This is a genomic window from Streptomyces asoensis, assembly GCF_016860545.1.
Lineage (GTDB): Bacteria > Actinomycetota > Actinomycetes > Streptomycetales > Streptomycetaceae > Streptomyces > Streptomyces asoensis.
Genome location: NZ_BNEB01000002.1, coordinates 1,432,279 through 1,545,314 on the forward strand (window position 1 = coordinate 1,432,279; position 113,036 = coordinate 1,545,314).

Genomic DNA, 113,036 nt, shown 5'->3' on the forward strand with positions numbered 1-113,036 from the left:
CGCGGCCGACCCGCGTCCCCTCCTGGCCGTCGCCGAGGACGGCCTGGCCCGGTACCGGACGGCGGTACGGGAACTCGCCGACGGCGCCCTGGACGGCGAGGGCTTCCGGCGCCGCACCCACGGGCTGCGCGTCGGGGTGGTCGTCGACGGCGAGGACGTGTGGCTGTACGACCCGGCGCGGGAGGGCTGGGTGTACGGCGACGGCACCCGCCTCAGCACCTTCGCGACCGACCGGGCGCCGCGGGCCGCCGAAGGACCCGACCACGCCGCGACCCGGGTGGTGAACCCCGGCCGGGGCGCCTGATGGCCCGCGCACCCGTCCCCTTCTCCGGCCGGCCCTCCGAGCTGGTCGGCCGCAGGATCGCCGGCTACCGCATCGAGCACGAGATCGGACGCGGTGGCATGGCCGTCGTCTACCGTGCCCACGACCTGCGGCTGGACCGGACGGTCGCGCTCAAGCTGCTCGCTCCCGAACTGGCCCGCAACGACGTGTTCCGCAAACGCTTCACCCACGAGTCCCGGGTGGCCGCGGCCATCGACCACCCGCACATCGTGCCGGTGTTCGAGGCGGACGAGACCGACGGGGTCCTGTACATCGCCATGCGGTACGTCGAGGGAAGCGACCTGCGTCATCTGCTCGACCGCGAGGGGCCGCTGCCCCTGGCGACCGCCGTCCGCATCGCCGCGCAGGTCGCCTCCGCGCTCGACGCGGCGCACGAGCACGGCCTCGTCCACCGGGACGTCAAACCCGGCAACATCCTCGTCGCCCGGGGCACCGACAGCGACCATCCCGAGCACGTCTACCTCACCGACTTCGGCCTGACGAAGAAGTCGCTCTCCCTGACCGGCTTCACCTCGGTCGGCCAGTTCGTCGGCACGCTCGACTACGTCGCCCCGGAGCAGATCTCCGGGCAGCCGGTCGACGGCCGCTGCGACGTCTACGGGCTGGCCTGCGTGGTCTACGAGTGTCTCGCCGGCCGCCCGCCCTTCCTGCGCGACGACGACATGGCCCTGCTCTGGGCCCATCAGAACGCCGATCCGCCCCCGCTGACACAGGCCGGGCCCGCGCTCCCCCCGCGGGTCGACGCGGTGTTCGCGAAGGCGCTCGCCAAGAGCCCCGGGGAACGGCATCCCACGTGCGGGGCCTTCGTCGCCGCACTGCGGCGGACGGCCGCCGACGCACCCCGGCCCGCCCACCCGCCGACGGAGCCGGCCCGCACCCGGACCCCGGCGCCCCCGGGCTGGGCGCGACCGGTCTTCCGGCCCGCCGGCGACGCGTGAGCCCGACTCCGCGAGGCGCGACGGGTGAGCCCGGCCCGGGGGCGCGACGTGCGCGTACCGTCCGCGAGGCGCGACGGGTGAGCTCGTGCGGCCGTCTCAGACGGGCGCTGTCCCGCCCCGGCGGCGCACCGCACCCGCCGCCGCTCCGCCCAGCGTGCCGGTGACCAGTCCCCACAGGGCCGCGAGGCCCAGCGCCGCCCACACCTGCGGGCGCAGGACGACCTCCCCGGACAGACCGCCGCCCAGATCGCCGATCCCGAGCACCGACAGCCCGTAGTGCGCCGAGACCCGGCAGACCAGGCAGATCATCAGCACGGTGAGCACCAGCGCCACCGCCAGGTGCACGGCGTGCCGCCACAGCGGGGTGCCGACGGGGGAGCGGGCCGCCATCAGGTACGCCGCGACCAGCAGCAGGACCGCGTCCACGGCGACCAGCCACCACACGCGGCCGTCGTACTCGGCGAGGGAACGCAGGTTCAGCCGCGCATCGTCCGGTGTGCGCAGCACCTCGTCCAGCACGTGGGGCATCGGCAGCCCGAACGGCCCGTCGACCCGGCCGTGCCAGGTGGCGCCCAGACCGATGGTGAACGTCAGCCACACCAGGTTGGGCAGACCGAGCAGGACCAGCGCGAAGGTCTCGGCCGCGTGGCCCCGGGTGGCCGCGACGACCAGCGCGACGACGAGACCCAGCACGACACAGGCGAGCAGCAGCACGACCATCGCGTGGGCGGCCGGCCGCACCGACCCGTGCAGCCGCAGCAGCCGGGCCGGCAGCGGGGCCCCCGGCGAGACCAGCAGGGCCAGCACCAGCACACCCGCCAGCCACACCAGCGCGGCGACGAGGGTCAGGGGGACGTCGGTGGTGAAGCCGGCCTCGGGGCTCACGCCGAAGAGGTCGCCCAGATCGCTCAGCGTGTCGTCACCGAGGGAGATCTTGAACGTCTGGTGCGCGGCGAGGGCGGTGCCGAGCAGGCCGAGCAGCCACACCACCGCGATCCTGGCCGCCCATCCGGCCAGCTCCCCGGCGCCCGCCACCGCCCGGTGCCGCAGCGGACGGAGGAATCCCGCGCCCACCACCAGCGCCCCGACGAGGGTCACGGACAGCGGCATCACCGTGAGATCGCCCTGGGTGCCGGCCAGCTCCCCGGCGCTCCCGGAGAGCTCGACCGTGCCCCCGACGGCCGTGACGACGGTCGCGGCGACCACCCGTGGGAAGGCCCCCTGGGGCAGGTCCGCCGCCCCCGCCGCCCACAGCCCGAGCGAGGCCACCACCGCCATGGCGAGCAGACCGGCCAGCGCGACGCCGACCGCCCGCACCCAGCCGTGACGGGAGACTGCCTGATCGTGCGGGGTGTGCGAACTCACCCCGCCACGCTAAGCAGGGCGGGGCGGGCGCGCCTGCCGGGTGGGCCGTCCGCGCCCCGCTTGCGATCCACGCCCGACCGGCGCACACAATGGTGCGTTGTGGAAGAAAGCGGTGTGCAACCGACGAACCGCCCCGGCCGATACCTGCGGGGCGCGCAGGACGGAGCGCCGCGGGAAACCCACGTCGGGAGTGCTCGTGAGCGTCGACCCCCCGTCCTCCGGCCGCCCCACGGGACCGCCCTCGGGCCCCCTGTCCGGCCCGCCCTCCCCACCGTCCTCGGGCCCGCCTTCCCAGCCGCCTTCCGGTCCCTCGTCCCGGCCGCCCTCGGGCCCACCGTCCCGGCCGCCGGCCGGCCCGCCTTCCCCGCCCCCGCCGGGATCCGGGCCGCCGTCCCCGTCCGGTGACGACACCCCGGACGGGGACGGCGGCGGACCGCACCGGGCATGGTGGCGGTCGGGGCCCAGGATCGCGCTGATCACCACCGCGGTCGTCGCCGCGACGGCGCTCGTCCTGGTGCTCTCCCTGTCGAACGGGGGCGGCTCCGGCCCGCCCTCCGCCAAGGCTGGCGAGGTATTCCTGCAACCGGCCGCCCAACGGGGCCCCGACCCCTACACCGAGCCGCCCACGACCGACAGCCCCTTCCCGCCGGCCACCGTCGCGCCCTCCGGCGCCCCGCCGCCGAACCGTGCCGTCTCCGGGGTCGACGGCGGTGCGCAAGGGCTGTACGGCGGCACCCGCAACGTCTCCAGCTGCGACGTGGAGCACCAGATCGGCGCACTCGGGGCGGACCCCGCGAAGAACCGGGCGTTCGCCTCCGTGGCCGGCGTCGCTCCCTCCCGGGTCCCGGCCCACCTGCGCTCCCTCACCCCCGTCCGGCTGCGCCTGGACACCCGGGTCACCAACCACGGGTACCGCGACGGGGCCGCCACCAGCTACCAGGCCGTCCTCCAGGCGGGCACGGCCGTCCTCGTCGACCGGCACGGTGTGCCGCGCGTGCGCTGCGCCTGCGGCAACCCGCTGACCCCGCCGATCGCCCAGCCGGCGGGGTTCGGCAGGACCGGTGACCCGTGGCCGGCGTACAGCCCCGCGACCACCGTCGTCGTCGAACCCTCGGCTGCCGTGCTCGACGTGTTCGTGCTCTACGACCCCGGACACCGCCACCACTGGTTCGCCCGGCAGCCCGGCGACAGGCCGCACGCGGACCGGCCCACCCACGCTCCGGCGCGGGGGACGCCGTCCCTCACCGTCAGCACACCCGGTGTGCCGAGCACCCCGACCGGTCACGGCCCGCGCACCGCTCCGCCGTGTTCCTCGCCGCCCGCCGACCGGCCGGCGGGCTGCCCGTCGCCGCCGGAGCCGCCGTCCGCCTCCGCCTCCCCGTCCCCGCGGGAGCCGTCGTCACAGGCGCCTCCCTCGCCACCTCCCTCCCCACCGCCGTCGCCACCGCCGTCGAGCGAGGAGCCGCCGCCTCCCGAGTCGCGGGCGGGCTCACCGTCCGCCCTCACCAGCGGGCCGGGCGGCTCCCCGGTAGGCGCACCGGCCGCGTGAGGGGCGCGGGAGCCGTCGTACGGGCGGGGCGAAAACTGACGTGGACTGCGCGGCGGAAGTCGGGGTACGAGGACAGATGCACAGCCAGCAGCGTCCGGCCAGTCCGGCCTCCTAGAGAGAAACGCATGATCAAGCACCTGGACGGGGCAGTGATACCTACTGGTTTCGACGTGCCCGTGGAACCGCTCCGGCGCGCGGCGCACTACACCGGTGAGCCCGGCTGCATCGCCGAGGCCCGGTCCTTCGCCGCGCACTTCGTGGACCAGCTCAGGACCGAGTGGTGCGCCACGATCGGCGACCGGGTGAGCGGTGAGGTGATGCTGGTAGTCAGTGAACTGGTCACCAACGCCGACCGGCACAGCAACGGGCCGTACATCCTGGAGCTGGAGGGCACGGACGCCTCGGTCACGGTCAGCGTCTACGACAGCAGTGACGCGCTGCCCATGCGGTTCCCGAAGGACCCTCACCGGGTCGGCCGGCACGGCCTGGAGATCGTCCACGCGGTGGCCGCGCAGGTCACCGCCGAGCGGGTGCCCGTCGGTAAGCGGGTCCGCGCCGTCCTCAGCTTCCTCCCGTAGTCCCGGCCCGGTCCCGCGGCCCCGCCGCGACCCCGGCCGCCCGCCCGTTCGGGCCGTGAGCCCCCGCCGGCATCCGGCGGGGGCTCACGGTCGGTCCGTCGGCGGTGCGGGCCGGGCAGTGGTCAGGCGCAGCCCAGCTCGCCGAGCATCCCCTGCCGCAGGCGCACGATGATCCGCTTGATCAGGCGCGAGACGTGCATCTGGGAGCAGCCGAGCCGCTCGCCGATCTCCGCCTGGGTGGCCTCCTCCACGAACCGCATGTGCAGGATCTGCCGGTCGCGCTCGCTGAGCTCGGCCATCAGCGGGGCGAGCGAGTGGAAGTCCTCGACGAGCCGCAGCCCGTCCTCCTCGACGCCGATGAAGTCCGCGAGGACGGCCTCCCCGTACTCGGGGCCGTCGCCGGTGAGCGCCGCGTCGAGGGAGGAGGAGTTGTAACCGTTGGCGGCGATCTGCGCCTCGACCACCTGGCTCTCGGTGAGGTTCATCAGCGTGGCCAGCTCCCGGACGGTCGGCTCCCGGTCCAGGCGGCTGGAGAGCTCGTCGCGCGCCTTGGCCAGCTCGACCCGCAGCTCCTGGAGCCGCCGCGGGACGTGCACCGCCCAGGTCGTGTCCCGGAAGAACCGCTTGATCTCACCGACGATGTACGGCAGCGCGAAGGAGGTGAACTCGACCTCGCGCGAGATCTCGAACCGGTCGATGGCCTTGATCAGGCCGATCATCCCGGTCTGGACGATGTCCTCCATGTCGTCCCCGCGGCCGCGGAACCGCCCGGCCGCGAACCGGACCAGGGACATGTTCATCTCGATGAGCGTGTTGCGCGCGTACTGGAACTCGCGGGAGCCCTCTTCGAGGACGGTCAGCCGCTGGAAGAACTGCCGGGACAGCTCGCGCGCGTCACGCGGTGCGACGCTGCGGGGCGCCTCGATGCCGGGAAGGGGAGCGCCGTCCGTACGGGTGCCGGCGTCCTCGACGACCTTGGCCTGTGACCGGATCACGGTGCTCTCCATTGTCTCTCCCAGGAAAGTCACGGTTCGACGTCTGGCGTACTCGGTCCGTGAGCGTGCGCGTGCACACCCGCTCTTGTGGCGGCTACCCCGTCCGCGACCACTCATGCGCACGGATTTCCCCGGGCGTTCGCCACACGTCCGGACCACTCCCGATCCTACCGAAGGCCCGGCGCCGCGAAGAAGCCCGTGGACCCGGCACGGACGGTGGGCGGGGCGCCGATTCCACCGAGGGCGCAACGCGGGACCCTTCCGGCGACGGCGCGGTTTCCTAGGCTGGGAAGGTGAGCAACCAAGCGCCCAACCGAGCCCGCGTGATCCCGCTGCGCCCGCCTGCCGCGCGCCCGGAGACCGCCACCGCCCCGCCCGCCGGAACGGCACCGGCCTCCGCACCCCTGCCCCGTCCCGTCCGGCGCGAGCCACTGTGGCGCGACCTGGTCGGTGACGTCCTGCGCCGGGAACGCCGGGCGCAGGAACGCACCCTGAAGGACGTCGCCGACGCGGCCCGGATCTCCATGCCCTACCTCTCGGAGGTGGAGCGGGGCCGCAAGGAGGCCTCCTCGGAGGTCCTCGCGGCCGCCGCACAAGCCCTGGGCCTGAGTCTGGGCGATCTCCTGGCGCGGGCCCAGGGAGAACTGGTCCGGCTCAGCTCCCGGCACCCCGTCCGCGGCCACGGCGCCACGCCGTCGTCGTACGACGGTCTGTGCCTGGCCGCCTGACGGATCGCTCGGGCCGGCGTCTCACACCGTCACGGGACGCCGGCTCAGCACCTCGTCGGCCAGGCCGTACGCCACCGCCTCCTGTGCGGTGAACACCTTGTCGCGGTCCATGTCCGCGCGCAGGGCCGCGATGTCGTGACCGGTGTGGCGGGCCAGCACCTCCTCCACCTGGGAACGGATGCGGACCATCTCCTTGGCCTGGAGAGCGAGGTCGGAGACGGTGCCCTGCCGGCCGCCGCTGGCCGGCTGTCCGAGCAGCACGCGCGCGTGTTCCAGCACGAGCCGCCGGCCCGGGTCCCCGCCCGCCAGCAGCACGGCGGCCGTCGAGGCGGCCTGGCCGACGCACAGCGTGGAGATGGGCGCCTGGACGAACGTCATCGTGTCGTAGATCGCCATCAGCGAGGTGAACGATCCGCCGGGGGAGTTGAGGTAGATCGAGATCTCGCTCTCCGGGGAGGCCGCCTCCAGGTGGAGGAGCTGCGCGATCACGACGTTGGCGACGCCGTCGTCGATCTCGGTGCCGAGGAAGATGATCCGCTCGTTGAGCAGCCGGCTGAACACGTCGTAGGACCGCTCGCCCTGCGGGGTCCGCTCGACCACGTTCGGAATCGTGTAGGTCCCCATCACAGCCCCATCCGTCGCTTCTGCGCGGCCGGGCGGACGTCCGCGAGGGACTCCACGACCCGGTCCACGATGCCGTACTCCCTGGCCTCCTCGGCGGTGAACCAGCGGTCGCGGTCGCCGTCGTGCGAGATGGTCTCCGGTGACTGACCGGTGTGCTCGGCCGTGATCCGTTCGATGGTCCGCTTGGTGTGCTCCAGGTTCTCCGCCTGGATCTCGATGTCCGCGGTGGTGCCGCCGATGCCGGCCGACGGCTGGTGCATCATGACGCGGGCGTTCGGCAGCGCGTACCGCTTGCCGGCCGCGCCGACGCTGAGCAGGAACTGACCCATGCTGGCCGCGAAGCCCATGGCGAGCGTCGAGACGTCGTTGGGGATCAGCCGCATCGTGTCGTAGATGGCGAGACCGGCGTGCACCGATCCGCCCGGGCTGTTGATGTACAGGCCGATGTCCGTGCGCGGGTCCTCCGCCGACAGGATCAGCAGCTGCGCGCAGACCCGGTTCGCGGACACCTCGTCGACCTGGGTGCCCAGCAGCACGATCCGCTGGCCCAGCAGCTGGGCGGCGAGGTGGTCGTCGAAGCGGGACGGCGGGGTGTCGCCCTCCTCGGCGCGGGGAGCGAGCGTGGTCAGTGGGCTCATCGGTTCTCCTCGTCGTGGCGTGGTTGCCGTCCACCTCACTCTCGGCCCGGGAGCGGGCCCTCAAGTGATTTCTCTGCCCGGGGCAGATTCGCCGAGGGCAGAGCCGTCGTTGCGCGAGCGGCCGTCCGGAGGACATCGCGGCCGCAGCGATGAGTTCCGGGGCGCGCGGGGGTCGACACTGATGACCGCGTCCCGCGCCCAGGAGGTACTCATGACCACCGACGGACTCACCACGTGTCTCTGGTTCGACGGCCAGGCCGAGGAGGCCGCCCACTACTACGTCTCGATCTTCAAGGACTCCGGCATCGGCTCCGTCGGCCGCTACAACGAGGCCGGCCCCGGCCCGGCCGGGTCCGTCCTGGCCGTGGAGTTCACGGTCAACGGACAGAAGTTCGTCGGCATCAACGGCGGCCCGCAGTTCACGTTCAGCGAGGCGGTCTCCTTCCAGATCCCCTGCGCGGACCAGGACGAAGTCGACTACTACTGGACGAAGCTCACCGAGAACGGCGGCGAACCCGGCCCCTGCGGCTGGCTCAAGGACCGCTACGGCCTGTCCTGGCAGGTCATCCCCGACGGACTGATCGAGATGATCGGCGACCCCGACCCGGTGAAGGCCACCCGCACCACCAAGGCCATGTACGCCATGGGCAAGCTCGACATCGCCGCCCTGCGGAAGGCCTACGAGGGGGAGGACGGAGCGTAGGGGACAGGGTGCCGGGGGCCGCGCCACGGGCGTGGGCCCCGGCACCGTCGTCCCCCGGCGCCGTCCGGCGGATCTCAGATCCGGTCGGCCGCGATCAGCAGGTACTGGAAGCTGCCGTTGCGGTACGCGTTCAGGAACGTCTCCTCGATGCCGGTGACCAAGTGGTCCGCCTGGCCGCGCAGCTCCCAGTAGGGGACGGCCGCCGCGGTGAGGTCCTCGACATGGACCGGCACGAGCCGGTTGCGGGCCAGCGCGCGGAAGTACGCCGAGCGCGGGTGGATGTCGCAGATGTAGTGGGCGTTGATGAGCGAGACCTCGCGCGAGGCCCGGCCGTACGTGTCGTTGTAGCAGCCGGTGACGACCACGTAACGTCCCCCGCGGCGCAGCAGCCGGGCGTGCTCGGCGAACAGCAGGTCCAGCTCGACGTACATGGTGGACTCGTTGTTCCACGAGGCCGCGTAGGCGCCGGACTCCAGGCCGGTGTCGAGCATGTTGCGGTGGTGGTAGCGCACCTTGCCGTCGATGCCCCGCTTGCGGGCCTGCTCGTTGGCGAACGCGGCCTGCTTGGCGGAGATGGTGACGCCGTCCGCGTGGCACCCGTACCGCAGGTTGGCCACGACGCTCCCGCCGCCGCGTCCGCAGCCGGCGTCGAAGACGCGGTCGAGGGGGGTGAGCCGTCCCAGGTGGGCGGCCAGCAGCTCGGCCTGGGCGTGCTCCAGGCGGTGCAGCTCGGCGGTGACCCGCTCCCGGCGCGCCCGCGCGTCGGGCTCGTCGAGCACGGACCAGTCCGCTTCGCCGACCCCGTAGTGATGGTGGTACAGGTCGTCGATCCTGCCGAGTTCGAGGTTGACCGGGTTCTCCTCGGCGTTCCAGTAGTCCGCGACGCGGTTCTGGTACGTGGACTGGGTGGGCACCGGGGCCGTCTCGGTGCCGGCGTCGTGGGCTGTGGTCAACGGTTGCTCCTCATGGTGCTGTGCTTCGGATGCTGTGCTTCGGAAGGACGACCGGGGACGAAGGCCCGAGAGGTCGGCGGTCACCAGTAGTCGGGCAGGTGGTAGCGGTGGGTGTTGGTCGCGTGCCACTCGTGGTTGCCGGCCACCCAGTCCGACAGGCCGCGCGTGTAGCGCTCCAGGAGCGGGGAGGTGGCGGCGAGCAGGGCGGCCTCCTCCTCGAACGACGCCATGACCGCGTTGTGGATGTCGACCGACTTCAGATAGGCGGCCTTCAGCCCTCGGCGGTCGGCGGCGGCGACGACCTGCGGCAGGTTCAGGTGGGTGGGATCGCCGGCCAGCTCCTTGGTGAAGGAGTACAGGTCGTTGACGATGGTGGTGGCGTTGCAGGCCAGCGCCGTGACGCGCTGGATCTCGGGCCGGGCGTAGAGCGCCTCGGGCAGTTCGTAGCCGTCGACGGCGTCGACGATCGACAGACACGGCCGGAAGTTGTTGAACTGCCGCATCACCAGGTACTCCCACACGCGGGGCGTGTACCGGGTCTGCGCCCAGGCGGCCTCGGCCAGGTATCCCAGGTGCAGCCGGGCGATGTCGTGCACGAACCGGTCCGTCTGACTCGGTGTGGCGAACGCCGCGTAGTCCTTCAGCGCCCAGTGGTACGAGCGCAGCGGGCCGTCCGCCTGCACCCCGTGCCGCCACTCCTCCTCCATCTCGGGCGTGCCGTGGAACGGGTCGAGCGCCGACTGCGCGAGGACGAGCCGGCCGCCGAGCCCGCTGCGGGACGCGCCCCGGCCCTCGTCCTCCTCGCAGTAGCAGCTGTCGACGATGTTCTCCGCGAGCAGCAGCTTCCCGGCCCCCGTGAGGCGGTCGACGTCGAGGGCGCGCGGATGCTGGAGCACCACCGCCCGGCCGACCTGGAAGCCCGCGAAGTCCCCGTTCCAGGCCGCCGGGAACAGATCGAGGCCGCGGGCCCACGCCTCCAGCCTGCGGTCGACCTCCGCGGCCTTGCGCGGGTCGGCGGGCTCGGCCGCGCGGTGGCGCAGGCCGGGGATCGCCCCGCCGCGCCGGGCCCGCAGGCTGCGGGCGAGGTTCGGCGGGCCGGGCAGCGCGCTTTCGGTGCGCGCGGGCGTGCTCATCGTGGACTCCCCGGCCGTCACTCGGCCGTGCGGCCGATCTGGACGTTCTCTAGGACTCCCGCCGCGTCCGGCACGAGCAGGGCCATCGAGTAGTAGGCGGTGACCAGGTAGCGGATGATCGAGTTGGCGTCGATCCCCATGAACCGTACGTTCAGGCCCGGTTGGAACTCCTCGGGCAGACCCGTCCGGTACAGGCCGACGACCCCCTGGTCGGCCTCGCCGGTGCGCAGCGCGAGGATGCTGCTGGTGTGCTGCGGGCTGATCGGGATCTTGTTGCAGGGAAAGATCGGCACCCCGCGCCAGGCCGGGATCTCGTGGCCCTCGACGGTGGCGGTGCCCGGTGTCAGACCGCGCCGGTTGCACTGCCGGAAGAAGGCCGCGATCGCCTTGGGGTGGGCGAGGAACAGCTTGGTCTTGCGCCGCATCGACAGCAGTTCGTCCATGTCGTCCGGGGTCGGCGGCCCGGTGAAGGTGCTGATGCGCTGGGAGTGGTCGGCGTTGTGCAGCAGCCCGAACTCCCGGTTGTTGACCAGCTCCCACTCCTGCCGTTCGCGGATCTCCTCGACGGTCAGGCGCAGTTGCTCCTCGGTCTGGTTCATCGGGTTGTTGTAGAGGTCGGCGACCCGGGTGTGGACCTTCAGCACCGTCTGGGTCAGTGACAACTCGTATTCACGCGGGGAGAGTTCGTAGTCGACGAAGCCGCCGGACAGGGTCGGTTCGCCGCTGTGGCCGGCCTGTACCGGCAGTTCGGCCTCGCCCTTGCGGTTCATCGGCAGCCGCTGCCGGGCGGCGTAGGCCTCCAGATGGGCGGCGAGGGACGGGACGCGCCCGAGGAACTCGCGCAGGTCGTCCCAGGGCAGGGCCAGCAGGACGCCCGAGGTCTCCGCGCGCACCGAGGTCAGCCACAGCGGGTCGTCCTGTCCGACGGCCTCGTCGCCGAGCTGGTCGCCGCCCGAGACCACCCCGACGATCTCCTCGCCGCCGTACTTGCCGGCGGTGAAGCGGGTGAACCGGCCGTGCACCACGAGATAGGTCTCCGTGACCGGCTGCCCGGCCTCGAACACGACCTGGCCCGCCCGGACCTCGCGCATCCGGAAGCGCGAGGACAGCTCCGCGAGGGTGCCGTTGTCGGAGTAGCCGCGCAGCACGGGCAGTTCGGTGAGGGTCTGCGGGACGACCCGGATGTCGTCCGCGCCGTTGTGCTCGAACTGCACCCGCCCCCGGCCGACGCGCAGTTGGAGCCGCCGGTTGACCCGGTACGTGCCGCCCTTCACGTCGACCCAGGGCAGCATGCGCAGCAGCCAGCGCGAACTGATCGCCTGCATCTGCGGTGCGGACTTGTGGGTCGTGGCGAGCTGGCGGGCCGCCCGGGTGCTGAGGCTGGTGAGCCGCTCCTCGGCGGAGGGCTCGGGGGCGGGATCGTCCAGGACGGGGCCGGTGGCGCTGTCCGGTGTGGACACATGACCTCCAGAAAGTGCGCGGAGAGGAGCGCGGTACGTCCGCGAGCTGCGGCCGGTACTCCGCGTGCATCAGCCAAACACGCTGAGTGACGGCGGGGTACGGCGTGCGGGGGGCGGCTTCGTGCCCCGCGGGGTGCAAACCTGCCGGTTGGGGCGGACGGCGCCTCGCGAGTGCGACCGCTCCTCTCCTGTGCTCCCGTGCGCCGGAGCGCGCAGGGGTCACACCCGGTCACCCCCGTTCGGCGCGCGGGCCGGCGGCCGGGTGACTAGCGTGAGGAACCGGACCGTCCATCACACGGAGGGCTGGGTCATGGCCGTACGAGCAGAGGGAATCCCCTGTTGGGCCGACGCGATGTTCGGCGACGTGGAGGGTGCCAAGGCGTTCTACTCCGAGGTCCTGGGCTGGACCTTCGGCGAGTCGTCGTCCGAGTACGGTAACTACACCCAGGCGTACGCGGACGGCAAGGCGGTCGCCGCCGTCGTCCCGCCGATGTCCGGTCAGGAGGGGCACGCGCAGTGGTGCCTGTACTTCGCCTCCCCGGACGCCGCCGCGACCGCGGCCAGGATCCGGGAGCACGGCGGCGAGGTGCTGATGGAGCCGATGCAGGTCGGCGAGTTCGGCACGATGTGCCTCGCCCGTGAGCCGAGCGGCGCGGTGTTCGGCGTGTGGCAGGCGGGCGTCCACGAGGGCTTCGAGGCGCCGCCCGAGCAGCCCGGGGCGTACTGCTGGGCCGAGGTCTTCACCCGTGAGCCGGAGAGGACGGACGCCTTCCTGCCGGCCGTGTTCCCCTACACGGCCAAGCAGATCCAGGACGACGCGGTCGACTTCCGTATGTTCGACATCGGCGGCGACACGGTTCTGGGCCGTATGAAGATGACCCAGGAGTTCCCGCCCGAGGTGCCGTCCTACATCAACGTGTACTTCACGGTCCCCGACTGCGACGAGGCCGTGGCCCGGGCCACCGGACTCGGCGGGGTCCTGCGCTTCGGGCCCATGGACACCCCGTTCGGACGTTTCGCGGCGATCAGCGACCCGCAGGGCGCGAGCTTCTCGGTGATCGACGTCACCACCACCGCGGGAGCCATGCCGAAGACCGCGGACGTGACCTAGGGCGTGCTCCCGGCGTCCCGCGGGTGCGGCGGAGCGCCTCGCGGGGGCGTGGCATGATCGGGCGCATGCGTGAACGAGTGGTGGCCGCGTGCGACGGGGCCTCGAAGGGAAATCCGGGACCCGCGGGCTGGGCCTGGGTGGTCGCGGACGACACGGAGACGCCGGCCCGCTGGGAGGCGGGGCCGCTCGGCCGGGCGACCAACAACATCGCCGAACTCACCGCGCTGGAACGCCTGCTGGCGTCGACGGACCCGGGCGTCCCGCTCGAGGTGCGGATGGACTCCCAGTACGCCATGAAGGCCGTCACCACCTGGCTGCCGGGCTGGAAGCGCAACGGCTGGAAGACGTCCGCCGGCAAGCCCGTGGCCAACCAGGAGCTGGTCGTGCGCATCGACGAACTGCTCGGCGGCCGCACGGTCGACTTCCGCTACGTCCCCGCCCACCAGGTCGACGGCGACCCGCTCAACGACTTCGCCGACCGCGCCGCGAGCCAGGCGGCGGTCGTCCAGCAGCCGGCCGGCAGCGACCTGGGTTCCCCCGAGCCGCCGGCCTCGCCGGACACCCCGAAGGGGCGGTCCGGTGCCGGAACGAACCGCTCCACCGGGGGCAAGGCCCCCCGGCGGAGCGGTGGTTCGGCGGCACGCACGATCAAGGCCAAGTTCCCCGGCCGCTGTGTGTGCGGCCGCCCGTACGCGGCGGGCGAGGACATCGCCAAGAACGCGCAGGGCTGGGGTCACCCGCAGTGCCGTACGGCGGACGCCGACGCGGGCTGAGCGGCGTACCGGCGGTCACACCACCGCGCCGCGCCAGCCGCCGGTCTCCAGACCGCGGTCCTCGATGAACGTCTTGAAGCGCTCCAGGTCACCCTTGGTCTGGCGCTTGACGAAGCCCAGCTTGTCGCCGACGGTCTCGGCCAGGCCCTCCGGCTGGAAGTCCAGCTGGAGCATCACCTTGGTGTGGCTGTCGTCGAGACGGTGGAACGTCACGACGCCGGCCTGCTCGGCCTCGCCGGAGATCGTGGTCCAGGCGACCCGTTCGTCCGGGATCTGCTCGGTGATCTCGGCGTCGAACTCCCGGTGCACGCCGTTCACACTGGTCACCCAGTGGGTGAGGGTGTCGGTGCGCTGCTCGATGCGGTCCACCCCGCTCATGAACTGCGGGAACGTCTCGAACTGCGTCCACTGGTTGTAGGCGGTGTGCACCGGCACGCCGACCTCGATGGATTCCTCGACCTGCGACACGATCGTGTCCTCCTTCGTGCTCGTGATGCGACTCGTCGTTTCGCTCGTCGCTGCTGTCCGTCGCGGGTACCCGTGGCCTGCGCGGCAAACCGGCGAAAGGCGGTCAGTCGGTGTCGAAGGTGTAGTGGGAGGTGTGGTCGAGGAGGTCCGCCGGGGTGGTGTCGTTCCACGGCTTCATGCTCTCGTGGAGGTCGACGACGTTCGGTGTCCCGCCGCCCGGCACGTACGCGGAGCCCGGGTGCCGCCGCTGCCAGCGGGCCCACAGCTTGTCGATGTAGGCGTGGTGCAGCCAGAACACCGGGTCGTTGGGGGAGACCCCGGTCGCCATCTGCCCGCCGACCCAGACGTGCACCCGGTTGTGCAGGTTGACCCCGCGCCAGCCCTCGAGATGGTTGCGGAAACCGTCGGAGGCGCTGTTCCAGGGCGCCATGTCGTAGGTCGCCATCGACAGCACCGAGTCGACCTCGCCCGGCGTGGGCAGTTCGCGGACGGCGGTGCCCAGCGAGCGCCTGAGGTAAGTACGGCCGTCCACACGGACGTTGACCGTCCAGTTGCCTGCCGACGCGGCGAACGGGCCGTCCATCACCTGGCCGTCCCGGCTGCGGCCGGTGCCGCCGAGGAAGTCCGGCGCCCAGAGCGAGGAGCGCGGGGAGCGGTCGGTGGACCAGTCCCAGTACGGCAGGGCCACCGAGGCGTCCACCGACTGGAGGGCCCGCTCGAACTCGAGCAGGAATCTGCGGTGCCAGGGCAGGAAGGACGGCGAACGGTGGCCGGTGCGCTCGCCGTTGTCGGTGTCACCCATGATGAAGCCGTTGTGGGTGGTGACGAAGGCGTCGTAGCGGCCGCTGCGCTTGAGTTCGAGGACGGCGGCGACGAACCGGCGCTTCTCGTCGGCTGACAGGGACGCCTGGTTCTTGCGGACGGTCATGTGCGGTGCTCCAAGGGTGCGGGGTGGGGCGGGTCGGCCGGTGGGCGGCGGTCAGCCGGCGGGGAACGGTACGAGCCGGGCGCCCTGGAGCTCGTCGACCGCGGCCCGGGCGGCGGCCCGCGGGTCGGGCACCGGGTCGTAGTGGCTGACGACACTGATCCAGGTGCCGTCGGCGTTGCGCATCACGTGCAGTTCGGCCCCGTCGACGTACACGGCGTAGCCGCCGCCGTGGTGGTGGCCGCCTCCGGTGGCGGCGCGGCCCTGTATCCGGCGGCCCCGGTAGACCTCGTCGAAGGGGGCCGGCGAGCCGGGGGAGTCGTGGTGGTGGTCGGCGGCGCGGGCGGCGGTGGCGGCGGCGAGCGGGGCTCCGGCGACGACGGCCGCCGCGGCGAGTGCGCGACGACGGCTGAGTTCCGGCATGCGGGACCTCCTGGGGTGCGTTCGGTTGACGACCCCGTATGCCTATCGATCCGCGGGAGAAAGGGAGAAATCGCCCGGCGGGGGTTGGCTGCGATCCGGACAATCAATTACATGTCGTGCAATATTAAAAGAAGATGATCTTGTCGTGGATCGGTGCCTCCGCTGTGCGGAAGGGGCAATTCCTTTCCGTCCGGAGACCACTTCCGGTGATCTTTCGCTCGCCGCTCCCCGTGCCGTGGTGTGGCCCACGTGGGGAAAGTGGCGTGATCGGGCAGGTGGGGTGTCCGTGAAGGGGGAGGCGGCCCTGCTACCCTGCGTCGTCAATCGAACACGTCTGGTAACTCCTGGGAGTGCGCGTGAAGGTCGCCTGCGTCGGCGGCGGGCCCGCCGGCCTGTATCTCTCCATCCTGCTCAAGCGACAGGACCCCTCCCACGAGGTCACCGTCCACGAGCGCAACCCCGAGGGCTCGACCTACGGCTGGGGTGTCACCTACTGGCAGGGGCTCCTCGACCGGCTGCGGGCCTGCGACCCCGAGTCGGCGCGCGCGATCGAGGAGCACTCGGTGCGCTGGACCCAGGGCGTCGCCCACGTGGGCGACCTGGCCACCCGTCAGCCGGGTGACGAAGGGCACGGCATCGGCCGCCACAGACTGCTGGAGATCCTCGCCGCTCGTGCCCGTGCCCTGGGCGTGCGGCTGGAGTTCGAGAGCGAGGTGAATGCCGGGAACCTCCCGGACGCCGACCTCGTCGTGGCCGGCGACGGCGTCCACAGCGCCCTGCGCACCCGCCACGCGGAGGACTTCGGCGCCGAACTCACCCCGGGGCGCAACTCCTACGTCTGGCTCGGCACCACCAAGGTCTTCGACTCCTTCACCTTCGCGTTCGTGGAGACCGGCCACGGCTGGATCTGGTGCTACGGCTACCCCTTCAGCGACGAACAGAGCACCTGTGTCATCGAGTGCGCCCCCGAGACCCTGGCCGGACTCGGGCTCGACCGGGCGGACGAGGGCGACCGACTGGCCCGGCTGGAGAAGCTCTTCGCGCACATCCTCGACGGGCACCCGCTGATCGGCCGCCCCGCCGCCGACGGCGGCACGCAGTGGCTGACCTTCCGCACGCTCACCAACCGGGCCTGGTACCGCGGCAATCTCGTCCTTCTCGGCGACGCCGCCCACACCACGCACTACTCGATCGGCGCCGGCACCACCCTCGCCCTGGAGGACGCCATCGCCCTCGCGGACGCCCTGCGCGAGAGCCCCGGCCTCCCGCAGGCGCTCGCCCGCTACCAGCAGGAGCGCAAGTCCGCCCTGCTCTCCCAGCAGAGCGCCGCCCGCTACAGCGCCCAGTGGTACGAGAACCTCACCCGCTACATCCACCTCCCCCCGGAGCACATGTTCGCGCTCCTCGGCCAGCGGCACTCGCCCCTGCTGCCCTATGTCCCGCCCCAGCTGTACTACCGGCTGGACCGGGCGGCCGGGCGGATGGAAGCCCTGCGCAGGCTCAAGCGCTGGCTCGGCCCGAAACTGGCGCGCGGCGCGCACACCAGGGTGCTGACCTCCCGGAAGTAGCCCGGAAGGCCCTTCCCCTGCCGAAAGCGACCCTGGGGTGAATGGCGATTCACTGCTACGGTGAATTGCCATTCACCTCTTTTCCCGTTCGCCGCAGGCCGCTGGAGTGCCCATGGTGTCGCCCGCCCCGATACCCGCCCCGGACCGCGGGGCCACCGGTCCACGGGCCCGGCTCGTCATCCCGGTCCTGGCGTACTGCGGCATCCTCATGGCCGTCATGCAGACCGTCGTCGTCCCGCTGCTGCCCGACCTGCCCCGGCTCACCGGCGCCTCGGCCGGCGCGGTCTCCTGGACGCTGACGGCCTCGCTGCTGTCCGGAGCGGTGCTCACCCCCGTGCTCGGGCGGGCCGGGGACATGTACGGCAAACGGCGGGTGCTGCTCGTCTCGTTCGCCCTGATGGCCGCCGGGTCGGTGATCTGCGCCCTGACCTCCGACATCGGCGTGCTGATCGCCGCCCGCGCCCTCCAGGGCGCCGCGTCCTCCGTCGTCCCGCTGTCCATCAGCATCCTGCGCGACGAACTCCCGCCCGAGCGCCGGGGATCGGCCGTGGCGCTGATGAGCTCCACGGTGGGCATCGGCGCCGCCCTGGGACTGCCGGCCGCGGCGGTGGTCGTGCAGTACGCCGACTGGCACGTGATGTTCTGGGTGACCGCCGCGCTCGGCGCGACCGGGGTCGGGCTGATCCGGTGGGCGGTCCCGGAATCGCCCGTGCGCGAGCCCGGCCGCTTCGACGTCCCCGGGGCGCTCGGCCTGGCGGCCGGGCTGATCACGCTGCTCCTCGCCGTGTCCCAGGGCGGTCAGTGGGGCTGGGGGAGCGCCCGGATCGCGGGCCTGTTCCTCGCCTCCGTGACCGTGCTGGCCCTGTGGTGGTGGTACCAGCTGCGCGCGCCGCAGCCGCTGGTGGACCTGCGGCTGGTGTCACGGCCGCGGGTCGGGCTCTCCCACGTCGCGGCGCTCCTGACCGGCTTCGCCTTCTACGCCAACTCCCTGGTGACCGCCCAACTGGTGCAGGCGCCCGAGGCGAGCGGCTACGGGCTCGGGCTCTCCATCGTCCAGACCGGCCTGTGCCTGCTGCCCGGCGGCCTCACCATGCTGCTCTTCTCACCGCTCTCCGCGCGCATCTCCGAGGCGCGCGGCCCGCGGATCACCCTCGCCCTCGGCGCCGTCGTCATCGCGTCCGGGTACGCGGTACGCATCGTCGACAGTCACGAACTGTGGATGATCATGGTGGGGGCGACGGTCGTGGCGACCGGGACCACGCTCGCGTACTCGGCGCTGCCCTCGCTGATCCTGCGGGCCGTGCCGCCCGGCCAGACCGCCTCGGCGAACGGCTTCAACGTCCTCATGCGCACGATCGGCCAGGCCACCTCCAGCGCCGCCGTCGCCGCGGTCCTGGTGCACCACACCAGCCTCGTCGGCGGAGCTCCGGTGCCGACCCTGCACGGCTACCTGCTGGCGTTCGGCATCGCGGGAGCGGTGGCGCTGGCCGCCTGCGCGGTGGCCCTCTCCATCCCCGGCGACTCCACGCCCGGCGGCACCCGGCGCGCCCGTGACCGAACCCGCTCCGTCGGCGACGCGGCCCTGGAGGGAGCATGAGTGTCGTGAGCACTCCTCTCGACGCCTTCGCCGACGGTCCCGCACCCGACCCGTCCGCCGACGGCCCGCCCGCGCCCGCCCGGCGTGACGCCGAGACGACGAGGGCGGCGATCCTGCGCGCCGCCCGGTACCTCCTCGCCCGCCGGGCGCACGCCGACATCACGCTCAAGGCCGTCGCCGAACGCGCCGGGGTGAGCGCGCCGCTGGTCGTGAAGTACTTCGGCAACAAGGACGCCCTGTTCGCGCGGGTGATGTCCTTCGAGGAGGACGCCGACGCCGTGCTCGACGCCCCGTCGGCGGAACTGGGCCGGCACATGGTCCGCCATGTGGTGGCCGGCCAGCGCGAGCGGGGCGCCGACCCCGTGCTGCGCATCGTGTTCGCGCCCCTGCACGGCGACCACGGCGACGTGCTGCGGGCCAACTTCCGTGCCCAGGTCACCGAACGCCTGGCCGCCCGCCTCACCGGCCCCGACCCGGGCCTGCGCGCCGAACTCGCCGTCGCCGCGCTGCTCGGCCTCGGCGTGATGTTCGGCATCGCCCGCGGGAGCGAGCTGCGGCGCACGCCGATCGAGGACATCGTCGACCGGTACGGGCCCACCGTGCAGGCCCACCTCGACCCCGTGCGGGAGAGCACCGGTCCGGCGCGGCCGGAGCAGCCGGGCGGACGCGGGCCCGGAGCGACCGGTTCCGCGCCGGATCACGACGGGTGACAGACTGGCCCCATGGACGAGCGCGAATTCGGTAGGTCCGGTCAGCACGCATCGGTGATCGGTCTCGGCACCTGGCAGCTGGGCGCCGACTGGGGAGACGTCGACGACAAGGAGGCCCTGGCGGTCCTGGAGGCGGCGGCCGAGTCGGGGGTGACCTTCTTCGACACCGCCGACGTCTACGGGGACGGACGCAGCGAGCAGACCATCGCCGCCTTCCTCAGCGGCCGCCCCGATCTGCACGTGCTGGTCGCCACCAAGATGGGCCGCCGCGTCGACCAGATCCCCGAGAACTACGTCCTGGACAACTTCCGCGCCTGGAACGACCGCTCCCGCCGCAACCTCGGCGTGGACCGTGTCGACCTGGTGCAGCTGCACTGCCCGCCCACCCCGGTCTACTCCAGCGACGAGGTGTTCGACGCACTCGACACCCTCGTCGAGGAGGAGCGCATCGCGCACTACGGCGTCAGCGTCGAGACCTCCGCCGAGGCCCTCACCGCCATCGCCCGGCCGGGCGTCGCCAGCGTGCAGATCATCCTCAACCCGTTCCGGATGAAGCCCCTGTACGAGGTGCTCCCCGCCGCCCGCGCGGCCGGCGTCGGCATCATCGCCCGCGTCCCGCTCGCCTCGGGTCTGCTCTCCGGCAAGTACACCAAGGACACCGTCTTCCCGGAGAACGACCACCGCACCTACAACCGGCACGGCGAGGCCTTCGACCAGGGCGAGACCTTCTCCGGCGTCGACTACACCACCGGCGTCGAGGCGGCCGTCGAGTTCGCGGCCCTCGCCCCGCAGGGATACACGCCGGCCCAGCTCGCGCTGCGCTGGATCGTCCAGCAGCCCGGCGTCACCACCGTCATCCCGGGTGCCCGCTCGCCCGAGCAGGCGCGCGCCAACGCGGCCGCAGGCCGGCTCCCGGAGCTGTCCGAGGAGACCCTCGCGGCCGTCCGCGACCTCTACGACCGGCGCATCCGCGAACAGGTCGAGAACCGCTGGTAGACCGGTCCGGGACCGACCGGCACGAAGCGCCGTTCCCGGGGTACTCGCGGTCTCGAGGGGGTCGAACGACCACTCGGGACCGGGAGGCGGTAAAGGTGACGGAGACGGCGACGAGAGCCGAGCGGCGCACGGGGCGGAACGAGACCGAGGAGGAGAGAGCGGACCGGATGTGGGGGGAGCTCATCCAGGAGATCCGCGTCGCCCAGACGGGTGTACAGATCCTCTTCGGGTTCCTGCTGACCGTCGTGTTCACCCCGCGCTACGCGGACCTCCAGGACGTCGACCAGGTCATCTACATCGTGACCGTGGTGCTGGGCGCGTGCGCGACCGGCGCCCTCATAGGGCCCGTGTCGCTGCACCGCCTGGTCTCCGGGCGCCGGGTCAAGCCGCAGGCGGTGCGGGTGGCGTCCAGGCTGACCTTCGTCGGCCTGCTCCTGCTCCTCGCCACCATGACCTCCTCGCTGCTGCTGATCCTGCGGGTGGCCACCCACGACGCGTTCGTCCCGTGGCTCGTCGCGTCCGTGGTCGCGTGGTACGGGCTGTGCTGGTTCGTGCTGCCGCTGTGGACCCGGCGCCGCTACACCACGGACTGACCTGCCGCACTACTGCGCCGCGGGAGCCGCGCCCCGGGCGCCGCGCAGCGCGGTGAGGCAGCTGCCGATCGCCTGCTGGAGCTCCTCCAGCTGCTGGACCATGTCGTCCTCGTAGAAGTCCTGCGCGTCGACGTCGTCGAAGGTGAGCTCCTCGAAGACCTTGGTCACCCGCTGGAGACTGCTGTAGAACTTCGTGCGCCGCTCCTGCACGCGCAGTTCGGGGTCGGCCTCGACGGTCTCCACGACCAGGGTCTTCATGGTGTCGTAGGCCTCGCTCGCCCACTCGCCGCAGTCCTCGTCGTCGTCCAGCTCGTCGAGCAGCGACAGATGGCGCTCGGCCTCCTGCCGCAGCTCGGCGGGAGCGTCGACGGTCTGCCCGGCGGGGGTCTTGATCAGACCCGACTCGGCGATCTGGCGCACATAGCCGATGCGGTCGGCCGAGCGGCTCTCGGTGGCCACGGCCTTCTTGAGATCGTCGGTGCGCACGACGTCCCGGGCCAGCTCCGCCTGGAGGTCGGGGTCCTCCTTGATCCGGTCCAGCAGGGCGGAGCGGGCCGCGCGGGCGGTGGAGGGGTCGGCGAGGATCGCCGCCCGCAGCGCCGTGGGGTTCTCGGCCACCTCGAGCGCCTTGGTCGGGCGGATGCCCTCCGCGGCGGCCGCCTCGGCGATCGCGGTGCCCCGCTCGGAGGCCGCGCCGGAGCGCGAGACGTAGTACGTCAGCCAGACCTCGGCGTCCGGCAGCTCGACCTCCTGGCCGGGAGCCAGCTCCTCGAAGTGCGGGACGAGACCGTCGTCGGCGGCCCGGTCCCAGGCCTTGTAGTACCGCATGACGCGCTCGGCGGAGCAGCCGGCCAGCCCGGCGAACTCCTTCGCCGACACCTTCGGCGTCTCGTCCGCGCCCTGCCCGCCCGGGCGCACGCTGCGGGCCACCATCAGGCCGAAGGCCCACCCGCCGGTCCGCGCGTAGACGCCGAACTCGCGGGCGTCCCGCGCCACGAGGTCGGACAGCGGTGCGGGGGACACCTCGGCGTGCGCCTCGGAGTCCGTCTCGGGCAGGTCGATCGCCAGGGTCACGGGTGACTCTCCTCCACAGGCCGCCGGCCGCGGGATCGGCACCGCGGGAGTCCGGGACCGGCAGCCTATACGCGTCCCTGGGCCGGACCCCGCCGGACCCGCGGGCCGGCCGGGCGGCCGGTCAGCCGAAGGCGCCGCGCAGCGCGGGCAGCAGCGTCTTCTCCGACCAGTCCAGATAGGCGGGCTGGGAGTCGCCGCCGATCTGCACCAGGGCGATCTCGGTGAACCCGGCCTCCACGTAGGGCCGTACGGCCTCCACGAAGTCGTCGGGGTCGTCGCCGCAGGGGATCGAGGACGCCACGTCGTCGGGTGTGACGAACCGGGTCGCCGCCTCGAAGGAGTCCGGGTGGGGCAGTTCGGAGTTGACCTTCCAGCCACTGGCGAACCAGCGGAACTGGGCGTGCGCCCGCTCCACCGCCGAGTCCCGGTCGGCGTCGTGGCAGACCGGCAGCTGTCCCACGCGCGGCTTGCCCTCGCCGCCGTGGCGGTCGAACGCCTCCAGCAGACGCGCCTCGGGTTCGGTGGCGATCACGAGGTCCGCCAGCCGCCCCGCGAGCCGGCAGGACCGCTCACCGGAGACGGCGACACCGATCGGCGGCGGCTCGTCGGGCAGGTCCCACAACCGCGCCGACTCCACGTCGTAGTGGGTGCCGTGCCGCGTGACGTGTCCGCCCTCGAAGAGCGCCCGGATGATCTCCAGGGCCTCCTCGAACATCTCGTGCCGCACGTCCACGGAGGGCCAGCCGCCGCCCACCACGTGTTCGTTGAGGTTCTCCCCGGAGCCCAGGCCCAGCCGGAAGCGTCCCTCGGACAGCAGCTGCATCGTGGCGGCCTTCTGGGCCACCACCGCCGGGTGGTAGCGGAACGTCGGACACGTCACGTACGTCATCAGCGGAATGCGTGACGTCGCCTGCGCGGCGGCGCCGAGCACGCTCCACGCGTACGGGGAGTGGCCCTGCGCACGCAGCCACGGGAAGTAGTGGTCCGAGGTCACCGAGAAGTCGAACCCCGCCTCCTCGGCGCGCACCACATGGTCGACCAGGTCACGGGGACCGGCCTGCTCGGTCATCATCGTGTATCCGATTTGCACCATGCGGGCCGAGTCCCCGCACCCCGGAGGCGGAAACGGGCCGCCGGTGAACCGAAAGGGGCCTGGGGCGCGGCGCCGGTCACGGGGGAGGATGCGCCCATGAGCGCCCGCCCCCTGCCCTCCGGTCCCCCGTCCGCCCTGGGAGTCGACGCCCTCGGCGTGCTCGGCTTCCTCGACGCCGTCGAGGCGGACCCGGTCGTCGAGCCGCACAGCCTGATGATCCTGCGCCACGGCCGCCTGGTCGCGTCGGGATGGTGGGCGCCGTACACCCCGGGCCGCAAGCAGCTGCTGTACTCGCTCAGCAAGAGCTTCACGTCCACGGCCGCCGGGTTCGCCGTGGCCGAGGGGCTGGTCGGCCTGGACGACACGGTGCTGTCGTACTTCCCGGAGTTCGACGCCGAGGTCACGGATCCGCGCAGCCGGAGCATGCGGGTGCGGGACGTGGCGGCGATGGCGAGCGGACACGCGCAGGAGACGTACGAGCGGGCCCACGCGCTCGACCCCGAGGACCTGCTGCGGGGATTCCTGCTGCTGCCGCCCGACCACGACCCGGGCTCCGTGTTCGCGTACAACCAGCCCGCCACCTACGCGCTCGCCGCTGTCCTGCGGCGCGTCACGGGTGTCCCGCTCACCGCCTGGCTGCGGCCGCGCCTGCTCGATCCGCTGGGCATCGGCGAAGTGGCCTGGCAGAGCGACCGCTCCGGCCGCGAGCTCGGCTTCAGCGGGCTGCACGCCACCACCGACGCGGTGGCCCGCCTCGGACAGCTGTACCTGGACGACGGAGTCCACGAGGGCGAACGGCTGCTGCCCGCGGAGTGGATCGCCGAGGCGACCCGCGCGCACATCGCCACGGCCGCCCCGACGACGGCCGCCGCGGACCCTGCGGACTGGGAACGCGGCTACGGCTTCCAGTTCTGGCGCTCCCGGCACGGCTACCGCGGCGACGGGGCCTACGGACAGTTCTGCCTCGTCCTGCCCGAGCACGACGCGGTGATCGCGACCACGGCGGCGACGAACGACATGCAGGCCCTGCTCACCCTCGTCTGGGAGCATCTGCTGCCCGCGTTCGGGCCGCACCCCCTGACCGGGCACGAGGAGGCGGACGCGGCCCTCGCACGGCGACTGGCGCACCTCGCTCTGCCCCCGGCCCCCGGCAGTCCCGCACCGCCGCGGGGCGCGGGCCCATGGTCGGGCGCCCGGTTCGCCCCCGGCGACGGCGACGGCGGCGGCCCGCGCGGGCTGAGGGGCGCCGTCGTCGAGCGGGGCGCCGACGGCTGGACGCTGGTCCTCGTCGAGGGGCCGCACGGCAGACGCCTCGAACTGCCCCTCGCGACGGGCGGCTGGCGGGCGGCGGAGGAACCCCTGCCCACCGCGGTCAGCGGCGGCTGGACGGACGAGGACACGCTCGCGGCGCACATCGTGTTCCTGGAGACCCCGCACCGCCTGCGGGTGACGTGTTCCCTGAGCGCGGGGACCCTCACCGCCCGCTGGGACACCGAGCCGCTGCACGGGGGACCGCTGCGCCGGATGCGCGCGCCGCGCGGGCCGGCGGCCTCAGCCGGCTGAACCCGGCCGGAACGTCCGCAGGAAGGTGGCCTGGGCCTCCCGGTTCGCGTTCTTGTCCCACTGCGCGGCGGGCGTCGTCCAGCGCAGCGAGAAACTGCGGTGCCCGCCCAGGAGGAGGCCCCGGCCGAACGTGCGCACCTGCGTGCCGTCCTCGTCGACGAGCCACTCCATGTCGGCCGCCTTGTACCCCTGGTACGTCACCGCCCTGATGTCGCCGAGCCGCCTGAAGCCCTCGTCCTTCTTCAGGTCGGGCTCGACGTTGTCGCGCCACACGGCCACCGGGTCCGGGCCGGCGCTCTCGCTGTAGGTCACGGCGAGGGTGCGCGGATCGCCGGCCGCCCCGAACGTCACGCGATAGGCCCGGTCGGCGCCGAGCGCGGTCTCCAGCGGCTTCCATCCCCGGGGCAGGGCGACCGAGAACCCCTGGGGCGCGTGGTAGACGCGGTAGCCCTCGGGGAGGGTGCCCGCGGTGGCGGACGCCGACGGCGAGGCGGCCGGGGAGCTGGCTGCCGATCGTGAGGGGGACGGGGCGGCCGGGGTGGACGGTGCGGGCGACGCGGAGTCTCTTTCGCCCGCGTCCTCGCCCGGTGTGGCGGCCGACGCCGAGGGCCGGGGCTGCGCGCCGCCGCCTGCCGTGTCGTCGGTGTCGGGCAGCTGGTGGGTCACGGCGAGGGCGGCGACCGCCACGGTGACCACGGCCAGCGCCGTCCCGGCCGCCATGGCCCGCCCGCTCCACCGCGGGCTGACGTAACGGGCGGCGGCGCAGGCCCGCTTCAGCCGCGGGGCCTGCATGACCGCGTGCGGGTCCTCGTCCAGCACCCGGCCGAGGGACTGGCGTACGACCGTCCTCGTCAGCCGCTCCCGGGAGTCCTTGCGCAGCAGGCCCTGCACGGTCGGGGTGAGCGACGCCGCCCGCAGCGGGGTGCGCAGCGGCAGCCGGTCCACGCCCTTCAGCGTGCTCTCGGGCCGGTCGCGGTCCCGGTAGGGCGGTCGGCCCTCGACCATCGTGTACAGGATGGCGCCGAGGGCCCACAGGTCGGCCGCCGGACCGATCCGCTCGTCGCGGGCCTGCTCGGGGGAGGCGTACGCCGGGGCCGCCACGCGCGGCGCCAGGGTGGCGCCGGCGAGGCCGAACCCGGTGAGGACGAGGGGGCCCCTGGCCCGCACGAAGATCTGGCCGGGGCTCAGCTCGCCGTGGGTGATGCCCTCACCGTGCGCGACCTCGAGCACGTCCAGCAGTTGCAGCCCGATCGCCGCCGCCCTGGCGGGACTGAACGCCCCTTTCTGTTCGATGAGCTGGGCCAGCGGCAGGCCGTCGATCCACTCGGTGACGGTCCACAGGGAACCGGCCTCCTCGACGGCGTCCACGACGGTGGCGATCCGCCCGGGGCACAGCCGCGCCATCGTCTCCGACATGCGCAGCACCCGGTCGGAGGCCTGCCGGGCCTTCTCCTCGCCCTGGTCGGCGGGCAGTCCGATCCTGGTGACCAGGCACGGCCGGGCCGCCCCGGTGTCCTCGACGTACTCGCCGTACCAGCTGACGCGGTTCGTCTCCCGGTGGACGACGTCGAGCAGCCGGTACCGGCCGGCGACCAACTCGTTCGGGGAGACGTGCGCCTTGACCATGGTCATCCTTCGCCGAATCGCCGGTGCTCACCTTTCCCATGGGTACGACCGGGGTGAGGGGATCCGTTCAAAGGAAGCGCAACTCCGGTTCCTGTCTTTTATTCAAAAGAGGCACCGGTTCGGTTCGACTGTCTGTACGAGAAAGGGAATTGCCGGGGTGTGTCCGGGGCGCGTCCAGCGGTGTAACCAGCGGTAAACATGTCGGACGAATCTCTTGGGTGATCCCGGGAATGGTCTTCGCGGCCTCTCTTCATTCCAGCTCGGAGGCGCTCCCGGCGGATTTCCCCGACCCCGCCGAGTTGTCCTCGCGCAGTCCGAATCGGTCGCTCCACGCGCCCATGTCCGCGGCTGTCGCATTGCCCCCGCAGACCACCAGCCCGAGCCGGGCGCCGTCCCCGACCCGCCGCACCACCTGACGGGCCGCGGGCAGGAGGCAGCCGGCCGCCGGTTCGGTCCACAGCTTGGCGTGCTCGGCGAGCTCCAGACACCCCCGCACCGCCTCCCGGTCCGGCACCACGAGCACCTCGGTGACCAGGGCGCGGACATGGTCGTACGTCAACCGCGAGACGCTCGGCGCACTGAGCGTGGTGACGATCGACGACAGCTCCACCCCCACCGGCCCACCCGCCGTCAGCGCCTGCGACATCGCCTGCGCGCCCGCGGTCTCCACACCCCAGATCCGGACCCCCGGGCGCAGGGCGTGCAGGGCCGCGGCCACCCCGGCGATCAGACCACCGCCGCCGATGCTGACCAGGACGTCCGTGAGCTCGCCGGCGTCGGCGGCGAACTCCAGGCCGACCGAGCCCTGACCGGCGACGACCAGCGGATCGTCGAACGGATGCACCAGTGTGAGGCCCTCGTCCCGCAGCCGCTCGACCAGGGCGAACGCCTCGCCCATGGTCTCCGTCAGCCGCACCGACGCGCCGGCCGCCTCCGCGATCCGGATGCTGCGCGCGGGCGCCGTGCGGGGCATCACGACCGTGGCCTTGACCTCCAGCGCGGCGGCCATCACCGCCAGGGCGATCCCGTGGTTGCCGCCGCTCACCGCCGCCACCCCCGCCGCCCGCTCGGCCTCACTCAGCGACAGCAGCTTCGCCGTCGCCCCGCGCGCCTTGAACGAGCCGGTGCGCTGGAGGAGTTCGAGCTTCGCGGTCACGGGCACCCCGAGCAGGTCCGACAGGCCGGGGCTGGGCACGGTCGGGGTCCGGACGACGTGCCCGGCGATCAGCCCGGCCGCGGCCTCGATGTCCGAGATGCCGATCAAGGGGGTCAAGGCGGTCACCCTTCCGGTACGGCGAAGACGGGCGGGCCCCGCCTCGGCTGTTGGTCTCCTCGCACCCTCACCCGGTACCGCGGCGCGGGTCAACCCGCCCCGCGGCCGGGCGGGGCCGGGTCACAGGTCCCGGCGCACCGCGAAGCCGATCAGGCAGCGCAGGTCGCGGACGGCTCCCACGGCCGACGGCGCCTTTGCCGGCACCTCCGCCAGCGCCGCCTCGGCGGCGGCGACCCGCCGGCCCGCCTCGGCCAGCGCCGCGGCGCGGCCTCCGGCGGCCTCGGCCAGCGCCGCCGCCTCCGCCGGGTCGCCGCCCCGGTCCAGCAGCGCCGCCAGCCGGTGCGCGGCCGCGGTGGGGGAGTCCAGCGCCGCCAGCACGGGGAACGTCTTCTTGCGTTCGCGCAGATCGCCGTGGACGGGTTTGCCGGTGACCGCCGGGTCGCCCCAGACGCCCAGCACGTCGTCGGCCACCTGGAACGCGACGCCCAGCTCCCGGCCCGCCCGGTCCAGCGCGGCGACCACGGACGGGGAGGCGCCGGCGAGGACCGCACCCAGCGCGGCCGCGCAGCCCAGCAGCGCGCCGGTCTTGCCCTCGGCCATCGCCCGGTACTCGTGCGGCCGCACCCGCTCCGGACCCGACCAGGGCCGCGCGGCGAACAGCAGGTCGTCGGCCTGTCCGCGGACGAGGTCACCGAGGGCCGCGGACAGCCGGCGCACCGCGTCCGTCCCGGCCGGGGGCGGTCGCAGGGCGAGGGTCTCCACCGCCAGCGCGAACAGGGCGTCACCCGCCAGGACCGCCGGCCCCGTGCCGTACGCCTTCCACACGGCCGGGCGTCCCCGCCGGGTCGCGTCGGCGTCCATGATGTCGTCGTGCAGCAGGGAGAAGGCGTGCACCAGCTCCACCGCGACCGCCGCGGGGACCCCGGCCCGGGCGGATCCGCCGGCCGCCTGCGCGCCGAGCACCGCGAGGGCCTGCCGTACGCCCTTGCCGCCGGAGCCGGCCGCCGCCGCCCCGCCCACCTCGCACCAGCCGAAGGAGTAGCCGGCCATCTCGCCCACCCAGGGATGCGACCGCCCGACGGCCTCGACGAGCGCCGGACGCACCAGCTCGCGGCAGCGCGCGAGGACGCGGTGGGCCTCTCGAGCCTCGTGGGTCTCGTGGTCCTCGTGGGGGTGCGGTGTGCCGCGCGGGTGCGGGGCGGTGGCCTCGCGCACCGGGGCGCCGAGGGCCGTCACCGTGCGGTCCTCGCCCGGGCGCCCGCGGGGGATTCGGCGGGGGATTCGGCGGGACCCACCCCCAGCTCGCTCTGTGCCCGCGTGACCATCTCCCGTGCGTGCCGCAGCCCGATGCGTTCCAGGATCCCCGCCAGCTCGGCCAGTTCGGCCGCCGTCTCCGCGCGGTCGCGGCCCAGGCGGGCCAGGGACTTCGTCAGACCGAGCCGCGAGAGCGCCTCGCCCCGGGGTTCCGCCATGGCGCGGAACTCGCCGAGCGCCTGCTCGTACAGGCGCCGCGCCTGCCCGTAACGCCCGGCGCGGTAGCAGACGTTGGCGCGCATCTTGTGGTTGTAGGCCAGCGCACCGGACAGGTTCATCGCACGGCAGGACTCCTCGGCCTCCGTCAGCAGGGCGAGGGCGCGTTCGGTGTCCCCGTCCCGCACGGAGACGATGTCGGCCAGGCCGCGCAGCGCCCAGGCGTGACCGCGCCGGTCCTCGGCCCGCGCGGCTATGTGGGCGGCCTCCTCGAACAGGGCGTACGCCGTGTCGTGGTCGCCCGAGTTGCGGTGCATCTGCGCGATGCCCTCCAGGGCCCACACCGTGTGCCGGGCCTCGCCGCGCCGGCGGGCCTCCGCGAGCAGCTGCTCGTGCAGCCTGCCCACGGCCTCGTAGTCGCCCTGGATGCGGCCCGTCTCCGCGAGACCGGCCAGCGAGTAGCCGCGCACGACGATGTCGCCGCCCCGTTCGCCCAGATCGGCCGCGAGCCGCAGGAGACGGAAGGCCAGGGGGAGGGCGCCGCGCTGCCGGGCCAGGGTGCCACCGCTCCACAGGGCCCAGGCCATCGCGGCGACGTCCCCGGCGTCGCGGGCCGCCCGGTAGCTCGCCTTCCAGGCCAGGTCGGCCTCCCGTACCTGGCCCAGCCGCCGGTGTGCCTCGGCGACCGCGAGCCCCGAGCGGGCCGCCTCGCCGTGCTCCCCCGCCTGCTCGGCCGCCCGCAACCGCTCGGTCCCGGCGGCCAGGACGTCGTCCAGCGAGGAGTTGACGGACAGGGTGGTGAGAGCGCCCTGGTACTCGGGGGCGAATGCCTTGCCGTACATCGGTTCCCTTCGGCAGACCACCGGTGTTCACATATGCACGCTGTGTATACACGGTGGGTATAGTGCGTGTACTGCCGATCAAGACGCGAGCACGGGAACCCGGGTTGCCTATGAGGCACAGATCACCCCGACGCACTCGCCGCGGAGCCCGCGCGGTCAATTTCCTTGCGGTCGTGAGTACTTGGCCCGGCCCGGGCCGGCAGTCCGGCACCACGCCGGCCTGTCCACTGTCGGTCGCCGGCGGTTGCTCGGCTCCTGCCCCGCGGAGTCCCCCGGACGTCGGTCTGCCCCGCCGCACCCATGCCCCCGAGCCGTTGCCCGTACGACCGACCGACCGAACCGACCGCCCGGCCCGCGCCCGACCGCCCGGCCCGCGCCCGGCCGCCCGGAACGCGGCGCTGTCGCCCGCGACGCCGGACAGCTCGGTGCCGCAGACACCGCCGGGTGGCCGCGGCAGCCCACGCAAGCTGTAGCGGCACGCCTGCACGGCAGCGGGCCGTACGTCCGCAGACGGCAGACGGCGGACGCCGGGACGCGGCCACGCGCGCAATTCCATGCGGGCAGCACGCCCGCCCAGCAGCCCGCCCGCCACGCGGTGCGGCCGCGTGGTGGCCCGGGGGTCAGACGGGGGTGTCGGGGTCGGGGGGCAGGAGGTGGTTGCGGTGGGCCATGGCCGCCGCCTCCGTGCGGCTGGCCGCGCCGAGTTTGGCGAGGATGTTGGAGACGTGGACGCTCGCCGTCTTGCCGCTGATGAACAGCTCCTCGCCGATCTGGCGGTTGCTGCGGCCGAGCGCGAGCAGGCGCAGCACGTCCTGCTCCCGGGCCGTCAGGGCGGCCGCACCTGCCCGGCCGGCGGGCGCCGGGTCCGCGAGGCGGCCGCGTCGGATCAGCGCGTCCGTCCGCTCCAGCAGGGGCCCCGCTCCCAGCCGCACGGCGGTCTCACGGGCGGCGCGGGCCTGCGCCGCCGCGTCCTCGCGCCGGCCGGCCGCCAGCAGGGCGTGCGCGTACCGCAGCCGGCAGCGGGCCAGTTCGTACGGGTCGCCGTAGCCGAACGCCGTCACCGTCCTCTCCCAGGCCGCCGGATCCGGCCCGACGGTGGCCCACTTCCCCTCGGCCTCCGCGCGAGCCAGCCAGGCGTGTCCCTCCGGCCCCTGGGGCACCCCGGCCGCGCCCCGCAGGGTGGCCGCCCGGGCCGGTTCCAGCAGCTCCGTCGCCACCGCCGACCAGCGGCCGGCCGTCGCCTCGTCACCGGCACGCCGCGCCCCCTCGGCCGCGTCGGCGACCGCCGCCAGGGCGAGCGCGGTGAGGCGGACCGTGGCGTCCGGGAGCGTCCCCGCGTCGTCCGTCAGCGCCTCCACCGAGGAGCGCAGCCGCGCGACCGCCGCCTCGGCGTCGCCGCTCCACACCGCCGCGTCGGTCAGCGTGATGCCCGCGACGAGCGTCGCCATCCAGTCGAAGCGGCCCTCCAGCAGCGCCCGCGCCCGCTCGACGACCCGCGTCTCGCCGCGGGCGAGGCCCACGTACAGGGCCGGGCCCACCGCGTAGCCGCCCGACGCAGGCTGTACCGGCAGGTCGGCCGCGGCCGACCTCAGACACTCGTCCCAGCGGCCCAGCGTGTAGAGCACCAGCAGTTGCAGGTACCGCATCTCCGTCGGGTACGGCGAGGACAGCAGCCCCGCCCGGCGGGCGCGGTCCAGCCCCTCGGCCAGCCAGGGCAGGCACTCCTCCAGCTCCCCGGCCTCGTAGGCGCCCATGGCCAGGGAGAACAGGGCCCGCATCTCCACGGGCGCGTTGCCCCCGCGCCGGGCCAGCTCACGCGCCTCCTTCAGACGCGCCCTGCCCTCCTCGGAACCGCGGCCGCCGCCCTCGACGTTGGCCAGGGAGATCAGCAGGTCGGCGCGCGCGTCCGTCAGGTCGAGCCGCTCGGCGGCGCGCAGCGCCCGCCGCGCCACGCGCAGGGCCGTCGCGAAGTCACCGACCTGACGGGCCGCCAGGACGTGGGTGGCGGCGGCCCACACCCAGGTCGGGGACGGCGGCTCGGCGGGGATCATCGCCAGCGCCTCGCTGCTGTACGCGAACGCGGCGGTCAGACTGTCGACGCCCATGAGGTTGCCGGCGAGCGTGTACCGCACCCGCGCGGCGAGTTCGGGGTCGGTGTCCTGGCCGACACCCGCGAGCGCGGCCCGGGTCAGGGAGACCGCGCGGTGCGCCTCCCCGGCGTGCGCGGCGGCGGCGGAGGCGCGCAGCATGAGAGTGACCCGGTCGGGGCTCCCGTCCCGCGCGAGGGCCGTCGCGGGCACGGACTCCCACAGGTCGAGCACGGCTTCCAGGTGACGCAGTTCCTCGGCGGGCGCGCCGACGCGCTGCGCGTGGTCGGCGGCCTCCAGCGAGGCGGCGAGGGCCTCGCCCAGGTCGTGACTGGCGCGGTAGTGGTGGGCGCGTTCGGCCGCGGTCTCCCCGCGCCGGCCCCGGGCGGCCAGCAGCGCGGCGAACGCGCCGTGCAGGCGGGAGCGTTCACCCGGCAGCAGATCGGCGTACACCGCCTCGCGCGCCAGGGCGTGCCGGAAGGCGTACCCGCCGTCGGCGCCCGCCACGAGCAGTTGGCGGCCCACTGCCTCCCGCAGCGCGGCCTCCAGTTCGTCCTCCGGCAGTCCGACCGCGTCCCGCAGGAGGTCGTGGTCCACGCGCCGGCCGGCGACGGCGGCGGTCCGCAGCACCTGCTGGGCGGTCTCGGGGAGTTGCTCGACACGGATGAGGAGGAGGTCGGCGAGTCCGCTCGGCACGCCCCCGGTCTCGGAGCCGGTGGCCGCCAGGAGTTCCTCCGCGTAGAAGGCGTTGCCCTCCGCGCGTTCCACGATCCGGTGCACCGTGGCGTCCGGCAGCGGGCGGTCCTCCAGGGCGCGCAGCAGCCGGGTCACCTCGGCGTCGGCCAGCGGACGCAGCTCCAGCCGGTCCACGGCCGGCAACCGCACCAGTTCCGCCAGCAGCGGCCGCAGGGGATGACGGCGGTGCAGGTCGTCGGCCCGGTACGAGGCGAGCACGGCCGGCCGGTGTCCCGGGCCGTCGCCCGCGGGCCGTTGCAGGAAGCCCCGGCTGAGCAGGAAGCGCAGCAGGTCGCGGGAGGACTGGTCGGCCCAGTGGAGGTCTTCCAGGACCAGGAGCAGCGGGGTGACGTCCGACAGGTCGGCGAGCAGGGCCGCCATGCCCTCGAACAGGCGCAGCCGCCCTTCCCCGCCGGAGGGCGTGCCCGCGGCTCCGGGCGCCGGTACGGCGTCCGTGCCCGCGCCGAGCAGCCGGCCGACCAGCGGGTGCGCGTCCAGGACGGCGGTGAACCGCTCGTCGGCGGCGAGCCGGCCCAGGATCTCGGTGAACGGCAGATACGGCAGGCCGACGTCGCCCAGGTCGACGCAGTGCCCGGTGAGCACGGTCGTGCCGGACCGGGCGGCCCGCGCGGCGATCTCGTCCAGGACCCGGGTCTTGCCCACACCGGCGTCCCCGGCGATCAGGACCGCGCGCGCCTCACCGCCCCGGGCGCGCTCCAGTACGCCGGAGAGCCGGGCGAGCTCCTCTTCCCGGCCGATGAACGGGGTGGCGAACACGGTCTGCGACACGCCCCCATCCTGGCACGCGCCGGTGACGGTCCGGCCCGCGACCAGGAAGGGAACCCCGGGCGCCGGCTCAGCGGTGCAGCGACCGCGCCCAGTCGTCCGGAACCCGTCCGGCCGGCCCCGGGACGGGCTGGTCGCCGGGGTGGTGGGCCGGCGGGGCCAGTTCGGGTCCGGACTCGTACAACTCGTCGCCGGAGTAGTCCCAGAACCACTCCTCGCCCGGTTCGAAACTGCGCACCAGGGGGTGGCCGGTGGCCTTGTAGTGGGCGGTGGCGTGCTGGGAGGGGGAGGAGTCGCAGCAGCCGATGTGGCCGCAGCTCGCGCAGCGCCGCAGGTGGAACCACCAGCCGCCCGCCGCGTCGCAGTCGACGCACCCGTCGCCGCTGGGCGGGACGCTCGGGTCGATGGCGTCTGTGTCGGTCATACGGGCTCCTCGGCGGTGTCGGGTTCCTGGACGCTGTCGGGTCCGGGGGCGGTGAGCGGCAGCAGCACCTGGAAGCGGGTGTCGCCCGGCGCCGACTCGACCTGGAGGCTTCCGTGGTGCTTGTTCACCACGATGCGCCAGGAGATGTCCAGACCGAGCCCGGTGCCCTCGCCGACCGGCTTGGTCGTGAAGAACGGGTCGAAGATGCGGCCGCGGACGTCCGCCGGGATCCCGGGGCCCGTGTCACGGAACTCCACCAGCAGCAGATCGCCCTCGCGGGCCGTCCGCACGGTCAACGTTCCCTCCCCGCCGGTGCTGTTCACGGCGAAGACGGCGTTGTCGACGAGGTTCGTCCACACCTGGTTGAGCTCGGCCGGGTAGGCCGGTATCTGCGGGAGCGTGCGGTCGTAGTCCTTGACGACCTCGATGCGCTGCCCGATCTTGCCCGACAGCATCAGCAGGGTGCTGTCGAGGAGTTCGTGCACGTCGACGACCCGGTAGGGGGCGCGGTCGAGCTGCGAGTACTGCTTGGCGGCGTCGACCAGATGGGAGATGCGGTTGGTGGAGTCGTCGATCTCGTCCATCAGCAGCTCGGTCTCGACCGTGTAGTTGAGCCACCCCATCGCGCTCGGCAGGACGTCCTCGTCGACGGCGTCCGCGATCTGCTCCAGCCAGTCCACGTCGAGACCGGCCTGCACGAAGGTCGGCGCGATGCGCCAGCCTTCCTGGACGTCGTGGTCGTCGAGCCAGTCGGTGAGCGCGTCCTCCCGGTCGGAGGCTTCCAGCGGGCTCAACGCCGGTGCCTTGGCGACCAGTTCGGCCGTCCGCTCCTGGATCTCGATCAGCCGGGTCAGCGCCTCGGGGTCGTACGCGCCGGAGGCGATGACGGCGAGCTTGTGCCGCATCTTCGCCACCCGTTCCCGCAGCGTCGCGGTGGCGCGCACGGCCGCGGCGGCCGGGTTGTTGAGCTCGTGGGTCAGGCCCGCCGACAACGAGCCCAGCGCCAGCAGCCGTTCGCGCTGCCCGACCGCCCGCTGGGTGTTCTTGGAGCCGAAGAAGAGCCCCTCCAGCAGATGGGCGGCCATCGGGAACCACTCCCGCATGATGTCCGAGAACGACTGCGCGGGCAGCACGAAGAACCGCGTCGGCTCGGTCACCCGCATCGAGTTGTTGTAGACCTGCGGCACCTGGTCGCCCAGGTAGGCCTGCATGGCCCCCGCGTACACCCCGCGCTGGGAGGTGCGGCTCACCTCGACGTCGTCCCCGCCGACCCGGCGGGAGAGCACCACCGTGCCCTCGAGCATCACGTAGAAGCAGGTCGCCGGATCGCCCTCGGTGTACACCGGACCGGGCTGGAACCTCTCCACCCGCCCCTCGCTGCACAGCCGTCCCAGCTGCTCGGGGGAGAGCTTCTCGAACAGGAACAGGGAGCTGATCTCACCCGGGCTGCACGGCATCGGCGTCCCGCTCATGACTGCTCCAGATAACGGTGGACGAGCATCACGGCCATGGCTCCCTCTCCTACCGCGGACGCGACGCGCTTCGCGGACTCCGCGCGCGCGTCACCCGCCACGAACACGCCGGGAATGCTGGTCTCCAGGTGGTACGGCGGCCGGTCCAGCGCCCAGTCCGCCGGTGGCCGCCCGTCCGGTGTGAGGTCGGGCCCGGCGAGGATGAAACCGCGTTCGTCGCGCAGCACCGTGCCGTCCAGCCAGTCGGTCAGCGGGGCGGCGCCGATGAACACGAACAGCCACTGCGCGTCGACCAGTTCGGTCTGCCCGGTGGTCACGTCCCGCAGCGTCAGCTGTTCCAGGTGGCCGTCCCCGTGCGCCGACTCCACCACCGTGCGGGCGCGCACGGAGATGTTGGACGACTCCTCGATCTGCTGGATCAGGTAGTGCGACATCGACGCGGCCAGCGACTCGCCGCGCACCAGCAGGGTGACGGACTTCGCGCCGCGCGCCAGGTACATGGCCGCTTGGCCGGCCGAGTTGGCGCCGCCGACGATGTACACGTCGTGGCCCTGGCAGGAGGCCGCCTCGGTGAGCGCCGACCCGTAGAACACCCCGCAGCCGGTCAGGTCGTCGCAGCCCGGCGCCGCCAGCTGCCGGTACGACACGCCCGTCGCCAGGATCACGCTGTGCGCGGCCACCGCCGAGCCGTCCGAGAACCGCACGACCCGCGCGGACCCGTTCACCTCGAGCCCGGTCACCTCGCGCGCGGTGAGGATCTCGGCGCCGAACTTGGTGGCCTGGCGCCGCGCCCGGTCGGTGAGCTGGCCGCCGGAGACCCCGTCGGGGAATCCCAGGTAGTTCTCGATGCGGGAGCTCTGCCCGGCCTGTCCGCCGGTCGCCGAACGCTCCACGAGCACCGTGCGCAGCCCCTCGGAGGCGCCGTAGACCGCGGCGCCGAGCCCGGCCGGGCCGCCGCCGATCACGACCAGGTCGTAGAAGTCCGCGGTGGGCGTCGTCGCCAGGCCCACCTGGGCGGCCAGCTCGGGCGCGTCCGGCTCGATCAGGGGGGTGCCCTCCGCGGTGACCACCAGCGGCAGCCGCTGTCCGTCGGCCCCGGCGGCGGCCAGCAGCCGCTGCCCCTCGGGCTCGTCGGCGGAGTACCACCGGTAGGGCACCTGGTTGCGGGCCAGGAACTCCCGCACCTCCGAGGACCGTGCCGACCAGCGGTGCCCGACCACCTTGGTGGCGGGCACCGGCCGGTAGTCGCTGGAGCGCCAGGCGTCCAGCAGGTCGTCGAGGACCGGGTAGAGCTTCTCCTCGGGCGGGTCCCACGGCTTCAGCAGGTAGTGGTCGAGGTCGACGACGTTGATCGCGTCGATCGCCGCGCTCGTGTCGGCGTACGCGGTCAGCAGCACCCGCCGGGCGCCCGGGTACACGTCCAGCGCCTGTTCGAGGAACTCGATGCCGTTCATCTGCGGCATCCGGTAGTCGGCGAGGATCACGGCCACCAGGTCGCCGCGGAGTTTCAGCTCGCGCAGCGCGTCCAGGGCGGACTCCCCGGACTCGGCGCGCACGATCCGGTACGCGGCGCCGTAACGGCGCCGCAGGTCACGGGCGACGGCCCGGGATACCCCCGGGTCGTCGTCCACGGTCAGGATGACGGTCCGCGCCGAATCGGCGGCCTGTGCCATACGTCTCCCACCCCGAGAGGCTCGTCACTCACGGCGGCACGGCGAAGTCCGCGCCGGCCCAGCCCATCGTATGTTCGATCGCGCCGCGGTGCCCGGGAAGGGGGCGGATCATGCGCTCCCGGAACAGAGCGGGGCGCGGGGCGTCAATCCGGCCGCCGCGCGCCCAGCACGCAGAACTCGTTGCCCTCGGGGTCGGCCAGCACCACCCAGGGCTGCTCGCCCTGTCCGACGTCGGCGCGGCGGGCGCCCAGGGACAGCAGACGGGCCACCTCAGCGTCCCGGTCGTCGGGGCGGAAGTCGAGGTGCAGCCGGTTCTTGACCGTCTTCGCCTCCGGCACCGGCACGAACAGCAGACCGGGCAGCCGGTCGCGCCGCGGCCGGATCTCGTACTCCTCGGGGGAGTCACCGACCACCACCCACCCCAGCGCCGCCGCCCACCAGCGCCCGAGCGCCACCGGGTCGGCCGAGTCGACGATCACTTGCTCCCACTCCAAGGCCATGACCGAAGGGTAGTGAAGACTGTGCCCCGACGGATGTGATCACGACATGAGGAGGCGGCGGGATGACGGGGCCGATCACGGCAGGGGTCGACGGGACGGACGAGAGCCTCGCGGCACTCGCCTGGGCGGCCCGCGAGGCCGTCCGGCGCGATCTGGGGCTGCGGGTGGTGCACGCCTGGCAGTTCCAGCCGAACGCGGCGGCCGACGTCGCGGACCGGGAGGCACAGGAGCGGTGGGTCGCGGACTCCGTGCGGCAGGCCGTCGCGGCGGTCGCCGAGCGGCACCCCGGTCTGACCGTCACCACCGAGGTGCGGGAGGGCGCTCCGGTCGGGACGCTGGTGGCCGCCGCGGCCGAGGCCGGACTGCTGGTGCTCGGCTCGCGCGGGCACGGACCCGTCGTCGGGTTCCTGCTGGGCTCGGTCGGGCAGCAGGTCATCGCCGAGGCCGCGTGCCCGGTCGTGCTGGTGCGGGCCGGTGACCGGCCGTCGTCCGAGGTGGCCGGCCACGAGATCGTCGTCGGCCAGCAGGGCGAGCCCGAGGACAGCGCCCCGGCGCTGCGCTTCGCGTTCGAGACGGCCGCCGCCCGGGGCGCGGCCGTCCGCGCGGTACGCGCCTGGACCCTGCCGCCGGTGTTCGCCTACAGCCCCGGCTCGCTGAAGCTGCTGGACGACGCGGGCGGCCTGGAGCCGTACGAGAAGCGGGCGCTGGCCGAGGCGCTGGAGCCGTGGCGGGAGCGGTTCCCGGACGTGCCGGTGGTCGAGCACGTGGAGATGGGCAGCGCGGGGCAGGTGCTGCTGTCGGTGTCCGGTCGGGCGCAGCTGATGGTGGTCGGCCGACGGGCCCACCGGACGGCCGTGGGGGCCAGGATCGGGTCGGTGGCGCACGGCGTCCTGCACCACGCGGACTGCCCGGTCGCCGTCGTGCCCCACGCCTGACTCACTCCGGGAGCGTCGGCTCCAGTGTCTCGCGGGCCTTGGGCAGGATCTTCGTGATGTAGTCCTCGACCGCGGTGTCGAGCCCGATGTCGTGCTGCGCGTGCTCCGAGAGGTACCAGCGGTGTTCGAGGAGCTCGTGGTAGATCTCCGCCGCGTCCATGGAGCCGCGCAGCTCGAGGGGGACCGCCCGCACGGTGGGCCGGAAGACGTCCCGCACCCACCGGTGCGCCAGTACCTCGGGACGGGCCGCGAGGGGGTCGCCCGGGGCGTAGTCGTCCTGGGTGGCCATCCAGCTCTCCAGGTCGTTCAGCAGCCGCCGGGCCTGGTTCTCCTCGGTGTCCAGGCCGGTGAGGCGCAGCAGCTGGCGCTGGTGGTGGCCCGCGTCGACGACCTTGGGCACGAAGGTGACCGTGTCGCCGTTGGAGGAGTGCTCGATCTGCATCTCCGCGACGTCGAAGCCGAGTTCGTTGAGCCGCCGGATCCGGCGCTCGATGTAGTGGTACTTGCCCGCCGGGTAGACGGAGGTGCGGGTCAGCTCCTCCCACAGCGCCCCGTAGCGCGCGCAGATCTCGGTGCCGAACTCGATCGGGTCCACGGAGGGGTGCAGTGCCCCGGAGGCCTCCAGGTCGAGCAGTTCGCCGCTGATGTTGACGCGGGCGAGGTCGAGGTCGTAGTCGCGCTGGCCGCCGCTCAGCTGGGGGTGCAGGTCGCCGGTCTCGGCGTCGACGAGGTAGGCGGCGTAGGCCCCCGCGTCCCGCCGGAACAGGGTGTTGGACAGCGAGCAGTCGCCCCACGCGAACCCGGCCAGGTGCAGACGCACCAGGAGCACGGCGAGGGCGTCCATGAGCCGGTGCATGGTCGCCGGGCGCATCGTCGTCTCGAACATCGAGCGGTACGGCATCGAGCCGCCCAGGTGCCGGGTGACCAGCACGGACTCCAGCGGGGCGCCGCCGTCGTCGGTGCGGCCGGTGACCACGGCGAGCGGGTCGACGGCGGGGATTCCGAGCCGGTCCAGGTCGCGCAGCAGCTCGTACTCGCGCAGTGCGGGGCGCTCGGCGAGCTCCTTGACGGCGATGACCTCGTCGCCGGCCTGGGCGTACCGCACCACGTGCCGTGAGATGCCGCGCGGCAGCGGGACGAGGACCTCTTCGGGCCACTCCTCCAGGGGGAGGTGCCAGGGCAGCTCCAGCAGGAGGGCCGGGTGCTCCGGGTTGGTGGCGCTGATCTGCAAAGCCATGGCCTGACCTTAGACGGCGCGTTCGCGGGCCAGCTGGGCGGCCGCCTTGACGGACCCCCGGTGCAGCGGGCCGTGGCCGGGCAGCAGAAGATCGCCCGACAGGCCCTCGATCACGTCCAGTGACGTCACGGCGCGGGCGCGCTCGTGGTGGAACATGTCCGGCAGCAGCTGCGGGCCCTTCAGGCGCGAGGTCGGGTGACCGCTCACCAGGGCGTCGCCGGAGACGACGACGCCCGCCCGCGGGAGGTGGAACACGGCGTGGCCGCCGGTGTGGCCGGGGGTGTGCACGGGGACGGGCCGGCCCGGCAGGTCGAGCGGGCCGTCGGCGGCCGGGAACGCCTCGGGCGCGGTGACCGGGTGCTGTTCGGTGCCGCCGGAGCGCAGCGCGTGCACCGTCCAGGGCAGCACCCCGGGCCGCCAGGCGTTCCTCAGCACCTCGCCGACGGTCACCTGCTGGAGGAAGTCCCGGCGGGCGTGGGGCACTTCGGCCTCGTGCAGGTACACCGGGGTGCCGTACACGGAGCGGAGGTGCTCGGCGGAGCCCAGGTGGTCGTTGTGGGCGTGGGTGATCAGCACGGCCGTGACGGCCTCCGGCGCGGAGCCCACCGCGGCGAGGGAGTCCAGCACGAGCTGCCGGTCCCCGGGGTAGCCGGTGTCGATCAGGGTGACCGCGTCCCCCTCGGTGAGGATCACCCAGTTGGTGTTGCTGCCGTGCACCAGGTAGGTGCCGTCCGCCACTTGCCGTACGTCTGCCCGCATGGCCGTCCCGTGTCCGGAGGATCCTGCTTCCGCTTCGTGCTGACGGGGGACAGCAAAGCAGATCACCGGGCGGGGCCGGACGGCGGGGCGCGAGCCCGGTCCACGTACCCCCGAAGACCGCGAACGGCACCGCGGGCGCGGTGTCAGCGCACTCCCCGCGGCCGGAACTGGACGCTGATGCGCGGTCCGGCGGCGCGGGCGGACTTGGGCACGCAGTGCTCCCAGGTGCGCTGGCAGGAGCCGCCCATCACGATCAGGTCGCCGTGTCCCAGCGGGCGCCGCACGGTCCCGCCGCCGCGCACGGGCCGCAGCAGCAGGTCGCGCGGGGCGCCCACGGAGAGGATCGCGACCATGGTGTCCTCCCTGGCGCCGCGCCCGACCCGGTCGCCGTGCCAGGCCACGCTGTCGCGGCCGTCGCGGTAGTGGCACAGCCCCGCCGTGGCGAAGGGCTCGCCCAGCTCGTCGGCGTAGTGCGCGGACAGGTCCCGGCGGGCCTCGGCCAGTACCGGGTGCGGCAGCTCCTCGTCCGCTCCGTAGAACGCCAGCAGCCGCGGTACGTCGATCACGTTGTCGTACATCTTGCGGCGCTCGGCACGCCAGGGCACCTCGGCCGCCAGCCGCTCGAACAGGGCGTCCGAGCCGGTGAGCCAGCCCGGCAGCACGTCGATCCAGGCGCCCGCGTCGAGGAGGGTCCGGCGGACGCCGTCGAGGGAGCCGAGGCGCAGTTCGTCGGTCTGGTCGAAGAGTGATCCCTGGAGGTGGTGCGCGGTCATGGTCCCAGCCTACGCCTGAATCGAAAATATGTTCCCTTCTGCTGTGTCGCGGGGCCTGGGTCGTCCGTGGGGTGCGGTCGCTCGCCGGGCCGCCGACGGGTGCGCGGTCGCTCGACAGGGCTTTCGATACACAGATGTATCGGATACATTCCCGTATCGAACGGAGGTCCGAGATGACGGCGGAGCGCAGCGGGCCGACGGCCGGACGCGTCACCAGGCGCCGGGTCCGCACGCGGGCCAGGCTGCTCGACGCGGCCTTCGAGGTGTTCGCCGCCAAGGGCTTCGGACGGGTCTCCATCGAGGAGGTCTGCGAGGCCGCCGGCTACAGCAGGGGCGCCTTCTACTCCAACTTCGCCACCCTGGACGAGCTGTTCTTCGCCCTCTACGGGCAACGCGCCGACCTGATCGCCGAGCAGGTCTCCGGGGCCCTCGCCCTGGACGGACCCGACCTCGACGTGGCCGCCGCCGTCGACCGGGTCACCGAGGTGCTCCTGCTCGACCTCGACTGGCTGCTGGTCAAGACGGACTTCCTGGTGCACGCGGCACGTGCGCCCGACGTCGCCCGGACGCTGCTGGAGCACCGCGCGCGGCTGCGGCGGGCGATCGCCGACCGGCTCGCCCGCGCCCGCGGCCTCGCCGTACTGCCGGCCGTGCTCGGCGACGTCGACGGCGCGGCGCACGCCGTGGTCGCCGCCTACGACGGGGTCACCGTCCAACTGCTGCTGGACAAGGACGTCGACGGCGCCCGGGTCTGGCTGAAGCAACTACTCACCGCGCTGCTGACCGACGGCAGCGGCACCCCGGAATGACACCCTCAGGAGAAAGGCAGCGGACGCCATGGACGCGGACGTCATCGTCGTCGGAGCGGGCCTCGCGGGGCTCGTCGCGGCGCACGAACTCACCAGCAGGGGCCGGCGGGTCGCCCTGGTCGACCAGGAGAACGCCGCCAACCTCGGCGGCCAGGCGTTCTGGTCCTTCGGCGGGCTCTTCCTCGTCGACTCGCCCGAGCAGCGCCGCCTCGGCATCAAGGACTCCTTCGACCTCGCCTGGAGCGACTGGCGGGGCAGCGCGCAGTTCGACCGCACCGACGACGAGGACTCCTGGGCGGTGCGCTGGGCGCGCGCCTACGTGGAGTTCGCGGCGGGGGAGAAGCGCGGCTGGCTCGCCGGGCACGGGATCTCCTTCGTGCCGACCGTCGGCTGGGCGGAGCGCGGCGACCTGCGCGCCGACGGACACGGCAACTCCGTGCCGCGCTTCCACGTCGCCTGGGGCACCGGCACGGGCGTCGTCGAACCCTTCGTCCGCCACGCCAGGCAGGCCGCCCAGGACGGGCTCCTGACCTTCTACCACCGGCACCGGGTGGACGAGCTGGTCGTGACGGACGGCGCCGCACGCGGGGTGCGCGGCACGGTCCTCGCTCCCGACGACTCCGCCCGGGGCGTCGCCTCCAACCGCGACCGCCTCGGCGACTTCGAACTGACCGCCCAGGCCGTGGTCGTCACCAGCGGCGGCATCGGCGCGAACCACGACATCGTGCGGCGCTGCTGGCCCGAACGACTGGGCACGCCCCCCGGCGAGATGGTCACCGGTGTCCCCGCCTACGTCGACGGCCGGATGCTCGACATCAGCGCCGAGGCCGGCGTCCGCCTGGTCAACCGCGACCGCATGTGGCACTACACCGAGGGCATCCAGAACTGGGACCCGATCTGGCCCGGCCACGGCATCCGCATCCTGCCCGGCCCGTCCTCGCTGTGGTTCGACGCCCTCGGCCGCCGGCTGCCCGACCCGTGCCTGCCGGGCTACGACACCCTCGGCACGCTCAGGCACCTGCGGACGACCCCGGACATCGCCGGCCACGACCACTCGTGGTTCGTCCTCACCCGCAGGATCGTCGAGAAGGAGTTCGCGCTCTCCGGCTCCGAGCAGAACCCCGACATCACCGCCAAGGACCGCAAGGCCGTCCTGCGCGACCGTCTCCTCGGCAAGGGCGCCCCGGCGCCGGTGCAGGCCTTCCTCGACCGCGGCGCGGACTTCGTGATCGCCGACACCCTCGACCAGCTCGTCGAGAAGATGAACGGGCTGACGGGGGAGCCGCTGCTCGACACGGCGGCCCTGCGCCGGCAGATCGAGGCCCGCGACCTCCAGATGGCCAACCCTTACAGCAAGGACGCCCAGGTCCAGGGCATCCGCAACGCCCGCCGCTACATCGGCGACCGGCTCGGCCGCGTCGCCACCCCGCACCGCTTCCTGGACCCGGAGGCGGGCCCGCTCATCGCCGTGAAACTGCACGTCCTCACCCGCAAGACCCTCGGCGGCATCCAGACCGATCTCGACTCGCGGGCCCTGGGCGCCGACGGACAGCCGGTCGAGGGGCTCTACGCGGCCGGTGAGGTGGCCGGCTTCGGCGGGGGCGGGGTGCACGGCTACAACGCCCTCGAAGGCACCTTCCTCGGCGGCTGCCTCTTCTCGGGACGCGCGGCGGGACGTGCCGCGGCGCAGCAGACGGGCTGACGCGGAACGGACGGGCCGAGGGCAGCGGACGCGCTGACGCGGAGCGGGCGCCCCGACGCCCGTCCGCCGTCAGGGCCGGTCCGCCTCCAGCAGACGGACCAGCACCGCCGTGTGGCTGCACTCCGGGGACTTCGCCGACGTCAGCAGCGTCACGGGTCCCCGGCGCACCGACTCGCGTACACCGTCGAGGAGCTGCGCCGCCTCCGGGGCGGCCAGCTCCGCCTCGTAGCGCCGCGCGAACTCCTCGTAGCTCCCCTCGCCCGCGTGGTACCAGCGGCGCAGCCCGGTGGAAGGGGTGAGGCCCTTGGGCCACTCGTCCACCCGGGCCGCGGCCCGGGACACACCGCGCGGCCACAGCCGGTCCACCAGGACCCGTACCCCGTCGTCGGGTTCGGGCGGGTCGTACACGCGGCGTACGCGGACACTCATGGCGGACCGTCCTCGGTTCGGCGGGTTCCTTCCGAGCGTAGGCCCCGCACACCCACCCGCACCGCCGGGCCCGACCTGAACGAGCAGAACCGAACGACGAGAACAGCGGAGAACACCGGGTTGCGCAGGAGGCCAGTCCCTAATCTGAGGAGGTCCGATCTGACGCCACCCCCAGGAGCGCACGTGAGGCACCCCCGCAGACGCAGCACCACCCTCCTCCGCCGTGAAGCCGTCGCCGCCACCGTCCCGGTCGCCGTGGCGGCGCTGCTCGCGGCGGCCGGGCCCGCCACGGCGGCCGGACCGGGCACCGCCGGCGTCGGCGACCCCTACTTCCCGCTCGCCGGCAACGGCGGCTACCACGTGTCCCACTACGACCTGACCCTCCGCTACGACCCGGGCACCCGCCACCTCGACGGCAAGGCCGTCCTGACCGCCCGGGCCGAACGACGGCTGACCCGCTTCGACCTCGACCTCCAGGGGCTGAGGATCACCGGGCTGAGCGTCGACCACGTCAAGGCGGCCTACCGGCGCGACGGCCAGGAGCTCGTCGTCACCCCCCGCCGCGCCCTGCGCGCGGGCGAGCGCTTCCAGGTCACCGTCGCCTACGACGGCACCCCCGCTCCCGTCACCGACCCCGACGGCTCCGCGGACGGCTGGATCCCCACCGACGACGGGGCCTTCGTCGCCGGCGAACCGCAGGGCGCCATGACCTGGTTCCCTGCCGACAACCATCCGCTGGACAAGTCGTCCTACGACTTCACCGTCACCGTCCCCGCGGACCGGGCCGCCGTCGCCAACGGCGTCCTGCTGAGCCGGCGCACGGCCCATGGCAGGACCACCTTCCACTGGCGCCAGAGCGAACCCATGGCCGCCTACCTCGCGACCGCCACCGTGGGGAAGTTCCGCGTCGACCAGTACACGACCCGCGACGGCATCCAGGTCTACGACGCCGTCGACCCGCGCGAGGCGGCGGCCGCCGCCCCCGTCCTCAAGCGCCTGCCCGAGGTCCTGGAATGGGAGAGCGCGCTGTTCGGGCGCTATCCGTTCCGCGCCGCCGGGTCGATCGTCGACCACGCCCCCGACGTCGGCTACGCCCTGGAGACCCAGTCACGGCCCGTCTACGACTCGGCCCCCTCCCTGAGCACCCTCGTCCACGAGAACGCCCACCAGTGGTTCGGCGACTCCGTCTCCCTCACCTCCTGGAAGGACATCTGGCTCAACGAGGGCTTCGCCACCTACGCCGAGTGGCTCTGGGCCGAGCAGCACGGCGGCAGCTCCGCCCGGAAGACCTTCGACACCCTGTACGCCCGCCCCGCCACCGACGGCCTCTGGGCGTTCCCGCCCGGCGACCCGGGCAGCGGCGCGAACATCTTCGGCACCCCCGTCTACGCCCGTGGCGCCATGGCCCTGCACGCCGTGCGCACCGCCGTCGGGGACCGCGCCTTCTTCCGCATCCTGCGGGCCTGGGCCACCGCGCACCGCCACGGCCACGGCACCACCGAGCGGTTCGAGCGCCTCGCGGAACAGGTGTCCGGGGCCGACCTCGGCGCGCTGCTGGGGACCTGGCTCTACGGCAGGGGCAAGCCCGGCCGACCGTAGACCCCCGACCGGAACCCGGAACCCGGAACCCGGAACCGGAACCGGAACCCGGAACCTGACGAGTTCCACACACCTGTCGGCGAAGATCGAATGATGATCCCACCGCGCCCCTGGGCCGCGGTGGCGTCGTGGAGCAGCCGGCCGGCCCGGGCGGCCCACCCCCGCCCGGCCCGCCGGGAGAACGGAGTTGTCGCGTGTGCGCTCATGTACTGGTCGCCGAGGACGACGCGATGCAGGCCGAGCTGATCCGGCGTTCGCTCCTCGCCGAGGGCCACACCGCCACCGTCGTGCACGACGGAGCGGCCGCGCTCGACGCGGTCCGCCGGGGGCGGCCCGACCTGGTCGTCCTCGACCTCATGCTGCCGGTCATCGACGGCTTCGGGGTCTGCCGCGTGCTGCGCAGGGACGACGACATCCCGGTGCTGATGCTGACCGCCCGCGCCGCCGAGGACGACATCCTGCTCGGCCTGGAACTGGGCGCCGACGACTACATGACCAAGCCCTACAGTCCGCGCGAGCTGATGGCCCGTATCCGCACCGTGCTGCGGCGCAGCGGGCGGCCCGGCGGGGACCGGCGCGACGACCCCGTCGTGCGCGCCGCCGGACTCGCCGTCGACCCCGAGCGCCACGAGGTGCGCTGCGCCGGCGCCCCGGTGGAGTGCACCCCGGCCGAGTTCCAGATCCTGCTCGCCATGGCCGCCGAACCCGAACGGGTCTTCACCCGGCGGCAGTTGCTCCAGTGCACCCGCGGTTTCGACCGCGCCTCGACCGAACGGGCCGTCGACGTGCACATCATGAACCTGCGCCGGAAGATCGAGACCGACCCGCGCAGACCGGTACGGCTGCTGACCGTGTTCGGCGTCGGCTACAAACTCAGCGGCGGCGCCGCGTGACCCGCGCCGCCCGCGCCCGGATACCCCTGCGCAAACGGCTGCTGGTCCGCCTGCTCATCGCGTCCGTCCTGATCGCCGTGTGCTCGGTGGCCGCCACCGCGTGGCTCGCCGTCACCACCACCACCCGCGCGCTGCGGGAGGAACAGGGCCAGGCCCTCGCCGACGACATGGACATCCTCGCGAAGCTCAGCGGCTACGCGGCCACCCACCCCGACTGGACGGGCGTGCGCGCCACGCTCCGCGACCTGTCCGCACGGACCGGGCGGCGCATCGCCCTGACCACCGCCGACCGCACCCCCCTGGCCGACTCCGCGCCGCGCGGCACCGCCCTGCCGCCGATCGCCGCCGCCACCGTCGACCCGCTGCGCACCGACACCTACAGCGAGCCCGGCGCCCAGTTGAGCGGCACCGACCCGCGCGTGGTCGGCCCCTACCGCCTCACCCCGCAGGAACGCGTGAAGCTCGACGCGGTGGCGGGCGAACGGCAGCGCTGCTTCTCCCGCTACGGCATCGACACGGCCGTCACCCACACCCCGAGCGGCCGCCCCGTGGTGAGCGCGGCGGACGGCGGCACCAGCTTCGGGTACCTGTCCGACGAGTGCGGGGACGGGCGCTACGACCGGCCCATGCCCACCGAGGAGAAGGCGCTGACCGCGCTGCGGACCGAGGCCGCCGGCTGTCTGACCCGCGCGGGCCTCGACCCCGACATGCCCCTGCTGTTCGGCGCGGGCCTCCCCGGGACGTCCGACCGCTATCCGACGCTGGCGCTCGAGTTCGTCAAGGCGGCGGGAGGCGCGGAGGACGGCAAGTCGGCGCTGCGCTCCGCCCAGACCTGTCTGGAGGCCGCCCGCCATGTGCAGCTCGACCCGTACGTCGCCCCGCCCGCCGAGCTGTTCCTCGGCGTCGGGGACAGCGGCGCGGCGCCCCGCTGGGTCATGTCTCCGGCCAACAAGGCCAGGATCGTCGGCGCGGCCGGTCTGGTGCTGGCCGTCACCGTGGCCGTCACCGCCGTGGTCGCCAGCCGTCTCGTACGGCCCCTGCGCGCCCTGACCGAGGCCGCGCAGCAGCCCCCCGACCGGCACGCGCGGGTGCCGGTCACGACACGCGACGAGACCGGCATCCTCGCGGAGGCCTTCAACGACCTCGCCGAACGACGCGAGCGGCTGGAGGCCCAGCGCAAGGCGCTCGTCAGCGACGTGGCCCACGAGCTGCGCAGCCCCCTCACCAACATCCGGGGCTGGCTGGAGGTCACCCGTGACGGCCTCGTCGAACCCGACGCCGAGCTGCTCGGCGCCCTGCACGAGGAGGCGCTGGTCCTCCAGCGGGTCATCGACGACCTGCGCGACCTCGCGGCCGCCGACGCGGGCACCCTGCGGCTGCACCGCGAACCGGTGCCCGCCGACGAACTGCTCGCCCAGGTCGCCGCCGCCCACCGGGTCGCCGCCGACACGGCCGGCGTGCGCCTGCGCACGGGGACCGACGGTGCCCCCTGGTTCGACGCCGACCCGGTACGGCTGCGGCAGATGCTCGGCAATCTCGTCACCAACGCGGTACGGCACACCCCGCCCGGCGGCACGGTCGCCCTGACCACCCGCGCCGACGGCGAACGGGTCGTCGTGGAGGTCGCCGACACCGGCACGGGCATCGCCGCCGAGGACCTGCCGCACGTCTTCGAGCGGTTCTGGCGGGCGGAGAAGTCACGCAGCCGCCGCACCGGCGGCAGCGGTCTCGGCCTGCCGATCGTCCGTCAGCTCACGGTCGCCCACGGCGGGACGGCGGAGGCGACGAGCACCCCGGGCGCGGGCAGTGTCTTCACCCTGCGCCTGCCCGCGGCCCAGCCGCCCGGCGACGGCTGAGTCCGGACGGGAAGCCCGCGCGGCGAGATGCCGACGGCCAGGTGCGCTGCGGACGGCAGAACCGGGCCCGTCAGGCCGGACGGGCCCCGTCACGCCGGACCGGGCCGGGCATGCCGGACCGGGCCGGGCATGCCGGACCGGGCCGGGCATGCCGGACGGGCCGGTGTCTCACCGGCCCGTCCGTGCATCCGAACCACCGACCGCTGTTTCGAGCGCCCGCTCCCGGTCCGGCCCTGCCCCGGTCACCCGGCTCCTCGGGTCGTCCCGCATCCGGCCCGGCGCCCACCGCGCCGTCCGGCACCCGGGGTCGCGGACCGCCGGGTCACGAACTGCGGCGGGCCCGGATGCGGCGCTTGAGGGCGCGCCGTTCGTTCTCGCCCGTGCCGCCCCAGACGCCGAGCGTCTGATCGGTCTCCATCGCCCAGTCCAGGCACGCCTCCCGCACGGGACAGCGCCCGCAGACCGCCTTGGCCTGTTCCATCTGGAGCAGTGCCGGCCCGGAGGTACCGATCGGGAAGAAGAGGTCGGGGTCCTCGTGGCGGCACGCGGCGTGCTCTCGCCAGTTGTCCATCGAAGTCACCTGCGATCACGTCGTATGTGCTTTTCCGGATGAGTTGCTTCCGATCGGGTCACCGCCAGAGCGCCGGTGAAACAGCCCGGGCCGACAAAGAGTTCACTGTTCCCGCTGTCCCCACGGGGAGCCGTACTCCGTCAGCAGGTCGAGGAACGGGCGCGCCGGGAACGCCTCGGGGCCCAGGACGCCCGTGCCGGACCACGCTCCCGTGGCGAGCAGTTCGAGGGCGACCACCGGGTTGACGGCGGTCTGCCACACCACGGCCTGACTGCCGTACTCGGCCATCGACCACTGGTTGTCGACCACGTGGTACAGGTACACCTCGCGCGGCGCGCCGTCCTTCACGCCCCGCACCCAGGTGCCCGCGCACGTCTTGCCGTGCATCAGCGCGCCCAGCGTCGCCGGGTCCGGCAGGCAGGCGGCCACCACGTCCCGGGGCGAGACGGGCACCGGCCCGTCCGGGCCCGGCACGGTCACGGGCGACGTGCGGTCCAGCCCCAGCCGATGCAGCGTCTTGAGCGTCTCGATGAACTCGCCGCCCAGACCGTACTTGAAGGTCACCCGGCGCGCCTTCACCCAGCGCGGCACGAGCAGCACCTCCTCGTGCTCGACGTTCACGCACTCCACCGGCCCGATCCCTTCGGGGAAGTCGAAGACCTCGGGCTCGCTGAACGGCGCGGTGGTGAACCAGCCCCGGTCGGCCTCGTAGACGACCGGTGGGTTCAGGCATTCCTCGATGGTCGTCCAGATGTTGAAGGAGGGCGCGAAGTCGTGCCCCTCGACGGTGAGGTTCGCGCCGTCGCGGACACCGATCTCGTCGATCTCGTCGAAGAGTTCGTCGGCGGCGTACCGGGCGAACACGTCCGACAGGCCCGGTTCGACCCCCATGCCGACCAGGGCGAGGGCACCCGCCGCGGCCCAGTCGTCGGACTCGGCGAACTGCGCGTCGCCGAGCCGCACCCCGCACTCCTCGTAAGGGCGGTCCGGGTGCGGCCGGGACAGCGACATCGCCATGTCGACGTAGGTGGCCCCGGCGGTCCGCGCCGCGCGGAACAGCGGCATGACGAACCGCGGGTCGGTGGCGTTCATCAGGACGTCGCAGCGGTGGCGGGCGAGCAGGGCGGCGACGGCGGCCTCGTCGCCGGCGTCGACCCGTTCGGCCCGGAAGCGCTCGTCGCCGGCGAGCGCGGCGACGGCGGCCTCGGCACGGGCGGGGTCGTGGTCGGCGACCACCATCGCCTCGAAGAACGGGCGGCGGGCGGCGATCCGGGTGAAGGCGGTGCCGACACCGCCGGCGCCCACGAGCAGGACACGCATGACGAGAACTCCCTCGGCTGGAACTGCGGACGGACGAACTGTGCGAACGGGGCCCCGAGAGGGATACAACGCCCCGGGTCCGCGTAAGGTCAATGGCGTTGGCATAAGGCGGCGGGCCGGCGGGCCGCCCGGTGGGAAGGAGCGGTACGCGTGCCCAAACCGGTCGTACCCGAGGAGCGGCGGCGCCGCCGCAGGCCCACCAGGAGCGGCACCGTGCTCTCCGAGCGGCTGATCGTGGACGCGGCGCTGCGTCTGCTCCGTGAGCACGGCAGTGCCGGGCTGACCGCCCGCCGTCTCGGTCTCGCCCTCGACTGCGACCCCAGCACCCTCTACCGGTACTTCCGGGGCATGGACGAGCTGACCCTCGCCATCGGCGACGCGCTCGTCGGGCAGGCGCTGAGCGGCTGGCGGCCGACGGGGGAGTGGCGCACCGACCTGCGGGACGTCGGCGTGCGCATCCACGCCGCCTATGTCGCCCACCCGCAGGCCGCGCAGCTCACCACGAGCCGGGTGACGGGGCGGGCCAACGAACTGGCCGCCGACGAGGCGGTCCTGGACGTCCTGCGCACCGCGGGGTTCCCGCTGCCGGACACCGTGCGGATCTACCACGCCTTCATCGACCAGACGCTGGCCTTCGCCGCCCTGGACGCCGCGTCCCTGGCCCTGCCGCGCGCCGCGCGCAGCGCCGACGACGCGATGTGGCGCTCGACCTACGCCCGCCTCCCCGCCGCGACCCACCCGCGGATCGCCGAGGCGGCCCCGCTGCTGTCGGCCCGCATGGTGACCAGCGCGTACCCGACGGCGCTGGAGATGCTGCTCGACAGCGCGCAGGCCACGCTCGCCCGGCTCGGCTCCTGAGGGTTCAGCTCCTGAGGGTCCGCGCGGCCGTCGCCGCCACCGCGTCGGCCACCGCCGCCAGCGCCGGGGAGTCCAGCTTCCACTGCTGCCAGTAAAGAGGGACGTCCAAGGGACGCCCGGGCGCGAGCGGGACCAGGCGGCCGGAGCGCAGCAGATCGCCCGCCTGCACCTCGGGGACCATCCCCCAGCCGAAGCCGGCGACCACGGACGCCACGAAGCCCTCCGAGGTCGGGACGGCCTGCCGCACGCGGCCCGCGCCCTTGGCCCCGCCGCTCAGCCCGCGCACGAACGCGTCCTGGAGGTCGTCGCTGCGGTCGAACGTCATCACGGGCGCCCGGGCGAGGGCCTCCTCGAGCGGGCCGTCCCCGAGGTGACGGGCGACGAAGTCCGGGCTGGCGGCGGCCTGGTAGCGCATCGTGCCCAGCGCGCGCACGGAACAACCGGTCACCGCCCCGGGCGACGAGGTCACCGCGGCCATCACCAGTCCCTCGCGCAGGAGTTCCGCCGTGCGCGTCTCGTCCTCGCGGTGCAGTTCGAAACAGATCTGCGGCTCCCGCGGCACTCGGGCCAGGGCGGCCAGGAACCAGGTGGCGAGCGAGTCCGCGTTGACCGCGACGGTCACCCTCGTCGGCTCGCCCTCGCCGCTCATCCCCAGCTCGGAGCGGGTGTCCCGCTCGAGCCGGGCCAGCTGGCGGGCGAACCGGACGACGATCTCGCCGGACTCGGTGGGCCGTACCGGCTTGGTGCGCAGCAGCAGGACCCGGCCGGTGCGCTGCTCCAGGGCCTTGACGCGCTGGCTGACCGCCGACGGCGTCACGTGCAGGGCCGCGGCGGCCGCGTCGAAGGTTCCCTCGTCCACCACCGCGAGCAGCGTCCGCACCTGGTCGAGGGGGAGGTCCGTCATCACCGTGTCATCACGAACGCTAATGATACGTAAGAATCTTTAGCTGTACCCGCAGTGATCGCTTCTCTAGCGTGGAGGGCATGTCCCACACGCTCACCGCCGCGGCCGCCGGCTTCGGCACCGGTCTGTCGCTCATCGTCGCCATCGGCGCCCAGAACGCCTTCGTCCTGCGTCAGGGGATCCGCCGTGACGCCGTCCTCGCCGTCGTCGGGATCTGTGCCCTCTCCGACGCCGTGCTCATCGCCGCGGGGGTCGGCGGTGTCGGTGCGCTGGTGGTGGCCTGGCCGGGGGTGCTGACCGCGGTCGGCTGGGTCGGCGGGCTCTTCCTGCTCTGCTACGGCGCCCTGGCGGCCCGCCGGGTGTTCCGGCCGGCGGGGGCCCTGGCGGCCGAGGGGGAGAGCACGGGGTCCCTGCGCCGGGCCGTGCTCACCTGTCTGGCGCTGACCTGGCTCAACCCGCACGTCTACCTCGACACGGTCTTCCTGCTCGGTTCCGTCGCCGCGGACCGCGGCCCCCTGCGCTGGACGTTCGGCCTGGGCGCCGCTCTGGCCAGCGTGTGCTGGTTCGTCGCGCTGGGCTTCGGCGCCCGGCTGCTCGGCCGCTTCCTGACCCGCCCGGCCGCCTGGCGCGTCCTGGACGGACTCGTCGCCGCCACCATGGTCGCCCTCGGCGTGACGCTCCTCGTCGGGGCCTGATCCGACCAGGCCGGGACCAGGCCGGGACCGGTCCGGGCCGGGGACCGCCGGCCCGAAACCGCGGACGGCGTGGGTGCGTCGTCCGCAATCTGAGATCGCGCGTCCACAGGGCGGTGCAAGCATCGCCGGTGCTGGGATAGTGACCCCCGGACCGAAAGATGTAACCAGCAACCAGGAAACGCGTGGACACGAGCGAGAGCAGCACCGCACCCGAGGCCGGACCGGCCGACCCACGTCACCGGGACGAGCCCCGACGCGGCTGGCGCCGCTGGGCGATGGACACCCGGCCGCTGCGCAGGCCGGCCTACCGGCGGCTGTGGTCCTCGACCATCGTCACGGCCGTGGGCAGCCAGCTCACCGCCGTCGCCGTGCCCAAGCAGATCTACGACATCACCGGCTCCTCCGCCTGGGTCGGCTACGCGAGTCTCGCCGGACTGGTGCCCATGGTGCTCTTCGCGCTGTGGGGCGGAGCCGTCGCCGACACCGTCGACCGCCGCAAGCTGCTGCTGGTCACCAACACCGGGATCGCCGTCACCTCGGTGCTGTTCTGGCTCCAGGCGGTCTCGGGACTGGACTCGGTGGCCGTGCTGATGGTGCTCCTCGCCACCCAGCAGGCCTTCTTCGGACTCAACTCACCGGCCCGCAACGCCTCCATCGCCCGCCTGGTGCCCGCCGACGAGCTCGCCGCCGCCAACGCCCTCGGCTCGACCGTCATGCAGACCGGTCTGGTCGCCGGCCCGCTGGTCGCGGGCGCGCTGATCCCCGTCGTCGGCCTGCCCGAGCTGTACCTCCTCGACGCCGTCGCGCTGTCGGTGACGCTCTGGGCCGTCTTCCGCCTCCCCCCGCTGCCGCCGCTGGCGACCACGAAGGTCCGGCGCGCCGGGCTGCGCGAGATCGCCGAGGGCTTCCGCTACATCTCCGGGCGCAAGGTCCTGCTGCTGTCCTTCCTCGCCGATGTCATCGCCATGGTCCTCGGCATGCCCCGGGCCCTGTTCCCGCAGCTCGCCGCCGAGACGTACGCCCCCTACGGCGAAGGCCTCGCCCTGGGTCTGCTGTTCGCCGCGATCCCCATCGGCGCCGTCCTCGGCGGGCTGTTCTCCGGCACCTTCTCCCGGGCCCGCCGGCACGGGTGGATGGTGATCGGCGCGGTCGTCGTCTGGGGCGCCGCGATCGCCGGGTCCGGACTGAGCGGGAGTCTGTGGCTCGCCGTCGTCTTCCTGGCCTGCGCGGGCGTGGCCGACATGGTCTCCATGGTCTTCCGCGGGGCGATCCTGCTCTCCGCCGCCACCGACGAGATGCGGGGCCGTATGCAGGGCGTCTTCACGGTCGTCGTCGCGGGCGGGCCCCGGCTGGCCGACGCCCTGCACGGCACGGCGGGCGCCGCCTTCGGCCCCCGTGCGGCGGTCGTCGGCGGCGGCCTGCTGGTCGTCGTCGCCATGCTGACCCTCGCGGCCGCCGTGCCCGCGCTGCGCCGGTACCGGATCTGAGGCGCGGCGCCCGGCGGAGCATCCGCCGCCGCTACAGCACCCGCCGGTGCGTGCCGTACTGCTCCATCAGCTTGCCGCGGGTCGTCTCCAGCCGGTGCGCGAGGATCTCGGCCACGATCCGCACCAGCGTCAGCCCGAGCGCCGGATCCTCCTCGCACAGTTTGAGCACCGTCCGGGCCTCGAACTCGTAGGCGCGTACGGGACTGAAGGCCTCGGCGCCGAAGTCCCAGCGGTAGGGCGGGAAGAGCCAGGACCAGCCGAGGAGGTCCCCGGCGCCGAGACTGGCCACGGTGACCCGGCGCAGCGACGTCACCTGCTGGACGAGCGAGACGGCTCCCGAGCGGATGACCCAGAAGCGGTCGGCGGTGCCGCCCGCCTCGAAGATCCGGGTGTCCTCCGGGAAGGACACCTCACGGGCCAGCGTCATCAGACGCTGACGCTGGGGCGGCGGAAGGGCGGTCAGCAGCTTGGTCGCTTTGGTCATGGCCCGGGGCTCCTCGCCGAGAATCGGTGGGGGTGCTTCCCTCTCCATTTCAGCCGCTGGCGACGCGCCGGGCACCTCGGAGGACCGTCTTTTCCGCTCGAGGGCAGAAAAAAGCCCTGGCTGGACGGGGGAGGCCAGCCAGGGCAGTCACGGGTGGCGCACGGAGGGGGGAGTGACCTCGCCCCCGCTCACCACGTATGGATGAACCGTAAACCATTCACGGAGATTCTGTGTACCCATAACCCGGTCACGTGACCGGTTTCACTTTTCCCCACGTCTTCGACGCGCTTCGCTCATCTGTTGATCACCCTGCCGTGGCTCGCGCCGGATCGCCCGGAGCGGAAACCCGACCGGGCGTCAGGATCTCGTCCAGGACCCGGATTACGGCCTCGTAGGCGATGCCCCGCACCCGGGCCTCCGGTACGGCGCCCGGGTCGTCGTCCACCCCCGTACCGGAGGGGGTCACCCTGCCCGGGGAGGAATCCGTGCCCCGGGCCCGCAGGGCGAGCAGTTCCTCGTGCGCGCAGTCCCTCGCGCGGCGGATGCGCCGCAGCAGTTCGTCCGAGTCCACCACATCGGTCATGCGCCCCGCCTACCCCGATCGGAGCGGACGATTGCTCCCCGGTCGGGAGGTTTGGGCCGTGCGGCCGTGGCCAGCCGAAAGGCAGACGACCGCATCGTCCGGGCGACAGGGCGCGGGATGCGGCAGGAGCGCCGGGACCACCGCGGCGGCGCGCTCCGCCCCGGGACGGACGATCCGACCCGGCCCCCGTCGGCGGGGGCCGCTCCGATCATCGACCGGCCGAGCACACCAGGGGAGCGAAGGGATGCGTACGAACGACTCGACCGACCGTGTGGGCGCGCCGAACGAGAGGTCCGGCCGTGCGGGACACGGCCAGTGCCGTCCGGCCGACGTGCGCAGTGCCATACGCAGAGCGGTGACCGGACGGTGCGGTGCCACCGGGTGCCGCTACGACGAGGACGGCCTCTCCGACGCCCTGCTCGTCGCGTCGGAACTGACCAGCAACGCCATGCTGCACGGCGGCGGCATCACCGGGTTCGACGTCGACGTCGACGAGCGGACGGTGAGCGTCTCCGTCAGCGACCGCAGCGACCGGCTGCCGGTCACCGTCGAACCGGTCGACGGCGAGGGCCGGCGGCGCGTCGGCGGCCGGGGCTGGCCGATCATCTGCCGGCTGGCCCGCGAGGTCAGGGTGTCCTGCCTGCCCTCCGGCGGGAAATGCGTCACCGCCGTCGTACCGGTCTTCTGACCCGCGGACCGGCCGGTCCGGGGCAGGGGCCGAAGCTGCTCGAAATACTTTTCGGCGGGCGGAGTTTGGGCCTGCGGGGCACGGGCAGACGGAGGTTCGTGCTTCGGACCGGAGGCGCGCCGACGGAAGCGGTTTGACCGCTCCGGGGCGCTGCCCGCGCCTCCGGACGGCAGGAGCTCTCCGTCGTCAAGTCAGTCCCTGAAATCACCGTTCAGGAGCGATACCGCATGCCCACAGACATGTCGACAAGCCGTCCCGCCGCATCCGCCCCCACGACCGCGCAGCTGCGGCGCTCCCACGACGACGCGCCCGACACCGCCGGCCGGTTCGCCCGGCTGGTCACCCTGGAGGAGGGGCCGGAGCGGGACGCCGTTCGCGACGAGCTCGTCACCGCCTGGCTGCCCATGGCCCACCGGATCGCCGGCCGCTTCCGCGACCGCGGTGAGGCGATCGAGGACCTCCGGCAGGTCGCGGCTCTCGGTCTCGTGAAGGCCGTCGACCGCTTCGACCCCGAGCGCGGGGCCTTCGAGAGTTACGCCGTGCCCACCATCACCGGAGAGATCAAGCGTCACTTCCGGGACCGCATGTGGGCGCTGCGGGTGCCCCGCCGGGTGCAGGAACTGCGCAACAAGGTGCGGATCGCGCGCCGTGAACTCACCCAGAACCCGGGGGTGGCCGAGCCCTCGGTCGCCGACATCGCCACCCACACCGGCCTCACCGAGGAGGAGGTGAGCGCGGGCCTGGAGGCGCTGGAGAGCTTCAGCACCCTCTCGCTCGACGCCGAGACCTCGGCCGGGGACGACGGGTACAGCCTCGCCGACACCCTCGGCGACTCGGACGCCTCCTTCGACACCGTGGTCGACCGGGAGTCCGCCAAGCAAGGCCTGCGCCGCCTGCCGGAACGCGAGCGCGCCATCCTCTACATGCGTTTTTTCGAGGACATGACACAGAGCAGGATCGCCGATCAGCTGGGCATCTCCCAGATGCACGTCTCCAGGCTCATCAGCCGCAGTTGCGAGCGGGTGCGCCAGGAGGCGCTGCGCTGAACGGCAGGACATCCACCCGATCCGAACGGAGGAGAAGCAGACCGATGCTGATGCCCCACCCCGCTGTTCTGCGCACACTCGTCGACGAGTACACGGCGCTCACCCAGGACGGTTCCGCCGAGAACCAGGCACAGGCCCGCGACCTGGCCTACACGTTGTGCGTGTCCACCGGCACCCGCGACGTACGACACGCCCTGGAGACGGCGCGGCAGTGGCTCGAGGCCGCGTCCGGCGCCGACGCCGCGGCGGGCCCGTCCACGGGCCACGAGCCGCACGCGTACGCCTGACAGGCCCGTCGGCAGAAGACGAGCCACGACACAGGCCCGACCCGGCGGGGTGGGTGCACCGGTCTCCGGCGCGCCCACCCCGCCGTCGTGCGCCGGGCTCCGCCACCGCACCCCGCCGCCGCGCGCCGGGTCGAGCTGCCGCGCGCCGGGCCGGGCCTGGACGTGGCCGGGTCCGCGGAGTGTGGCGGGCGCGAGCCGGGGCATCCGGACTCGGCAGGAACCGGGGATTCTCAGGAGGGGACGCATGGACACGAGTGCTCTGACACGCAACGGCAGAGTCCGGGCGGAGCGGGCGGCACGGGGGTCGGTGACGAAGGGCGCGGCCAAGGCCGGCTTCGCGGCACGCGGCGTGATCTATCTGCTCGTGGGTCTGCTGGCCCTCCAGATCGCCTTCGGCGACTCCGGGCACGAGGCCGACCGCCGGGGCGCGCTGGCCGAGATAGCGGAGAAGCCCTTCGGGTCCGTGCTGCTCTGGGCCCTGGGCGTCGGCCTGGTCGGCATGGCCCTGTGGCGGCTGTCCGAGGCGGTCTTCGGCGGCGTCGGCGAAGACGGGCGCAGCGCGAAGAAACGCCTGGCCGCACTGGGCCGGTGCGTCTTCTACGCCTTCGTCGCCTACTCCGTGCTCGCCTTCGCCGCGGGATCGGGCGACGGCGGCGGGTCCAGCGACGAGCAGTCGCGTGACGTCACCGCCCGGGTGCTCGAACTTTCCGGCGGCCGGTGGATCGTGGGCGCCGCCGGTGTGGGGATCGCCGTCGCGGGCCTGTGGATCGGCGCACGGGCCGTCATGCGCAAGTATCACAAGCACCTGCGGCTCGGTGAGATGTCCCCGCGCGTGCGGCGCCTGGTGGACGTGACCGGGGTCGGCGGCGGTGCGGCGCGCGGCCTGGTCTTCGCCGCGGCCGGAGTCTTCGCCGTGCGGGCCGCCGTCGAGTACGAGCCCGACCAGGCCAAGGGGTTCGACGACACCCTGCGCTCGTTCGCGGGCACTCCCGCCGGGCCGGGCCTGCTGGTGGCCGTCGCCGCCGGGCTCGTCCTCTTCGGACTGTTCTCGTTCGCCATGGCCCGCTGGCGCAAGGTCTGACGACCGGCTGCCGGGGAACACGGACGACATGAACGAACCAGAGTTTTCGAACGACGGACGGCCCGTGGACATGTACCTCGACCTTCTGCGCGTCCGGATGGACAGCGAGGACTACCGGCTTCTGCTGAAGGTCGTCGCGCCCGCTCTGCGCGCTCTCGACGAACAGCGGCCCGAAGGGGTCGACTTCGCCCTCGACCCCGAGGACACCGAGCACCTGCCCCAGCAGATCCGGGACGAGGCCGCCCTGGTCATCGCCACCGCGGTCACCGGGCGGCTGGACAACCAGCTGGTGGAGATACAGGTCGACGGCACCGGGCCGGTCCGGGTGGTCACCGACGCGGCCACCGCTTCCGACCCCGACCGGCTCGCCGAGATCGCCGGCTGCATCCAGCAGCGCCAGCAGGACACCGAGGAACTGCGCGGCATCGCGGCGGCGAGCGGCATGCCCACGGACTTCTGATCCCGGCCCGCCCCGCGCCTCCGGCGCCCCGCCGCCCGCCCCGCTCCACCGGGACGGCGCCCCCGGGGCGCCGCGCCATGCCCCGGCACCAGCCTCCCGCACCCACCGCGACACGGCCCACTGTCGGCGCCGCGCGGTGCCGCGCATGTAGCTGCCCTCGACGCCCTGAGCCACCGCGGTGCCCCACGCCTGCCCCCGGGGTGCGGAGCCGATACCACCCGGGGCCCGCGCTCTTGCCGCGCTGACGCGCCGCCGCCCCCGCGCCTCAGGCGTGCCCCCGGCGCTCTGGGCCCACCGCACATCGGCGCCACCGGCGCCCCGCGCCGCTGGAGGCGGCGGCCTCACCGCCCGTGCGTGCCTGCGGACACGGGGCCATGTCCCCGGCGGCCCGCCGTATTCACGCGCCGGTGCCCCCGCGCTCCGGCGCTGCCGCTCCGGGGTGTGCCACCGGTGTCCAGCCGTCGTTTCCTCGCGCCGGTTCATTCGGCGGCCTGCTGCCACCACGCGCGGCGGGCTCGAGCGGACTGCGGTCGTCGCACGGTGGTGTCACGGAGCCCGCCGCCATCCCACCCGGGGGAGCCGCAGCCGACGTCCTGCGGCGCCCGCGTGGCGGTGCCAGCACGTCCGCTGTCGCGACGGGCCACGACGTCACTCCGGGCGTCCCGCCCACGCGCTCCGGGCGTGCCGCCGACCGCGCTCCGGGCGTGCCGTCGGCCGCGCTCCGGGCGTGCCGCCGACCGCACTCCGGGCGTCCCGCCCACCGCACCCCGGCGATCCCCACGCCCGCCCGCGTCCGCACCGCGTCGTCGTGGTGACACCGGCGCCCCGTCGCGGCTCGCGGCGGTCTGCTGTCACCGTGGCACGGCGGTCGGCCGGCACGGCGTGGCGGCTTTCCGCCGCCGCCGGCTCACCGGGGGCGTGCCACCGGGGTGGCGAGGGGGCGGGCCAGGCCGACCACTGCCTCGTCGAGGCGCTGGAGGTGGCGCAGCACCCGGTCGGTGACCCGGCCGTAGCTCGCGGAATCCGGCCCGCCGGACGACAGCAGCGCGGCGACGCTCGGCCCGGTCAGCACCTCGTCCGTGCTGCGCTCGTCCGCGACCCGCTCGGCGATCGCCGCGATGTTGGCCACGATCCGCCGCCCGGCCCGGCGCAGACGCGGGTCCGCGGTGATCGACCGCTGGGTCGGCAGCAGCTCCGCCGTCGCCGCAAGGGCGCGTGCGTGGTACGCGCAGGTCTCCAGCAGCGCGACGACGTACCGCGCCGTCTCCCGCCGCGTCCGCAACGGCGTCACCGGATGCGTCAGGGGCTGCGTGGCGGCCCGCAGATCGGCCAGTGCCTGGTCCAGATCACGGGCCAGGTCCAGCAGATCGGCCGGGGGCCCGCCGCTCAGCTGCTCCACCGCCGCCTCGGTGACGTCCGTCAGCCGGTCCAGGACGGTGGTCAGCAGCTCGTTCGTCCGCCGGTCGGTGCGCACCGGCAGCACCAGCGCCGCCGCCACGATGCCGCAGGCGGCCCCCAGCGCCGTCTCCTCCACCCGCAGCACCAGCACCGACATGCTGTAGGTGTGCAGCAGGGTGTACAGCACACCCAGCGCGGCCGTGACGAAGAACGACATCAGCGTGTACGACAGCGGCGCCGTGTAGAACATCGCGAACACGCACAGCAGCACCACCGCGAACGCCGTCCACGTGTGGTGCCCGACCAGTCCCGCGAGCGCGATGCCCGCGACCACGCCGAGCACGGTGCCCAGCAGCCGCCGGTAGCCCTTGACCAGGATCTCGCCGGTGGACGCGGTGTTGATGAACACGATCCAGCAGGTGAGCACCGCCCAGTACCAGCGGTGCGCGGACAGCAGCTCGCCGCCGACGATGGCCAGCGACGACCCGACGGCGACCTGGACGGCGGCCCGGGTCGTCGGCCGCCGCAGCCCCGTCTCCTGCGCGGGCGCCTCCTCGTCCGGTTCGCCCCCGCCCATCGCGGCGTCCTCCGCGTCCAGTTCCTCGCGGGAGCGCGCGGTCTCGGGGCTGTCGTCGGACTCGTCCTGCGGCCCGTCGAGCGCGATGCGCAGCCCCAGCACGGCGCGGGCGGCCTCACCCACGCCCCGGAAGACGTCGCGTACGGCGGGGGAGGCCCGCGGCAGGTTCTCCTCCTCCCGGTAGCCGAGCAGCCGGTTGCGCACGTGGGCCGTGGCCGTGCCCTCGGCGACGGGGAGCCTCACCAGCAGTCCCAGCGCCCGCAGGTCACGGCGCAGGACGTCGAGGGACTCGTCCCGCACGGGGAGGTGGCCGCCCTCGGGCAGCGGCGCCCCCGGCAGATGCAGGGTCAGCGTGTCGGCGCGCTCGGCGCTGCGGGCGGTCAGCACGAGCAGCCCGAGCCGCTCGGCGGCGATCTCGGCGTCGGCGATCCGGCGCTGCACCAGCCGTGCCGTCGCCTCGTCCCGGGTGCCCTCGTCGAGGCGGCCCTGGATCATCATGGCCGTCTCGTGCAGCCGGGCGGTGCCCTCGCGCACCTGGGCCACGATCTTCTCGACGTCGTCGGGGCCGGCGTCCAGCAGGTCGAGCTGGGCGTCGATCAGCTGGGCGAGCCGGGCCCGGAAGGCCTCGCGCAGCCGCTGGAGGATGCCCGCCGGCGTCTGCGGCACCAGCGCGAAACGCGCCACCGCGCTGCACCCGAAGGCGACCCCGAGCGACGCGTAGAACCCGGGCAGGGTCGATCCGGTGACCCCGACGAACAGGGACAGGAAGTAGACCTGGAAGCCGATCAGTCCCAGCGCCGTGCCCCGGTCGCCGAACCGTCTGCCGTAGACGGCGCAGAAGATCAGGGCGACGAAGAAGACGTCACCGGCCACCGCCCGGGAGCTGAGCAGGGCCGCCAGCGACATCGAGGCGAACGCCACCGGCAGGCCCACCGCCAGGGTGACGGCCTGCCGGTCGCGCTGCTTCTCGCGGATCGCGAACGTGGCGACCATCGCGGCGATGGCGCCCGCGACCAGGTGGGACACGTCCGCGCCCAGCAGGGAGAGCACGGCCAGCGTGAGAGAGATCGCGCCGACCGTGCGCAGCCCCGCCGCGAGCCGCAGCAGCCCCGGATCGGACGCGGCGACCCGGTCGCGCGACCGCGCGGCGGCCGACCGTGCCGCCGCCCGCACGCCGCCGTCCTTCCTCCCGCTGTCCGTGCTCAGGCGTTTCCTCCCGCTGTCCGTGCTCAGGCGCTCTGCGACCCGGTTCCCTCGATCTGGGCCCGGACCTGCTCGGGCGACAGATAGCTGTCCGTGTACTCGAAGTCCTTGAGCTTCGCCGCCCGGCGCGCCTGGAAGCCGGTGCGCACGAAGTCGTCGCCGGCGATCGCGTTGAGCGTCCAGTTCGTCAGCACCCGCGCCTTGGCCACCCCGGTGCGCAGCGCCGACCAGTGGTAGCCGCGGGCCACCGCCTGCGCGGGCAGCCCGCGCAGTTCGATGCCGAGCGGCTTGGAGACGGCGTCGGTGCCGCCGAGGTCGACGACCAGACCGAGGTCCTTGTGCACGTACGGACGCAGCTCGCGGCCCCGGAGCGTCGCGATGACGTTGTCGGCGACGACCTTGCCCTGCCGCATCGCGTGCTGCGCGGTAGGCGGGCAGATGGCGCCCTCCTCGCCCTTGGCCTCGTCGGGTACGGCGGCGGCGTCACCGAGGGCGAACACCCCGTCGTGGCCGGGCAGCTTCATCTCGGCGTTGACGGCGAGCCGCCCGCGGACCGTCTCCGCGCCGAGCGTCGCGATGAGCGGGCTCGCCACGACCCCCGCCGTCCAGATCAGCGTGCGGGTCGGGACCACCCGGCCGTCGGTGAAGGTGACCTCCTCAGGGCCCGCCTTGGCGATGGACACACCCAGCGAGATGTCGACACCGCGCTTGCGCAGCACCTCCTGGGCGCTGCGCCCGAGCTTGTCGCCGAGCTCGGGCATCAGCTTCGGCGCGATGTCGATCAGGTGCCACTTGATCAGGCTCGGGTCGAGGTTCGGGTAGCGCTTGACGGCGTTGTGGGTGAGGAGCTGGAGACAGGCGGCCGTCTCGGTGCCGGCGTAACCGCCGCCGACGACCACGAACTGGAGCCGCGAGGTGCGCTCGACGGGGTCGTTGCTGGCGTCGGCCAGGTCGAGCTGGCTGATGACGTGGTCGCGGATGTACGCGGCCTCGGCGAGCGTCTTCATCCCGAAGGCGTGCTCGGTGAGCCCGGGGATGTCGAAGGTGCGCGTCACGCTGCCGGGGGCCAGCACGATGTAGTCGTAGGGCTCGTTGACGATCTCGTCGGTGATGGTCCGGATGACGCAGACCTTCGACGTCAGGTCCACGCCGATGGCGCCGCCGGGAATGATCCGGGTGCGGTACTTCTTGCTGCGGCGCAGCGAGACCGCGATCGACTGGGGTGTCAGCACCCCCGAGGCGACCTGGGGGAGCAGCGGCAGATAGAGCTGGTAGGCGAACGGCGTCACCAAAGTGACGTCCGCCTCCGCGGCGGAGAGCTGGCGTTCCAGACGCTGGACGCACCCCACCCCCGCGAAGCCGGCGCCCACCACCAGGATCCTGGGTCGTGTCACGATGTCCATCCCTTTCTGCGGCTCCAGGCGGTCTGCCCCGACGTCATGCGCGTGCCCGCCCGCGGGCGCTTCGCACCTCATCGATCCCACCGCGCCCGGACGGGTTCCGCCAGCCGGGCGAGGCATGCAGACGAACGTTTCTCCTGAGGTCACCGTCGTACCCCGGGAACCACCTGTGTACGCCCGCCGGCTTCGGGTACGCCGACGTACATGACGATCGCGGAGGCCGGAGGGTAGTGGCTGTGGGGTGCGCGGACGGCTCCGGCGGAGGCCGGTGGGAGAGTCGTCGGACACAGGCCCGGCAGGTCGCCGAGGCGGTGGAGAGCCTGGTGGTCTGCTGGCTCACGGCGACGCAGGAGAGCAGACCTCGCCTGCCCGACCGGCACCTGAACGCCCTGCGGACGGTCCGGCTGCGCCCGGAGCTCAATCTCACCGCCCTCGCCGAGCAGCTGGACATCGGCCTGCCCACCGCGAGCCGCCTGTGCGACCGGCTGGAGGCCGCGGGGCTGCTGGAGCGCACCGTGCAGCCGCGCAACCGGCGCGAGGTGCAGCTCGTGGTGACCGCGTACGGACAGCGCCTCCTCGCCGATGTCACCGAACGCCGCGTACGGCGCCTGGCCGCCGTGCTGGACGCGATGACCCCCGCCCAGCGTGCCGCGCTGGCCCACGGGCTCCTCGGCTTCCACCAGGCGCACACCTCCGGCGACGGACACCGGGACCCGCGGGGCTGACCGGCGTCAGGACGCGCCGCGCAGGCGGCCGCCGACCCGCGGGGCGCCGCGGTCGTGTCCGTGGCCGGCGAGGCGGCTGTCGATGTGACACAGCAGCAGACAGACGTCGTCGTCCCGCTCGGAGTCGCTCAGCATCGGCTCCAGGATGCGTTCGGCCGAGCCGTCCAGATCGGTGTCCAGCTCCTCGGCGCCGAACGTGCCGAGCGCCTCCGCGAGCCGCTCGATACCCGGGTCTATGCCCTGGGCGCGCCGCTCGACCAGCCCGTCCGTGTAGAGCGCGAGCGTGGACCCCGGCTCGAGCGGCACCGTGTGGTCGGCGATCTCCTGGTGCAGCGGGATGCCGAGCATCGCGCCCGGCTTGGCGTCCAGGATCCGCACCCGCCCGTCCGGGCCGCGCAGCACCGGCGGCGGATGTCCGGCCGCCGCCCAGGTCAGCACCGGTTCGCCGGGGTGGAAGCGGGCGATGACGGCGGTCGCGTACAGGTCGGGCTGGAGGTGGTGCAGGAAGGTGTGCAGGCGGGTCAGCAGTTCTCCGGGACTGCCGCCGTCGACGGCGTACGCGCGCAGCGCGGTGCGCAGCTGGCTCATCATCACCGCGGCGTGCAGCCCGTGCCCCGTCACGTCGCCGATGACGGTGATCAGACTGCCGTCCGGCTGCCGGAACGCGTCGTACCAGTCGCCGCCGATGTTCAGCCCGTACGTCGCCGGCAGGTAGCGGGCGGCGAGCCCCAGGCCCCGGGTGGTCGGCAGCTCGGTCAGCAGGGCCCGCTGGAGCGTCTCGGCGATGTCCCGGTTGTGCTCGAAGCGGCGGGCGTTGTCCAGCGCCCCGCCCGCCCGCCGGGTGAGCTCCACGAGCATGACGGCGTCGTCCGGCTCCCAGCTGTCGCCCGGCGGGGTCATCGTCAGGACGCCCAGCGGGGCGCGCCGGGTGGGCAGCGGCACGCACAGCAGGGACCGGCCCGGATGGAGCGCCGACTGCGGCTGGTCGTCCACCCCGGGCAGGTTGCCGGGGTGCGCGGCCGCGTACTGCGGACGTCCGGTACGCGCCGCGATCACGGCGGCCGCCGGTCGCGGCACCGAGGGGACCCGGTCGTCCTCGGCGTCGAAGAGCCAGACGTCGGCGGTGCTGGCGTACTCGGGCACCAGCAGTTCGGGCAGGCGCCGCGCGATCTCCTCGTGGTTGAGGGAGGCCGTCAGGGCCGCGCTGGCGTCCGCGAGGAACGTGAGCCTGCGCCGGGCCTCCTCCGCCTCCTGGCGTGCCGCGTGCTCCGCCGCGAAGGCCTCGCGCTGGGCGCGTCCGGCGGCGTCCAGTTCGGCGTGCAGTGCGAGGACGCCCTGGTTGGTCTGGTGCAGCTCCTCGCGGTGGTAGGCGACCAGCCGCTCCTGCTCGGCCAGCCGCTCCAGCACCAGGGCGGTGTCCTCGTCGGCGCCGAGCAGCGCCTCGGGCAGGGCGGTGCTGTCCTGCGCGACGGTGTCGCAGCCGGGGTCCGCGGCCGGTTCGGGGCAGGGGGCGGTGACGTGCCAGGGCGGCTCGCCGTCGGCGGCGGAGGGCCAGACCTCCACCCGCACCGAGTCCGGGGCGGTCGTCAGGGCGAGCCGCCAGGCGCCGCCCTTGGTGAGGCACTGGCGCAGCCGCGCGCCGAGCGCGGCGGTCAGCCGGGTGCGTTCCAGCGGCGGCACGCCGTGGGCGGCGGCCGCCCGCGTCACCTCGATACGCGCGCGGGCCGCGTCCTCGACGGTGCTGATCGGCCAGGTGCGCTTCATCGGGGATCCGGCGGGGTCGGGGACAGGACGGCCACGGCGGTGTCGTCACGCACCGGGCGGGCGGAACTTCCGGCGTCCCGGACCGTCACGGCGGCGGTGACGGCGGGGTCGGCAAGGAACAGGCGGGGGTCCGTCGGGGGAGCCCAGCGGCTGGGCAGCCCGTCGCTGTGCAGGACGAGCAGGCGGTCCGCGGCCCAGGCGGCTTCCGTCTCGGGCAGGGTCGACGGCCGGTGCGCGCCGACCGTGCCGGGCCGGGACAGCAGATGACGCCAGGAGCCGCCCTCGCGCAGCCGGGCGCCGATGTTGCCGACGCCGGCGAACCTCAGCCGCCCGGCCCGCACGTCGAGCTGGGCGACCGCCACCGCGGCGCCCCGGGTGCCGCGCAGCGCCTCGTCGAGGCGGCGCAGCAGTGCGGCCGGCGGGAGGTGGGCGGCGCGGTGCGTCTCGCGCACGGCCGCGGTCGAGGCGCGGGCCGCCTCCGGACCGTGGCCCAGCCCGTCGGCGAGCATCAGGGTCAGCAGGTCGCCGTCACGGGCGCAGGTCCATGCGTCGCCCGAGTGCTCGGCGCCCCGGAAGGGGATGTTGACACCACCGACGCGCACGGAGAAGGCAGCGGGGGCTGGGGTGCCCGTGGGAGCCTCACCGGGCGTGGCGCCACCGCCCGGCGCGGCGGGCTGCCCGGGGCCGGTTCGCCCGGCGGCCCGCTCCCGGTGCCCGCGGGTCCGGGCCGCGCCGCCGATCCGGGCCAGCGCGACCGTGCCGCGGCCGGGGACGCTGTGCAGGTCGAAGTCGTCGGCGACCCGCCGGCAGGTGCCGAGGCCGGCGCCCAGTGAGCCGGCCGTGGAGAAGCCGTCGCCCAGGGCGGCGGGTACGTCGGACATGCCCGGCCCGTGGTCGACGGCGGCGATCTGCACGACGAGGTCGCCCCGTCGTCCGTCCGGCGGGCCGACGGCCTCCACGAGGAGCTGTCCGCCCCGCGCGTGCTTGAGCAGGTTCGTCGCCAGTTCGGTCGCCACCAGGGCGGCGTCGGCGGCCCGTGCCCCGTCCAGGCCGGCCAGCGCCGCCGCGCCCTCGGCTGCCGTCCGGGCGTCGCGCACCCGTGTCGAGTCGTGCACCGGTACGTCCCACACGCGGGTCATCGCAGCTCCTCGCGCGGGCGCGGCGCACGTCCGGCCCAGGAGGTCACCGTCACCGTGGTGCCGGTGCCGGGGGTGCTGTCGAGGTCGAAGTCGTGGACCAGCCGGCGGGCGCCGCCCAGGCCCATGCCCAGTCCGTCGCCCGAGGTGTAGCCGTCGCTCAGCGCCCGCTCCAGGTCGGGGATGCCCGGCCCGGAGTCGGTGAAGGTCAGCCGCAGCCCCGGCGTCCCCCGCCCGTCGGTCACGTGGTCCGCGGCCATCTCGCCGCCGCCCCCGTACACCAGGGTGTTGCGGGCGAGTTCGCTGGCCGCCGTGACCAGCTTGGTCTGCTCCACCAGGCCGAAGCCGAGCGCGGCCGCCGCCTGGCGCACGTGCTGCCGCACCCACACCAGGTCCAGGTCCGAGCCGATGGGCAGGCGGGCCTCGACGCCCGCGGCCGTCCCGCTCACCGACGCTCCCGTGGCGGGCCGGCCGCGGGCGCGGCGAGCAGTTCGAGGGCCGCCTCGGTGTTCAGCGCGGTGCGCAGCCCCGGCAGTGACAGACCCAGCTCCACCAGGGTGATCGCCACGGCGGGGCGCATACCGGCCACCACGGTCCGCGCGGCCAGCAGCCGTGCGCTCGCCGCGATCTCGGCCAGGACCCGCCCCAGGTAGGAGTCGACGATCTCCACCCCGGAGATGTCGATGACCACGCCGGTCACCCGGTTGCGCACGATCTGCTCGGCGATGTCCTGCTGGAGCCGGTGCGCCGTGCTGTCGTGCAGGTCGCCCTGGAGGGTGATCAGCAGGACGTCACCGAGCCGGAGCACCGGGACGTGGGCCTGGCCCGCGAGGGAGAGGTCGTGGTTCACCGAGGACCCGCACCGCCGCGTGTGGCGATCACGATGTCGGCGCCGAGGCGGTTCAGGGCGTACCCCAGGGCGTCGGCGAGGCTCGCCCGGGTGACCACCGTGCCCAGGTCGAGGCCGAGATGCACGATGGTCTGCGCGATGGCGGGCCGGATACCCGACACGACGCACTCGGCGCCCATCAGCCGCACCGCCTCCACCGTCTTCATCAGGTGCTGCGCCACCAGCGAGTCGACCATCGGCACACCGGTGATGTCGAGGATCGCGAAGCGCGCCTGCTGGTCGACGACCGACTCCAGCAGCGTCTCCATCACGACCTGGCTGCGGGCGCTGTCGAGGGTCCCGATCAGCGGTACGGCGACGATGCCGTCCCACAGCCGGATGACGGGCGTGGCGGCCTCCATCAGCTCCAGCTGCTGCCGGTCGATGAGGGCCTGTCCCTCGCTCAGCGAGGTCTCCAGGACCACCAGCCGCAGGGTGCCCATGAGCACGGTCAGCACGGCCGTGCACTCCCGCAGGTGCTCGGGCGGCGCCTGCGGCAGTTCGGCGAGCAGGAGGTCCACGGCGGGGGTGCGCAGCCCGTCGACCTCGGTGGAGATCTGGCCGGAGGTCAGCCCGAAGCGGGCGCGGGAGGCCACCATGCCGGCCAGCTGCTCGCGGACGGCGGCGAACCCGGCCGCGTCGGCGTCGGCCACCCGGCCGGTGTCGGCGACCTGGGCGAGCGCGTCGACGACGACCCGGCCGGCCTCCACCGCCTCGTCCCGCGAGACGGTGAAGACCGTGCGGAAGAGGGGCTCGTCGGCCCAGCGCTGGGCGATCTGCTCACGGCGGCGGTGCAGGAACCTTCCCACGTCGCTCGCGGGCGTGGTCGGTTCTGCGGCCGTTGCGTGGTCCGGCAACTGCTTCACTCCTGGCTCTCGTGGGCGTTCTCGTCGGCTTCTGTGTCGTCCCCGCCGTACCGCCGTTGGCGATCGGCCGGGTCCCTGCTGTGCGGCCCGGTCCCCGGCGACCGGGCGTCGGACGGGGCGGGACGTCTTCCGAACCAGTCGAGACACATGACGAGCGCGTCGTCGTCCGGCTCGGGCCGTCCGCGGTGCCCGGCGAGTTCACGCAGCACGGCCGCCGGCACGTCCGCCGCCGGCAGCAGGGAGGCGTTGCCGGCGGCGCGCGCCAGCGCCCGCTCGCCGTACGCCTCGCCGCCCGGCGCCGCGACCCCGTGCACCCCGTCGCTGACGAACAGCAGCCGGTCCCCGGGGAGCAGCGTGAACTCCTGGGCCGTGTACCGGGTCCCGTCGAACATGCCGCGCGGCAGCTGGGCGTCCAGGTCCACCGGGGACAGGGCGCGGTCGCGCTGCAACAGCAGCTGCGGCGAACCCGCGTCGACGATCCGCATCCGTCCGGTCCCCAGCTCGATGTCCGCCAGCAGCACGGCCAGATGGGCCGCGCCCCGGTACTGCGCGTACAGCGCCTGGTCGGCCAGGGCCGCCTGGTCCTCGATCGGGACGCCGGCGCGGCGCGCGTTGCGCAGCGCGTTGATCCCGAGGTTCGTCAGCAGGGCCGCGTCGATGCCCTCGCCCATGCCGTCGGTGACGCAGACCGTCAGCCGGCCGGCCGACGTCGTCCAGTCGAAGGTGTCGCCGAAGACGGAGTAGGCCGGCTCCAGCTGGGCACCCAGCGCGTACTCCGCCCGGGCACAGGACCGCGCCGGCAGGAGCTGCCACTGCATCTCCGCCGCCAGCGTCAGCCGGTCCTTGCGGCGGGCCCGTACGTACAGGTCGGTGTCGCGCTGGGCGACCACCACCTCGTGCCCGAGGAGTTCGGCCAGCTCGGTGAGTTCAGCCAGGCGCTCCCGGTCCGGCACGGGGAGGGTCAGGGACAGCACCCCGAGCCGGTCGCCGCGTACGGTCACGGGCAGATGCGCCCGCGCCCGCCCGACGGCTGGTTCCTCGACGTACGGCTGCTGGGACCCGAAGGCCTGCCCGGGCGCGCTGCCCCGCACGGGAACGGGCTCCGGACCGTTCGGCCCGGAGGTCACGGGGAGCAGGACCGTCAGCCCGTAGTCGGCCAGCAGCAGTTCCGCCTCCTGCACCGCCCAGTGCGCGCGCAGCACCCGGCGCAGGGCGTCGGGCAGCCGGTGCGGGGCCGCGGAGCGCAGGGCGCGTCCGGCGGCGACGAGCCTGTCCACGCCGTCGGTCACCCGGCCTCCCGGCAGGCCGTGGCACCGGGCGCGCGACGCCCCCGCGGGCGGCGGTGGGCTGACAGCGGTCGGGAAGCCTGCGAGAGTGGGACCGTGATGTCCTCCTCCACGCCTCCGCAGCCCCTCCAGGTGGCGCGTGTGACCTCGGAGGCGGCGGAGCTGCTGGAAGTCCTCTGGGGCCGCGCCTCGACGGCACCGGTCTCCGCCTCCCAGTTGCGCGTGCTGTTCATCCTCGAACACCAGGAAGGCATCAACCTGCGCACGCTCGCCGAGTTCCTCGGTTCCTCGGCGCCCTCCACCAGCCGCCTGTGCGACCGGCTCCAGGCCGTCGGCTTCATCGAGCGCAGGACGGCGCCCGAGAGCCGCCGCGAGCTGGAACTCTTCCTCAGCGGCCGCGGCAGGACCTTCCTCGCCGACCTCAGGGCGCGCCGGGAGGCCACGCTGGAGGGGGTGCTGGAGCTGATGTCCGCCGCGCAGCGCACCGCGCTGCTGCGGGGGCTGGAGGCGTTCTGCGCGGCAGCCGGGCAGCAGATCCACGACGCGGACACGGGCGCCCCGGACGTCCGCAGCGCCTGACGGTGCCCCCGGGTGATCGGGTCGGCCCTCAGGCACATCCGTGGTTCCTCCCGCATGACTGTCCGGTTCACTCTGTTGCCTCACGTGCACAGTTGTCAAATGACAAGTATCGGGCACCGGTCGGCCGTGTCCGCGCATCCCCCGCGCACCGCCGACGGTGGTCCCTCAGGCCTGCGGACCCTCCGGGACCTGCTGCTGGTCGATCAGTTCCAGAGCCTGTTCGGGCTTGTCCGATATGGGCACGGTGAGGCTGACCCCGGTCAGTTCCAGCACCCGGCGCACGGCCGGCGTCGGGTCGATCACGTGCACGCTGCCCGGCAGGGTCCGGACCTCCTGGTAGACCCGCAGGATGATGTTCATGCCGGACGAGTCCATGAAGGGCACCCCGGACAGGTCGATCAGGAAGTGCCGTCGGCCGTGGTGCAGCTGGTTGGCCAGATGGGCCTGAAGGTCGGTCGCCGTGTCGAGGTCGAGATGGCCTTCGACCGTGACCAGGGCGACGTCCTCGCGAGGCAGCGTGACCTCGACGGACAGGGGGTTCTGGGCGATGGACACACGTACCTCCGAAAGCTGACGGTCGGGAGCGTCTACCCCGGCGGGCGATTTCGATGCACGGTGACGGCGGGTGGGGACGCGGGGGAGGCCGCACGAGTCGGTCTTCATGGTCCGTGTCCCGCCCTTTCCGTCATCCGCGCGTCCCCGGCCTGGTGTCGCGGACAGGCGGATACCCCCGATCCTCCCCACCATGCGCGCTTCCCGCACCACGGGCGACCCTGTGCCACGACGGTCACCTAGTGCACACGGATGCCCACGATGCACGTGTCGTCGTCCGTGTCGGACCTGCTGTACGTGAGCAGGCGGTCCAGCTGCCGGTCCAGGGTCGGCGCCACATCGCTGGCCTGCACCAGCAGCTGCGTCAGCGACTCCTCCACCGACCGGTCGCGCCGCTCGATCAGGCCGTCGGTGTACATCAGCAGGGTGTCCTCGGCGGCGAGCTGGACCTCCTCCTCCTCGTACACCGTCTCCGGTACGGCGCCCAGCAGCATCCCCCTCAGCAGGGGCAGCGGGGCCGCCCGGGAGTCCCGCACCAGCACCGGCGGCAGATGGCCCGCCCGGGCCCAGCGCAGCGTGTGCCGGGCCGGGTCGTACAGGCCGCACACGGCGGTCGCCGTGATGGAGCCCGTCAGATGGTGGGCGACGATGTTGAGCCAGGACAGCAGCTGGCCGGGGCCCGCACCGGTCACCGCCAGCCCGCGCAGCGCGTTGCGCAGCACCACCATGCTGGTCGCCGCCTCGATGCCGTGCCCCGCCACGTCGCCCACGCACAGCATGACCAGCCCGGAGGGCAGCACCACGGCGTCGTACCAGTCGCCGCCGACGAGCTGCTCCTCCTCCGCCGGCCGGTAGCGCACGGCCACCTGGAGGCCGGGCGCCTCCAGCGGCGCCCGGGCCGGCGGCATGATCGCGTGCTGGAGCTGGAGGGCCAGCCTGCTGCGCTCGCTGGCGTGCTGCTCGGTCTGGGCCAGCTGGTCGCGGGTGGCGGCGAGCGCCACCTCCGTCCAGTGCTGCGCGGAGATGTCCTGGTAGGCGCCGCGCACGGCGACCAGCCGCTCGTCGGTGTCGAGCACCGGCTCGGCGACGATCCGCATGTACCGGGTCACCCCGTCCGGCCGTTGCAGCCGGAAGGCCGCGGACGCCGGACGGCGGCCGTGCAGCAGCGTGCGCAGCAGCCGGCCGACGATGACCGCGTCGTCGGGATGCGTGTGCGCCGACAGTTCCTCCAGCGGCACCGGAGGGCTCGACTCGGGGCGCCCGTACAGCGTGAACAGCTGGCCGTTCCAGGTCGTCTCGCCGGTGAGCAGGTCCTCCTCGAAGCCGCCGATACGGCCGAGGCGCTGGGCGTTCTGGAGCAGGCTCGCCAGCCGGGCCGCCTCGTCCTCGATCCGCCAGATCAGCAGCACGCAGTTGCCGTGCCGGCTGATGCTGACGTCGGCGACGGCGGCGATCGGCACCTCGCCGACCAGCGCGGTCAGACTCATCCGGCGCGCCCGGAACGGCTCGCCGGTGGCGTGCACGCGCTCGATGCGCTGGAAGAGGTCACCGCCGCCCGCGGCCATCGGATAGGCCTCCAGCAGCAGGGCCCCGTTGACGACGGCGCGCGGCCGGCCCGCCGGGTCGAGGAAGCGGTTGTTGACGTGCTGGATGCGGAAGTCCACCAGCTTGCCCGCCGGGTCGATGTGCGGGACCAGGACGAGCGCCGGGTCGTGCAGCCCGTCCGTCAGGTCCATCAGCTCCGACACGTCCGGCAGCAGGAGGGGTTCCTGCCCGGGGCCCCGGACGTGCGCGTACGTCTGGAGCGTGTGGGCGCACAGGTCCGCCAGGGCCTCCACCTGGCGCACCACCGCGGGCGGCTGCCGGTCCAGCGGGGTCGGCCAGGCGATCTCCAGGACGCCGTTCACGCGTCCGGCGCTGCCGGCGGGGACGGCCGCCCGCCCGCCGTCCGGGTGCAGCTGGCGCCCGATGGTGGGCAGGCCCGTGCGCGACAGCGAGCCGATCCACTGGGTCGTGCCCTCGGTGAGGCCGCTGCGGGCCACCGTGGCGACGTCCGGCGGCACGTACCGCCAGCGTTCGGCCTCCCCGGGGGAGAACCCGGCGCTGCCCGCGAGGGTCAGCGACCCGTCGGGACCCGCCGCCCAGATCGCCACCGCGACCGCGCCCAGCGGACCCAGCGCGTGCTGGAGCAGGGAGTCGGCGACCGCCTGGGTGTCGTGCGCCGCCGCCAGCGCCCCGGCCTCGGCGGCCCGCAACCGCACGGCCGCCGACTGCTCCGCGGCCTCCTCCGCCTGGGTGACGGCCGCCAGGAAGGACGCCGTCACCTCGGAGACCCGGTCCTTGGCCGCCTGGTTGATGACGTCCACCGCGAACTCCAGCGGACTCACCCCGGCCTGCCCGGCCAGCGCGGACAGCTGCCGCGCCGCCTCGACGGGCCCGCAGCCGAGGCGCTCCACCAGGATGCCCTTGGCGAGCTCGACGAGGGCCCGCCCGTCGGCCTCCACCTGGGCCTCCATGACCTCCCGGCGCAGCCGGTCCACGGTGGCGGCCAGCCGGCCCACGGGCGAGGCGGCGACGGCGCCGTCCGGATCCCGCGGGCTCACGTCCGCCCCGGTCGCCGCCGGCCCGTCGGCCGACGGGACCAGGTCCACCTCCGCCGTCGTGGCGGCCGGCGCCGTGCCGGCGCCCGGTGCGGGCAGCGCCCGGTCGTCGCCGGGCTCCTTCGGCTGCGTGGGAATGGTCACGGTGTGCGTACCTCTCGGCTGGGAACGCCTGGGGGCTCGGGCGCGGCGGACGTCGTCAGACGGCCAGCCAGCGTCGGACGCAGGACATGAGGTCGTGGGTGTCGACGGGCTTGGTGACATAGTCGCTCGCGCCCGAGGCGAGGCTCTTCTCCCGGTCCCCGGGCATCGCCTTGGCGGTCACCGCGACGATGGGGAGATCGGCGTACTGGGCCATGCGACGGATCTCGGCGGTGGCCGTGTACCCGTCCATCTCGGGCATCATCACGTCCATCAGGACCATCGCGATGTCCGGGTTGTTGCGCAGCGTGTCGATCCCCTCGCGCCCGTTCTCCGCGTGCAGCACCCGGATGCCGTGCAGTTCGAGGATCCCGCTGAGCGCGAACAGGTTGCGCGCGTCGTCGTCCACGACCAGCACGGTACGGCCCACGACGGCGTCGTCCGCCGGGTGGGGAGCCACCGGGTGGGGCGTCATGAGCTGCGGGTCGTCCGGCCGGACCAGCGCCAGGACGTCGCCCGGCTCCTCGGCGGACAGGTGCAGGGTGATGCGCTCGCGCAGTTCGTCCAGGCTGGAGAGGAACTCCATCGGCTTGCCCGCCGCCCGGGACTGGAGCCTCTCCTCCTGGGCGAGGTCGGCGCGGTGTCCGCTGTGCACGAGCACCGGCACGCCCGTCAGCACGGAGTCGTCGTGCAGGGCCTCCAGGAACCGGGACGCCTCCGCGTCGGGCATGCCCAGTTCGAGGACGACGCAGTGGCAGGGCTCCGCGGCCAGCGCCCCCGCCGCCTCGTGCGCCCCCACGGCGGTGACGATGTCGACGGGCGCCGCCGTGCCGTCCTCCCGGCCGCGTGCCATGTCCGCGACGACACTCTCGGCGACCAGCGTCAGCAGACCGCGCGGCCGCTCCTCCACCACGAGCAGCCGGCGCGGCCGCCGCCCGGCGACACCCGTGACGACCGGGACACCGGGGGAGCCGACGGGCAGCGCCGAGGGCGTGCCGTCGAGGACCCGCTCCACGGGACGGCCGCCGTCGACGACGTCCTGGAAGTCCCGCCGCGCGACCGGCAGGTAGAGCGTGAACGTGCTGCCGCGCCCGGGCGTGCTGTCCACGGTGACCGCGCCGCCGAGCAGATGCGCGATCTCACGGGTGATGGAGAGCCCGAGGCCGGTGCCGCCGTACTTGCGGCTGGTGGTGCCGTCCGCCTGCTGGAACGCGCCGAAGATGGTCTCCAGCTGCTGCTCGGGAATGCCGATGCCGGTGTCCTTCACCCGGAACGCCACCACCGTGCCGCCACGGACCACCCCGCCGGGCACCTCCTCGTCGGAGGCCGGCTCGATCCGCAGCTCGACGCTGCCCTGCTCGGTGAACTTCACCGCGTTGGAGAGCAGGTTGCGCAGCACCTGGCGCAGCCGCGAGTCGTCGGTCAGCAGGTCGGCGGGGGCGCCGGCGGCCGTGTCGATGGTGAACTCGAGGCTCTTCTGCGAGGTCATCGGCCGGAACGTGGCCTCGACGTACTCGATCAGCTGCCGCAGCGAGACGCGCTCGGGCGAGACGTCCATCTTGCCGGCCTCGACCTTGGACAGGTCCAGGATGTCGTTGATCAGCTGGAGCAGGTCCGAGCCCGCCGAGTGGATGATGCCCGCGTACTCGACCTGCTTCGGCGTGAGGTTGCGCGAGGGGTTCTGGGCCAGCAACTGGGCCAGGATCAGCAGGCTGTTGAGGGGCGTGCGCAGTTCGTGGCTCATGTTGGCCAGGAACTCCGACTTGTACTTCGAGGCCAGGGACAGCTGCTGCGCCCGCGCCTCCAGCTCCTGCCGCGCCTGCTCGATCTGGAGGTTCTTCGCCTCGATGTCGCGGTTCTGCGCCACCAGCAGGGAGGCCTTCTCCTCCAGTTCGGCGTTGGAGTGCTGGAGTTCCTCCTGCTGGGACTGCAACTCGGCGGACCGCGCCTGGAGTTCGGCGGTCAGCCGCTGGGACTCGTCGAGCAGCTCGTCGGTGCGGGCGTTCGCCACGATGGTGTTGACGTTGACGCCGATGGTGACCCGGAGCTGTTCGAGGAAGTCCCGGTGGATCTGGGTGAAGGCGCTGACGGACGCCAGCTCGATGACGCCGAGCACCTGCCCCTCGAAGACGATGGGAAGCAGCACCAGGGCGCTGGGCTCCACCTGCCCGAGGCCGGAGGAGATGGTGACGTACCCGGCCGGCAGCTCGTCGACGATGATCGTACGGCGGCTGCGCGCGGCCTGCCCCACGAGGGAGCGGCCGAACGGGATGCGGGTGGGGCGCTCGTCGTCGGCGGGGTAGCCGTAGGCGCCGACGAGCCGCAGCTCCGGGCCCGCGGGTCCGTCCTCGGCGAGGTGGAAGGCACCGAACTGGGCCGACACCAGAGGCACCAGCTCGTCCATGATCAGCTCGGCGACCACGGGCAGGTCGCGGTGGCCCTGCATGAGCCCGGAGATGCGCGCCAGGTTGGTCTTGAGCCAGTCCTGTTCCTGGTTGGCCCGGGTGGTCTCGCGCAGGGACTCCACCATCGAGTTGATGTTGTCCTTGAGGTCGGCGACCTCGCCGGAGGCCACCACGGTGATCGAGCGGGTCAGGTCGCCCTCGGCGACGGCGCTCGTGACCTCGGCGATCGCGCGTACCTGCCGGGTCAGGTTCCCGGCGAGCTCGTTGACGTTCTCCGTGAGGCGCTTCCAGGTGCCCGAGACGCCCTCCACCTCGGCCTGGCCGCCGAGGCGTCCTTCGGTGCCGACCTCGCGGGCGACACGGGTGACCTCGTCGGCGAAGGCGGAGAGCTGGTCGACCATCGTGTTGATGGTGGTCTTGAGTTCCAGGATCTCGCCGCGGGCGTCCACGTCGATCTTCTTCGACAGGTCGCCCCTGGCCACCGCCGTGGTCACCAGCGCGATGTTGCGGACCTGGCCGGTGAGGTTGTTGGCCATCGAGTTGACGTTGTCGGTGAGGTCCTTCCAGGTGCCGGCCACGTTCGGGACCTGGGCCTGGCCGCCGAGGCGTCCCTCGGTGCCGACCTCGCGGGCGACGCGGGTGACCTCGTCGGCGAACGCGGACAGCGTGTCCACCATGGTGTTGATCACGTCCGCGAGGGCCGCGACCTCGCCCTTGGCCTCGACGGTGATCTTCTGCGACAGGTCGCCGCGGGCCACGGCGGTGGCGACCTGGGCGATGGAGCGCACCTGACCCGTCAGGTTCGACGCCATCACGTTGACGTTGTCGGTGAGGTCCTTCCACGTGCCGGAGACCCCGCGGACCGTGGCCTGCCCGCCCAGGTTGCCGGCCGTGCCGACCTCGCGGGCGACGCGGGTGACCTCGTCGGCGAAGGCGGAGAGCTGGTCGACCATCGTGTTGATGGTGTTCTTCAGTTCCAGGATCTCGCCGCGGGCGTCGACGGTGATCTTCTGGGAGAGGTCGCCCTTGGCCACCGCGGTCGCCACCTGGGCGACGTTGCGGACCTGGTTGGTGAGGTTTCCGGCCATGAAGTTGACCGAGTCGGTGAGGTCACGCCAGGTGCCCTTGACGCCCTTGACGTCGGCCTGGCCGCCGAGGCGTCCTTCGGTGCCGACCTCGCGGGCGACGCGGGTGACCTCGTCGGCGAAGGCGGAGAGCTGGTCGACCATCGTGTTGATGGTGTTCTTCAGTTCCAGGATCTCGCCGCGGGCGTCGACGGTGATCTTCTGGGAGAGGTCGCCCTTGGCCACCGCGGTGGTCACCTGGGCGACGTTGCGGACCTGGTTGGTGAGGTTTCCGGCCATGAAGTTGACCGAATCGGTGAGGTCCCGCCACACGCCGGCCACACCGGGGACCTGCGCCTGGCCGCCGAGGCGTCCTTCGGTGCCGACCTCGCGGGCGACGCGGGTGACCTCGTCGGCGAAGGCGGAGAGCTGGTCGACCATCGTGTTGACGGTCTCCTTCAGCTGAAGGATCTCGCCCCGGGCCGGTACGTCGATCTTCTGGGAGAGGTCGCCCTTGGCCACCGCGGTGGCGACCTGGGCGATGTCGCGCACCTGGGTCGTCAGGTTGCCCGCCATGGCGTTGACGGAGTCCGTCAGGTCGGCCCAGGTCCCGGAGACCCCCGGCACCTCCGCCTGGCCGCCCAGGGTGCCCTCGGTGCCCACCTCGCGGGCCACCCGGGTGACCTCGGAGGTGAAGACGGACAGCTGGTCGACCATGCCGTTGAACACGGTGGCGATGTCGCCCAGCAGACCGTCGCCGTCGGTGGGCAGGCGGGTACCGAAGTCCCCGTCCCGTACCGCCGTCAGCCCGGCCAGGAGCTGCCTGAGCTCGTGGTCGCCGGGAACCGTGTCCAAGGACTCGGTCGCGTTGCTGGTCATGCGAACCTCGTTCCGCTCCCCAGGAGCCCCCGGGCGGGGACTCGGAACCGGGGCCGCCCCCCTGGACGGCACCGCCTGTCGTGCGTGCATTTCCGCAGTTCACGGATGTGCGCGATGAGAGAAATCCGCCGCAGGCTAACCCACGGAGGGGTGGCGTAACAAAGCCTCACATCTCTTTCCGCGCACAGGAAATCCAGGAGGCGCACACCGTGCATACACGGGCGCAGGCGGGGTAGCGGCACAGGTTTGCCCGGGACGGCGCGAAGGCCGTCCCGGGCAGCTGTGACCGGCTCCGGGGGTCAGGCCAGCTCGGCACCCAGCAGACCGCTGCGCAGACGCTTGACCATCCGGCTGATCAGACGGGAGACGTGCATCTGGGAGATGCCGAGCTCCTTGCCGATCTCCGCCTGGGTCCGCTCCTCGACGAAGCGCAGGTGGATGATCAGCTTCTCCCGCTCGTCGAGTTCCGCGATGAGCGGAGCCAGCGAGTGGAAGTCCTCGACGAGTTCCAGCGCCGGTTCCTCGGCGCCGATGAAGTCCGCGAGCACGGACTCGCCGTCCGCGCCCCCGTCCGAGGTCAGGGCCGCGTCGAGGGAGGCGGACGTGTAGCAGTTGGACGCCTTGCGCGCCTCTATGACCTCCTCCTCCGACAGCGACATCAGCTGCGACAGCTCCCGCGTGGTGGGCATCCGGCCCAGCCGCGTCTGGAGCTCCTCCGTGGCCTTGGCCAGCTCGACCCGGGCCTCCTGGAGCCGGCGCGGGACGTGCACCGCCCAGCTGGTGTCACGGAAGAAACGCTTGATCTCGCCGACGATGTACGGCACGGCGAACGAGGTGAACTCGACCTCGCGGGTCAGCTCGAAGCGGTCGATGGCCTTGATCAGCCCGATCGTGCCGACCTGGACGATGTCCTCCATCGAGTCGCCCCGGCCGCGGAAACGCGAGGCCGCGTACCGCACCAGGGAGAGGTTCATCTCGATCAGGGTGTTGCGTACGTACTGGTATTCCGGTGTGCCCTCCTCGACGACGGCGAGCCGGTCGAAGAAGCGGCGCGACAGCTCGCGCGCGTCCTTCGGGCTCACCTGGGTGGGCATTTCGATGAGCGGGACCCCTCCCTGCGGGTCCTCGGTGCCCGCCCGTACTGCCGTGGCCGTCCGTGCCTGTGCCGTCACGGCATCCATGCCGCTCACTCCGTTCGTCGAGCCCGTCGATGACTGGGTCCGTTTGCCCCGTCCTCGGCATCTCATGCCAGGGTTTCCGCACAAACTTTCCACGCGGGCTCCGGTACCGCCTCGTTTCGGTCCGGAACGGACACGGGCGCCCCGAATGCGGTCGCCGCGGGAGGGTAATTGCAGCTGGGGAACACGAGAAGGGAGCAGCGTGACCATCGACGGAATCTGGGCGTACACGCCGGACAGCGGGTACGCCGAGGGGCAGGACCTGACCGGCTACGCCGTCATGACGGCCGACGGCACCCTGGGACATGTGGAACGGGAGGCCGACCCGCACGGCATGCGGCACCTGGTCGTCGACACGGGTGTCTGGCTCTTCGGCAGGAGCGCCGTCGTCCCGGCGGGCGTCGTGACGGCCGTGGATCACGAGGGACGGACGGTGTCCCTGGTCTGCACGGGGGACCAGGTCAAGGACGCGCCCCGTTTCCGCACCGACAGCGAGACGACGGACCCCGCCTACCTGACCGCCGTGGGCGACCACTATCGCCGCCTGACTCCAAGGGGAACGGCATCGGCGTGAGGGAGGAGGGACTCGCGCCCCCGCGCGGGGCGGTCGGCCCGGGGCCTTCGGGCGCCCCGGCGCTGACCGCCTCGGCGGCCCGCGCCCACGCCCGCTCGGTGGTGGACGCCCGGTGGAACCGGGCCGCCCGCGAGGAGGACGTCATCGATCTGCTCCTGGTCGTGTCGGAGCTGGTGACCAACGCCCTGCGGCACGGCGGCGGAGTGGCCGGGTTCGAGACGACGCCGGTGACGGACGGGATCCGGGTGTCCGTGCACGACCACAGCGACGAGGCGCCGGCCGTCGTGCCCGGGCCGGACCCGGGCCGGGCCGGCCACCGCGTGGGCGGCTACGGCTGGCCGCTGGTCGTCCGCCTGGCGCGGGAGATCGTCATCGACAGGCTGCCCACCGGCGGGAAGACGATCAGCGTCCTCCTGCCGATCCGCACCACCGGCCGACCGGACTGACGCACACGCGCACCGCCCCGTCCGTTCACCAGGGCAGGAAGACGTGGACGTCCTTCCCCTCACCCTGTCCGCCGGCGTCGGGCACGACGCTTACCTGACTGCACAGCGTCTGCACGAGGTACCAGCCGATCCCGCCGCCCCCGCTGTCGGGATGGAACGGCCGGGGAGCGGGCGGAACGCGGCTGCTGTCGTGCAGGGTGACGTGCACGCCGTCGAAGGTGGGCCGCAGATGCAGTTCGAAGGGGCCCGGGGCGTACTGGACCGCGTTGGCGGCCAGCTCCGTCACGATGAGCACGATGTCGTGCCAGCACTCCGGCGCCGTGGGCGGCACGGCGCGGGCCAGCTCGTGCAGGAACTCCTCGGTGGCCAGCCGTGCGCCTGTCACATCCTGCGGTTCGCCCGAGAAACGGGCCGTGCGGCCGGGAATCGCCCAGGAGGACAAAGCGTCATTACCTCGTGGCTCGGTTGCCATGTCGTCAGTGCGGCCCCTCTGTGCCGGGGCCGGCGTCCTTTCTCGTACGGCTGCGTGGCGTCGCCCTTTCTGGGTTCCCGAGGCCTTCCAGGCTAAGCGTCCCGTCTCCGTCGGCATACCGCCCCGGCACGACCGTCCCGGCACGACCGGGGCGGCGGACCGGGGGAGCGGGCCGGGTCACCGGAACACGTCGTCGGCGTCGTCCCAGCCGAGCACCTCCTCCGGCACGCTCTGCCGCGGCAGCCGCGCCCGGGCCTGGTACATCGCCTCGATCTCCGCCGCGTAGTGCGCCACGATCGAGTCGCGCCGCAGCTTCATCGAGGGGGTCAGCAGCCCGTTGTTCTGGTCGAACGGCTGCGGCAGGATACGGAAGGCGCGGATCGACTCCGAGCGGGACACCGCGCTGTTGGCCGCGGCCACCGCCCGCCCGATCTCCTCCCGCAGGGCGTTCTCCTCGCGGGCCTCCCGGCTCTGGGTGTCGCCGTGCAGCATCAGTGTCCCGCGCCAGTGCGCCAGGAAGTCGGGGTCCAGGGTGATCAGCGCGCCCACGCAGGGCCGGTTGTCGCCCACCACCACGGCCTGGTGGACGAGCGGATGCATCCGCAGCCGCTGCTCCAGTGCGGCCGGCGCCACACTCTTGCCGCTGCTGGTGATGATGACGTCCTTCTTGCGGCCGGTGATCGTGAGATAGCCGTCGGAGTCCAGGAACCCGAGGTCGCCGGTGGCCAGCCAGCCGCCCCACAGCGCGGCCCGCGTCGCGGCCTCGTCGTTGACGTACCCCTGGAACACCGACGGGCCGCGCACCAGGATCTCCCCGTCGTCCGCCACCCGGATGTCCGTGCCCGGCAGGGCCTGCCCGACCGTGCCGGACTTCTCCCGCCCGAGCGGCTGCATCGTGATCCCGCCGCTGGTCTCGGTCAGGCCGTACCCGTCGTGCACGTAGATGCCGATGCCCTCGTAGAAGAGGGAGAGGTCGCGGTGGAGCGGGGAGCCGCCCGAGGTGGCGCGGTGGACGCGGCCGCCGAGCGCCGCGCGGAGTCTGCGGTACACCGTGCGTTCGAACAGCGCGTGCTGGAGGCGCAGGTCGAAGCCGGGGCCCGAGCCACGGCCGAGGCGCTGCCGCTCGACCGCCGTCGCGAAGTCCCTGGCCGTCTCGGCGGCCCGCTCGAACAGGGCGCCGCGGCCCGCCTCCTGAGCCACCCGCAGGAAGTTCTTGTAGATCTTCTCGAACACCGACGGCACCGCGTGCAGATACGTCGGGCGGAAGGTGCGCAGCGACTCGGTCAGCGCCTCCGCGCTGAGATCGGGCTCGTGGGCCATCAGGATGCCGCCCCGCAGGCACAGGCCCTGGATCATCAGTCCGTACACATGGGAGAACGGCAGGAACGCCAGGACGCTCGCTTGCCGTCCGGCCGGCGCCGCCGTGTGTCCCCAGCCGGCCAGCAGCGTGTCGCAGGGGCTGGCCAGGCTGCGATGGCTCAGCGCGCAGCCGAGCGGCCGCCCGGACGTGCCGGAGGTGTAGGCGATCACCGCGGTGGAGTCGGGCAGCACGATCCGGCGCAGCGAGTCCACCGTGGTGAGCGGGACCAGTTCGCCGCGCTTGGCGAGCTGCCCGAACGCCCCGGAGTCCAACTGCCAGACGTGCCGCAGCGCGGGCAGGGCGGCGCACACCGATCCGACGGTCATGACGCTCTGTTCGTCCTCGACGAGCACGCCCACACAGTTCGCGTCGCGCAGGATCCACTCGACCTGTTCACGGGAGGACGTCGGATAGACGGGGACCACCTCGGCGCCGATGGCCCACAGCGCGTGGCAGAGCACCGTCCACTCGTACCGGGTCCGCGCCATGATCGCGACGCGGTGGCCGGGCGAGATCCCGGACGCCACGAAGCCCTTGGCCAGGTCGGTCACCTCGTCCCGCAGCTCGACGGCGGTGATCTCCTCCCACTCGGCGGAGGCGCCCTCGGGGCGGCGTGCGAGCACGGGGAGGGTGGGAGTGCGGGCGGCTGTCTCGAAAACGGTGTCGGCAAGCCCTCCGGTCAGGGGCGTGCCGACGGGGGGAGCGAGGGCGAAGTCGCGCATGCGCTGCTCCTGTGGTGTACGGGCTGTGACTCCGCCGACGGGAACTGTTATCGACGGTGCCCGAATGTAGCCCAGGTACGACCGCTTGTGGCCTGGAACGAATAAGTAATCCGCGTTGATGATCTCGGCCGGTCCGCTCACGGCACTCCGGATCGCCCACCGCCGGTGACGTCGGCGGTCCGGAGGACCAGGAGGGCATGACCCCCATCGATCCCGACCCCGGACCCGATCGATCCCGACCCCGGACCCGATCGCACCACCGGACCGGAACCGGGCGACGGCGGCCTCAGGCCTGGGTGTGCCGCACGCAGGCGGCGACCACCTCGCGCAGACTGCCCGTGCGCTTCCACACCTCGCGCTGGACCACCGACCCGTTGCCGTCGCGCAGCAGGCGCGCGCAGGACGTACGGGCCCGCTCGAGGTCGCCGCTGTCCGCCAGCGCGTCCTCGACGTGCTCCAGCAGGGCCCCCACCACCGTCCCGGCCGGGGCGCGCCGCATGGTCACCGGGTGCAGCAGCTCACCGGTGAGGCCCGAGCGGGCGGCCCGCCAGCCCGCCAGCCGCAGCAGACTCACGCTGTGGTCCAGCGGTGCACGGCCCGCCCGCCAGTCCCGGGCGGCCGTCTCGACGAGCCCGCGCACCAGCGTGGCGATCAGCAGGGCGGTGTCCGCGTGCAGACAGACGTCCGCGACCCGCACCTCCACCGTGGGATAGCGCGCCGACAGCCGGGCGTCGAAGTAGATCATCCCCTCGTCGAGGACCGTCCCCGTGGACACCATGTCCGCCACCCGCCGGTGGTACCCGTCCGCCGAACCGAACAGTTCGGTCGGACCGGCCGACGGCCAGCGCTGCCACACACGGCTGCGGTAACTGCTGTAGTCCGTCTCCGCGCCCTGCCAGAACGGTGAGTTGGCGCTCAGCGCCATGAGCACGGACAGCCACGGCCTGATCCGGTCCACGACCGCGACGCCCTCGTCGTCGGAGTCCACCGAGACATGCACATGGCAGCCGCACACCATCTGTTCACGCGTCGCGATGCCGTACTGCTCGGCCATCCACTGGTAGCGCTCGTTCGGGCTGACCGACGGGCGCACCGGCAGCGGGGAGGTGGCGAGCGCGGCGACCGCGCAGCCGGCCTCGTCCGCATGCCGGGCCGCCTCCCCGCGTATGCGGACGATCTCCGCGCCGAGTTCCCCCATGCCCGACTGCGGGTGGGTGTTGAACTCCAGCATCTGGCTGTGCAGTTCCTTCTCGAACACGTCCTCGTCCACCCCGCGCCGGGAGACGCGGGCGAGGACGGCGGCGGACAGGGCCCGAGGCTCCCCGCTCTCCGGGTCGACGAGGAGGAGCTCCTCCTCCACTCCGACGGTGCGCACGGTCTGCGGCCTTTCTGTGGCGGGTGGTACGCACCCGGCTGCCCCGTCCGGTGTCGTTCACACGGCCGGCGGCGTCAGCCAGACGGTGGCCAGCGGCGGCAGCGTGAGCGAGATCCCCCCGTCCTTCGGCACGAGCGGCGACGGGTGGACGACACCGCTGCCGCCGTACCGCTCGGCGTCGGTGTTGAGCACCTCGTGCCAGGCCGGCACGTCCCCGGGCACGGCGAGACGGTAGTCGTGGCGCACGACCGGCGAGAAGTTGCTGACGGCGAGCAGCGGCCGCCCCTGCGCGCCGTACCGGAGGAACGCGAAGACGTTGTCCTCGGCGGCGTCACCGACCACCCACCGGAACCCGGCCGGATCGGTGTCGCGCTCCCACAGGGCCGCGTTCGCCCGGTAGACGGTGTTGAGGTCCCGCACCAGGTCCCGCACCCCCAGGTGATCGCCCGCGGACGCGTAACCGGGGTCCGTCAGCCACCACTCGGGGCCGTGCGCCTCGGACCACTCGGCGCCCTGGGCGAACTCCTGGCCCATGAAGAGGAGCTGCTTGCCCGGGTGGGCCCACATGAACCCCAGGTACGCGCGGTGGTTGGCACGCCGCTGCCACCAGTCGCCGGGCATCTTGGAGACCAGCGCCTGCTTGCCGTGGACGACCTCGTCGTGCGAGATGGGCAGCACGTAGTTCTCGCTGTACGCGTACACCATCGAGAAGGTCATCTCGTTGTGGTGGTACTTGCGGTGCACCGGCTCCTTCGCGATGTACTCCAGGGAGTCGTGCATCCAGCCCATGTTCCACTTCAGGCCGAAGCCCAGACCGCCGCTGTCGGTCGGCCTGGTCACCCCTTCCCAAGCGGTGGACTCCTCCGCGATCGTGACGACCCCGGGGTTGCGGCGGTAGACCGTCGCGTTCATCTCCTGGAGGAACGCCTTCGCGTCCAGGTCCTCCCGGCCGCCGAACACATTGGGGGTCCACCCCCCGGAGTCCCGCGAGTAGTCGAGATAGAGCATGGAGGCGACGGCGTCCACCCGCAGCCCGTCGACGTGGAACTCCTCGCACCAGTACGTGGCGTTGGCCACGAGGAAGTTGCGCACCTCGGTCCGCCCGAAGTCGAACTCGAACGTCCCCCAGTCCGGGTGCTCCGCCCGCCGTGCGTCACCGGGCTCGTACAGCGGTTCCCCGTCGAACCGGCCGAGGGCCCAGTCGTCCTTGGGGAAGTGCGCCGGCACCCAGTCCACGATCACGCCGACCCCGGCCCGGTGCAGGGCGTCCACCAGGTACTTGAAGTCGTCGGGCGTGCCGAGCCGGGCGGTGGGCGCGTAGAACCCGGTCACCTGGTAGCCCCAGGAGCCGGAGAACGGGTGCTGGGCCACCGGCATGAACTCCACGTGGGTGAAGCCCAGACCGGTGACGTACGGGGGGAGCTCTTCGGCCAGCTGACGGTAGGTCAGTCCTGGCCGCCAGGACGGGAGGTGGACCTCGTAGACGGAGAACGGCGCCTCGTGGACGGGCACGTCTCCCCGGTGCGCCATCCACTCCTCGTCGGACCACTCGTGGTGCGAGACGTGCACGATCGACGCGGTGTCCGGCGGCACCTCGGCGCGCCGGGCCATCGGGTCGGCCTTGAGGAAGCGGTGACCGTGCCGGGAGGTGATCTCGAACTTGTACCGGGCGCCTTCGCCGATCCCGGGCAGGAACAGCTCCCACACCCCGGACGAGCCGAGCGACCGCATCGGGAAGGCGGTGCCGTCCCAGAAGCAGAAGTCACCGGCGACGCGCACCCCCTGGGCGTTGGGCGCCCACACCGTGAACCGGGTCCCGATCACCCCCTGGTGGGCCATCGGCTCCGCGCCCAGCGCCTTCCACAGCTCCTCGTGGCGCCCCTCACGGACGAGGTGCAGGTCCAGGTCGCCGAGGGCGGGAAGGAAGCGGTAGGGGTCGTCCACCTTGTGCTCGGCGCCCTCGTACGACACCAGCAGCGTGTACGCGGGCACCTCGGCCAGCGGCAGGACGACGGAGAAGAGGCCGTCGCCCTCCGAGACCAGCGCGGTGGGATCGCCGTCGATCACGACGCTCACGGCGTCGGCGAACGGCCGCAGCGCGCGGAAGGCGATCCCGCCGGGCACCGGGTGCGCGCCCAGCAGGGCGTGCGGGTCGTGGTGGGCGCCCGCGAGCAGGCGCCCGCGGTCGGCCGGGTCGAGCGCGGGCGCCGTGCGCGCGCGGGGGCCGGCCGACTCGGGCGGAGAGGTGTCACGCAGGGCCACAGGGGTCAGCCTCCTCGGACGGCGAGTCGTTCGATCGCCGCCATGGGTACGGGCAGCCAGTCGGGGCGGTTACGGGCCTCGTACAGCACTTCGTACACGGCCCGGTCCGTCTCGTAGGCACGCAGCAGGGCATGCTTCTTACGGGGGTCCCAGCCCGCGCGGGCGGCATATCCCGCGCAGTACGCCTCACGGCAGCGGCGCGCCCACTCCGGTCGCCAGGGGCGGCGCTGGCGGGCGGCGTAGTCGAACGAGCGCAGCATTCCGGCGATGTCCCGGACGGGGGAGTGGGCGCTGCGCCGCTCGGCCAGCGGCCGGGACGGCTCGCCCTCGAAGTCGATGACGAACCAGTCGCGTCCGGCCCGCAGGACCTGCCCGAGGTGCAGGTCCCCGTGGATCCGCTGGGCGGGCGGTCCCGCGTCACAGACGGAGAGCGCGCCGAAGGCGGTGATCAGACCGGGCACGAACGGGCGCAGGGCCGGCACGTGGTGCGCGGCCGCCTCCAGCCGCTCGGTCATCGCCGCAGCCGTCCGCCCGTCCCCGGCGCCAGGCCCCGCCGGGAGCGCCGCGGCGAGCGCGAGGTGCACGTCGGCGGTGGCCCGCCCGAGCTCCTCGGCCTCCGCGGTGAAGTCCTCGCCGCGCGCGAGGGCGCGCAGCGCCAGCGTCCAGCCGTCCGACGCGTCGGGCAGGAACGGCTGGAGCACGCCCAGCGTCGCCTCCTGCGGATGGGTGGTGCGGAACCAGGCGACGGGCGCGGGCACCCGCCCGCACCCCTGTCCGGCCAGCGCGACCGGCACCTCCAGATCCGGGTTCACCCCCGGCTGGATGCGCCGGAAGATCTTCAGGATGAAGGCGTCCCCGTACACCAGCGAGGTGTTGGACTGCTCGGCCTCCAGCAGCCGCGGCGCCAGTCCGGGCGGCAGCGACACGGACGGATCGGACTCGAAGCACAGCGGGCCCAGCGTGCCGGGGTGCCGCATCCGCTCCAGCAGCAGATGCGCGGACCGGGGGTCCTGGAGGGCGTCGTGGACGGTGAGCCCGGCCATCGGCCCTTCCTCCACCCTGCCGATCAGCGCCCGCCCGAGCCGCGGCGACAGGTGTTCCTGCACGCCGAGGAGCAGCTGGTAGCAGTCCCCCGCGGGCGGCGTGCCCCCCGGCGTCGGGACCCCCGACTGGTCGGCGTGCACGAGCAGATGGAGACAGCCCGGATACAGCTCCGTCATCGACAGCATGCGCAGATCGGTCAGGGGCCGGTCCTTGCCGGCGAACCAGCGCTGCCGCGGCAGCCACTCGCACAGCAGTGCTGCCAGCGGCCCGGCGGAGCGCACTCCGCCCGGGCCGCCGGAGCCGCTCGGTCGCAAGGGAGCGGTCTTCGTCACGGTGACCCATCCTTTCCCCGGTGCTCGCTCACGGACGGCGGCCGATCCGGGACGCGGCTCTGGTGAGCCGGAACCAATAGAAGCCGTGGCCCGCGAGCGTGAGCAGATAGGGCAGTTCACCGATGGCGGGGAAGCGGACTCCGCCGAACAGCTCGACGGGATGGCGGCCGTCGAAGCGGCTCAGGTCGAGTTCGGTGGGTTGGGCGAAGCGGGAGAAGTTGTGTACGCACAGCACGATGTCGTCGTTGCCGTCGCCGGTGAGGGGTGCCTCGCGCAGGAAGGCGAGGACGGCCGGGTTGGAGGAGGGGAGTTCGGTGTAGGTGCCGAGGCCGAAGGCGGGGTTCTGTTTGCGGATCTCGATCATCCGGCGGGTCCAGTGCAGCAGCGAGGAGGGCGAGGACATGGAGGCCTCGACGTTGGTGACCTGGTAGCCGTGGACGGGGTCCATGATGACGGGGAGGGAGAGGCGGCCGGGGTCGCAGGAGGAGAAGCCGGCGTTGCGGTCGGGGGTCCATTGCATGGGGGTGCGGACGGCGTCGCGGTCGCCGAGCCAGATGTTGTCGCCCATGCCGATCTCGTCGCCGTAGTAGAGGATCGGGGAGCCGGGCAGGGAGAGCAGCAGGGCGGTGAAGAGTTCGATCTGGTTGCGGTCGTTGTCCAGGAGGGGGGCGAGGCGGCGGCGGATGCCGATGTTGGCGCGCATGCGCGGGTCTTTGGCGTATTCCGCGTACATGTAGTCGCGTTCTTCGTCGGTGACCATTTCGAGGGTGAGCTCGTCGTGGTTGCGCAGGAAGATGCCCCATTGGCAGTTGGCGGGGATCGCGGGGGTCTTGGCGAGGATCTCGGAGACGGGGTAGCGCGATTCGCGGCGGACGGCCATGAAGATGCGGGGCATGACGGGGAAGTGGAACGCCATGTGGCATTCGTCGCCGCCGGAGGCGTAGTCGCCGAAGTAGTCGACGACGTCCTCGGGCCACTGGTTGGCCTCCGCCAGGATCACCGTGTCCGGATAGGCGGCGTCGATCTCCTTGCGGACCCGCTTGAGGAACTCGTGGGTGGCGGGCAGGTTCTCGCAGTTGGTCCCTTCGGCCGCGTAGAGATACGGCACCGCGTCGAGCCGGAAGCCGTCGATCCCGAGGTCCAGCCAGAACCGCAGCGCCGAGATCATCTCCTCCTGGACGGCGGGGTTCTCGTAGTTGAGGTCGGGCTGGTGGGAGAAGAAGCGGTGGAAGAAGTACTGCTTGCGGACGGGGTCGAAGGTCCAGTTGGAGACTTCGGTGTCGACGAAGATGATGCGGGCGTCGGCGTACTGTTTGTCGTCGTCGGCCCACATGTAGTAGTCGCCGTAGGGTCCGTCGGGGTCTTTCCTGGATTCCTGGAACCACGGGTGCTGGTCGCTGGTGTGGTTCATGACGAAGTCGATGATGACGCGCATGCCGCGTTGGTGGGCGGCGTCGACGAATTCGACGAAGTCGGCGAGGTCGCCGAACTCGGGGAGGACGGCGGTGTAGTCGGAGACGTCGTATCCGCCGTCGCGCAGGGGGGATTTGAAGAAGGGCGGCAGCCAGAGGCAGTCGACTCCGAGCCATTGCAGGTAGTCGAGTTTGGCGGTGATGCCTTTGAGGTCGCCGACGCCGTCGCCGTTGCTGTCCTGGAAGGAGCGGACGAGGACCTCGTAGAACACGGCGCGTTTGAACCACTCGGGGTCGCGGTCCTTGGCGGGCGTGTCCTCGAAGGTGTCCTGGACAGGGGAGTTCACGGTCATGGCGGGCTGGGGCCTCCGATCGGCGGTGCGGGTCACCGGACGAGGAACACGTGGGCGGGCGACCGGCCGGGCTCCAGGCGCACGTAGTTCGTCCTGCCCCAGGCGTACGTCTCGCCGGTCAGTTCGTCGTGCACGGACAGGGCTGCGCCGTCGTCCAGGCCGAGTTGCGGCATGTCCAACGACACCGTCGCCTCCTGGGTGTGGTGGGGGTCGAGGTTGACGACCACCAGAACCGTGTTCGAACCCGCGCGTTTGCTGTACGCGATGACCGACGGATTGTCCGTGTCGTGGAATCGGAGGTTGCGCAGTCGGTGCAGGGCGGGGTTGGCGCGGCGGACGGCGTTGAGGCGGGTGACGAGGGGGGCGATGGTGGTGCCCTCGCGTTCGGCGGCGTCCCAGTCGCGGGGTTTGAGCTGGTACTTCTCGGAGTCGAGGTATTCCTCGGAGCCCTCGCGCAGGGGGGTGTTCTCGCACAGTTCGTAGCCGCTGTACAGGCCCCAGGTGGGGGAGAGGGTCGCGGCCAGGACGGCGCGGATCTCGAAGGCGGGGCGGCCGCCGTGCTGGAGGTAGGCGTGCAGGATGTCGGGGGTGTTGGCGAAGAGGTTGGGCCGCATGTAGGAGGCGGCCTCCCCCGACAGTTCGGTGAGGTACTGCGTCAGTTCTTCCTTGGTGTTGCGCCAGGTGAAGTAGGTGTAGGACTGCTGGAAGCCGATCTGGCCCAGGGTGTGCATCATCGCGGGGCGGGTGAAGGCCTCGGCGAGGAAGATCACGTCGGGGTCGGTGCGGTTGACCTCGGTGATGACGCGTTCCCAGAAGACGACCGGTTTGGTGTGGGGGTTGTCCACGCGGAAGATGCGCACCCCGTGGCCCATCCAGTGGCGCAGGACGCGCACGGTCTCGCCGATCAGGCCGTCGAGGTCGGCGTCGAAGGCGACGGGGTAGATGTCCTGGTACTTCTTCGGCGGGTTCTCGGCGTGCGCGATGGTGCCGTCGGGGCGGTGGTGGAACCACTCGGGGTGCTTGTGGACCCAGGGGTGGTCGGGGGAGCACTGGAGTGCGAAGTCGAGGGCGATCTCCAGGCCGAGGTCGCGGGCCTGCCCGACGAACCAGGTGAAGTCCTCCAGGGTGCCCAGATCGGGGTGGACGGCGTCGTGGCCGCCCTCCGGCGAGCCGATGGCCCACGGCACCCCGACGTCGTCGGGCCCGGCGTCGAGGGTGTTGTTGCGGCCCTTGCGGAACGTCGTCCCGATCGGATGGATCGGCGGCAGGTACACGACGTCGAAACCCATCGCGGCGATGGCCGGCAACCGCCGCGCGGCCGTCCGGAACGTCCCGTGCGGAGTCTGCGCCGTCCCCTCCGAACGGGGGAAGAACTCGTACCACGAGCCGTACAGCGCCCGCTCCCGCTCCACCAGCAGCGGCAACGCCTGCGACGCGGTGACCAGCTCCCGCAGCGGATACCGGGCCAGCACCGCGTCCACCTGCGGCGTCAGCGCCGCCGCGTAGCGCTCGGCGACCGGTGCCGAGTCGTCGAGCAGCTTCTTCGCCGCGTCGCGCAGCAGGGTCCGCTCCGGTCCGCGCGGGGCGCGGGCGGCGGCCCGCTCGTACAGCAGTCCGCCCTCCTCCAGGACCAGCCCCTGGTCGATGCCCGCCGGGATCTTGATCTCCGCGTGGCGCCGCCAGGTCGTGATCGGATCGCTCCACGCCTCCACCGTGTACGTCCAGCGGCCCATGGCGTCCGGGGTGACGTCGGCTCCCCAGCGGTCGCTGCCGGGGGTGAGCTCGTGCATCGGTGTCCAGGGCCCGCGGCCGCCGTCGGGACCCTTGAGGACCACGTTGGCGCCGATGGCGTCGTGGCCCTCACGGAACACCGTGGCGGAGATCCGCACCGTCTCCCCGGTCACGGCTTTCGCCGGCCGTCTCCCGCACTCGACGCGCGGTTCGACGTCCCGGACCGGGATCCGGCCGATCGCCCTGGTGGACTTCACCTTTGCACCTCCATTGGCTGAAAATGGCTGCGACCGCCCGGTGTTGGGCGATCGGACCGCACCGGGCGGAGCGCTACGTCTCCGCCGGCAGACAGGGCACGGACCGCGTCACCGTGAGCCGTGCGACGCCGGTCCTCACGTTCGGGGCCCTGCGCTCCCGGCGGAGGGTGTCCGTGCCGGCGCGCAGGTACTGCTCGGCCGCGTCGGCGGCCTCCCGGGCGCAGCGTTTGCCCATCAGCACGCACAGCGTGTAGCCGCAGTCCTCGAAAGCGGCCCGCGCGGTGCGGTCGTCGGGCCGCGCCAGCATGTCCCGCTCCCAGGCCCGGTAGCTGCGCAAGGTTCTGGCGACTTCGGTCTTCGCTGGTTGCAGCATCGCGCTGGTCACCTTCCGGGAGTTCAAGAGGTACGTCGCTCGAGGCGAGCGGGTCGGCCCTACCCATAGAGGCGCGAAAAGCGTCCAACCTCTTGAGGCCTTCACTTATGGTGCACGGCGCATCACCCAACGTCCTGTTGGATCTTGGTCGTGGTGTGCTCGTGTTGCACGAATGGCGTAGCAGCCCCACTGTGGTTGTGACTCTGAAGCGATAACCGCTCACGCTTCGTAAGGGAAACTCTGGCCCGTCGGGCCGAGCAGGAGTGGGAGCCTCGCCGGTGAGGAGCGAACGACGATGAAGACAGCAGTCCCCTGCTACTACCACCTCGATGTGGACGTGAGTGCGGAACGGGTCGGACAGGTCAGGCGGATACTGACCGCTCACCTTCAGTACTGGGACCTGGAGGCGCATGTCGAGACGGTGTGCCGCGGCACCGACATGCTGCTGACGGCCGTCCACGAACACGCCACCGACAAGCACACCTCGATCGAGATGTGGTGGAACGGGCAGCACCTGATCACGGCCGTCGGCGGCGCCGACCACCGGCTGCGTCCCGACCTGGACCTGCGGGTCTGCCTGGAGCGCATCGCCGCGATGAGCGACGGCTGGGGCTGCTGTGCCACGGACGCCGGCACCAAGGTCATCTGGTTCTCGCAGCGGGCCCGCTCGGGCGAGCGCGTCCCGCTGGTGCCGACCACGCCCGTGCCCGACGTGTGGGAAGGGCTCCAGGTTCCCCGGGAACTGCCGGTCGCGACCCTGGTCGCCCCGGCGTACGGGCAGCGCGGCCTGTTGGAGGCCGCCAGGTGACCTCGCGGCCACGCCGCGAGGACGCCGAGGACCGCGGTACCGGGGCGCCCGCCAGGAGCGGGCGCCCCGGTTCGCCGGGCGCGGGCGCGGACTTGCCGACTGCGACGGAGAGGCCACCTGCCTGGACCGGCCTGCACCGCGACGCCGAGCGGGGTGACGACAACGCCTGCTGCCGGAACGGCGAAGTCGCCTGGGGCGACCGGCGGTTGACCGGCGAGCGGCGGGCGGGCAGCCGGCGCTGAGGGACTTCCGCAGTCCGAACGTGCTCAGTCCCATCGTGCTCGCGCCGACGGTGCGACGCTCAGCGCTGTCGGTGCGAGGTCACCGTGAACTGGGCTCCGTCCGGGTCGCGCAGCACCGCCTCGTGGGCGGTCTCGACCAGCACGCTGCCGCCGTGCTTCTCCGCCGCACGGGCGCAGGCCGTCACGTCCTCCACGGCGAAGTGGACCTGCCAGTGCGGCCGGATCGTGGGGTCGGGCGCCGCCTCCAGCGCGCCCGACTCGATCCGGGCGACGACGTCCCCCCGGCTGCGCAGCACGACCTCGCCGCGCTCGTAGTGGACCTCCACGCTGCCCGGCCGGTCCGTCGCCCAGTCGAGGATCTCGCCGTAGAAGATGGCGGAGTCGAAGGCGTCACGGGTGTGGAGCCTGATGAAGGCGGGCGCCGCCTGCCGCCACGCCTCCCAGTTGCCGATCAGCTCCCCCTCCCAGATCCCGAAGGTGGCGCCGTCGCGGTCGGCCAGCAGGGCCGCCCGGCCGGGCTGGAGCGAGATGGGGCCCACGGCGACGGTCCCCCCGCGCTCCCGTGCACGCGAGGCGGCCTCGTCCGCGCTCGGGACCGCGAAGTACGGCGTCCAGGCCACCGCCATCTGCCACATCGAGGCCACGGCGGCGATCCCGGCGACCGGGACACTGCCCACCAGGGCCGTGCGGAAGTGGTCGCCGAGCAGGCCCCGGCGCCACTCCCAGCCCAGCACGGCCCGGTAGAAGTCCTGTGTGGCGTCCAGGTCGCGGCTGGTCAGGCTCACCCAGCAGGGGGCGCCGAACACGGATTTCGTGGAGACGGATCCGCGGGTACCGGAGGCGGGGGTCGGGCGACGGTTCATGGCACTCGCGTTCCTGGTCTGTGGCCGGTGGGCGGGGCTGCCACCAGTGTCCGGCCGGAACCGTCCCGGGCGCCTGCCGAGTCACCCGGTGGCACGATGGAGCGGTGACTCGAGTACCGCACGGAACCCGTGACGAAACGGCTCGGATCCGCGCCCTCCAGGAGGAGGTCGGCCAGCTCAGGGAGGCGGTCGCCTCCCACGCCGTGGTGGACCAGGCCATCGGTGTGGTGGTCGCCCTCGGACGGGTGACGCCCGACCGGGCCTGGCTGGTGTTGAAGGAGGTCTCGCAGCGCACCAACATCAAACTGCGCAACGTCGCGGAACTGATCCTGGTCTGGGGGCGCATGGGGGAGATGCCGGAGGAGATCCGCGTCCTCCTGGAGGACCTCCTCGACCGGCACGGCCCCGTCCAGGTTCCGGGCTCACCCCCGTTGGAGTGAGGGTCACTTCGCGTCGGCGGCGATCTCCTCGCGCAACCGGGCGAAGCAGGCGCTGAGCAGCCGTGAGACGTGCATCTGAGAGATGCCCAGTTCCTCCGCTATCCGGCTCTGCGTCATCCCCGCGAAGAACCGCAGGTACAGGATCGTCCGTTCGCGTTCCGGCAGGGCCTTCAGACAGGGCGCCACGGCGACCCGGTCGACGACGGTGTCGTAACCCGGATCGGGGTCGCCGAGAGCGTCCTCGAGGGCGTAGCCGTCGGTGCCGGGCAGTTCCGCCTCCAGGGAGAGCGCCGAGAAGCACTCCAGCGCCTCCGCCCCGGTGCGCACCTCGTCCTCGGTCAGCTGCGCGTGCGCCGCGATCTCGGCGATGGTGGGGGGCCGCCCCGGGGTCGTCTGCGCCAGTTCCTTCGTGGAGCTGCGCACCCGGTTGCGCAGGTCCTGGACCCGGCGCGGCACGTGCAGGGTCCACATGTGATCGCGGAAGTGCCGCTTGATCTCACCGGTGATCGTCGGGACCGCGTACGCCTCGAAGGCGCGGCCGCGCTCGGGGTCGTAGTGTTCGACGGCCTTGACGAGTCCCAGGGCGGCGACCTGGTAGAGGTCCTCCAGGTTCTCGCCGCGTCCGCGGAACCGGACGGCGATCCGCTCGGCCATGGGCAGCCACAGGCGGACCAGTTCGTCCTTGAGTGCCCGGCGCTGCGGGCCGTCGGGCAGAGCGGCGAGCCGTTCGAAGGACTCGGCCGTGTCGGGGGCGTCGTCATGGGGGTGCTGCTTGGTTCTGACGGTGCTGCGCATCGCGCGTGCCTTCCCCAGAAGGATGCCGGTGGGGGCTCGGACACCGTGGGACTCACGCGCTCGGCGGACGGGAGAAGCCACCCGGAACCGGCCGCTCGGCGGTTCCCACGGACGTGCCTCCTGTCCGAAGCACTCCTTCCGGATTCCCGGGATGCCCGTGATTAAAACGGTTTCTCCTATTTATTCGGATCGGCGATCCGTGCGGCTGCCCGTCCGGGCTTTCCGTCCGGCTCGACCGTGACCCTCCGTTGGGGTGATTACCTCCCGGATACCTGCTCCGCGAGACCGACCCGGGCGACCGGCGCGCCGCCCGGCTGCTGCTCACCGAGGCGGCCGAGGCCCGGCTGCGGGCCTGGCAGGAACGGCGCGCCGCACTGGTCGGCCGGCAGGTCGCCCGTCTCGACCCCGCCTGCCGGGAGGCCCTGCGCGCGGCACTCCCGGCCCTGCGCGTGCTCGCCGTCACCCTCCACGAGGAGGCCGAGGAACCATGACGAACGACAGCGGCGGTACGCCGGACGCCCTCGCGTGCACCGGGCTGGCGTAGGCCTTCGGCGGCACCCGGGCGGTCGACGGGCTCGACCTGACCGTCCGGGAGGGCGAGGTCTTCGGCCTGCTCGGGCCCTACGGCGCGGGCAAGACCACCGCAATCCGCTGCGTCACGACCCTGCTGCCGGTCCCCCCGGGCATGGTCCGCGTCTTCGGCCACGACGCCGCCGGGGACCGGACGGCCGTACGGCGGCTGCTCGGATATGTCCCCCAGCAGCTGGCCGCCGACTCGGGCCTCACCGGCCGCGAGAACGTCTCCCTGTTCGCCCGCGTCTTCGGCGTGTCCCGGCGCGAGCGGGCCGCACGGGGCGCCCAGACCCTGGGCGCCGTCGGCCTGACGGACGCCGCCGACCGGCTGGCCGGCACCTGCTCCGGGGGGCATGGTCCGGCGGCGCGAACTCGCCCAGGCGCTGGTCAGTGCCCCGCGGCTGCTGATCCTGGACGAGCCGACGATCGGACTCGACCCGATCGCCCGAACGGGTGTCCGGGACCACATCACCGCCGTGCGCGAGGCCACCGGCATGACCGTCCTGGTGACCACGCACTCCATGGACGAGGCCGACCGGTACTGAGACCGGGTCGCGCTGATGCACCGCGGCCGCGTCCGCGCCCTCGGCACCCCGCTCGAACTCCGGCAGGGGTATCCAGATCATCTGGGAGCGGGGCGCCGGTGTCCTCAACAGACTGCTGGTCACGCCCACTCCGCGGGCCGCGCTGATCATCGGCAAGGCGTTCGCGGCCGGGGTGAAGTCGGTCGTCCGGGCGGTCGTCGTGGTCGTCATCGCCGCGGCCTCCTCGCTGCTGGGCCGGCCGGCCCGCTGATCTTGCCGGCGGCGGCTGCCGGGGCGCGGCCGGGAACGTGATGTGCGGCACGCCGCCCGCGAGCCGTCGCGCGCTCCGTCGGGGGATTCTTCCTGCGCACGGCTTGATCAGCGATCAAAGGGGATGAATTCCCTGGCCACAGCGCATTCTGCTCATTTGACAGTGCGATCGGCGCACGGATAGGAAGCAGCCGGTAGAAGTCGAGAGGTGGACTGTGTACGAGCCGAACGTGGTCGGGGACTGGCATGAGTACGACGCGTATGCCGGTCTGCGGGTCCGCGTCCACCGTCTGGAGCAGAGCGAGCCGCCCAGGGGACGCGACGACGCCGCCGAGGGGCTGACGTACTTCTGCCTGCGCGTGACCGTCGAGAACCGGGGCGCGAAGCACGCCACGATCCACCTCGAGGACGGCCAGATCGACGTGCGGCTGGGCCAGGAGGGCGAGAGCGCCTTCATCGACTGGCGCAACTCGCAGTTCATCGAGGGCTTCGACGTCTACCCGCTGCGCCGGGCCACCGCCGTGCTGTACGCGGCGGGACCGGAGTCGTCGCTGGGTCAGGTGGACGTCCAGATCCAGCTGCGGGTCGACGACGACTGGGCCGACCGCCGGCTGTGGACGGGCGGCGTAGGACTGGCCGAGACGCCCGGCGGCGCACCCGCGGGCGCCGCACGCGACAGCCTGGCCCGTCAGGTGAGCAACTTCCTGCGCGACCAGGCCGAAGAGGGCAGCGCCTGACGGGTGCCGCGCCCTTCGGCGGTACGCCGCTCCCTTCGCCGGTACGGGGGCCGGCGGGCAGCGACGACGGTCAGTGCGGGATGCCGTCGATGAGTTCGCGCGCGCCCTGCCGCAGCAGCGCCACCGCCACCGAGGTGCCGAGCGTCGCCGGATCGAGCGGTCCGGCCCACTCGTGGGCGTTCAGCCGGGTCTTGCCGTCCGCCGTGAACACACAGGCCCGCAGGGACAGTTCGCCGCTGCGGTCGACCCGGGCGAAGCCGGCGATCGGGCTGTTGCAGTGACCCTGGAGCACATGCAGGAACATGCGCTCCGCGGTGGCCTCCCGGTGGGTGGCCGGATCACCCAGACCGCTCACCGCGTCGATGACGTCGGCGTCGCCCTCGCGGCACTGGAGGGCGAGGATCCCCGCTCCGATCGGCGGCATCATCGTCTCCGGCGACAGCACCTCGCTGATGACGTCCCGCCGGTCGATGCGCTCCAGACCGGACACCGCGAGCAGCAGTACGTCGGCCTCGCCCGCCGCGAGCTTCTCCAGCCGGCGGTTGGCGTTGCCGCGGAACGGCACGCACCGCAGCTGCGGATGGGTGGCGGCGAGCTGGGCGACCCGGCGCACCGAGGAGGTGCCGACACGCGTCCCGGCCGGCAGCTCGTCGAGGGTGCGGCCCCGCGGGTCCACGAGGGCGTCGCGGATGTCGTCCCGCTTCAGGAACGCCGCGAACACCGTGCCCGCGGGCAGCGGCCGGTCGGCCGGTACGTCCTTGACGCAGTGCACCGCGAGATCGGCGGCGCCGGCCAGCAGCGCCGCGTCGACCTCCTTGGTGAAGGCGCCCTTCCCCTCCACCTGGGACAGGTCGCCCATCCACTTGTCACCGGTCGTCTTCACGGGGACGACCTCGGTGCGCAGACCGGGATGCAGGGCGGTCAACTCCGAGCGGACGCGCTCTACTTGGGCCAGCGCCATGGGGGAGTCACGGGAGACGATACGGATCAGTTCCGGAACGGACATGCGGGACACGATAGACCCTCGGGGGACGTGCGCCGTGCCGCTCGGTGGTTTCGGTCACGGGCGGCCGGACCGCGACGGTCCGGCACCGCCGGTGTCAGGGAGCCGCTCTGAGACCGAAGCGCCGCTTGTCGGTGCCCAGGGCGCCGAGCCGGGCGTAGAACCGGATCGCGCCCTCGTTCCACGCGGGGGTCTGCCACTGCACCTCGGCCATGCCCAGGCTCCGGGCCTGCGCCGTCACGGCCTCCACCAGCTGGGCGCCCAGACCCCGGCCGCGGTTGCCGGGAGCGAGGTACAGACAGTCCATCAGGAGGTACTCGCGGCACTCCCAGGTGGAGAGTTCGGGCGAGCAGGTCGCGTAGCCGACGACCTCGCCGTCGGACACTTCGGCGACCAGGCAGTACAGCCGGGGCGCCGGGGTGTCGAAGAGGAGCACGGCCAGGCGTTCCGCCAGGTCGGGCACGGGCGGGGCGGCGCGCTCGTACTGCGCGTGCTGGGCGGCGAGTTCGGCGACGCGCGGCAGGTCGGAGCGCTCGGCGTGCCGGACCCGTGCGACGGCGCTCACCGGACGTCCCCCGCGGCCGGGGCCGCGCCCGGCGCACCCGGCGCACCCGGCGCCGTGCCCGACGGGTCGGCCCTGCGGGCGGGCCGGCGCTCGGTGAGGACGGGCGGCTTCTTCGCCGACACGGCCGGCGGCAGTTCGTCGAGAAGATCCATCCGGACATCATGGGGCGTCGGTGCGCCGCCGTCCACGGTCGGGGAGCGCTCACCCCGGTGGCGGACGGCGGCCGTCACTCACGCGGCGGGATCGAAGGTGATCCCCGAGGGTTTCGCCGACGACAGGTGGTTGGTGAAGTTGGCGTCCTTCAGGCCGAAGTTGGCGCTGCCGAAGTCGTAGGCGCTCAACTTGTCGCGCAGGCCCGCCGGGTAGCCGTTCCAGCCGACCAGCGGCGGGTACTGCCAGGTGCCCTTGTGGTTCTCCGGCGGCTCGTCGTTGGTGTTCGCCAGTCGGAAGCAGTGGGTCCTGATGCCGTCCTTGTGGTAGACGATCTTCGCGTGGGTGCCGTCGAACCGGACGCCGGAGGCGGCGGTCACGGTGAACGACCCGTGGTTGGACGTCGAGACGTACCGGACCTGGCCGCTCTGCACCCAGATCACGACGTGCTCCCAGTCGTGCCGGTGCCCGCCGATGCTGCTGCCCGCCAGGGCCTGGTCCTTCTCGAAGTACAGGCCGTACATGTAGGCGCACCAGCCGTTGTTGCACTTGTAGCGCGAGTAGCTGTTGGTGTTGTCCAGGTCGGAGGCGTCCCGGCAGCTGCCGTTCAGGGCGCCGGTGGGGTTGAGGCCCCCGTTGATCGAGCCGTCCGGGCCGATGGCCGGGGTCGAGTAGCAGCCGTCCGTGTCGTAGTCGAACGCGGGCTGGAAGGTCAGCTCGGCGGCTTCGGCGTTGGACGGCAGGGCCGTCGGCGGGGCGGCGAAGGCCGCCGACGGAAAGGCGACGACGAGTGCGGCGGCACCGGCGAACCCGGTCAGCCACCTCCTGCGGTGTGCCTTGAACTTCGGTGACGACACTGCGTCCTCCTAGGAGTCCGGGCGCAGCCGAACGGCTGTGTGGGGAGAGGGAGTTGAAAAGCAGCTCAGCTTCCCCGGTTTTCCCTTCCGCGCCAAGAGGCCGCAGGCGTATCCGTGGTGAAGCACAGCCCAATCTTTGGCTGCGGGGGTGGGGTCAGGCGGAAATGTCCGGGAGGTCCGCCGCCGACTCCTCAGGCGTCAGGTCCGGGCGCAGCCGGAGCCAGGACGGCTGGCGCAGCAGCCCCGCCCGGGTCCGCGTGCTGTAGCGGACCTCGCCGACCAGACGGGGCACCACCCAGCGCGCGCCCGGCACCCGCGGGACGGGGTCGAAGGGGCACGCGTCGGTCGTGGCGGCCCGCAGCAGGGCGGCGAGTTCGGTCCGCTCGGCCTCGCTCCAGCCGGTGCCCACGCCCCCGACGTAACGCAGGCCGGTCGTGGCCCGCTGCCCCACCAGGACGGCGCCGGGCAGCCCGGTCAGCCGCCCCTTGCCGGGCAGCCAGCCACCGACCAGGACGTCCGCGACCCGTATGTTCCGGATCTTGATCCAGGCGCGGGAGCGCACGCCCGGCTCGTAGACGGCGTCCAGGCGCTTGCAGACCAGGCCTTCCAGGCCGTGGGCGCGGGTCGCCTCCAGTGCCTCCTGCCCGTGTCCCACCAGGGCGCCGGGCGTGGACCAGGACGGGCCCTCCAGCTCCAGGGCCTCCAGCCGGGCCCTGCGCCGTGTGTAGGACAGGTCGAGGAGGGACCGCCCGCCGAGATGCATGACGTCGAACAGGACGAGGTGGACGGGGGCCGTGGCCGCCAGCCGTGCCGCCCTGGCCGGCGCACCGGCCAGACCCATCCGGGACTGGAGCAGCTGGAAGTCGGCCCGGCCCCGCGCGTCCAGGGCGAGGATCTCGCCGTCCAGTACGGCCGGTGCGGTGCCCAGCGCGCCGCCCAGCGGCCGCAGCTCGGGGTAGGCGGCGGTGATGTCCTCCCCGGAGCGGGCGCGCAGGGTGATGCTCCCGTCCCCGGGGAGGTACACCACGGCCCGCTGTCCGTCCTGCTTGGTCTCGTAGGCCCAGCGCGCGTCCTGGGCGGCGGGCGGCAGCCGGCCCGCGGTGGCGAGCATGGGGGCGATGAGAGGGAGGGTCACGGGTGAGTTGTGGACACGGCCGCAGCGGCGCACGCGGAACGGACCGCTGTTTCGCCTGATCGGAGCTGCGCAAGCCCGACCGATACCCGCCCGCCGGTGCCCCGACGCCGGGGCACCTCGGGCCCACGGGCCACGACGACCGGCCCCGGGGCGCGGTGGGGCAGGGCGGGCGCGGCCCGCGAAGCGGCACCGTCGGCGGGCGGTGCTCGTCGCGGGTGCGGCACCTCCACCTCGATCACCGTCGGGCCGCTTGCCGCTTGTCGGTTCCGCTGGCCCCGGCAGTCCCGGCAGTCCCGGTAGCCCCGGCAGCCCCGGCAGTCCCGGTAGCCCCGGCAGCCCCGGCAGCCCCGGTCGGCCCGGCGACGGCCGCCGCGCCGACCGGGGCGGGGAGTCGGGGCTCACCACGCGCAGGGGAGTTCTGCCTCGATCAGCGTCGGGCCGCCCGCCGGGCTCGTCACGCGGACCGTTCCGTCCAGTGCGGCGACCCGGCGGCGTATGCCGAGCACTCCTGATCCGGCGTTCTCGTCGATGCCGCCGCATCCCTCGTCGCGCACCCGCACACCCAGGCCCTTCGGTGACGCCGTCAGTTCCACCTCGGCCCGGTCGGACCCGCTGTGCTTGGCCGCGTTGGTCAGGGCCTCGGCGACCACGAAGTAGGCGGCCGCCTCCACTGCGGCCGGCGGCCGGGGCCCGTCCGGGAACCCGTCCGTCCGCACGCTCACCCGCAGCCCGCCCCCACCCCCGCCCCCCTGCCCGGCCCCGCTCCGCGCGTCGGCCGGACGCGAGGAACCCCATCCGGCCGCGAGGGCCCGTACCGCTCCGGTGAGGCCCCGGTCGGTGAGGATCGGCGGATGGATGGCGCGCACCACGTGCCGCAGCTCCGCCAGTGCCTCCTCGGCCTGCTCCTGCGCGTCGGTGAGCAGTTCGCGGGCCGCCTCGGGGTCGGCTCCGTACGCCCGCCGGGCCAGGCCGATCCGCAGCGACAGCGCGACGAGCCGTGCCTGGGCGCCGTCGTGCAGATCGCGTTCGATCCGGCGCAGCTCGGCCCCGTGGGCGGCGACCGCGTCCGCGCGGCTCGTGGTGAGACGGTCGACGCGCAGGGACAGCAGTGCCTCGGGGGAGGGGCTGAGCAGGGCGGCGGACCAGCCCGCCTCGAGGTCGGCGAGCCGGACGATCAGCGGCAGGACCACCGCCGGGCGGCCCAGCAGCCCGCCGCGCACGCCGTCCACGACGAGGCCCACGGGCCACAGCGGCAGCACGAGCACCGTCAGCCAGGCGTAGGCGTAGTGGGCCGCAAGCCAGCGCAGGTCGGTGCGGGTCGCCGGATCCCGGACGGCCGTGCGCAGCCGCTCGCGCAACGGGCCGGTGACGGGCCGGTACGCCTCCGGGATCTCCCGGCCGGTCCAGGACGCCGTCGAGCGCCGCTTGGCCCCGGCGATCCTGCGGATCAGCAGCACGGTCTCGGGCAGCAGCCAGATCCCGGCCCCGGTGACCGTGCCCGTGGCGGCGATCAGCAGGACGGTGACGAAGAGGTGCGTCCCGAAGGCCGTGGCGGCGGCCGAGAGCAGGTGGACCGTGGCCCGCGCCGCCGGTCGCAGAGTCGCGCGCATGGTGCCGTTTCCTCGGTGACGACGGGGACGGGCTGACGGGCGGCGGGGAGACGCGCCGCGGGGGAGTGCGAGAGAGCGGGATGCGAGAGAGCGGGAGGGGGCCCAGCCTCACGCGGCCCCCGCGGCCCCCCCCCGCGGCCCCCCGCGGACCCCGCCCCCCCCGCGGGCCCGCCCCGCGGACCCCCGCTCAGTCGTCCAGCGTGACGACGACCTTCTCCGCCGCCCCGGGAGTCAGCGCCAGTTCGAAGGCCCGGGAGGCCTCGGCGAACGGGACGCGGTGACTGATCAGCTTGGCGAACCTCTCCTGATGCGCGACGAGTTCGGGGGTCACCTCGAAGATCTCGGTGGGGTAGCCCTGGGAGGCGATGAGGGTGAGTTCGCTGCGCAGCATGCCGCCGAGGTCGACCTCGCCCTTCTTCTGCACGGCGACCATGACCAGCTTCGCGCCCCACTTCGCCGACCGGACCACCGTGTCGAAGACGGCCGGTGCGCCGGCCGCGTCGATGAAGAGGTCGGTGCCCGGACGGGGCTGGCCGAGGGCGTTGGCGCTTTCGCCGTGCAGCGCGGTCAGCCGTGCGATCACGTCCTCCTCCGCGGAGTCCACGACGGCGTCCGCGCCCACGGCCAGTGCCTTCTCCAGGCGTGAGGGGATCACGTCGGCGACCACCACGTGTTCCACACCGCGCAGCTTCAGCCAGATCGCCGCGCCGAGCCCGATCGGCCCGGCGCCGAACACCACGACCTTGTCGCCGGGCCCCGCTCCGGAGCGGTTGACGGCGTGGAGCGACACGGCCAGGGGTTCGTTGAGCGAGGCCACGTCGAACGGGACCGTGTCGGGGAAGACGGCGACGCTCCTGCCGACCTCGGCGTTCTCGATCAGCAGGTACTCGCTCATCCCGCCGAACCTGCCGCCGCAGCCGATGATGCCGGTGGGCGCGGCCTGCGGGTTGACGACCACGCGGTCGCCCGGCGCGAGGCCGCTCACCTCGGCGCCGACCTCCACGACCTCGCCGGCCGGTTCGTGGCCCAGCGGCACGGGGACCAGATCGCCGCCCAGGTGGGCCCGGGCGGGCATGCCGCCCAGGTGCAGGAAGGTGACGTCGGTGCCGCAGATGCCGCAGGCGCGGATCCGTACCAGCGCGTCCCGGGGCCCCGGTACGGGGCGCTCGACGTCCACGACCTCGATCGTGCCGGCACCGCCGGTCCGGACGGACTTCATCGTGCTCATGGGAGGGAGCCTTTCTCGCTGCTGGAAACGGTCGCTGACGCGCGCGGTGCGGTGCCTCGTCGGAACCCGGCGCCGTCAGGGCGCCGCGACCCGCCCGGAAAGCCGGTCGCCCGCGCCCGTGGGGGGGGGAAAACGTCCCGGGCCCGGCTCCGGCCGGGGGTGGACCGGTTGCCGGGCCCGGGGACCGCGCCGATCCCCGTCCCCACGGGTTCGGCGGCCGGGAGCCGTCTCCGCTCAAGACGGACTGCCGGATTGCTTGAGTTAGGCAAGCATATGTGGATTACTTGAGTCAAGCAAGCGACGTCGGGCGACGTCGGATCCGGCACTCGGAAAGGCGCGGTGTGAACCTCTCCCCATTGCCGTCGGCGGTGCCCCCCGCCTCACCCGCGGTGGTCGAGCTGGAACGGGCCGCCGTGGCGATGCTGCGCCAGATCGCCGATCACGAGCCCCTGCGCCCCGGAGAGTTCGTCCAGGTGCTCGCCGTGCAGGCTTCCCACGTCACCCGTCAGGTGCAGCGGCTCGGGAGATCGGGCCATCTGACGCGTGTCGCCGACGCGGACGACCCTCGTGTGCTGCGCATGCGTCTCACCCCGCTCGGCGAGGAGGCCGTCGCGCGGCTGGGTGACGCGGGCGCGCGGGGCGTGCGACCGGCCCTCGCCCACTGGTCGCCCGATGAGCTGCGCAGCATCGCCGCGCTCGTCCGCCGCCTGGTGGACGTCTTCCTGACCCATCCCGCCGACGAAGGGCAGGCCCTGCATGAGGGCACCACGCCACCCGCGCCGTGACGCCCGCGGGGACCGTCCCGCGGCGCCCGCGGACGCCCCCGCCCACCCCGGCCCGCCGGGGGAGGGCCGCCGGGCCGAGACGCCGCCGTCCCCGGGACGCGAGCCGTCGCTCGCCCGCGGTGCGGGCCGTCGTGTACTGGTCGTCGCGGCCGAGCCGGACCTCGCCGAACTCCTCGCCACCACCTTGGGCCTGGCCGGCTACCGGGCCGTCCTCGCGGGCACGCTCGCCGAGGCGCTGGCCCGGCTCGGCGCACAGCGGTTCGACCTGGCCGTGGTCGACACCGCGCTGCCGGGCCTGGCCGGCTACGACGCGGCGGGCCGCCCGGCGATCGCCCACCGGCCGCCGGTCCTCTATCTCGCCGCCTGTGACCTGCTCGGCCGCCTGCTCCCCGAACTCGCGCCGGGGGAGAAGGACTGTGTCACCAAACCCTTACGGGTGGCGGAGGTGCTGACCCGGATGCAGGTGCTGCTGCGCGCCACGGCGCCGGGCTCCCCCGGCCGTGCTCCCGGATACGGGGACCTGGTCGTCGACGACGTCCTGCGGCGGGCCCGGCGCGGTGACCGGGATCTCGGCCTCACGCCCGCCGAGTACCGCCTGCTGCGCCATCTGCTGGACAATCCGCACCGGGTGCTGTCCAAGGAGCAGCTCGGCCGGTACGTCCGGGGAGGTTACCGGGGCGACAACGCCGTCGAGCAGCTCGTCTCCCGGCTCAGGCGCAAGGTGGACCGCGGAGGGGCCGCGCTGATCCACACCCGGCGCGGCTTCGGTTACTGGCTGGGAAAGGCCGACACCGAGGACTGACGACGGGCAGGTGCGAACACCGGCTGCGCCGGGCGACGGCAGGGGAGCGCGGTGCCGTGGGAGTGCGACGTCACCCCCCATGTGTCGACCTGTTCCACTGTCACATCGTCAATCCTTCTTCCAGGAAGACCGGTTGGTGGCCTCGGTGCCACGGTCCGACATCCCTGCCGCGGCTGTGACCCGTGCCACGTCAGCCTCCTGTCAGGTGACTGACCGCCGTGTGTCAGGTCGCTCTGTTTGCATGTGCTCACCGACGTCCCGACGCCCTTCCCCCGGCGCTCCGGCCCCTGCGGAGCCCCCACCACCGAGGAGAGCCATGGCCGACACACTGACCGGACCGCTGCCCCAGGACCCGGACCCGGTCCCCGACTTCCCGATGCCGCGGGCCGCCCGCTGCCCCTTCGACCCCCCACCCGGGCTCAAGGAGCTCCAGGAGCGGGGGCCGCTGGCGAAGGTCCGCCTCTGGGACGGCAGCCGGCCCTGGCTCGTGACCCGGCACGCCGACCAGCGCGCCCTGCTCGGCGACCACCGGGTCAGCGCCGACACCGACAGCCCCGGCTACCCGTCGAAGGCCGCCGGGGACGGCGGGGACACCAAGTTCGGCTTCATCATGCTGGACGACCCGGAGCACGCCAGGCTGCGCCGGATGGTGACCGCGCCGTTCGCGATCAGGCGGGTGGAGGCCCTGCGTCCCGTCGTGCAGGACATCGTGGACGGTCTGGTCGACGACATGCTGGCGGGCCCCGGACCGGTGGACCTGGTGGAGGCCTTCGCGCTGCCTGTCCCCTCGCTGGTGATCTGCGAGCTGCTCGGCGTGCCCTACGACGATCACGCGTTCTTCCAGGACAACACCCGGACGATGGTCCACCGGGACGCCACCCCCGAACAGCGCGGACGGGCGACCCGCGAGATAGCCGAGTACCTCGGCGGGCTGATCGGCAGGCGGCTCGCGGATCCGCGGGACGATCTGCTGTCGGGCATCGCCGGCCGGGTCCGGGCCGGCGAGATCGACCACCGTACGGCCACGGAGACGGCGCTGCTGCTGCTCCTCGCGGGGCACGAGACCACCGCGAACATGATCGCGCTGGGCACGCTCGCCCTGTTCCACCACCCCGACCAGCTGGCCCTCCTGCGGGACACGGAGGACCCCGCACTCGTCGTCTCCGCCGTCGAGGAACTGCTGCGGTATCTGAGCATCACCCATCTCGGGCGGCGCCGCGCCGTCACCGCCGACATCGAGATCGGCGGGCGGCTGATCAAGGCCGGCGAGGGCGTGATCATGGCCAACGAGATCGCCAACCGCGACCCCGAGGTCTTCCCCGACCCCGACCGGCTCGACCTCACCCGGGACGCCCGCCGCCATGTCGCGTTCGGCTTCGGTGTCCACCAGTGCCTGGGGCAGCCGCTGGCCCGCATGGAGCTCCAGGTCGTCTACGCAACCCTCTACCGGCGGATCCCGACCCTGCGGCCGGCCGTCCCGCTGGACGAGATCCGCTTCAAGGAGGACGCCTTCATCTACGGCGTCCACTCCCTGCCCGTCACCTGGTGACGGTGCCGTCCCACGAGCCCGACGACAGCCGACGGCGACGGACCGCCGAGAACGAGAAGGGGAATCCCATGAGTGGTGCCGAGGTGGAGCTGGAGACCGACAGGTGCGTCGCCTCCGGGCAGTGTGTGGTGGCGGCCGGACAGGTCTTCGACCAGGACGACGACGGCATCGCGGTGCTGCTGGCGGAGCGGCCCGCGCCCGAACACCTCGACGACGTCCGCGAGGCCGTCGCGGTCTGCCCGGCCGCGGCGATCCGGCTGCTCGAACGGTGAACCGGATCGTGGTCGTCGGAGCCTCGGCCGCCGGACTCGCGGCGGCCGAGACGCTCCGGCGCGAGGGCTACGAGGGGACGCTGACGCTCGTCGGCGACGAACCGCACGCTCCCTACGACCGGCCGCCGCTGTCCAAGCAGGTCCTCGCCGCCGAGTGGGAGCGGGACCGGCTCCCGCTGCGCCGCCCCGGCGAGCTCGCCGCCCTCGGCCTCGACCTGCGCCTCGGCACCGCGGCGACCGGCCTCGACACCGCCCGCCGACGCGTACGCATGGCGGACGGCGGCGACGTGCCGTACGACGGCCTGATCCTGGCCACCGGTGTCCGGCCGCGCCGGCTGCCGGGCGGCGGCGCGCATGTGCTGCGCACCCTGGAGGACGCGCTCGCCCTGCGCGAGCGCCTCGCCCCGGGACGGCACCTGGTCGTCGTCGGCGCGGGCTTCCTCGGCGCGGAGGCCGCCGCGGTGGCCCGCGGCCTGGGGGTGCAGGTCACCTTGCTGGAACCGGCGGCCGTGCCGCTGGCCCACGCGGTCGGCGAGGAGATCGGACGGGTGCTGTCGCGGGCGCACGCCGATCGGGGGGTACGGCTGCGCTGCGGGGTCACCGTGACCGAGGCGACCGGCGGCGGTGTACGGCTCGCCGATGGCGGGGCCGTCGAGGCCGACGAGGTGCTGGTCGCGGTCGGGTCGGCGCCCAACACCGAGTGGCTGGCCGGCAGCGGTCTGACGGTGGCCGACGGGGTGGTGTGCGACGCGTACCTGGAGGCCGCGCCGGGCGTGTACGCCGCCGGGGACGTGGCCCGCTGGCTCCACCCGCTGTCCGGCACGTCCCTGCGGATCGAACACCGCACCAACGCCACCGGGCAGGGGATGGCCGCCGCCCGCAATCTGCTGCGCCCCGAGGCCCGCCGGCCGTTCGCGGCCGTGCCGTACTTCTGGTCCGACCAGTACGGCATGAGGATCCAGGCCCACGGGTTCCTGCGCGGCCACGACGAGGTCGCGGTCGTCGAGGGCGCCCTCGACGACCGGCGGTTCGTGGCCGCCTACCGCACCGGCGACCGGGTGGGCGGCGTGCTCGCCGTGGCCATGCCGCCCGCGGCGGTCCAGCGGTGGCGGCAGGCGGTCGCACACCGCGCGCCCTGGGGAGAGCACGTGCGGGTGACGGTGTGAGACGGTCGTCGGCCGCGAGGCACGCCGGGGGACGGGTAACTTACTTGAGTTACGCAATGAGATGGTAAAGTGGTCCGCATGTCCACCGAACCGCCCGAACCGTCCCCGCTGCCCTCCGCCGCGGCTCCGGAAGTGATCGAGATCGAGCGCGCGCTCACGCGGATCACGTACCTGAGCACCCGCGCCCGTCAGCACGACCGGCTGATGACGCTGGCGGGCGTCCCGCTGGACCGCGCCGCCGTGGCCCTGCTGCGGCAGGTCGCGGACTCCGAGCCGCTGCGGCCGGGGGAACTGGCGCAGCGGCTGGGCGTGGAGGCGTCCCATGTGACCCGCACGGTGCAGCAGCTCCAGAAGTCCGGCCATGTCACCCGGGTCCCCGACCCCGACGACGGCCGGGCCCAGCGCATCGAGCTCACCGGGGCCGGCCGCGCGGCCGTAGACCGCATCCGCGACGCGGGCGCCCGGGGGATGCAGCTCGCCCTGGCCGACTGGTCCCCGCAGGAGCTGGGTCAGCTGGCCGCGCTGTTCCACCGCATGGTGGACGACTTCCTCTCCTACTCCGTCGAGGACGAGACCGAGCAGCCGGCCGCGGCCCCCCGGGGCTGACCTCGGTTCCGCCCGGCGCCGAGGGGGCTCAGTCGCGGTCCGGGACGCGTGTGAAACCGCCGGGCCACTCGTCCTCGTCGAGCGTGTGGGCGTCGATCACGAAGCAGTCCGGCTCCTCGCGGAAACCCGGCAGCAGCCGCGCGAGGCGCCTGCGCTCCGCCGCTTTCTCCGGCGTGGAGCAGACGCCGAGCAGCTTGGCGTCGTCGCCGTCCCGCTCGTCGAGGTGCACCGTGTCCCCGTCGCGGTGCAGGGGCGCGCCGTCCTCGCCGGCCGTGTTCCGGTGTCCGATGGGCCACAGCAGGCAGACGGTCATCCCCGCAGATCATCGCCCGCGCCGGGCAACCACGCGGCGGCCCGGGCGAGTTGACGGGCCCGTGCGGCGCGCGCCCCTCGGCGCGGGTGCCCGGCCGGCCGGCCGACCCCGGCTCCGCATTCCCGCCTACCCTCCAGTAAGGTCGGGCGCCAGATCGTCAGAGGAGGAACCGTGCCACGGTCCGAACGCTCACCCCTGCTGCTGGCGGGACTGCTGGCCGGCATGGGCGCAGCCCACTTCGCCGTCCCGCGCCCGTTCGACGCGATCGTCCCGCGCACGCTGCCCGGCTCCCCCCGGACCTGGACGCACGCCAGCGGCGTCGCCGAGCTGGTGCTGGCGGCCGGAGTGGCCCTGCCCCGCACCCGCAAGACGGCCGCGCTGGCCACGGCCGCGCTCTTCGTCGGCGTCTTCCCCGCGAACGTCAAGATGGCGTGGGACTGGCGGCACCGCCCCGCCCCGCTCAAGGCCGCCGCCGTCGCCCGGCTGCCCTTCCAGGTGCCCCTGGTGATGTGGGCCCGCAGCGTCGCCGAGGGCGCCCGCACCGCGACCACCGCGGAGGGACGGTCGTGACCAGGATCCTGACAGCCGGTGACCTCGTCGAGGACTTCTCGCTGCCGGACGAGACGGGCACGGTCCGCAGCCTCACGGAGCTGCTCGCGGACGGGCCGGTGGTCCTCTTCTTCTACCCCGCCGCCCTGACCGGGGGCTGCACGGCCGAGGCCTGTCACTTCCGTGACCTGGCGGCCGAGTTCGCCGCCGTGGGCGCCCGCCCGGTCGGGATCAGCGGGGACTCCGTCGACCGCCAGCAGGAATTCACCGGAAAGCACGTGCTCGGCATGCCGCTCCTGTCGGACGTCGACGGATCGGTGCGGGAGCGCTTCGGCGTGAAGCGCGGCTTCTCGCTGGCGCCCACCAAGCGGGTCACCTTCGTCATCGGGCAGGACCGCACCGTCTGGGAGGTCGTGCGCAGCGAGCTGCGGATGAACACGCACGCCGACCGTGCCCTCGAGGTGCTGCGCGCCCGCGGCGCCTGACCCGCGCCCGGGCGCCCCGGCCGGACGGCCGGGCTCCCGGCGCGGTTGATGCGCCGGGACAAAGGGACCATTCTGGACGACATGGAGCATGTCGTCGCTGCGGCGGTCATCGATGCGCGTGGCGTCGTGACGGGCTGGAGCGAGGGCGCCCGACTGCTGACGGGCCGCTCGGCCGAGGAGACCGTCGGGCGCGCCGCCGCCGAGCTGCTCGCCGAGGACCCGCCCGGGCGCGGGGACGGCGAGTGGAGCGGTCCCGTCGTGGTGCGTCACCGTGACGGCCGGCCCGTACCCCTCGTCGTGACGGCCCACCCTGTGCTCGACGCGGACGCCCGGCCCGCCGGCCACACCCTCACCGCGCGGCCGGCCGATGCCGTACCTGCGCCCGAGGCCGCACGGCCTCCCGGCACCGCGGCCCCGCACGGCACCGCGGCCCCGCACGGCACCGCGGCCCCGCACGGCACCGCGGCCCCGCCCGGCGCCGTGGAGCCGACGCTGGCCGGGCGGGCGTTCCAGCAGGCCTCCATGGCGATGTCCGTCTTCGACCCCGGCCAGCGCTACCTGCGGCTCAACGAGATCGCCTGCAAGGTCATGGGCGTCTCCGAGGACGTCCTGCTCGGCCGGCACTTCCCCGAGACCGTGGAGGACGCCGAGCACAGCAGGGGCTTCGAACGGCAGCTGCGCCAGGTCGCCGAGACCGGTCGCCCCACGCGCTACGAGAGCTTCACCGGAGCACCGGCCCTCAACCGCGAACACGCCTGGACCACCGAGATGTGGCCGGTGCGCGACGACCGGGGAACGGTGACCGGCGTGGCCCTCGCGGCCTTCGACAGCACGGAGCAGTACCTGGCCCGCCGACGACTGACCCTGCTGAACGAGGCCGCGGCGTCCATCGGCACCACCCTCGACGTGGTGCGCACCGCCGAGGAGGTTATCGCGCTCCTCGTGCCCAGGTTCGCCGACTTCGCCAGCGTGGACCTGCTGGACTGGGTCCTGGGGGCCGACGAGCCGCCACCCGTCCCGGACGGCGAGGTCGTGCTGCGCCGGGTCGCCCACGGCTCCGCCCACGAAGGCACCCCCGAGGCGGCGGTCCGTCTCGGCGAGACCGACGTCCACCCGCCCTTCAGCCCGCCCGCCCGCGCCCTGCGCGAGGGGCGCGCCGTCCGCATCCAGGCGGGCGAACCCGATTTCATGCGCTGGCTCGGCGAGCGCAACGCGCGCGCTCCCGAGGGCCGCCGCTTCCGCACCGGGGTCCACTCGGTGATCTCGGTGCCCCTGCGGGCCCGGGGCACCACCCTGGGCGTCCTGGTCGGCGTCCGTATCGCTCACCCCGACGACTACGAGGCCGACGACGCCGTCTTCGCCGAGGAACTGGCCAGCCGGGCCGCCGTCTGCGTCGACAACGCCCGCCGCTTCGCCCGGGAACGCACCACCGCCCTCACCCTCCAGCACAGCCTGCTGCCCCGCGGCCTGCCCGGACAGGCCGCCGTCGAGGTCGCCCACCGCTATCTGCCCAGCGGCTCCACCGCGGGCATCGGCGGCGACTGGTTCGACGTCATCCCGCTCTCCGGAAGCCGGGTCGCCCTCGTCGTCGGCGACGTCGTCGGACACGGCATCCCCTCCACGGCCACCATGGGGCGGCTCTGCATGGCCGTGCGCACCCTCGCCGACGTGGACCTGCCGCCCGACGAACTCCTCACCCACCTCGACGACCTCGTCACCCATCTCGCGGCCTACGACAACGCGGGCGAGGACGTCGCCGAGCTCGGCGCCACCTGCCTCTACGCCGTCTACGACCCCGTCGGCCGCCGCCTCACCCTCGCCGCCGCCGGACACCCGGCACCCGCCCTCGTCCTGCCCGACGGCACCGCGCAGCTGGTCCGCATGACCCCCGGACCACCGCTCGGCGTCGGCGGCCTCCCCTTCGAGGCGGTCACCCTGGACCTCCCCGAGGGCGCGGTCGTCGCCCTCTACACGGACGGCCTGATCGAGGACCGCGACCGTGACGTCGACCGCGCCACCGGCGAACTGTGCAGCGCGCTGACCGCACCGGCCGCCACCCTCGACGCCCTCTGCGACGGCGTGCTCAAGGCGGTCCTGCCGGACGAGCCG

Annotated in this window: 104 protein-coding genes and 3 pseudogenes (2 of these 107 only partly in view); 47 read left to right on the forward strand and 60 right to left on the reverse strand. The window is 73.3% G+C overall.

Annotation, left to right across the window (positions count from 1 at the left end; translation table 11 throughout):
• Both Saso_RS09300 and Saso_RS09305 read left to right on the forward strand, forming a co-directional pair.
• Positions 1–304 carry the 3' portion of a hypothetical protein gene (locus tag Saso_RS09300; protein WP_189922349.1) on the forward strand. The gene continues 251 nt to the left of window position 1, outside the view, so the window shows 304 of its 555 coding nt (coding positions 252–555); its start codon lies beyond the left edge, outside the window; it ends in the stop codon at positions 302–304.
• Entirely contained in the window at positions 304–1,281 is a 978-nt protein-coding gene (locus Saso_RS09305; protein WP_189922347.1) for a serine/threonine-protein kinase, read from the forward strand. Before Saso_RS09300 ends, Saso_RS09305 begins: the two co-directional genes overlap by 1 nt.
• A gap of 96 nt (positions 1,282–1,377) precedes the next feature.
• On the opposite strand, the gene Saso_RS09310 is transcribed toward Saso_RS09305, so the two are convergent.
• Positions 1,378–2,646, reverse strand: coding sequence for a streptophobe family protein (locus Saso_RS09310; RefSeq protein WP_189922346.1), 1,269 nt, complete (start codon positions 2,644–2,646; stop codon positions 1,378–1,380).
• 196 nt (positions 2,647–2,842) lie between these two features.
• Between Saso_RS09310 and Saso_RS09315 the strand changes: the two genes are divergently transcribed.
• Positions 2,843–4,195, forward strand: a complete 1,353-nt coding sequence (locus tag Saso_RS09315; protein WP_229901296.1) for a DUF6777 domain-containing protein — start codon at positions 2,843–2,845, stop codon at positions 4,193–4,195.
• A 125-nt stretch (positions 4,196–4,320) separates the two neighbouring features.
• Positions 4,321–4,773: an ATP-binding protein gene (locus Saso_RS09320; protein ID WP_189922344.1), complete on the forward strand. Its 453-nt coding sequence runs from the start codon at positions 4,321–4,323 to the stop codon at positions 4,771–4,773.
• Positions 4,774–4,895: 122 nt separating this feature from the next.
• Here the strand turns inward: Saso_RS09320 and Saso_RS09325 are convergent, their stop codons facing one another.
• Positions 4,896–5,780 carry an RNA polymerase sigma factor SigF gene (locus tag Saso_RS09325; RefSeq protein ID WP_189922342.1) on the reverse strand — a complete coding sequence of 295 codons (885 nt, stop codon included), beginning with the start codon at positions 5,778–5,780 and terminating at the stop codon, positions 4,896–4,898.
• Between the two features lie 281 nt (positions 5,781–6,061).
• Between Saso_RS09325 and Saso_RS09330 the strand changes: the two genes are divergently transcribed.
• Positions 6,062–6,496, forward strand: a complete 435-nt coding sequence (locus Saso_RS09330; RefSeq protein ID WP_189922340.1) for a helix-turn-helix domain-containing protein — start codon at positions 6,062–6,064, stop codon at positions 6,494–6,496.
• 21 nt (positions 6,497–6,517) lie between these two features.
• Here Saso_RS09330 and Saso_RS09335 read toward each other — a convergent pair whose 3' ends face one another.
• Both Saso_RS09335 and Saso_RS09340 read right to left on the reverse strand, forming a co-directional pair.
• Positions 6,518–7,120: a ClpP family protease gene (locus Saso_RS09335; RefSeq protein WP_189922338.1), complete on the reverse strand. Its 603-nt coding sequence runs from the start codon at positions 7,118–7,120 to the stop codon at positions 6,518–6,520.
• Complete coding sequence (locus Saso_RS09340) at positions 7,120–7,758, reverse strand: ATP-dependent Clp protease proteolytic subunit (protein ID WP_189922336.1); 639 nt, start codon at positions 7,756–7,758, stop codon at positions 7,120–7,122. The genes Saso_RS09335 and Saso_RS09340 overlap by 1 nt, the downstream gene beginning before the upstream one ends.
• A 211-nt stretch (positions 7,759–7,969) precedes the next feature.
• Between Saso_RS09340 and Saso_RS09345 the strand changes: the two genes are divergently transcribed.
• A complete protein-coding gene (locus Saso_RS09345) occupies positions 7,970–8,461 on the forward strand; it encodes a VOC family protein (protein ID WP_189922334.1) in 492 nt (163 codons plus the stop codon).
• Between the two features lie 74 nt (positions 8,462–8,535).
• Here the strand turns inward: Saso_RS09345 and Saso_RS09350 are convergent, their stop codons facing one another.
• The 3 genes from Saso_RS09350 to Saso_RS09360 all read right to left on the reverse strand — a co-directional run bounded on the left by Saso_RS09350 (position 8,536) and on the right by Saso_RS09360 (position 12,007).
• A complete protein-coding gene (locus Saso_RS09350; RefSeq protein WP_189922332.1) occupies positions 8,536–9,414 on the reverse strand; it encodes a geranyl diphosphate 2-C-methyltransferase in 879 nt (292 codons plus the stop codon).
• A gap of 80 nt (positions 9,415–9,494) precedes the next feature.
• The gene (locus Saso_RS09355) at positions 9,495–10,547 is read right to left on the reverse strand and encodes a family 2 encapsulin nanocompartment cargo protein terpene cyclase (RefSeq protein ID WP_189922330.1); all 1,053 of its coding nucleotides are present in this window, start codon (positions 10,545–10,547) and stop codon (positions 9,495–9,497) included.
• A gap of 17 nt (positions 10,548–10,564) precedes the next feature.
• Positions 10,565–12,007 carry a family 2B encapsulin nanocompartment shell protein gene (locus tag Saso_RS09360; RefSeq protein WP_189922328.1) on the reverse strand — a complete coding sequence of 481 codons (1,443 nt, stop codon included), beginning with the start codon at positions 12,005–12,007 and terminating at the stop codon, positions 10,565–10,567.
• A 310-nt stretch (positions 12,008–12,317) separates the two neighbouring features.
• Here Saso_RS09360 and Saso_RS09365 point away from each other — a divergent pair, with 310 nt between their 5' ends.
• Together Saso_RS09365 and Saso_RS09370 are read left to right on the forward strand one after the other, a co-directional pair.
• On the forward strand, positions 12,318–13,118 hold the full coding sequence (locus Saso_RS09365) for a VOC family protein (protein ID WP_189922326.1): 801 nt from the start codon (positions 12,318–12,320) through the stop codon (positions 13,116–13,118).
• 53 nt (positions 13,119–13,171) lie between these two features.
• Positions 13,172–13,891, forward strand: a complete 720-nt coding sequence (locus tag Saso_RS09370) for a ribonuclease H family protein (RefSeq protein WP_189922324.1) — start codon at positions 13,172–13,174, stop codon at positions 13,889–13,891.
• A 15-nt stretch (positions 13,892–13,906) separates the two neighbouring features.
• Here the strand turns inward: Saso_RS09370 and Saso_RS09375 are convergent, their stop codons facing one another.
• The 3 genes from Saso_RS09375 to melC1 all read right to left on the reverse strand — a co-directional run bounded on the left by Saso_RS09375 (position 13,907) and on the right by melC1 (position 15,707).
• Positions 13,907–14,359, reverse strand: coding sequence for an SRPBCC family protein (locus Saso_RS09375; RefSeq protein WP_189922322.1), 453 nt, complete (start codon positions 14,357–14,359; stop codon positions 13,907–13,909).
• A 103-nt stretch (positions 14,360–14,462) separates the two neighbouring features.
• Positions 14,463–15,287 carry a tyrosinase MelC2 gene (gene melC2 / locus Saso_RS09380; protein ID WP_189922320.1) on the reverse strand — a complete coding sequence of 275 codons (825 nt, stop codon included), beginning with the start codon at positions 15,285–15,287 and terminating at the stop codon, positions 14,463–14,465.
• 51 nt (positions 15,288–15,338) lie between these two features.
• Complete coding sequence (gene melC1 / locus Saso_RS09385) at positions 15,339–15,707, reverse strand: apotyrosinase chaperone MelC1 (protein ID WP_189922318.1); 369 nt, start codon at positions 15,705–15,707, stop codon at positions 15,339–15,341.
• Positions 15,708–16,063: 356 nt separating this feature from the next.
• Here melC1 and Saso_RS09390 point away from each other — a divergent pair, with 356 nt between their 5' ends.
• The 5 genes from Saso_RS09390 (at position 16,064) to Saso_RS09410 (ending at position 21,171) form a co-directional block, all read left to right on the forward strand.
• Positions 16,064–17,275 (forward strand): FAD-dependent monooxygenase, encoded by a 1,212-nt coding sequence (locus tag Saso_RS09390; RefSeq protein WP_189922316.1) that lies wholly within the window; start codon positions 16,064–16,066, stop codon positions 17,273–17,275.
• 112 nt (positions 17,276–17,387) lie between these two features.
• Positions 17,388–18,872 carry an MFS transporter gene (locus Saso_RS09395; RefSeq protein WP_189922314.1) on the forward strand — a complete coding sequence of 495 codons (1,485 nt, stop codon included), beginning with the start codon at positions 17,388–17,390 and terminating at the stop codon, positions 18,870–18,872.
• Complete coding sequence (locus Saso_RS09400) at positions 18,869–19,582, forward strand: TetR/AcrR family transcriptional regulator (protein ID WP_189922312.1); 714 nt, start codon at positions 18,869–18,871, stop codon at positions 19,580–19,582. Before Saso_RS09395 ends, Saso_RS09400 begins: the two co-directional genes overlap by 4 nt.
• Before the next feature lie 12 nt (positions 19,583–19,594).
• On the forward strand, positions 19,595–20,578 hold the full coding sequence (locus Saso_RS09405) for an aldo/keto reductase (RefSeq protein WP_189922310.1): 984 nt from the start codon (positions 19,595–19,597) through the stop codon (positions 20,576–20,578).
• A 95-nt stretch (positions 20,579–20,673) separates the two neighbouring features.
• The gene (locus tag Saso_RS09410) at positions 20,674–21,171 is read left to right on the forward strand and encodes a DUF6328 family protein (RefSeq protein ID WP_189922308.1); all 498 of its coding nucleotides are present in this window, start codon (positions 20,674–20,676) and stop codon (positions 21,169–21,171) included.
• 9 nt (positions 21,172–21,180) lie between these two features.
• Here the strand turns inward: Saso_RS09410 and Saso_RS09415 are convergent, their stop codons facing one another.
• Together Saso_RS09415 and Saso_RS09420 are read right to left on the reverse strand one after the other, a co-directional pair.
• Positions 21,181–22,245 carry a hypothetical protein gene (locus tag Saso_RS09415; protein ID WP_189922306.1) on the reverse strand — a complete coding sequence of 355 codons (1,065 nt, stop codon included), beginning with the start codon at positions 22,243–22,245 and terminating at the stop codon, positions 21,181–21,183.
• Positions 22,246–22,366: 121 nt separating this feature from the next.
• Positions 22,367–23,338 carry an LLM class F420-dependent oxidoreductase gene (locus Saso_RS09420; RefSeq protein ID WP_189922304.1) on the reverse strand — a complete coding sequence of 324 codons (972 nt, stop codon included), beginning with the start codon at positions 23,336–23,338 and terminating at the stop codon, positions 22,367–22,369.
• A 96-nt stretch (positions 23,339–23,434) separates the two neighbouring features.
• Between Saso_RS09420 and Saso_RS09425 the strand changes: the two genes are divergently transcribed.
• Positions 23,435–24,901, forward strand: a complete 1,467-nt coding sequence (locus Saso_RS09425; RefSeq protein ID WP_189922302.1) for a serine hydrolase domain-containing protein — start codon at positions 23,435–23,437, stop codon at positions 24,899–24,901.
• Here the strand turns inward: Saso_RS09425 and Saso_RS09430 are convergent.
• From Saso_RS09430 to Saso_RS09470, 9 genes are all read right to left on the reverse strand, one after another.
• On the reverse strand, positions 24,890–26,533 hold the full coding sequence (locus tag Saso_RS09430) for a serine/threonine protein kinase (protein ID WP_189922300.1): 1,644 nt from the start codon (positions 26,531–26,533) through the stop codon (positions 24,890–24,892). The genes Saso_RS09425 and Saso_RS09430 overlap by 12 nt on opposite strands.
• A gap of 244 nt (positions 26,534–26,777) precedes the next feature.
• Positions 26,778–27,791, reverse strand: a complete 1,014-nt coding sequence (locus Saso_RS09435) for a threonine/serine dehydratase (protein ID WP_189922838.1) — start codon at positions 27,789–27,791, stop codon at positions 26,778–26,780.
• A gap of 129 nt (positions 27,792–27,920) precedes the next feature.
• Positions 27,921–29,036, reverse strand: coding sequence for a polyprenyl synthetase family protein (locus Saso_RS09440; protein ID WP_189922298.1), 1,116 nt, complete (start codon positions 29,034–29,036; stop codon positions 27,921–27,923).
• A complete protein-coding gene (locus Saso_RS09445; RefSeq protein ID WP_189922296.1) occupies positions 29,033–30,112 on the reverse strand; it encodes a tetratricopeptide repeat protein in 1,080 nt (359 codons plus the stop codon). Before Saso_RS09445 ends, Saso_RS09440 begins: the two co-directional genes overlap by 4 nt.
• Before the next feature lie 620 nt (positions 30,113–30,732).
• Entirely contained in the window at positions 30,733–33,723 is a 2,991-nt protein-coding gene (locus tag Saso_RS09450) for a helix-turn-helix transcriptional regulator (RefSeq protein ID WP_189922294.1), read from the reverse strand.
• Positions 33,724–33,790: 67 nt separating this feature from the next.
• Positions 33,791–34,144, reverse strand: a complete 354-nt coding sequence (locus Saso_RS09455) for a UBP-type zinc finger domain-containing protein (RefSeq protein WP_189922293.1) — start codon at positions 34,142–34,144, stop codon at positions 33,791–33,793.
• Positions 34,141–35,616: an ATP-binding protein gene (locus Saso_RS09460; RefSeq protein WP_189922291.1), complete on the reverse strand. Its 1,476-nt coding sequence runs from the start codon at positions 35,614–35,616 to the stop codon at positions 34,141–34,143. Before Saso_RS09460 ends, Saso_RS09455 begins: the two co-directional genes overlap by 4 nt.
• Positions 35,613–37,289, reverse strand: coding sequence for an NAD(P)/FAD-dependent oxidoreductase (locus Saso_RS09465; RefSeq protein ID WP_189922289.1), 1,677 nt, complete (start codon positions 37,287–37,289; stop codon positions 35,613–35,615). Before Saso_RS09465 ends, Saso_RS09460 begins: the two co-directional genes overlap by 4 nt.
• 143 nt (positions 37,290–37,432) lie before the next feature.
• Entirely contained in the window at positions 37,433–37,789 is a 357-nt protein-coding gene (locus Saso_RS09470) for a VOC family protein (RefSeq protein WP_189922287.1), read from the reverse strand.
• A gap of 62 nt (positions 37,790–37,851) precedes the next feature.
• Between Saso_RS09470 and Saso_RS09475 the strand changes: the two genes are divergently transcribed.
• Complete coding sequence (locus Saso_RS09475) at positions 37,852–38,724, forward strand: universal stress protein (RefSeq protein WP_189922285.1); 873 nt, start codon at positions 37,852–37,854, stop codon at positions 38,722–38,724.
• A gap of 1 nt (position 38,725) precedes the next feature.
• Here Saso_RS09475 and Saso_RS09480 read toward each other — a convergent pair whose 3' ends face one another.
• The 3 genes from Saso_RS09480 to Saso_RS09490 form a co-directional block, all read right to left on the reverse strand.
• Positions 38,726–39,961 (reverse strand): DUF4032 domain-containing protein, encoded by a 1,236-nt coding sequence (locus Saso_RS09480; protein ID WP_189922283.1) that lies wholly within the window; start codon positions 39,959–39,961, stop codon positions 38,726–38,728.
• Between the two features lie 9 nt (positions 39,962–39,970).
• Positions 39,971–40,720 (reverse strand): MBL fold metallo-hydrolase, encoded by a 750-nt coding sequence (locus Saso_RS09485; RefSeq protein ID WP_189922281.1) that lies wholly within the window; start codon positions 40,718–40,720, stop codon positions 39,971–39,973.
• Between the two features lie 143 nt (positions 40,721–40,863).
• Positions 40,864–41,493 carry an alpha-ketoglutarate-dependent dioxygenase AlkB gene (locus Saso_RS09490; protein WP_189922279.1) on the reverse strand — a complete coding sequence of 210 codons (630 nt, stop codon included), beginning with the start codon at positions 41,491–41,493 and terminating at the stop codon, positions 40,864–40,866.
• Between the two features lie 173 nt (positions 41,494–41,666).
• Here Saso_RS09490 and Saso_RS09495 point away from each other — a divergent pair, with 173 nt between their 5' ends.
• The gene (locus tag Saso_RS09495) at positions 41,667–42,302 is read left to right on the forward strand and encodes a TetR/AcrR family transcriptional regulator (protein WP_189922277.1); all 636 of its coding nucleotides are present in this window, start codon (positions 41,667–41,669) and stop codon (positions 42,300–42,302) included.
• Between the two features lie 28 nt (positions 42,303–42,330).
• On the forward strand, positions 42,331–44,004 hold the full coding sequence (locus Saso_RS09500) for an FAD-binding dehydrogenase (RefSeq protein WP_189922275.1): 1,674 nt from the start codon (positions 42,331–42,333) through the stop codon (positions 44,002–44,004).
• A 69-nt stretch (positions 44,005–44,073) separates the two neighbouring features.
• Here Saso_RS09500 and Saso_RS09505 read toward each other — a convergent pair whose 3' ends face one another.
• A complete protein-coding gene (locus Saso_RS09505) occupies positions 44,074–44,433 on the reverse strand; it encodes a DUF488 domain-containing protein (RefSeq protein WP_189922274.1) in 360 nt (119 codons plus the stop codon).
• 183 nt (positions 44,434–44,616) lie between these two features.
• Between Saso_RS09505 and Saso_RS09510 the strand changes: the two genes are divergently transcribed.
• From Saso_RS09510 to Saso_RS09520, 3 genes are all read left to right on the forward strand, one after another.
• Positions 44,617–46,032, forward strand: a complete 1,416-nt coding sequence (locus Saso_RS09510) for a M1 family metallopeptidase (protein WP_189922272.1) — start codon at positions 44,617–44,619, stop codon at positions 46,030–46,032.
• 194 nt (positions 46,033–46,226) lie between these two features.
• Entirely contained in the window at positions 46,227–46,925 is a 699-nt protein-coding gene (locus Saso_RS09515; protein WP_189922270.1) for a response regulator transcription factor, read from the forward strand.
• Positions 46,922–48,781: a sensor histidine kinase gene (locus Saso_RS09520; protein ID WP_229901294.1), complete on the forward strand. Its 1,860-nt coding sequence runs from the start codon at positions 46,922–46,924 to the stop codon at positions 48,779–48,781. The genes Saso_RS09515 and Saso_RS09520 overlap by 4 nt, the downstream gene beginning before the upstream one ends.
• A gap of 322 nt (positions 48,782–49,103) precedes the next feature.
• Here Saso_RS09520 and Saso_RS09525 read toward each other — a convergent pair whose 3' ends face one another.
• Entirely contained in the window at positions 49,104–49,352 is a 249-nt protein-coding gene (locus Saso_RS09525; RefSeq protein ID WP_189922268.1) for a WhiB family transcriptional regulator, read from the reverse strand.
• 102 nt (positions 49,353–49,454) lie between these two features.
• Positions 49,455–50,672, reverse strand: a complete 1,218-nt coding sequence (locus Saso_RS09530; protein ID WP_189922265.1) for a saccharopine dehydrogenase family protein — start codon at positions 50,670–50,672, stop codon at positions 49,455–49,457.
• Positions 50,673–50,822: 150 nt separating this feature from the next.
• On the opposite strand from Saso_RS09530, the gene Saso_RS09535 reads away from it, so the two are divergent.
• The gene (locus Saso_RS09535) at positions 50,823–51,530 is read left to right on the forward strand and encodes a TetR/AcrR family transcriptional regulator (protein WP_189922264.1); all 708 of its coding nucleotides are present in this window, start codon (positions 50,823–50,825) and stop codon (positions 51,528–51,530) included.
• A 4-nt stretch (positions 51,531–51,534) separates the two neighbouring features.
• Here the strand turns inward: Saso_RS09535 and Saso_RS09540 are convergent, their stop codons facing one another.
• Entirely contained in the window at positions 51,535–52,434 is a 900-nt protein-coding gene (locus Saso_RS09540; protein ID WP_189922262.1) for a LysR family transcriptional regulator ArgP, read from the reverse strand.
• An 80-nt stretch (positions 52,435–52,514) separates the two neighbouring features.
• On the opposite strand from Saso_RS09540, the gene Saso_RS09545 reads away from it, so the two are divergent.
• Together Saso_RS09545 and Saso_RS09550 are read left to right on the forward strand one after the other, a co-directional pair.
• Positions 52,515–53,129 (forward strand): LysE/ArgO family amino acid transporter, encoded by a 615-nt coding sequence (locus Saso_RS09545; RefSeq protein ID WP_189922260.1) that lies wholly within the window; start codon positions 52,515–52,517, stop codon positions 53,127–53,129.
• A gap of 182 nt (positions 53,130–53,311) precedes the next feature.
• Positions 53,312–54,616, forward strand: coding sequence for an MFS transporter (locus Saso_RS09550; RefSeq protein WP_189922257.1), 1,305 nt, complete (start codon positions 53,312–53,314; stop codon positions 54,614–54,616).
• A gap of 31 nt (positions 54,617–54,647) precedes the next feature.
• Here Saso_RS09550 and Saso_RS09555 read toward each other — a convergent pair whose 3' ends face one another.
• Entirely contained in the window at positions 54,648–55,100 is a 453-nt protein-coding gene (locus tag Saso_RS09555) for a cyclic nucleotide-binding domain-containing protein (protein ID WP_189922256.1), read from the reverse strand.
• A gap of 304 nt (positions 55,101–55,404) precedes the next feature.
• The gene (locus Saso_RS09560; protein ID WP_189922254.1) at positions 55,405–55,683 is read right to left on the reverse strand and encodes a hypothetical protein; all 279 of its coding nucleotides are present in this window, start codon (positions 55,681–55,683) and stop codon (positions 55,405–55,407) included.
• A 244-nt stretch (positions 55,684–55,927) separates the two neighbouring features.
• Here Saso_RS09560 and Saso_RS09565 point away from each other — a divergent pair, with 244 nt between their 5' ends.
• From Saso_RS09565 to Saso_RS09585, 5 genes are all read left to right on the forward strand, one after another.
• The gene (locus Saso_RS09565; protein WP_189922252.1) at positions 55,928–56,371 is read left to right on the forward strand and encodes an ATP-binding protein; all 444 of its coding nucleotides are present in this window, start codon (positions 55,928–55,930) and stop codon (positions 56,369–56,371) included.
• A gap of 227 nt (positions 56,372–56,598) precedes the next feature.
• Positions 56,599–57,417, forward strand: a complete 819-nt coding sequence (locus Saso_RS09570) for a SigB/SigF/SigG family RNA polymerase sigma factor (protein ID WP_189922250.1) — start codon at positions 56,599–56,601, stop codon at positions 57,415–57,417.
• Between the two features lie 44 nt (positions 57,418–57,461).
• Positions 57,462–57,704, forward strand: a complete 243-nt coding sequence (locus Saso_RS09575) for a DUF5133 domain-containing protein (protein ID WP_189922248.1) — start codon at positions 57,462–57,464, stop codon at positions 57,702–57,704.
• Positions 57,705–57,948: 244 nt separating this feature from the next.
• On the forward strand, positions 57,949–58,785 hold the full coding sequence (locus tag Saso_RS09580; RefSeq protein WP_189922246.1) for a DUF1206 domain-containing protein: 837 nt from the start codon (positions 57,949–57,951) through the stop codon (positions 58,783–58,785).
• Positions 58,786–58,813: 28 nt separating this feature from the next.
• Positions 58,814–59,245, forward strand: coding sequence for a hypothetical protein (locus tag Saso_RS09585; RefSeq protein WP_189922244.1), 432 nt, complete (start codon positions 58,814–58,816; stop codon positions 59,243–59,245).
• Between the two features lie 907 nt (positions 59,246–60,152).
• On the opposite strand, the gene Saso_RS09590 is transcribed toward Saso_RS09585, so the two are convergent.
• The gene (locus tag Saso_RS09590) at positions 60,153–62,393 is read right to left on the reverse strand and encodes an FUSC family protein (RefSeq protein ID WP_189922242.1); all 2,241 of its coding nucleotides are present in this window, start codon (positions 62,391–62,393) and stop codon (positions 60,153–60,155) included.
• A gap of 56 nt (positions 62,394–62,449) precedes the next feature.
• Positions 62,450–63,826: an NAD(P)/FAD-dependent oxidoreductase gene (locus Saso_RS09595; RefSeq protein WP_189922240.1), complete on the reverse strand. Its 1,377-nt coding sequence runs from the start codon at positions 63,824–63,826 to the stop codon at positions 62,450–62,452.
• A 227-nt stretch (positions 63,827–64,053) separates the two neighbouring features.
• Here Saso_RS09595 and Saso_RS09600 point away from each other — a divergent pair, with 227 nt between their 5' ends.
• Positions 64,054–64,548: a MarR family winged helix-turn-helix transcriptional regulator gene (locus Saso_RS09600; protein WP_307822212.1), complete on the forward strand. Its 495-nt coding sequence runs from the start codon at positions 64,054–64,056 to the stop codon at positions 64,546–64,548.
• A gap of 6 nt (positions 64,549–64,554) precedes the next feature.
• On the opposite strand, the gene Saso_RS09605 is transcribed toward Saso_RS09600, so the two are convergent.
• The 6 genes from Saso_RS09605 to Saso_RS09630 are packed head-to-tail and all read right to left on the reverse strand — an operon-like array spanning position 64,555 to position 70,492.
• The gene (locus Saso_RS09605) at positions 64,555–66,312 is read right to left on the reverse strand and encodes a PP2C family protein-serine/threonine phosphatase (protein WP_189922238.1); all 1,758 of its coding nucleotides are present in this window, start codon (positions 66,310–66,312) and stop codon (positions 64,555–64,557) included.
• On the reverse strand, positions 66,309–67,451 hold the full coding sequence (locus Saso_RS09610; protein WP_189922236.1) for a SpoIIE family protein phosphatase: 1,143 nt from the start codon (positions 67,449–67,451) through the stop codon (positions 66,309–66,311). Before Saso_RS09610 ends, Saso_RS09605 begins: the two co-directional genes overlap by 4 nt.
• Positions 67,448–67,897 carry an anti-sigma regulatory factor gene (locus Saso_RS09615; RefSeq protein WP_189922234.1) on the reverse strand — a complete coding sequence of 150 codons (450 nt, stop codon included), beginning with the start codon at positions 67,895–67,897 and terminating at the stop codon, positions 67,448–67,450. The genes Saso_RS09610 and Saso_RS09615 overlap by 4 nt, the downstream gene beginning before the upstream one ends.
• Complete coding sequence (locus tag Saso_RS09620) at positions 67,894–68,298, reverse strand: STAS domain-containing protein (RefSeq protein WP_189922232.1); 405 nt, start codon at positions 68,296–68,298, stop codon at positions 67,894–67,896. The genes Saso_RS09615 and Saso_RS09620 overlap by 4 nt, the downstream gene beginning before the upstream one ends.
• Complete coding sequence (locus Saso_RS09625) at positions 68,295–69,194, reverse strand: STAS domain-containing protein (protein ID WP_189922230.1); 900 nt, start codon at positions 69,192–69,194, stop codon at positions 68,295–68,297. The genes Saso_RS09620 and Saso_RS09625 overlap by 4 nt, the downstream gene beginning before the upstream one ends.
• A 5-nt stretch (positions 69,195–69,199) precedes the next feature.
• Positions 69,200–70,492, reverse strand: a complete 1,293-nt coding sequence (locus Saso_RS09630; protein ID WP_229901293.1) for a PP2C family protein-serine/threonine phosphatase — start codon at positions 70,490–70,492, stop codon at positions 69,200–69,202.
• A gap of 96 nt (positions 70,493–70,588) precedes the next feature.
• Here Saso_RS09630 and Saso_RS09635 point away from each other — a divergent pair, with 96 nt between their 5' ends.
• Positions 70,589–71,068, forward strand: coding sequence for a MarR family winged helix-turn-helix transcriptional regulator (locus Saso_RS09635; protein ID WP_189922834.1), 480 nt, complete (start codon positions 70,589–70,591; stop codon positions 71,066–71,068).
• 165 nt (positions 71,069–71,233) lie between these two features.
• Here Saso_RS09635 and Saso_RS09640 read toward each other — a convergent pair whose 3' ends face one another.
• The 4 genes from Saso_RS09640 to Saso_RS09655 form a co-directional block, all read right to left on the reverse strand.
• On the reverse strand, positions 71,234–71,623 hold the full coding sequence (locus Saso_RS09640; protein ID WP_189922228.1) for an STAS domain-containing protein: 390 nt from the start codon (positions 71,621–71,623) through the stop codon (positions 71,234–71,236).
• Between the two features lie 236 nt (positions 71,624–71,859).
• On the reverse strand, positions 71,860–74,364 hold the full coding sequence (locus Saso_RS09645) for a SpoIIE family protein phosphatase (RefSeq protein WP_372442413.1): 2,505 nt from the start codon (positions 74,362–74,364) through the stop codon (positions 71,860–71,862).
• A 55-nt stretch (positions 74,365–74,419) separates the two neighbouring features.
• Positions 74,420–78,709, reverse strand: coding sequence for a HAMP domain-containing protein (locus Saso_RS09650; protein ID WP_189922227.1), 4,290 nt, complete (start codon positions 78,707–78,709; stop codon positions 74,420–74,422).
• Between the two features lie 299 nt (positions 78,710–79,008).
• Entirely contained in the window at positions 79,009–79,890 is an 882-nt protein-coding gene (locus Saso_RS09655) for an RNA polymerase sigma factor SigF (protein ID WP_372442414.1), read from the reverse strand.
• A 199-nt stretch (positions 79,891–80,089) separates the two neighbouring features.
• On the opposite strand from Saso_RS09655, the gene Saso_RS09660 reads away from it, so the two are divergent.
• A complete protein-coding gene (locus Saso_RS09660; protein WP_189922225.1) occupies positions 80,090–80,461 on the forward strand; it encodes a PRC-barrel domain containing protein in 372 nt (123 codons plus the stop codon).
• Positions 80,458–80,907 (forward strand): ATP-binding protein, encoded by a 450-nt coding sequence (locus Saso_RS09665; protein ID WP_229901292.1) that lies wholly within the window; start codon positions 80,458–80,460, stop codon positions 80,905–80,907. The genes Saso_RS09660 and Saso_RS09665 overlap by 4 nt, the downstream gene beginning before the upstream one ends.
• Before the next feature lie 25 nt (positions 80,908–80,932).
• Here Saso_RS09665 and Saso_RS09670 read toward each other — a convergent pair whose 3' ends face one another.
• The 8 genes from Saso_RS09670 to Saso_RS09705 all read right to left on the reverse strand — a co-directional run bounded on the left by Saso_RS09670 (position 80,933) and on the right by Saso_RS09705 (position 92,600).
• Positions 80,933–81,379, reverse strand: coding sequence for an ATP-binding protein (locus Saso_RS09670; protein ID WP_189922223.1), 447 nt, complete (start codon positions 81,377–81,379; stop codon positions 80,933–80,935).
• A 177-nt stretch (positions 81,380–81,556) separates the two neighbouring features.
• Complete coding sequence (locus tag Saso_RS09675) at positions 81,557–83,461, reverse strand: AMP-dependent synthetase/ligase (protein WP_189922222.1); 1,905 nt, start codon at positions 83,459–83,461, stop codon at positions 81,557–81,559.
• A gap of 286 nt (positions 83,462–83,747) precedes the next feature.
• Complete coding sequence (locus Saso_RS09680; RefSeq protein WP_189922221.1) at positions 83,748–84,836, reverse strand: glutamate--cysteine ligase 2; 1,089 nt, start codon at positions 84,834–84,836, stop codon at positions 83,748–83,750.
• 57 nt (positions 84,837–84,893) lie between these two features.
• Complete coding sequence (glgB, locus tag Saso_RS09685; protein WP_189922220.1) at positions 84,894–87,098, reverse strand: 1,4-alpha-glucan branching enzyme; 2,205 nt, start codon at positions 87,096–87,098, stop codon at positions 84,894–84,896.
• A gap of 5 nt (positions 87,099–87,103) precedes the next feature.
• Positions 87,104–88,474: a maltokinase N-terminal cap-like domain-containing protein gene (locus Saso_RS09690; RefSeq protein WP_372442415.1), complete on the reverse strand. Its 1,371-nt coding sequence runs from the start codon at positions 88,472–88,474 to the stop codon at positions 87,104–87,106.
• A 28-nt stretch (positions 88,475–88,502) separates the two neighbouring features.
• Positions 88,503–90,239, reverse strand: a complete 1,737-nt coding sequence (treS, locus tag Saso_RS09695) for a maltose alpha-D-glucosyltransferase (RefSeq protein WP_203833514.1) — start codon at positions 90,237–90,239, stop codon at positions 88,503–88,505.
• A gap of 32 nt (positions 90,240–90,271) precedes the next feature.
• Positions 90,272–92,227: an alpha-1,4-glucan--maltose-1-phosphate maltosyltransferase gene (locus Saso_RS09700; protein WP_203833515.1), complete on the reverse strand. Its 1,956-nt coding sequence runs from the start codon at positions 92,225–92,227 to the stop codon at positions 90,272–90,274.
• Positions 92,228–92,300: 73 nt separating this feature from the next.
• A complete protein-coding gene (locus Saso_RS09705; protein ID WP_189918595.1) occupies positions 92,301–92,600 on the reverse strand; it encodes a DUF5133 domain-containing protein in 300 nt (99 codons plus the stop codon).
• A 295-nt stretch (positions 92,601–92,895) separates the two neighbouring features.
• On the opposite strand from Saso_RS09705, the gene Saso_RS09710 reads away from it, so the two are divergent.
• The gene (locus Saso_RS09710; protein WP_189918597.1) at positions 92,896–93,408 is read left to right on the forward strand and encodes a pep a2; all 513 of its coding nucleotides are present in this window, start codon (positions 92,896–92,898) and stop codon (positions 93,406–93,408) included.
• 301 nt (positions 93,409–93,709) lie between these two features.
• Here the strand turns inward: Saso_RS09710 and Saso_RS09715 are convergent, their stop codons facing one another.
• The gene (locus Saso_RS09715) at positions 93,710–94,513 is read right to left on the reverse strand and encodes a VOC family protein (RefSeq protein WP_189918599.1); all 804 of its coding nucleotides are present in this window, start codon (positions 94,511–94,513) and stop codon (positions 93,710–93,712) included.
• Between the two features lie 104 nt (positions 94,514–94,617).
• On the opposite strand from Saso_RS09715, the gene Saso_RS09720 reads away from it, so the two are divergent.
• Positions 94,618–94,953, forward strand: coding sequence for an ANTAR domain-containing protein (locus tag Saso_RS09720; RefSeq protein WP_189918601.1), 336 nt, complete (start codon positions 94,618–94,620; stop codon positions 94,951–94,953).
• 3 nt (positions 94,954–94,956) lie between these two features.
• Here Saso_RS09720 and Saso_RS09725 read toward each other — a convergent pair whose 3' ends face one another.
• Positions 94,957–95,748 (reverse strand): SigB/SigF/SigG family RNA polymerase sigma factor, encoded by a 792-nt coding sequence (locus Saso_RS09725; protein ID WP_189918603.1) that lies wholly within the window; start codon positions 95,746–95,748, stop codon positions 94,957–94,959.
• A 266-nt stretch (positions 95,749–96,014) separates the two neighbouring features.
• Here Saso_RS09725 and Saso_RS38180 point away from each other — a divergent pair.
• From Saso_RS38180 to Saso_RS09735, 4 genes and pseudogenes are all read left to right on the forward strand, one after another.
• Positions 96,015–96,239, forward strand: a pseudogene (locus tag Saso_RS38180) (MarR family transcriptional regulator); the annotation flags it as partial.
• A pseudogene (locus tag Saso_RS09730) lies at positions 96,236–96,953 on the forward strand (ATP-binding cassette domain-containing protein); the annotation flags it as partial. The pseudogenes Saso_RS38180 and Saso_RS09730, both read left to right, overlap by 4 nt.
• A pseudogene (locus Saso_RS38185) lies at positions 96,934–97,083 on the forward strand (ABC transporter permease); the annotation flags it as partial. The pseudogenes Saso_RS09730 and Saso_RS38185, both read left to right, overlap by 20 nt.
• A gap of 247 nt (positions 97,084–97,330) precedes the next feature.
• Positions 97,331–97,852 (forward strand): hypothetical protein, encoded by a 522-nt coding sequence (locus Saso_RS09735; protein ID WP_189918605.1) that lies wholly within the window; start codon positions 97,331–97,333, stop codon positions 97,850–97,852.
• A gap of 70 nt (positions 97,853–97,922) precedes the next feature.
• Here Saso_RS09735 and hemC read toward each other — a convergent pair whose 3' ends face one another.
• From hemC to Saso_RS09770, 7 genes are all read right to left on the reverse strand, one after another.
• Positions 97,923–98,858 (reverse strand): hydroxymethylbilane synthase, encoded by a 936-nt coding sequence (hemC, locus tag Saso_RS09740; RefSeq protein WP_189918607.1) that lies wholly within the window; start codon positions 98,856–98,858, stop codon positions 97,923–97,925.
• Positions 98,859–98,952: 94 nt separating this feature from the next.
• Entirely contained in the window at positions 98,953–99,420 is a 468-nt protein-coding gene (locus Saso_RS09745) for a GNAT family N-acetyltransferase (RefSeq protein ID WP_189918609.1), read from the reverse strand.
• Positions 99,417–99,572 carry a hypothetical protein gene (locus Saso_RS09750; RefSeq protein WP_189918611.1) on the reverse strand — a complete coding sequence of 52 codons (156 nt, stop codon included), beginning with the start codon at positions 99,570–99,572 and terminating at the stop codon, positions 99,417–99,419. Before Saso_RS09750 ends, Saso_RS09745 begins: the two co-directional genes overlap by 4 nt.
• 78 nt (positions 99,573–99,650) lie before the next feature.
• Positions 99,651–100,427 carry an NPP1 family protein gene (locus Saso_RS09755; protein WP_189918613.1) on the reverse strand — a complete coding sequence of 259 codons (777 nt, stop codon included), beginning with the start codon at positions 100,425–100,427 and terminating at the stop codon, positions 99,651–99,653.
• 154 nt (positions 100,428–100,581) lie between these two features.
• On the reverse strand, positions 100,582–101,562 hold the full coding sequence (locus tag Saso_RS09760) for an ATP-dependent DNA ligase (RefSeq protein WP_229901089.1): 981 nt from the start codon (positions 101,560–101,562) through the stop codon (positions 100,582–100,584).
• Positions 101,563–101,960: 398 nt separating this feature from the next.
• The gene (locus tag Saso_RS09765; RefSeq protein ID WP_189918615.1) at positions 101,961–103,172 is read right to left on the reverse strand and encodes a sensor histidine kinase; all 1,212 of its coding nucleotides are present in this window, start codon (positions 103,170–103,172) and stop codon (positions 101,961–101,963) included.
• Between the two features lie 187 nt (positions 103,173–103,359).
• Complete coding sequence (locus Saso_RS09770) at positions 103,360–104,400, reverse strand: zinc-dependent alcohol dehydrogenase (protein WP_189918617.1); 1,041 nt, start codon at positions 104,398–104,400, stop codon at positions 103,360–103,362.
• Between the two features lie 341 nt (positions 104,401–104,741).
• Between Saso_RS09770 and Saso_RS09775 the strand changes: the two genes are divergently transcribed.
• From Saso_RS09775 to Saso_RS09800, 6 genes are all read left to right on the forward strand, one after another.
• Entirely contained in the window at positions 104,742–105,185 is a 444-nt protein-coding gene (locus tag Saso_RS09775; RefSeq protein WP_229901090.1) for a MarR family winged helix-turn-helix transcriptional regulator, read from the forward strand.
• On the forward strand, positions 105,157–105,987 hold the full coding sequence (locus tag Saso_RS09780; RefSeq protein ID WP_189918619.1) for a response regulator transcription factor: 831 nt from the start codon (positions 105,157–105,159) through the stop codon (positions 105,985–105,987). Before Saso_RS09775 ends, Saso_RS09780 begins: the two co-directional genes overlap by 29 nt.
• A gap of 316 nt (positions 105,988–106,303) precedes the next feature.
• A complete protein-coding gene (locus tag Saso_RS09785) occupies positions 106,304–107,536 on the forward strand; it encodes a cytochrome P450 (protein WP_189918621.1) in 1,233 nt (410 codons plus the stop codon).
• 68 nt (positions 107,537–107,604) lie between these two features.
• Positions 107,605–107,808: a ferredoxin gene (locus Saso_RS09790; RefSeq protein WP_189918623.1), complete on the forward strand. Its 204-nt coding sequence runs from the start codon at positions 107,605–107,607 to the stop codon at positions 107,806–107,808.
• On the forward strand, positions 107,805–108,974 hold the full coding sequence (locus Saso_RS09795; RefSeq protein ID WP_189918626.1) for an NAD(P)/FAD-dependent oxidoreductase: 1,170 nt from the start codon (positions 107,805–107,807) through the stop codon (positions 108,972–108,974). The genes Saso_RS09790 and Saso_RS09795 overlap by 4 nt, the downstream gene beginning before the upstream one ends.
• A gap of 78 nt (positions 108,975–109,052) precedes the next feature.
• A complete protein-coding gene (locus Saso_RS09800; protein WP_189918628.1) occupies positions 109,053–109,580 on the forward strand; it encodes a MarR family winged helix-turn-helix transcriptional regulator in 528 nt (175 codons plus the stop codon).
• A 28-nt stretch (positions 109,581–109,608) separates the two neighbouring features.
• Here Saso_RS09800 and Saso_RS09805 read toward each other — a convergent pair whose 3' ends face one another.
• A complete protein-coding gene (locus tag Saso_RS09805; RefSeq protein WP_189918630.1) occupies positions 109,609–109,893 on the reverse strand; it encodes a hypothetical protein in 285 nt (94 codons plus the stop codon).
• Between the two features lie 171 nt (positions 109,894–110,064).
• Between Saso_RS09805 and Saso_RS09810 the strand changes: the two genes are divergently transcribed.
• The 3 genes from Saso_RS09810 to Saso_RS09820 all read left to right on the forward strand — a co-directional run.
• Positions 110,065–110,463, forward strand: a complete 399-nt coding sequence (locus Saso_RS09810; protein WP_189918632.1) for a DoxX family protein — start codon at positions 110,065–110,067, stop codon at positions 110,461–110,463.
• Positions 110,460–110,927 (forward strand): peroxiredoxin, encoded by a 468-nt coding sequence (locus tag Saso_RS09815; RefSeq protein ID WP_307822215.1) that lies wholly within the window; start codon positions 110,460–110,462, stop codon positions 110,925–110,927. Before Saso_RS09810 ends, Saso_RS09815 begins: the two co-directional genes overlap by 4 nt.
• Before the next feature lie 81 nt (positions 110,928–111,008).
• Positions 111,009–113,036 carry the 5' portion of an ATP-binding SpoIIE family protein phosphatase gene (locus tag Saso_RS09820; RefSeq protein WP_189918634.1) on the forward strand. The gene runs 423 nt beyond the window's last position, so 2,028 of the gene's 2,451 nt are visible here — the first part of the coding sequence; the start codon lies at positions 111,009–111,011; its stop codon lies beyond the right edge, outside the window.

Bases quoted from the DNA above. Each gene is read 5' to 3' on its own strand.
- Saso_RS09305 (WP_189922347.1), top strand. From the start codon at position 304: ATGGCCCGCGCACCCGTCCCCTTCTCCGGCCGGCCCTCCGAGCTGGTC.
- Saso_RS09320 (WP_189922344.1), top strand. From the start codon at position 4,321: ATGATCAAGCACCTGGACGGGGCAGTGATACCTACTGGTTTCGACGTG.
- Saso_RS09325 (WP_189922342.1), bottom strand. From the start codon at position 5,780: ATGGAGAGCACCGTGATCCGGTCACAGGCCAAGGTCGTCGAGGACGCC.
- Saso_RS09335 (WP_189922338.1), bottom strand. From the start codon at position 7,120: ATGGGGACCTACACGATTCCGAACGTGGTCGAGCGGACCCCGCAGGGC.
- Saso_RS09340 (WP_189922336.1), bottom strand. From the start codon at position 7,758: ATGAGCCCACTGACCACGCTCGCTCCCCGCGCCGAGGAGGGCGACACC.
- Saso_RS09345 (WP_189922334.1), top strand. From the start codon at position 7,970: ATGACCACCGACGGACTCACCACGTGTCTCTGGTTCGACGGCCAGGCC.
- Saso_RS09355 (WP_189922330.1), bottom strand. From the start codon at position 10,547: ATGAGCACGCCCGCGCGCACCGAAAGCGCGCTGCCCGGCCCGCCGAAC.
- Saso_RS09365 (WP_189922326.1), top strand. From the start codon at position 12,318: ATGGCCGTACGAGCAGAGGGAATCCCCTGTTGGGCCGACGCGATGTTC.
- Saso_RS09370 (WP_189922324.1), top strand. From the start codon at position 13,172: ATGATCGGGCGCATGCGTGAACGAGTGGTGGCCGCGTGCGACGGGGCC.
- melC2 (WP_189922320.1), bottom strand. From the start codon at position 15,287: ATGACCGTCCGCAAGAACCAGGCGTCCCTGTCAGCCGACGAGAAGCGC.
- melC1 (WP_189922318.1), bottom strand. From the start codon at position 15,707: ATGCCGGAACTCAGCCGTCGTCGCGCACTCGCCGCGGCGGCCGTCGTC.
- Saso_RS09395 (WP_189922314.1), top strand. From the start codon at position 17,388: ATGGTGTCGCCCGCCCCGATACCCGCCCCGGACCGCGGGGCCACCGGT.
- Saso_RS09400 (WP_189922312.1), top strand. From the start codon at position 18,869: ATGAGTGTCGTGAGCACTCCTCTCGACGCCTTCGCCGACGGTCCCGCA.
- Saso_RS09405 (WP_189922310.1), top strand. From the start codon at position 19,595: ATGGACGAGCGCGAATTCGGTAGGTCCGGTCAGCACGCATCGGTGATC.
- Saso_RS09420 (WP_189922304.1), bottom strand. From the start codon at position 23,338: ATGGTGCAAATCGGATACACGATGATGACCGAGCAGGCCGGTCCCCGT.
- Saso_RS09425 (WP_189922302.1), top strand. From the start codon at position 23,435: ATGAGCGCCCGCCCCCTGCCCTCCGGTCCCCCGTCCGCCCTGGGAGTC.
- Saso_RS09430 (WP_189922300.1), bottom strand. From the start codon at position 26,533: ATGACCATGGTCAAGGCGCACGTCTCCCCGAACGAGTTGGTCGCCGGC.
- Saso_RS09445 (WP_189922296.1), bottom strand. From the start codon at position 30,112: ATGTACGGCAAGGCATTCGCCCCCGAGTACCAGGGCGCTCTCACCACC.
- Saso_RS09455 (WP_189922293.1), bottom strand. From the start codon at position 34,144: ATGACCGACACAGACGCCATCGACCCGAGCGTCCCGCCCAGCGGCGAC.
- Saso_RS09460 (WP_189922291.1), bottom strand. From the start codon at position 35,616: ATGAGCGGGACGCCGATGCCGTGCAGCCCGGGTGAGATCAGCTCCCTG.
- Saso_RS09465 (WP_189922289.1), bottom strand. From the start codon at position 37,289: ATGGCACAGGCCGCCGATTCGGCGCGGACCGTCATCCTGACCGTGGAC.
- Saso_RS09470 (WP_189922287.1), bottom strand. From the start codon at position 37,789: ATGGCCTTGGAGTGGGAGCAAGTGATCGTCGACTCGGCCGACCCGGTG.
- Saso_RS09475 (WP_189922285.1), top strand. From the start codon at position 37,852: ATGACGGGGCCGATCACGGCAGGGGTCGACGGGACGGACGAGAGCCTC.
- Saso_RS09480 (WP_189922283.1), bottom strand. From the start codon at position 39,961: ATGGCTTTGCAGATCAGCGCCACCAACCCGGAGCACCCGGCCCTCCTG.
- Saso_RS09485 (WP_189922281.1), bottom strand. From the start codon at position 40,720: ATGCGGGCAGACGTACGGCAAGTGGCGGACGGCACCTACCTGGTGCAC.
- Saso_RS09490 (WP_189922279.1), bottom strand. From the start codon at position 41,493: ATGACCGCGCACCACCTCCAGGGATCACTCTTCGACCAGACCGACGAA.
- Saso_RS09495 (WP_189922277.1), top strand. From the start codon at position 41,667: ATGACGGCGGAGCGCAGCGGGCCGACGGCCGGACGCGTCACCAGGCGC.
- Saso_RS09500 (WP_189922275.1), top strand. From the start codon at position 42,331: ATGGACGCGGACGTCATCGTCGTCGGAGCGGGCCTCGCGGGGCTCGTC.
- Saso_RS09505 (WP_189922274.1), bottom strand. From the start codon at position 44,433: ATGAGTGTCCGCGTACGCCGCGTGTACGACCCGCCCGAACCCGACGAC.
- Saso_RS09525 (WP_189922268.1), bottom strand. From the start codon at position 49,352: ATGGACAACTGGCGAGAGCACGCCGCGTGCCGCCACGAGGACCCCGAC.
- Saso_RS09530 (WP_189922265.1), bottom strand. From the start codon at position 50,672: ATGCGTGTCCTGCTCGTGGGCGCCGGCGGTGTCGGCACCGCCTTCACC.
- Saso_RS09540 (WP_189922262.1), bottom strand. From the start codon at position 52,434: ATGACGGACCTCCCCCTCGACCAGGTGCGGACGCTGCTCGCGGTGGTG.
- Saso_RS09545 (WP_189922260.1), top strand. From the start codon at position 52,515: ATGTCCCACACGCTCACCGCCGCGGCCGCCGGCTTCGGCACCGGTCTG.
- Saso_RS09555 (WP_189922256.1), bottom strand. From the start codon at position 55,100: ATGACCAAAGCGACCAAGCTGCTGACCGCCCTTCCGCCGCCCCAGCGT.
- Saso_RS09560 (WP_189922254.1), bottom strand. From the start codon at position 55,683: ATGACCGATGTGGTGGACTCGGACGAACTGCTGCGGCGCATCCGCCGC.
- Saso_RS09565 (WP_189922252.1), top strand. From the start codon at position 55,928: ATGCGTACGAACGACTCGACCGACCGTGTGGGCGCGCCGAACGAGAGG.
- Saso_RS09570 (WP_189922250.1), top strand. From the start codon at position 56,599: ATGCCCACAGACATGTCGACAAGCCGTCCCGCCGCATCCGCCCCCACG.
- Saso_RS09575 (WP_189922248.1), top strand. From the start codon at position 57,462: ATGCTGATGCCCCACCCCGCTGTTCTGCGCACACTCGTCGACGAGTAC.
- Saso_RS09580 (WP_189922246.1), top strand. From the start codon at position 57,949: ATGGACACGAGTGCTCTGACACGCAACGGCAGAGTCCGGGCGGAGCGG.
- Saso_RS09585 (WP_189922244.1), top strand. From the start codon at position 58,814: ATGAACGAACCAGAGTTTTCGAACGACGGACGGCCCGTGGACATGTAC.
- Saso_RS09595 (WP_189922240.1), bottom strand. From the start codon at position 63,826: ATGGACATCGTGACACGACCCAGGATCCTGGTGGTGGGCGCCGGCTTC.
- Saso_RS09605 (WP_189922238.1), bottom strand. From the start codon at position 66,312: ATGAAGCGCACCTGGCCGATCAGCACCGTCGAGGACGCGGCCCGCGCG.
- Saso_RS09610 (WP_189922236.1), bottom strand. From the start codon at position 67,451: ATGACCCGCGTGTGGGACGTACCGGTGCACGACTCGACACGGGTGCGC.
- Saso_RS09635 (WP_189922834.1), top strand. From the start codon at position 70,589: ATGTCCTCCTCCACGCCTCCGCAGCCCCTCCAGGTGGCGCGTGTGACC.
- Saso_RS09650 (WP_189922227.1), bottom strand. From the start codon at position 78,709: ATGACCAGCAACGCGACCGAGTCCTTGGACACGGTTCCCGGCGACCAC.
- Saso_RS09655 (WP_372442414.1), bottom strand. From the start codon at position 79,890: ATGGATGCCGTGACGGCACAGGCACGGACGGCCACGGCAGTACGGGCG.
- Saso_RS09670 (WP_189922223.1), bottom strand. From the start codon at position 81,379: ATGGCAACCGAGCCACGAGGTAATGACGCTTTGTCCTCCTGGGCGATT.
- Saso_RS09675 (WP_189922222.1), bottom strand. From the start codon at position 83,461: ATGCGCGACTTCGCCCTCGCTCCCCCCGTCGGCACGCCCCTGACCGGA.
- treS (WP_203833514.1), bottom strand. From the start codon at position 90,239: ATGACCGTGAACTCCCCTGTCCAGGACACCTTCGAGGACACGCCCGCC.
- Saso_RS09705 (WP_189918595.1), bottom strand. From the start codon at position 92,600: ATGCTGCAACCAGCGAAGACCGAAGTCGCCAGAACCTTGCGCAGCTAC.
- Saso_RS09710 (WP_189918597.1), top strand. From the start codon at position 92,896: ATGAAGACAGCAGTCCCCTGCTACTACCACCTCGATGTGGACGTGAGT.
- Saso_RS09715 (WP_189918599.1), bottom strand. From the start codon at position 94,513: ATGAACCGTCGCCCGACCCCCGCCTCCGGTACCCGCGGATCCGTCTCC.
- Saso_RS09725 (WP_189918603.1), bottom strand. From the start codon at position 95,748: ATGCGCAGCACCGTCAGAACCAAGCAGCACCCCCATGACGACGCCCCC.
- hemC (WP_189918607.1), bottom strand. From the start codon at position 98,858: ATGTCCGTTCCGGAACTGATCCGTATCGTCTCCCGTGACTCCCCCATG.
- Saso_RS09750 (WP_189918611.1), bottom strand. From the start codon at position 99,572: ATGGATCTTCTCGACGAACTGCCGCCGGCCGTGTCGGCGAAGAAGCCG.
- Saso_RS09765 (WP_189918615.1), bottom strand. From the start codon at position 103,172: ATGCGCGCGACTCTGCGACCGGCGGCGCGGGCCACGGTCCACCTGCTC.
- Saso_RS09770 (WP_189918617.1), bottom strand. From the start codon at position 104,400: ATGAGCACGATGAAGTCCGTCCGGACCGGCGGTGCCGGCACGATCGAG.
- Saso_RS09780 (WP_189918619.1), top strand. From the start codon at position 105,157: ATGAGGGCACCACGCCACCCGCGCCGTGACGCCCGCGGGGACCGTCCC.
- Saso_RS09785 (WP_189918621.1), top strand. From the start codon at position 106,304: ATGGCCGACACACTGACCGGACCGCTGCCCCAGGACCCGGACCCGGTC.
- Saso_RS09790 (WP_189918623.1), top strand. From the start codon at position 107,605: ATGAGTGGTGCCGAGGTGGAGCTGGAGACCGACAGGTGCGTCGCCTCC.
- Saso_RS09800 (WP_189918628.1), top strand. From the start codon at position 109,053: ATGTCCACCGAACCGCCCGAACCGTCCCCGCTGCCCTCCGCCGCGGCT.
- Saso_RS09805 (WP_189918630.1), bottom strand. From the start codon at position 109,893: ATGACCGTCTGCCTGCTGTGGCCCATCGGACACCGGAACACGGCCGGC.